Here is a 115343-nt window from a genome sequence, read left to right as displayed (position 1 = left end):
ATGGGAGTGGGCGTTGGCCGCTGCCGGGAAGACAACGCCGTCCAGGCGCAGGTCACCGGGTCCGCATTCACTTCCGCGAGTCACCCGGCGGACGATGCCGTCACCGTCGATCTCGGCGCGGACACCGGCGGCGACGTATCCCGGCTCCAGCCAGGCCTGCTCACACCACACGGCTTTCAAAGCAGCCGCTCCAGTACGTCGGCGAGGGCAACTGCACCGGAGTCGGCGTCGTCGGATTCGACGTGTTCCTCGGGCGAATGACTGATGCCGGTCGGGTTGCGCACGTACAGCATGGCCGAGGGCACGTGCGCGGCGAGGATGCCGGCGTCGTGCCCGGCGCCGGTAGGCAGGCCCGGAGCGCCGGGGTTGGCGAGTTGCAACTGCCGCTGGAGTTCACCGTCGAAGGTGACGGTTCCGCTCACCGACTCCCGGGTCAGTGCCGCCCTGCACCCCTCAAACGCCGCAGCTTTCTGGGCCTGGCCGTGAATGGTTTCCACGAGCGCGGCGGTGGTGGCGTCGTCCGGGTGCCGGACATCGATCCAGAGGTCCACCCGGGAGGCGATCACGTTGGTGCCGCCGGGGATTGGCTGCATCCGCCCCACCGTCGCGCGTGCCTCGGGGGTAGCCGCGGCGGTCTTCCGGATTGCGAGGATGACCTGGGCCGCGGCCACCATGGGATCGGCGCGGTCCTCCATGAGGGTGGTGCCGGCGTGGTTGCCCTGCCCCGTGATCGTCAGCTTCCACCGCCCGTGGCCGATGATCGAGGTGCCGACGGCTATGGGGAAATCGAGGTCGATCAGTCCCCGGCCCTGCTCGACGTGGAGTTCCACGAAGTCACCGATCCGGCGGAGCGCCTCGTCATCCTTGCCGAGACGGGCAGGATCCAGCCCGTTGGCGCGGGCGGCTTCTGCGAAGGTGACGCCGTCGGGATCCCTGAGGTTCCGTGCGGTGTCGGCGTCGATGCTTCCCGTCAGCAGCCGCGAGCCCAGGCAGGCCACGCCGAAGCGCGAGCCTTCCTCTTCAGGGAAGACTGCGACGGCGAGCGCCCGCTGAGGCTGGACACCGCGCTCTTTCAAAAGGTCGACGGCGGCGAGAGCGGAGGCGACACCGAGCGGCCCGTCGAAGGCGCCGCCGCCGGGGACGGAATCCAGGTGGCTGCCGGTGACGAGCGCGCCGTCGCGGGTGGAACTGTCTTCCGTACCGGGAATGTCCCACCACGCCCAGAGGACGCCATTGCGGTCGGTCTCGACGTCGAGGCCGCGGCGGGCCGCCTCCTGCCGGAACCAGGACCTCAGGTCGAGCTCCGCGGTGGAGAATACAGGGCGGGAATAGCCGCCGCGGACGGCGTCGCGTCCGACGTCCTCGATCGATCCCAGCAGGCTGCTTACGCTCTCCAAAAGGTTTTTTCCTTCCCGTATTCGGACGTTCTTCGCGGGGTCCCCTGTTACCCCTATCAAGATTGGGCGAGCAGGCCTAGACTCGCCAGCACACTGCTATCGACGATCAATGGAGGAGTTCATCGTGAGCGGACGTGTTGTACATTTTGAGATCCCTTTCGACGACGGCGACCGTGCCCGGAAGTTCTACAGCGAAACGTTCGGCTGGACCACGTCGCAGATGCCCGAGTTTGACTACACTGCCGCGGTCTCCGGACCGACCACCGAGCAGGGGATGCCCGAAGTGCCCGGCTTCATCAACGGCGGCATGTTCAGGCGCGACGGCGGTCCGTTGTCCGGCCCCATCATCACCATCGAGGTCGAGAGCATTGCGGACACCCTGAGGAAGATCGAGTCGCTCGGCGGCTCCGCTGTCGGAGAGAAACTGGCCGTGGGAGGTATGGGTTTTGCAGCGTACTTCCGCGATCCCGAAGGCAACGTGATGGGACTCTGGCAGAACGCCTAGCCCCTGGCCGGCGGGTCCGGCGTCAACTCTGCATGGGGATGCGGACTCCACGCTCACGGGCCACCTCCTGTGCGCGCTCGTAACCCGCGTCGACATGGCGGATGACACCGGTTCCCGGGTCATTGGTCAGGAGCCGCTCGAGCTTCTCTGCGGCGAGCGCCGTTCCGTCGGCGACTGACACCTGCCCGGCGTGGATGGAGCGGCCGATGCCGACACCGCCGCCATGGTGGATCGACACCCAGGTGGCGCCGGACGCGGTGTTGAGCAGTGCGTTCAGCAGCGGCCAGTCGGCGATGGCGTCTGAACCGTCGGCCATGGATTCGGTCTCACGGTACGGCGATGCAACGGAACCCGAGTCGAGGTGGTCCCGGCCGATCACGATCGGTGCGGATACCTTGCCCTCGGCGACGAGCCGGTTGAAGAGGAGGCCGGCCTTTGCGCGGTCGCCGTAACCGAGCCAGCAGATGCGTGCGGGAAGACCTTCGAACTCCACAAGCTCTCCGGCGGCATCGAGCCAGCGGTGCAGGTGTTCGTTCTCCGGGAACAGTTCCTTGAGTGCGGCGTCGGTCACGGCGATGTCCGCCGGATCACCCGACAGCGCTACCCAGCGGAAGGGGCCGAGGCCCTCGCAGAAGAGCGGCCGAACATAGGCGGGAACGAAGCCGGGGAATTCGAAGGCCCGCTCGTAGCCGCCCTTGCGCGCCTCGTCCCGGATGGAGTTGCCGTAGTCGAAAACCGTCGCTCCGGCGTCCTGGAACCCGACCATCGCCTCAACGTGCCTCGCCATGGACGTCTGGGCCTTCTTGGTGAAGCCGTCCGGGTCACTGGATGCTTCCCGCCCCCATTCGTCGACGCCGACACCTTCGGGGAGGTAGCTCAGCGGATCATGGGCGGAGGTCTGGTCCGTCACGATGTCGATGGTGAACTCGCCATTGCGCTGCCGCTCCAGCAGCGCAGGCAGTATCTCGGCGGCATTTCCGACGACGCCCACCGACAGCGCGCGCTTCTCGCGCTTCGCTTCCAGGACCTGCGCGAGGCCGTCCTCAAGGTCGGTGGCGACGACGTCGAGATAGCGTTTTGCGGCCCGCCTGCGCAGGCGGGTTTCGTCGACGTCGATGATCAGGACCGCGCCGCCGTTGACGGTGACCGCCAGCGGCTGGGCACCGCCCATGCCGCCGCACCCCGCAGTGAGGGTCAGGGTGCCTGCGAGCGTCCCGCCGAAACGGGCCCTCGCCACGGCGGCGAAGGTTTCATACGTCCCCTGCAGGATTCCCTGCGTGCCGATGTAGATCCAGGATCCGGCGGTCATTTGCCCGTACATCATGAGCCCCTCGGCCTCCAGCCGGCGGAACTCGGGCCAGGTGGCCCAGTCCCCCACGAGGTTGGAGTTGGCGAGGAGAACGCGCGGCGCCCACGGGTTGGTGCGGAAGACACCGACCGGTTTGCCCGACTGGACCAGGAGCGTTTCATCCTCCTCGAGATCCTTCAGTGTCGCGACGATTGCGTCATACGCCTCCCAGCTGCGCGCTGCCCGCCCGGTGCCGCCGTAGACCACGAGGTCTTCCGGCCGCTCGGCGACCTCGGGATCAAGGTTGTTCATCAGCATGCGCAGGGGCGCTTCGGTCTGCCAGCTTTTCGCGGACAGCTCGGTGCCGCGCGGTGCGCGCACGGTGCGCGAGGGATCGTGCTGGGTGAATCCGGTCATGACGGTGCTCCTGTTGTCGGGTGCTCGTTCGTAAGGGGTGCTTCAGTGCCCTGCGGGGCGGTGAGGATTCCGGCCGCTTCGGCGGCGACCTGGTGGCCGATCCGCCGCGCGCCCTCGTCGCTGATCCGGTAGCTCGGCACGACGACGCTGAGTGCTGCAACCACTTGGCCGCCCGAGACGACGGGGGCAGCGATCGCGGTCACGTCCGGCTCGATGCCGTTGCTGACCACCACAAAACCGTTTGCCGGCGTCTCTCCGCTGAGGACCGCCCCTGCGGCGGAGCCTTCCAGCGGGATGCTCCGTCCCACCCAGCTGGTGTGGCGGACGGAGTGGGTTCCCTCCCGGACGGAGAGGTAGATGCCGTGGCCGTCGTGGGAAGGGACGTTGAGGTAGGCCGACTCCCCTGTTGAACCGACCAGCCGTTGAAGTGCTCCCTCGGCCAGCGACACGAGCGATTCGTGCGAGAGCGCCTGTGCGCCGAGCTGAACCACGCGCATACCGGGCCGGTAGCCGTCGTCGTCGCGGCGGACAAAGCCGGTGCCTTCCAGCGTGCGCAACAGGCGCAGCGCGGTTGAGGCCGAGAGACCGGCGTCGCGGGCAGCGTCGGCGAGGGTCACCGATCCGCGGTCGCACACCGTGCCGAGTAGCAACAGGGCCCGTTCGACGGTGCGGGTGGAGGTATCCGCCACAGGTTCGTTCCTTGCGTTCGAAGCCAATTTGTATTTCACTTATTGAAACGCTCATTTCATTAGTTGGCAAGAGCGGGCGATCGCGGGATGGAAAGAGGACAGGGCATGCGAGACATAACCACGGTGAAGATAGGCCTCGAAGCACTGGCCGCCGCGGACGTCGTGGCCGTAGCGCGGCATGGCGCCCGGGTGGAGCTCAGCGAAGACTCGCTGGCCGCCATGGAAGGCAGCCGTTCAGTGATCGACTCCCTCATCGACGACCCCATCCCGCACTACGGCGTATCCACCGGCTTCGGTGCCCTCGCCACCAAGCACATCCCCGTCCAGGAGCGCACACACCTGCAGCGCAGCCTCATCAGGAGCCACGCGGCGTCTTCGGGCGCGGAAGTCGACCGGGAGGTGGTGCGCGGGCTGATGCTGGGCAGGCTCTCAACCATGGCCACCGGGCGGACGGGCGTGCGGCCGGTGGTCGCACAGACCTACGCGGACATGCTGAACGCGGGAATCACGCCGGTGATCGGTGAGTACGGGTCGCTCGGCTGCTCCGGCGACCTCGCCCCGCTCTCACACGTTGCGCTGGCACTCATGGGCGAAGGTGAGGCACGGAACGACGACGGCGTGCTGGTCCCTGCCGGCAAGGCCCTCGCTGCCGCCGGTATTGCCCCGGTGGAGTTGCGGGAGAAGGAGGGCCTCGCCCTCATTAACGGAACCGACGGTATGCTCGGCATGCTTGTTCTTGCCTCCGCCGATCTTCACCGGCTGCTGCGGACAGCGGACCTTGCCGCGGCCATGAGCGTGGAGGGGCTGCTGGGGACCGACAGCGTGTTCGCGGAGGACCTGCACCAGCTTCGCCCTCACCCGGGCCAGGTCACGTCCGCGGCGAACATCCGCCGGGTGCTCGCCGGGTCGCGGCTCATCGGCGAGCATGCCTCGGCCGAACGCAGCGCGCACCGGTTCACCCGGGTCCAGGACGCCTACTCGCTGCGCTGTGCGCCGCAGGTCCACGGCGCCGCGAGGGCAACGCTGGCCCACGTGGAGTCAGTTGCTGCGATTGAGCTGGGCTCCGCTATCGACAATCCGGTAGTCACCGTCGACGGGCGTGTCGAGTCGAACGGCAACTTCCATGGCGCGCCGATCGGCTACTCCCTCGACTTCCTCGCGATCGCCGTCGCGGACCTTGCCTCGATGAGCGAACGCCGCACGGACCGTTTCCTCGACAAGAGCCGCAATCACGGTCTCAACCCGTTCCTGGCACACGATCCGGGCGTGGATTCCGGCCACATGATCGCCCAGTACACGCAGGCTGGAATCGTGTCCGAGCTCAAGCGCCTGGCGGTACCGGCCTCGGTTGACTCCATTCCCTCCTCGGCCATGCAGGAGGACCACGTGTCGATGGGCTGGGCTGCGGGCCTGAAGCTGCGGCGCGCGCTGGATGGGCTGACGCGGGTGGTGGCTATCGAGCTGCTGACCGCGGCGCGTGCCCTCGACGCGCGCGACGGCGGACTCAGCACCTCCTGCAGTTCGGCCCCCATCCACGCCGCCCGCGCTGCCATCCGCGAGGTGGCCGAGGGACCGGGAACGGACCGGTACCTCGCACCGGAGATCGAAGCCGTGCGGAAGCTGGTGGAGGCTGGTGTGGTGCTTGCCGCCGTCGACCGCGTTCTGGACGAACCGCTGGCGTAGCTGCTCCTGCCGCCCTTCAGGTGCCGTAACAATGGCGCTCCGAGGAACTCGGAGCGCCATTATGTGACGGCACCGCTGGAGGGGTGGGGGCGGTAGCCCCTACCAGCGGTGGGCCACGTCGATAACCAGCCTGGATGAGGTTCCCGGTCCGTCGAGGGTGAAGACCCGGAACGGGAGGCGGGCGCGGACGCCGAGACCGAACGTTGTACGGCCCTCGAAGCTGTCCACGTAAGCCACCTGACGGAAGGTCGAGAAGCCTGCAACGTTGACCGCTTCTGACCTGATGACTGGGCTATAAGTTGGGTTGTATCGCCAGTCGTGGGCCGGCGCGTTGACGGTCACCTGGATGTCAGCCCCACCCCGGAGCGGGGTAGGCAGACCGGAGGTCCCGACGACGGCGTGCCGGTATCGGACGGTGTAGCCGGCGCCCTTGCCGCGCATATCGATCACGAGCCGATCGAAGCAGGCGTGGCGGCCGGCCCTCGCATTGACCACTGGCGCGCCCGTGTAGGCCGTGCTGGTCTTTGCGAGTGAGCCCCACGTGATTCCGCAGTAGGGAGCCGCGGAGGCGGGGCTTGGCGCTACCAGTCCGAATCCGACAATGAGGAGCAGACTCGCCAGCAGCGCACGGAGTGTGTGCATGATGCACCACCTTTCGAAGGGAATTGGTGGGATCATCGTAGGGCTGCACAAAAGAAGAAGATCCGGCCGGCAACCCATCGGCATTTAACCGTTACAGCTCGGGCAATAGCCCTTCGCTCACCCGCAGTTTCGACTACGAAATGCAATCATTCGGACACCGCAAAGTCACCCTCTGCGTTACGTGGCTGACGCGGTGCGGGTTCCTCTGCGCAGGAACAGGTTCATGGCGGGTTCGGCGAGCCGTGCCGCAATCGGTCCGCTGATCGCCATGAGCAGCACATAGGCTGTTGCAAGTGCGGCAAGCTCGTCGGTGACGGCTCCGGAGACAACCGCCAGGCCCGCGATCACGATGGAGAACTCACCTCGGGCAATCAGCGCGGCGCCGGCACGGGCACGGCCCAGCGGGCCGACTCCGCGGCGCTTCGCTGCCCACCAACCCGTAATCACCTTTGTCACGGCTGTGATTGCGGCCAGCAGCAACGCGTAGCCCAACACCGGCGGGATGGTCGAGGGATCAGTGTTCAGGCCGAAGACCACGAAGAAGATGGCCGCGAAGAGGTCACGCAGTGGCTCCAGGATGCGGGTGGCGTTGGTTGCAGTTGCACCGGAAATTGCGATGCCCAGCAGGAACGCTCCGACCGCAGCCGAGACCTGCATGGCCGAGGCAAACCCGGCAACGAGCAGCGCTCCACCGATCAGGGTCAGCAGAAAGACCTCGCGATCCTTCGAATCGACGATCGCGGACACGGTGTTGCCGAACCGAAGGGCGATCACCAGGACCACGGTGACCACCACAAGCGAGACGCCGACCGCCTGAAGTCCGCCGGCGAAGCTCACTCCGGCAAGGACGGTCGTCAGAATGGGAAGGTACACGGCCATGGCCAGGTCCTCGAAGACAAGCAGGGAGAGGACAACCGGCGTCTCCCTGTTTCCGAGCCGCCCGAGGTCCGTCAACACCTTGGCGATGATGCCGGAGGACGAAATGTACGTCACGCCACCGAGGACCAGCGCACCAACAGGGCCCCAGCCCAGTGCCAGCGCTACCAGCGCGCCGGGCACGAAGTTCAGCAGGATATCCACCACGCCGGCCATCCAGGACTGCTTGAGTCCCGTCACCAGTTCCCCCGCTGTGTACTCGAGACCCAGCAGCAGGAGCAGAAGGATGACGCCGATCTCACTGGCGATCTCGCTGAACTCCTCGAGCCCCTCGAGTTCGACGAGGCCGCCCTGGCCGAAGAACAGGCCTCCGATCAGGTAGAGCGGGATGGGTGAGAGTCCGATCCGGCCCGCGAGCCGGGCAAGAAGACCCAGCCCAAGGAAAATAGCACCCAACTCGATGAGGACCAGCGCACTATGATTCCCCACGGGCGGCTCAGCCGCCGCGCAGAATCTCGGCGGCGGCGTCGAGCCCTTCGGACGTACCCACTGCGACCAGCAGATCACCTGCCCCGATAAGGAAGTCAGGAGTGGGTGATGCCTGCACCTGCCCCCGACGGAGAATCGCGACGATCGAGACGCCCGACCGGGTTCTCATCTTGGTGTCGCCGAGCTTCCGCCCGTCATACGGCGAATCCACCTCGATCAGGAACTGCCGCGTGTTGACCCCCGGCAGGTCCCGGTGTTCCTCAGTCAATTGCGCCACGAGCTGGTGTGCTCCCAGCAGGTTACCGAGGGTTGCTGCTTCCTCCGCCGTCAAGGGAATCGACGCCAGGCACGCATCCGGGTCATCGGCGCGGGACACAATGAGCTCCGTCTCGCCGTCACGCTGTATGACCGTTCCGATTCGCCTGCCTGACGCGGTTACGATGTCCTTCCGCACGCCAATCCCGGGCAGCGGAGTCTCTTCAAACTTCATGCTTGTACTTTAGTCCCGCCGGCACTGCCGGGATGCGGTGCGCTGTCCACCGACGGCGAAACCGCGCTCTTCAGCGATGCAGAACCGGTTGAGCTAGTTCACCGGGCGGCAGCGAGAGCCGACGTGAGGTCCAAGTCCGTGCCCGAATCTGCGCCGGTCCCGGCGATCAACGCGGCTGCCAGCTCTGCGATAGCCGACGACGTCTGGAACCCGTAGCCGCCCTGGCCCGCCAGCCAGAAGAATCCCTCAGCCTCCGGATCGAATCCTGCGACGGGAAGACCGTCTGCCACCTGGGTGCGCAGCCCGGTCCACGCCCGCATCACCGGCCCGATACCCAGTGAGGTGACGGCGTCCAGCCTGGTGATCAGGGCGTCAAGATCCTCCGGCCGGGGCTGCGCATCCTCCGGGGCGCTGGGAACCGTTTCGGCCGGCGAAATCAGCAGACCGTCGCCCTCCCGACGAAAGTAAAAGCTGTCATCCGCGGCCGCGACCATCGGTGAATCCGCAGCGGGAACGTTCCTCGCGGCGACAACCGCTGCCGTCCGCCGATACGGCCGTATTCCCTGCGTCGCCACCCCGGACAGGACGGCAAGTTCGTCAGCCCACGCGCCTGCCGCATTTACGACGACGCCGGCGTGCACCGCCTGCGAACCGGCACCGATTTCCCATGCCGTGCGCAACCGCTGGACCGAGTGGACGCGCGCACCGGTCAGGATCGTGGTGCCGCCTGCCTCGGCGCGGGCTCGGTGGTACTCCAGCAGCGCATCGGTGTTGCAGCCCACTGCGGTGGTGTCGAGCCCCGCGGCGTTGTAGCCCTGCTCCTCGGCGGCCGGTGCGATCTGCGGGCAGAGCCTGACCGCCTCGTCCCACGATATGCGTTCCATGGCGCCGCTCGCACGGGCGGCGACGTCTTGCTCGGAGCCGATCAGCATGAAACTGCGTGGCGACAGCACCGGCACGGGGAGGTCCTGTTCAAGTTCCCGGATGAGGCTGAGGGTCCGCTCGGTCAGTATTCGAATGACTTCGGGACCGTAACTGGGGATGAGCTGCCGGGCCGACCGGGAGGAGGTGTGGTAGGCAAGGGAATGCTCCGCCTCGACGAGGATGACCCTTGTCTCCGCGCGGTCATCCCCAGCCAGAGCAGACGCGAGCGAGAGTCCCGCGATACCGCCGCCCACGATCACAACGTCTGCTGTCTCAGTCATTGCGCTCCTGTTTCCTCTCCCTCAGCCAACGCGGCTATCCCTCCACCAGTGCGACGCACAGCACTGAGGCGTCGTCGGCAGCTTCACCGATCTCGTCCTGTGTGGTGCGCAGCATCAGCATAAGCTCCTGCGCCCCCATCGGTGTCTGTACCGCCTCGAGGAACTCCTCCGGTCCGCTCACGAGCCCGAGATCGACCGCCCGCCACGCGCCGTCGGACGCGAGCGCCACTGTGTGGGCCGGCTCCAGTGTTGCCAGCCGGGCGTGTTCGGCTGCGGCCGGTTCGCGGCGGGCCACCCACACGCCATCCGGTGTGTTCCGGACCAACCGTGCCTGACGCAGCTGCTCGTGTGACCATGACGATCCTCCCAGCGCCTGTCCCACGTGCTTCACTTCCCCGTTGTTCAGGGCGGCGACTACATGGCAGTCGGCGAGGCTGAGGACGGAGAGGGCGCCGTCGTCGTCGGTTGTCACGAGCGAGACCGCGGCGCTCGGGAAGCGCTGGGACTCGGTGCCCACCAGCTGGCGGCCGATCTCGTCGACCTTGGCCAGTGCCGCGGCCAGAACGGTGCGGGGATTGGCCGGCCCTGTGCTTCCCGCCAGCGCGAGCCCGAGTACCTGCGCGTACCAGAAAGGATTGGACGCGCCGGGGAGGTCGAGTTCGTCAAGCAGGGAGGTTGCGCCGTCAACCATCCAGGCGGTGTTGGCGCGGTAGCCGCAGGCATCTTCCATCACATGGTTGTCGCCTTCGGCCTGGACGCGGGAGACGTGGGTGAAGTTCATCGGGCGTGCCCTTCGTCGTTCAGTACTTCATCCAGAATGCGGGTGCCCATGGTTTTGAACACCGGGGAGTCGTCAGATGTTGCCGCCATGGCCGAGGCCATGCACAGCGCCCAGCCGCGTGCCCGCTGCCAGGTTGCGTCGTCGGGACGGCGTTCGCTGTTGATGGTTTCGATGAAGGCGCGCCGGCCGGTCCGGTCGAAGACGAGCCAGGCCGCGGCGAGGTCGGTGGCGGGATCTCCCGAGGTCAGGTCGCCGAAGTCGAGGACACCGGCGAGCCTCCCCTGCGCGTCAAGAAGAAGGTTCGCGGCATGCAGGTCGCCGTGGAGCCAAAGCGGCGGCCCGGTCCACTCGGGCTGATTCCGCAGGACGCGCCAGAGATCGAGGACTTCGCGGGAGAGTCCGGCTGCGGCGATCCGTTGCTCTACTGCCGCGTCCCGAGTGGACAGCGGCACTCCCCGGACGGGGTTGCGCGGGGCATCAGCGGGTGCCGGGCGGTGGAAATCGTTGACGAACCGCGCCAGATCGACGGCGGCGTGTGAGCGGCGGGCGGGTTCTGCGTGCGCTGCCAGCGCTCCCTCCACCCAGCGCGTGATGGTCCAGTACCAGGGAAAGTACGACGACGGAGCGCCCGTCCGCACGGGAACAGGGGTAACCGCCTCGAGCCCCCGGCTCAGTTCCGGGAGCCAGCGCTGCTCATTGCGGATGAGCTGCGCCGCCGCCTGCCGACGTGGCAGGCGGACGGCGAGGTTGTCCCCGAGCCGGAAGATCGCGTTGTCCCAGCCGTTGGCAGCCAGGGTGAGCGGCAGTCCGGCCAGATCGGGGTGCTGCTCGGAGACCAGGCGCAGGACAAGCTCAGTTGAGATGTCCACCTCCGCTGCCGGCATGTTCGCCAACGCTGGTGCCCCCGCCCAGTGCGCCTTCGCTACCCTTCGACGCCGAGGCGTTCGAGAATCAGCTGGCGCACCCGGCCGGCGTCTGCCTGGCCGCGGGTCGCCTTCATGACGCCGCCGACGATGGCCCCGACAGCCTGCAGCTTTCCGCCGCGGATCTTGTCCGCGACATCGGGCTGCGCGGCGAGGGCGCCGTCGATTGCTTCCAGCAGTGCCCCGTCATCCGACACGACCTCGAGGCCGCGCTGGGCCACCACTTCGGTGGGAGTGCCTTCGCCGGCGAGAACGCCGTCCAGCACCTCGCGGGAGAGCTTGTCGTTGATTTTGCCGGCGTCGATCAGGCCCTGCAGCTCCACGATCAGCGCAGGCGTCACACCCAGCTCCGCCGGTTCGATGTCGGCGACCTTGGCCCGGCGGGAAATTTCACCCATCCACCACTTGCGCGCGGTCGCGGGCTTCACGCCTGCAGCAACGGTCTCCTCGATTGCGTCCATGACGCCGGCATTGACGACGTCGCGGAACTCTGCGTCCGAATAGCCCCAGTCGGCCTGCAGACGCTTGCGGCGGGCGGCAGGAGGTTCGGGGAGTTCGCTGCGGAGCTTCTCGATCCAGGCGTCGTCGGTGACCACGGGCACCAGATCCGGCTCCGGGAAGTAACGGTAGTCATCGGCGTCGGACTTGGGGCGCCCCGCCGTCGTCGACCGGGTGTCTTCGTGCCAGTGGCGGGTTTCCTGCGTGATGGTGCCACCGCCGTCAAGCACAGCGGCGTGGCGCTGGATCTCGTAGCGGACCGCGTGTTCGACCGCACGGAGCGAGTTCACGTTCTTGGTCTCAGTGCGCGTACCGAACTTCTCCCGGCCCTTGGGCTTGAGGGAGACGTTCGCGTCGCAGCGGACGTTGCCTCGTTCCATGCGGGCATCGGATACGCCGAGGTTCTTCACGATCTCGCGGATGGCTGCGACGTAGGCCTTGGCCAGTTCCGGCGCGCGTTCGCCCGCGCCGACGATCGGCTTCGTGACGATCTCCACGAGGGGAACACCGGCACGGTTGTAGTCGACCAGCGAGAATTCGGCGCCCTGGATACGGCCGGTGGAGCCGCCCATGTGAGTGAGCTTGCCGGCGTCCTCCTCCATGTGTGCGCGTTCGATCTCGATGGTGAAGACGGTGCCGTCTGCGAGCTCGATGTCGATGGAACCGTCATAAGCGATCGGTTCGTCATACTGCGAGGTCTGGAAGTTCTTCGGCGTATCCGGGTAGAAGTAGTTCTTCCGGGCGAAGTGGCACTTCTCAGCGATCTTGCAGTTCAGCGCCAGGCCGATCTTGATCGAGGACTCGACGGCGACCCGGTTGATCACCGGGAGGACGCCGGGCAGGCCGAGGTCCACCGGCGTGACATTGGTGTTCGGCGTGTCTCCGAAGGCGTTCGGTGCCGAGGAAAACATTTTGGTCCGCGTATTCAGCTCAACGTGAACCTCGAACCCAAGCACCGGATCGAACTTCTCCATGGCCTCTTCGAAGGAGAGGATTTCGGCGGTTGCAGTACTCATTTACTTCACTCCAGCGATCTCGGGTGCCTGTGCCAGCAGGGGGCCGCCCCAGGTGTTTTCGAGCAGTGCTTCCAGTGCGGCGCCTGCCCGGTAGAGCCGTGCATCCTGGCGTGCGGGTGCCAGGAACTGGATGCCGACGGGAAGGCCGTCCGCGAGGCCGCCGGGCACGGAAATGCCCGGGATACCTGCCATGTTCGCGGGGATGGTCGCGACGTCGTTCAGGTACATGGCGAGCGGGTCGTCCAGCTTTTCCCCCAGCTTGAAGGCCGTGGTGGGCGAGGTGGGCGAGATCAGGACGTCGGCCTGGCCGAAGGCGGCGTCGAAGTCCCGCTGGATCAGGGTGCGGACCTTCTGTGCGGAGCCGTAGTAGGCGTCGTAGTAGCCGGCGCTAAGCGCGTAGGTGCCGAGGATGATGCGGCGCTTCACCTCGTCGCCGAAGCCTGCCGCGCGGGTGGCGCCCATGACGCGCTCGATCGTGGGAGCGCCGTCGGGCACAACACGCAGACCGAAGCGGACGCCGTCGTACTTGGCAAGGTTGCTCGATGCCTCCGAGGGCATGATCAGGTAGTAGGCGCCCAGCGCGTACTTGAAGTTCGGGCAGGAAACTTCGACGACGTCGGCACCCGCCTGCCGCAGCAGGTCCAGTGCTTCGGTGAAGCGCGCCTGGACGCCGTCCTGGTAGCCCTCGCCCTGCAGTTCCTTGATGACTCCGATGCGCAGGCCCTTGACGTCGGCGTTGCGGGCGGCCTCGACGAGGGCGCCCACCGGGTCGGTGAGCGAGGTGGAGTCGTGCGGGTCGTGACCGCCGATGACCTCGTGGAGGAGTGCGGAGTCCAGAACGGTCCGCGATACGGGGCCGATCTGGTCCAGTGAGGAAGCCATGGCGATAGCGCCGTACCGGGAGACCCCGCCGTACGTCGGCTTGACGCCGACGGTGCCTGTGACGGCGCCGGGCTGGCGGATTGAGCCACCCGTATCGGTACCGAGAGCCAGCGGCGCTTCGAACGCAGCGACTGCCGCAGCCGATCCACCGCCGGAGCCGCCGGGGATCCGGTCAAGGTCCCAGGGGTTGCGGGTGGGACCATAAGCGGAATGCTCGGTGGAGGAACCCATGGCGAACTCGTCAAGGTTTGTCTTGCCGAGGATCGGCATCCTGGCATCTCGGAGCCGTCGGACGACGGTCGCGTCATAGGGGCTGTGCCATCCCTCGAGGATCTTTGACCCTGCCGTGGTGGGCTGGCCCTTGGTGACGATAAGGTCCTTGACGGCGATGGGGACGCCGGCGAGCGGGTGCATGGCGTCGCCGAGCGAGCGCTCCTTGTCCACCTCGGAAGCCACCCGAAGCGCCTCATCGGTGTTGACGTGGAGGAATGCGTTGATTGCAGGATCGACTTCGCCAATGCGGTCGAGGTGGGCCTGAACGGCTTCCACAGCCGAGACCTCGCGGGACGAAAGCTTCTCGGCCAGCTGGGCAGCGCTGAGCCTGGTGAGATCTGTCATGGTCTACTCCTCGTCCAGGATTGCGGGGACCTTGAAGCGGCCCGCTGCATTGTCGGGTGCGCCGCTGAGGGCTTCCTCGTTGGTGAGGGTCTCGCCGATGACGTCATCACGGTAGACGTTGCTGAGCTGGATGGGATGGCTGGTTGCCGGGACGTCGTCACCGGCCACTTCACTCACCGTCTTGATGGAGTCAACGATGACGGACAGCTCGCCGGTCATCCGCTCCAGTTCCTCGGCGCTCATGTCGATGTGGGCGAGCCGTGCCAGATGCGCGACGTCCTCACGGGTGATCTCGGGCATGTTTCTCCCCTTGCAATGTGAATGGATTCTGCCCCTAGTCTATGCGCGACCAGGAACAGTACTGTGCGCCTGCAGCGGCAGCCTGAAGACCCAGAGCTGGATGTCCTCGTCGGGAACCCACCAGTCACGACTCGGCACGCGCTCGAACCCCAGGGACTCATAGAGCCGGTGGGCACGCACCATGTCCGAACCGCTGGTCAGGCTGACTGCCTCAATTCCCTCCAGGCTGCGGGCGTAGTCGATGATCCACTCCACCATCCGCCGTCCGATGCCGCCCCGCTGCACGGTCGGGTCCACCGCGAGCATCCGGAACTCGAGTTCTCCGGCCAGCGCTATGTCGGTGTACCGCTGACCTTCGAAGGTGATGGCGAAGGAGCCGACGACGGCCCCGTCCTCCTCCGCAACCCACACCTCGGCGTGTTCGGCCCGGTGCTCCACATCGGCAAGGACCTGAACGTAGGGGTGGTCAGGGTCATTGAAGTAGCCCGCGTTGATGTAGGCGTCCCTGGTGATCCGGCGGACGTCATCGTAATCGTCGTTCACCACGCGGCGGATAATGAAGGTCATTCCTTTCCTACAATTGAAGCTTGTAGACATGGAGCGCGAAGGTTTCCGACAGCAGGAAATCCCGTTCGGGAATGCGGACGAAGTTCATGTCCTCGTAGAGTTTCCGCTGCCGGTCCATGTTTGGTCCGATGGTCAGGACCACCCCCGACAGATCGGGGTCCGTGCGCGCACGGTCAATAGCTGCCTCGACCAGCGCATGACCGACTCCCCTGTGCTGTTTGTCAGGCTCCACGGCGAGCATCCGCAACTCAAGCTCACCATCGTGGGCGACGTCGCTGAAGTCACCGCCCGGCCTGGTGAGGAACACCGAGCCCACAATCCTTCCGTCGGACTCCGCCACCAGCAGCGACGCACCCGCATACCCTTCCTCGATCCCCGCGAGGATATCGTTGTAGGCGTACTCGTCGTCGATGTACCCGGCATCCGAGTAGGCCTCGACAGTAATCCGCCGGATATCCCCCAGCTCACTGGGCTCTGCCTGCCTGACGGTAATGTCCACGGATGCCTCCTCGAGCGTTGAAACAATGATCAGAGTGTGTCAGATCATTGCAACGATCAGATTAAGTTACCCCCGGTCACACCCGCGACTCCAGACGCTCGGCAAGATCCACAACCATCTGGGGACCCGCCACCGTGAAGGCCGAGAATCGCTCGTCTTCGTCGGGCCCTCCGTCCAGGACGGAGGACAGGGCGGGTCGACGCACAGCCACGCCCGCTTCCTCGGCGATCAATGCACCGGCCGCCCAGTCGTGCTCATTCAGGCCGCGCTCGACATAGGCATCCAGGGTGCCGTCGGCGACCATGCACAGGTCCAGGGCTGCGGACCCGAGACGTCTCATATCACCGTGCCCCGCGAGCAGTTCACCCAGCTCCCCCACCTGTTGGGAACGCCGTCCGGGGTTGTAGGTGAACCCGCTGCCCACAAGTGTGCCCGGCCGGCCGGGAACCGGACCGTGCAACTGCCGGACCGTTCCCGCCTCACGGACCCACGCTCCCTGTCCATGGGACGCCCAGTACACCCGGTTCAGTGCGGGCGCGTGCACTACGCCGGCCAGCCAGGTACCGTCCTCGGCCACCGCTGCCACGGACGTGCAGTAGTAGACGATGTTCCGGATGAAGTTGGTGGTGCCGTCAAGGGGATCGATGGACCAGCGGATACCCGAGGACGCCCCTTCGGGCACAGTGGTGCCGAACTCCTCGCCAGTTATTGCATCGTGTGGGCGGCAGCGCCAGATCACATCGCGGACGGCTCTTTCAGCGGCCGTGTCGAATGCCGTCACCCAGTCACTGTCCGAACTCTTGTTCTCCGCCTGCAGCTCCCCGTCGCTGCGTTTCTGCAACACCGCCGCCCCCGCATCGGCTGCCTGTAACGCGACGTGAAGCAGCTCGGCGGGACTGGCGCTGGTATTCATACGCTTCCTTCTTCGAGCAGTTTCCGGAAACCGTCCTCGTCAAGAACCTGCAGGCCCAGTTGCTCGGCTTTGTCGAGTTTGGTCCCCGCGTTTTCTCCTGCAACTACGTAGCTGGTGTTCTTCGACACCGATCCCGAAGCCTTCCCGCCACGCTGGATTATTGCTTCCTTCGCTTCGTCACGGCTGAAACCCTCCAGCGAACCGGTGACGACGACGGTGAGCCCCTCGAGCGTGCGCGGCATGGACTCGTCAACCTCGTCGGCCATCCGGACACCATCTTCTGCCCATCGGTCGACGATCTGGCAGTGCCAGTCCTCTTCGAACCACTCTTTCAGTGCTGCCGCGATGGTTGGGCCGACCCCGTCGACGTTGGCCAGTTCCTCCTCACTGGCACTGCGGATCCGTTCCATGGACCCGAATGCAGTGGCGAGGGCCCGTGAAGCCGTAGGCCCGACATGCCGGATGGACAGTGCGACCAGCACCCGCCAGAGCGGCTGTGATTTCGCTTTTTCCAGTTCAGCGAAGAGCTTGCGCGTGTTGGCAGTGGGCTCCGACGGCTTCTTGGCGGTGCCCCGCGAGTAGAAATACGGGACCAGTTCCTGGCCGCTGACCACACCCTTGACCTTTTTGTCGCGAAGGATCCGCACGTCGGCAAGCTTCTCCGGTGTCAATCTGAACAGATCCGCCTCCGTGGTCAACGGCGGGACTGCGGGCTCGGCCGGCTGTGTCAGGGCCATCGCCGCTTCCCAGCCCAGCGCCTCAATGTCGAAAGCGCCCCGCCCGGCCACATGGAAGACACGTTCGCGCAGCTGGGACGGACACGACTGTGCGTTGGGGCAGCGGATGTCGACGTCGCCCTCCTTTGCGGGCGCCAGCGGGGTCCCGCATGAGGGGCACTCGGCCGGCATGACGAACTCGTAGGGCGGCGGATCCTGACGCGAGCGCAATGCAATTACCGGACCGACGATCTCGGGAATCACGTCTCCGGCCTTGCGCAGCACCACGATGTCGCCGATCAGCACCCCCTTTGCCTTCACGACCTCCTGGTTGTGCAGGGTTGCCATCTCCACTGTGGAGCCGGCGACCTTCACAGGGACCATCATCCCGAACGGGGTCACGCGACCTGTGCGGCCCACATTGACGCGAATATCGAGGAGCTTGGTGTTCACTTCCTCCGGCGGGTACTTGTACGCAACAGCCCACCGCGGCACACGTGAGGTGTGTCCGAGTGCGCGCTGCAGGGCGAAGCTGTCCACCTTGACCACGATGCCGTCGATCTCATGCAGCAGGTCATGGCGGTGCTCACCGTAGTGCCGGATGAAGTCGAGGACCTCCTGGTAGGACCCAAGCACCTTGTAGTACGGCGAGACAGGCAGGCCCCACCGTTCAAGCAACCCGTAGGTCTCCGACTGGCTTTCGGCCTCGAGCCCCTCACGTGCACCGATGCCGTGCACGTACATGTCCAGCGGTCGCTGCGCGGTAAGCGCGGGGTCTTTCTGGCGGAGGGAGCCTGCCGCAGCGTTGCGGGGGTTGGCGAACGGCGCCTTGCCTGCTCCGACCATCGACTCGTTGAGCTGGGCGAATTCCTTCGAGGGGAAGAAGACCTCGCCGCGGATCTCCACCTCGGTGGGGTGGTTGGAACCCTTGAGCCTGCGCGGGATGGTCTCGATGGTCAGGACGTTGTGCGTGATGTCCTCACCCGTTGTTCCGTCACCGCGGGTGGCTGCCCGAATCAGCTCACCATTGCGGTACAGGAGGTTGACTGCGAGACCGTCGATTTTCAGCTCGGTCAACCAGGTGACTGTGCTTCCCGGGCGCTGGGACTCGGTATTCGCCTCGGCACGCCGGATCCATGCCTCCAGCTCGTCGGTGGAGAAGACGTCCTCCAGGCTGTACATGCGTTGCAGGTGCTTCACCGGAGCGAAGGCGGCCGACACATCGCCGCCGACCTCCTGTGTGGGCGAATCGTTGGAAATCAGCTCGGGGTGTTCCGCCTCGATCTCCTCCAACCGGCGAAACAGGTCATCGAATTCCGCGTCCGAAATGACGGGCGCGTTCTCGTTGTAGTAGGCGAAGCGGTGCCGCCGCACCTCCTCCACGAGCCGGCCGTACTCCTCCTTCAGTGAGTCATTCGGCACCTCCCCGGCGGGCAGCTCAACCTCGGGACGTTCATCAGCTCGCATCGACGACCACCACTGTTACGTTGTCCCGGGCACCGCAGCGAAGGGTCTCCTGCACCAGCTCATCTGCTGCCTGCTGGGGGTCTGCCACTGAGGTGACGAGCTCGTAGATGCGCTCCTCCGGCACTTCTGTGGTCAGCCCGTCAGAGCAGATCAGAATGCGGTCACCCACCTCGACCGGCATGAGCCAGTAGTCCGCCTCAGCGTCATCTCCCGTACCCAGCGCCCGGGTGATCACATGGCGACGCGGATGACCGGCGGCCTGTTCCGGCGTGATGTGACCGCGGTCCACGAGTTCCTGGACTTCCGAGTGGTCAACGGTTATCTGCCCGAACTGCTCGCCATTAAGCTTGTAGGTCCGTGAATCTCCCACATTGAAGAAGAGCCAGTGCGGCATGCCCGATTCCTCGACGAACACCACACCGGAGACGGTGGTCCCGGCCCTGCCGTCGGTTTCAGCACGGATGTGTTCGTCGGCAGTACGGAGGAGTTCCTCGAGTTCCGCTACCGAAAACTGTGGTGCCTGTTTCCCGATGATGCTGCTCTCACGGAGCGTCCTTACGCAGATTCCTGAGGCGACCTCCCCCGCTTCATGGCCGCCCATGCCATCAGCGACCGCAAAAATCGGCTCGGCGGCAATCAGCGAATCTTCGTTCAGCTGACGCTTGAGGCCCCGGTCCGATGCGTATCCCACAGTGAGTCTGATGTTCCGCTCCTTCGCCTCGTACAAGCTTGCATGCTGGTTCGCCGGACCGCATCTCGGATTCTATGACGAAGGGCGCCCAGACGGCGACTTCACCGCGAAGTACGCGGGCGGACAGCGGGCGTCAGTCGAGAATCAGCCCGGTGCCCGTCCCACGTGCGAGTGTCACCGGGTGCACCTCACCAAAACCACGCACCGTGCGGGCCTTGTGGGGCATGAGGACGAAGCGGTCATTGTCGCGCAGGCTCGCGGCCGTGGACGCGTCGATCAGCACCGTTCCGGGTTCCGCCAGGGATGTCAGGCGCGATGCAAGGTTCACGGTGGGCCCGTAGATGTCGCCCAGCCGGGACAGGATTCTGCCCCAGACCATCGATACGCGGGCGGACGGCAGCAAATCGTCCTCGGTAAATGCCTTGGCGAGTGCGAGCGAAATTTCCGCGCCCGCCTCCGGCGTTTCGGCGATATAGAGCACTTCATCCCCGATGGTCTTGACGAGTCGTCCACCGCCGACCGAGATAATCTCCGCGCACTTGTTCTCGAACCGCTGCACCAACTGCGCAAGCGTGCGTTCATTCATCTGCCTGGACAGGCTTGTATAGGACACGAGGTCCGCGAAACCGACGGCGCGGGCCAGGGGCAGCGGCGCGTCGTCCTCCGGCCCCTCGGGTCCTCGGAGGCTGGACGCGAGCCCGGATTCGGCACGGACAGCCAACCGCTGAACGGCCGCATTCATCTGGCGGCGCCATGCGTAGACCAGTGTTTCCTCCAGCGGTTCAATCAGCTGCGGCAACTCCGCGACGAGCGCGCGCCGGGCAGCGGCGTCGGAGATTCCACGCTGCACCACCATCTCCTCGACGAGCGCCTCGATCTGCCACACCACCATGCGATCGGTCATCTGCCCGATCGCGCGGGTAATGGAGATCGCCGCCGATTCGGTGAGCTGTTCCTTGCGCACCAGTTCGATGATCGTGGTCAGTGCCGCCATGTCCTTCTCAGTGAATGCGACATCGTCGTCACCGATATTGGGAAAGCCCATCGCCCGCCAGAGTTTCCGCGCCGACAGCAGTGACACGCCGGCGCCGGAGGCCACGTCGCGGCGGCGCAGCGTGCGCTCGGCTCCCAGGAGTTCGATCTCGAGCTCGCGGATGGCATCGCGGTCCAGCTTGTCCGGCGCGCGCGGCAGGTCTGCCTTGATCACCGGCATGGAAAGGGTCAGCGGGTTATCGGGGTCATCTGCGGAAGGGTAGACGGTGCTCGCTTCAGTTCCATCCGTGCCGCTGCTGGCGCTCATCACCACTCCTGTCCCATGCATCGTTTTCCGTCCCGTCCGCCGGCTCAACTTCCATGTCTACACCATCGAACATGGCGGTCAATGGGAGATCGCTGATCGCCTCCACCATGTATTGCTTGAAGGTGTACACCTGCGGAACCTCCGTGAAGGACAGGAACCGGTCCCGTCCAAGATCGATGATGAGGCCCCCTCCGCCGGTGAGCCGCTCGATGAGGGTCTGCTCGATGATGATCTGGAATATTCCCGTCAGCCGGACTTCCCGTTCGCTGCGCCGGGTGAAGCCGGTCCGCCGGATCAGCCTGCGGCTGGTGAGGATGTAGCGGGTACCGGCCCACTGCAGCAACGGCCGGATAAAGATCCGGAACAGGAGCAGCAGCACGATCACAAGGAAGCCGGTGACAACGGCCGGCCCCCATTGCTCCCAGCCGAGCGGCAACTGTGTGCGGCTGAACCAGCCCAGGCCGTAACCGCCGCCGGCGAGAATCACCAGTCCAATGCAGAAGGGAAGGATCAGCCGTCGCGGATGCGGCCGGGTGCGCACCACCACGCGCTCCCCCGGTTCCAGTCTTATCCGCATGTGGATCCGTCCGGCGCGCCGAGCATGGTTCGAATGCCCATTTACAGCGTCAGCGGCCGCAGGTGTACGACGTCGCCCGCCGAGACCGTGTGCCTCTCGCCGTCGTCGTCGCGCACCACCAGGGCGCCGTGGTTGTCGAGGTTCATTGCGCGGCCGGTGATCCCGGTGCCGTTCGGCAGGTCCGCCCGGACGTCCTGCCCGAGAGTCACCATGCGGTCACTGACCCGCGCGAGCAGCGAGGTGCCGTCCGTCCAGGGGCGCGTGGCGTCACCGTCGACGGCTGTGAATTCGCGGTAGTGCGCCGCAAGCCGGCGCAGGTAGGCCTTCAGCAGCACGTTGCGGTCGGTGGTGGCGGCGTACTCGAGGAGCAGGCTGGTGGCCGTGGGAACCGGTAGTTCCTGGTCGGTAAGACTCACGTTGACTCCGGTACCGACAACGACGGCGGGCGGTTCCGCGTTGGCGCCGGGCACCAGTTGGGCAAGGACACCGGCCAACTTGCGGCCGTCAACGTGGATATCGTTGGGCCACTTGAGCTGCGGGGCGATTTCGGTGCGTTCCTCGATGCTTTCCGAGAGCGCGAGCGCCGCCATCAGGGACATCCACGCGTAGCTCTGCGTGGGCAGCGGACGCCCCTCGGTGTTACGGGGCCGCAGAAGCACGCTGACGATCAGCGAGGATCGTTCCGGCGCCGTCCATGTGCGGTCCAGCCGCCCCCGCCCGGCGGTCTGCTCCTCTGCGGTGAGCACGCTGAGGTCGGGCCAATCCTGCGGTTCCTCGACGGCATGGCGGGCGAGGTCCGTGTTGGTTGAGCCCGTCGCCTCCACCAGCTCCAGCCGGGCGTAGGGTCCGCGTGGGCTGCACAGCGACTCACCCAGGCCGGCCTCGTCCAGGCCGGGACGCTCGAGGTTGGAGTAACGGGATGTCATCCTCCAAGCCTACTGGCCGGAGAGCGCGTGCCGGGCTTCCCCCACACGCTGTGATAGCGCTCCTGCCATCGGATAGCGGTCTACTGGTATCCGATGGCAAAAGCGCTATCAGGAGGCCAACGAGGTTGCCTGGGCTCCGCCTAGAGGAAGATGTCGGGCACCAGCCTGTCCTCGGGTGCGCCCAGGCTGTATGCGCCGAAGTCCGTGACGCCTTCCTGCCGCAGGACCTCCTCGTCCGTGAAGAAGTTCCCGGTGCACTCCGTGGCAGGACGGACCAGAACGGCGCGGGCCGCGTCCGCGACGATGTCGGGCGTTCGGGCAGCCTTGATCAGCTCGCTGCCGCCGGGCATGTTTCGGATTGCGGCGGTATCGATCAGGGTGCGCGGCCACAGGGAGTTGACGGCGATGCCGTCGGCGCGCAGTTCCTCGGCCAACCCGAGCGTTGTCAGGCTCATCCCGTATTTGGCCATGGTGTAGGCGAGGTGCCGGCCCGCCCATGCCGGGTCCAGATTGAGCGGCGGCGAGAGCGTCAGGATGTGGGGGTTGCTCCCCTTCCGGAGCGCCGGCAGTGCGAACTTGCTCAGCATGAATGTTCCGCGCACATTGATGTCGGCCATCAGGTCGTAGCGCTTCATGGACACGTCGGGGGTTTTCGAGAGGTCGATCGCCGACGCATTGTTGATGACGACGTCGATGCCGCCGAACTCGGCGACCGTCGCCTCAACGGCGCCCGCGACGTCGTCGTCGTTCCTTACATCCCCGACGACGGCGAGCGCGCCTCCCCCAGCTGCCCGGATCTCGTCCGCAGCGGTGTGGACGGTACCTTCGAGGCTGGGGTGGGGCTCACCGGTCTTGGCAAGGATAGCGACATTGGCGCCGTCGCGGGCTGCGCGGAGTGCTATTGCGAGGCCGATGCCCCTGCTGCCGCCGGACATGAGGATGGTGCGCCCGGAAAGGGTGCCGGAATTGGAAGCGCCGTTGCCTGTCATACCGGACACCATAATGCCGGGGGCGGGTGAGAAACCTAATTGTTACCGATGAGTAACTTCCGGGTCGGCGCTAAGTCTTTCAGGGAGTTGTTGTAGGTGTTCTACAGCTATCGGCGTCGTTTAGCTCACTAGACTGGGCGGGAAGCCCGGTTCTTTGGAGGAAACCTACTTAAGGCAACCTCAGGAGCCGGCTACCAGCCAGTCACCCAGGACATCAATCGGAAGAGACTCGATGCAACCCGAAACGCTTCCCCTCGAACAGGACGCCGGCCTCACGATCGACGGCGGCCCCGACCTTCACACCACCGCGGGTAAGCTCGCCGACTTCCGGCAGCGGCAGGAACGTTCACGGGCGCCGTCGGGCCCTGAGGCCGTCGAGAAGCAGCACGCACGGGGCAAGGGGACGGCGCGTGAGCGCATCGAGATGCTTGTGGACCCCGGATCCTTCGTCGAGTTCGACGCCCTCGCGGTCCACCGCTCCACGGCCTTCGGCATGGAGAAGAAGAAGCCCCTCGGCGACGGCGTGGTGTCCGGTTACGCCACCGTGGACGGCCGGCAGATCGCGATCTACAGCCAGGACTTCACCGTGTACGGCGGGTCGCTGAGCCAGGTAAACGGCGAGAAGATCGTCAAGGTGCAGGAGTTCGCGCTCCGTAACGGCTGCCCGCTGGTGGGAATCAACGACGGCGGCGGCGCACGTATCCAGGAGGGCGTCGCGTCACTGGCGATGTTCGCCGACATCTTCCGGAACAACGTCCATGCCTCCGGGGTGGTCCCGCAGATCTCGCTCATCATGGGTCCGTGTGCCGGCGGCGCCGCCTACTCCCCCGCACTGACCGACTACGTGGTCATGGTGGACAAGAGTTCACACATGTTCATCACCGGCCCGGATGTCATCAAGACCGTCACCGGCGAGGACGTGGACATGGAAACCCTCGGTGGAGCACGCCAGCACAACTCCACCACCGGGACCTCCGCGTATCTGGCCACCGATGAGCAGGACGCTATTGACTTCGTCCGAGAGCTGCTCGACTTCCTTCCCTCCAACAACCTCGCCGAAGCGCCGCTGACCGAGTTCACCGAAGACCTCGAGCTCAATGAGCTGGACGCGCAGCTGGACACGTTGATCCCCGACTCGGCGAACCAGCCCTACGACATGCACACCGTCATCTCCACGATCGTCGACGACGGACACTTCCTGGAGATGCAGTCGCTGTACGCGCCGAACGTCGTGATCGGCTACGCCCGCGTGGAAGGCCACACCGTCGGCATTGTGGCGAATCAGCCGATGCAGTTCGCAGGAACCCTGGACATCGCTGCCTCCGAAAAAGCCGCACGGTTTGTCCGCCACTGCGACGCGTTCAACATCCCCATCCTCACGCTCGTGGATGTCCCGGGCTTCCTGCCGGGCAAGGACCAGGAGTTCAACGGGATCATCCGCCGCGGCGCCAAACTGCTGTACGCCTACGCAGAAGCAACCGTGCCCAAACTGACAGTCATCACCCGCAAGGCCTACGGCGGCGCCTACATTGTCATGGGCTCGAAGAAGCTTGGCGCGGACATCAACCTCGCCTGGCCCACCGCCCAGATCGGTGTCATGGGTGCACAGGGCGCGGTGAACATCCTCTACCGCGGCCACCTGAAATCGGTTGCGGACGCCGGCGGCAACGTCGAAGCGGCCCGCACCGAGGTCATCAGCCAGTACGAAGAGGAACTCCTCAACCCGTACCAGGCAGCACAGCTGGGCTACGTCGACGCGGTGATCGCCCCGTCCGATACCCGCGTCCAGGTTGTCCGCGGCCTACGCGCCCTCCGAGACAAGCGCGCAGCATTGCCCGCCAAGAAGCACGGAAACATTCCGCTATGACCATTGAAAGCATGGCGGCCGAGGACACTGCTCCCCTGTTTCAGGTGGTGACCGGGAACCCGACGCCGGAGGAGCTGGCGGCGCTCGCCGTCGTCGTGCTTGCACTGCAGGCGAACGACGACGGCGCACCCAGGCCGGCCGCGCACCGCACCTGGATCCGGCGGGACCAGCTGCGGTTGGGTCCGCGGCCCGGTCCGGGATCGTGGCGCCGCAGCGCCCAGCGGTAACTTCCCCGGGCACTTCGGCCCTCTGCTTCCTTTCCAGCGCGAACCACCCTAGGTTGGGGATACCAGACCGAGCACAATACTGCCCCGGCGGAAGGAACCCCATGGACCCCAGGGAAGACGACTATCGAGGACAACCCGGCACGCTTCATATGTCGGAGGAGCTGTCAGACATCAAGTGCTGGGCACTGCTGAGCACGCAACAGACGGGCCGGATCGGCTTTGTGCGGGACGGCTCCGTGAATATCTATCCTGTGAACTACCTGGCGCAGGACGGCGCCATCTACTTCCGGACCCGTGATGACGGCGACATCGGCAGCCTGTTACCACTCAGGAACTGCGCCTTCCAGGTGGATCAGGTCCGGTCCGAAGCGATGGCCGGTTGGTCCGTCCTCGCCAACGGAACGGCAGACGTTGTCCGCGATGAAGCGCTGCTGACTGAGCTGTGGGGACGTGCTGCCGAGGAGCCGTGGGCCGGGGGCTCGAGGACAACCTTCGTCGAAATACAGCCCTCAAAGGTCAGCGGCCGCAGCGTCCAAGCCGTCTGAGGCGGACGACCCCTGTTGTAGCTTTCACTGAACGCTTGGGTCCATCACCGTTCCGAGGAACAGCGGCATGCCGGTGTCCTCATGCAGGATCTGGTAGAGGAACGGCCTGTCGAAAACGAGCTCGACGTCAGGTTCGGCGAATCCTGATTCGTCCATGGCGATCTGCGTGATCGCTGCCGCAATTGTCCCTTTTTCCGCAACCGTGATGTTTGCTGATTGCGCGGCGCCGCTGACGAAAAGACCTGCGCTGAGACCGCTGAAATCCGCCTCTTCGCTCATGGCCTCCTCGAGGCCCCTCTCGGTGAGCATCGCCTTCAGGTCCAGGTCGTAGGTGTGGTCCCAGGACGGAAGGGTCAGTCGCACCAGTGCAGCGTCCGACTCCTCCATCGCGGTGTTCACCTCGAGCAATTCGCTGTGCTCCAGCACCGGTGTGGCACCGCGCTCGGGCAGGATCAGCCGCATGACCAGGCCGTTGCGGTAGGGCAAATCGACTGCCTTCCACCCATCGCCTTCGGTATAGGCGAGAGACAATTGGTTGTGCATCAGGGGCGTCTGGACGTCTCCCTTGTCCGTCGTGAACGTGCCCGCATCCGTGTCTGATGGATCGAAGGGGTTCTGCCAGGCCGCCGCAAAATACACGGTGTTGATGATGTTCAGCCTTGTGTTCGAGGACGGCTCGATCGGCACTTCCTCGATACGCCCACCGGTGTGGTGCTTCGTCCACGCGTTCATGCTCTTCAACGCGTCATCACTCAGATAGTCCACCGGGTACACGCCCGCACCGTATTGTGCGGCTAAGGACTCCAGGAACGTGTCCTCAAGGATCAGGTCCTCCGCCGGGAAGAGCCCATTGGCCAGGTGCAGCAGCGGCTCCTCCGGTGGGTCGTCCTCGTCCACTGAGCCGGGATCGCCGTCGTGCACTGCCCACTCAGCGAGCAGCCCGTTCATCGCCTCGTCGCGGTGCTCCGCCGGGAGTCCGAGCACGCGGTCCATTTCTTCCGCCGTCGTCGTGCGTGCTCCGACGCGGAGCATGGCGAGCGCAACCAGAGCGCTGACCGGGCTGGTGACCTGATTGCTGTCCGGTTCGACCGAGAGCATCTGTGTGCCCAACCGGTAGGAGGAGTCGCGGAGGGCCTCAACGGCGTCGGGATGATCCACCAGCGACACGGACTGTCGCTCCACATCGGCCATGCGCTGTTCCGGGAGGTCGGCCGAACCGCAGCCGGTCAGGAGTACCGCGGCTGCAGTGATCACTGACGTCGCCAGCCTTCTCCGCGTGCTCACCCTTCTCCTCCGGCGCTTGGGTCCATCACCGTTCCGAGGAACAGCGGCATGCCGGTGTCCTCATGCAGGATCTGGTAGAGGAAGGGCCTGTCGAAAACGAGCTCGATGTCGGGCTCGGGCGGCGCGCTTCCGGCGAGCGCCAGTTGCGTCACTGCTGCCGCGATAGTGCCCTTCTCACCGACGGTGATGTTGGCCGACTGCGCTGCCCCTTCGATGAAGATACCCTCGCCGATTCCGCTGAAATCCGGTGACCCGCCCATGGTCTCCTTCAGTCCCATTGCGCCGAGTAGAGCCTTGAGGTCGAGATCGTAGGCGTGGTCCCAGGAAGGAAGGGTCAGCGCCACCATCGCGGAGGGAGCGGCGTCCAGCAGGCCGTTGGCCTCGGCCAGTTCGCCGGCGTCGAGGACCGGATCAGTGCCCTCCTCGGGCAGAATCAGCCTCATCAGAAACCCGTTGTTGTAGGGCAGGTCAACGCCCTGCCAGCCGTCGCCTTCCGCGTAGGCGAGCGGCATCAGCGCATTCATCATGGGAGTCTCCACCTCCGCCCCGTTTGTGGTGAAGTTGCCCGGGCCGGTCGCCGCCGGGTCAAAGGGGTCGGCCCAGGCAGCAGCGAAGTAAACGGTGTTGATAATGTTCAGCACCGTGTCCGGCGAGGGTTTCAGCGGGGCCTCCTGGATTCGTCCGCCGGTGTTCCGGTCAACCCACGCGTTCATGATGCCGCCGGCGCCGCCGGCGGAGTAGTCCACCAGATATACGCCGGCGCCGTAGTGCTGAGCCAGCGGCTCAAGGAAACCGGGCGGCGGCTCCAGTGCTTCATCGACGAAGAGCCCGTTCGCGACGTGCAACAGCGGATCCTCCGGCGGTTCTTCCTCGTTCACTGAACCGGGATCGCCGTCATGGGGCGCCCAGTCCGATAGCAGCGCATTCATCGCTTCGTCGCGGTGCTCCGCCGGAAGGCCCAGGACAGAGTCCATCTCAGCCGCCGTCGTCGTGCGTGCTCCGACGCGCAGCATGGCGAGCGCAACCAGAGCGCTGACCGGGCTGGTGACCTGGTTGCTGTCCGGTTTGACCGAGATCATTCGTGCACCCAGCCGGTAGGAGGAGTCACGGAGGGCGGCAACGGCGTCCGGGTGATCCATCAGCGACACGGACTGGCGCTCCACATCGGCGATGCGCTGTTCAGGCGCCGCCGTTGAACCGCAGCCCGTCAGCACCAGCGCTTCAGCGGCAAGGACAGAGGTAAGAAGCCTTCTCGGGATGCTGCACATTGTTGTCCCCCATCGCTGGAACTGCCGGCATTCAAACGTAGGCGCAACGGAGGTTCATCCTCCAGCACGGCCGGAACACAATCCGGTCACGATACGACTGTAGGGTCGATAGCTCTGTGGTCGCGGGTAACAACGTGCCGTTAGGCTCTACGGGTGATCAACCAGACTTCCACACTGAACCTGACCGCTGAGGCGCCCACCCGTGCCCAAACGGCCATCGACGCCGTTGCCGAGGCCTACACGGAAACCCTGCTGCAACTCGACCCGGGATTCGCCACCCAGCTGGGGCTGCCGGGACACGAGACCGAATACCGCGACTACTCCCCCGCCGGGCTGGAGGAATTCGCCGAAGCCACCAGGGAAACCCTCGGCCGGCTCGACGACCTGGAACCCACCGACGACGTCGACGCCGTCACCCTGGACGCAATGCGCGAACGCCTTGGTCTTGACCTCGAGATCCACGAAACCGGCCTCAACCTCGCGAACCTTAACAACCTGGCCTGCCCGGCCCAGGAAATCCGCATGATTTTCGACCTCATGCCCACGGACACCGCTGAACAGTGGGGCCACATCGCCGGACGGCTCTGCAACATTCCGGACGCCATCGGCGGTTACATCACCTCGCTCCGCGAAGGGAAAAACCGGGGCATCCTACCCGCAGCGCGCCAGGTGCGCATCGTTATCGAACAGACCGCAGCGTACGCGGCCGACGGCGGATACTTTGATGAGTTCGTGGGCGGTGCAAACACCAACGACGACGACGGCCTCCCGGACTCCGTACACACCGAACTCGCTGCCGGAGCCGACGCAGCCCGCAACGCCTACCGTCACCTCGGCACATTCCTTGAGGAGGAACTGCTGCCGGAAGCTCCCGAAAAAGACGCTGTGGGCCGGGAGCACTATTCGCTGATGTCCCGTCAGTTCCTGGGCGCAGCGGTGGACCTCGAGGAAACCTACCAGTGGGGCGTGGAGGAACTCGACCGGCTCATCGCCGAGCAGGAAGCCGTCGCCAACGAAATCAAGGAAGGCGCGTCCATCGAGGAAGCCATGCGCATCCTCGATGAGTCCCCCGAACGCCAACTGCACGGAACCGACGCACTGCAGGCCTGGATGCAGGGACTGTCAGACCGTGCCGTCGAGGACCTCGCCGGAGTGCACTTCGACATCCCGGACGTCATGCGCGAGATCGAATGCATGATCGCGCCCACCAAGGAAGGCGGCATCTACTACACCGGTCCCACTGAGGACTTCTCACGCCCGGGCCGCATGTGGTGGTCAGTACCGGAGGGCGAGGACACCTTCACCACGTGGAAGGAAACCACCACGGTGTACCACGAGGGTGTTCCCGGACACCACCTTCAGGTCGCCACGGCGACCTTCCAGCGCGGACTCCTCAACTCCTGGCGCCGCAATGCCGTCTGGGTCTCCGGACACGGTGAAGGCTGGGCACTGTACGCGGAGCGTCTCATGGAGGACCTCGGCTACCTGAGCGATCCCGGAGACCGGCTCGGCATGCTCGACGCCCAGCGGATGCGTGCCGCCCGCGTGGTGTTCGATATCGGCGTCCACCTCGAGCTCGAGGTTCCAGACCGTTGGGGCTCCGGCACCTGGACGCCGGACAAAGGCTATGAGTTCCTGAAGAAGAACATCGCCATCAGCGAAGGCCAGCTCAACTTTGAGTTCAACCGCTACCTCGGTTGGCCGGGACAGGCACCCGCCTACAAGATCGGCCAGCGCCTGTGGGAGCAGATCCGGAACGAGGTGAAGCACCGCGAGGGTGATTCCTTCAACCTGCGGGACTTCCACACCCGCGCACTCAACCTCGGTTCGGTTGGTCTGGATACCCTGCGCCGGGCGCTGCTGAGCTAGACCCGCACCACCTTGAGTTGGCAGGACACACCCCTAATAGGTACGCATTCGGGGTGTGTCCTGCCAACTCATGTGTCTGACGGGAGGACATAACACTAGGCTTGTCCGCATGAGCATCCGGCTGATCCTCGCTTCCGCATCCCCAGCGCGCACCAAGCTTCTCGCCGAGGCCGGTATAGCGCACACCGTCATGGTGTCGGACGTCGATGAGGACGCCGTGACCGCTGCGCGCGGCACTCCCAGTCCCTATGACACCGCCCAACTCCTGGCCCGCGCCAAGGCGGAGTCCGTCGCCGCGCTTCCGGAAGCCCTTGGAGCCCTGGTCATCGGCTGTGACTCGGTCTTCGAGTTCGAGGGCGAAGCACACGGCAAACCATACGAGGCCGACGTCGCACGGGAACGTATCAAAAGGATGTCCGGCTCACAGGGCACCCTCCACACCGGACACTGGCTCGTGGACACGCGCAACGGCGCCGGTCTCGGTTCAGCCTCCGGCGCAGTGGCCTCCGCCGAGGTCCACTTCATGGAGCTCGCCGACGGGGAGATCGATGCCTACATCGCAACCGGTGAGCCGCTTCACTGTGCTGGCTCCTTCACCATCGACGGGCGCGGCGGGGCCTTCATTCGCAAGGTCGACGGCGACCCGCACGCCGTCGTCGGGCTCAGCATTTCAACCCTTCGCCAGCTCCTCCTCGCTGCAGGAGTCAACATCACCGAATTCTGGCGTTAGCTTCGGGCTCTTTTGTAGAATCCCTACAAATAATGCCTCTCCAACACGGGGAACCGGCATGGTTTATGGGCGGTAGCAACAAAACCGCGCTAGGCTCCCAACAGACCAAAAGGAGCCTTATAACCCATGAGCGAGTCGATGATGCGCGAGTCGGAGCCAGAATCCGCCGCACCCGTCACCAAAGTCCTGATCGCCAACCGCGGCGAGATCGCAGTTCGTGTGATCCGGGCAGCCCGTGATGAAGGCATCGCCTCGGTTGCCGTTTACGCTGAGCCGGACCGGGACGCTCTGCACGTGCGGCTGGCCGATGAGGCCTTCGCGCTCGAGGGCAGCACCGCGGCGGAGTCCTACCTGGTCATGGACAAGATCCTCGATGCAGCGGCGCGCAGTGGTGCGGACGCCATCCACCCCGGCTACGGTTTCCTCTCCGAGAACGCCCAGTTCGCGCAAAAAGTGCTCGACGCCGGACTCACCTGGATTGGCCCCTCCCCCTCCTCCATCGCGCAGCTCGGTGACAAGGTGCAGGCGCGCCACATCGCCGAGAAGGTCGGTGCTCCCCTGGTCCCCGGCACGAAGGACCCCGTCGGATCAGTACAGGAAGTCCTCGACTTCGCCGATGAGTACGGCCTCCCGCTTGCAATCAAGGCCGCGTACGGCGGCGGCGGACGCGGCATCAAGGTCGTCCGGGACCGCGAGGAGATCGCGGAGGCCTACGAGTCTGCGGTGCGTGAGGCAACCGCTGCCTTCGGCCGCGGCGAATGCTTCGTTGAACGATTCCTGGACGCACCCCGCCACGTCGAAACGCAGTGCCTTGCCGACAGGCACGGCAACGTCGTCGTCATCTCCACGCGAGACTGTTCCCTCCAGCGCCGCAACCAGAAACTTGTAGAGGAAGCACCGGCGCCGTTCCTCTCCGAGGACCAGAACACCCGGCTGTATGAGGCATCGAAGGCGATCCTGAAGGAAGCCGGCTACCAGGGCGCCGGCACGTGCGAGTTCCTGGTGGGCCAGGACGGCACCATTTCGTTCCTCGAGGTGAACACGCGCCTGCAGGTTGAGCACCCGGTCTCGGAGGAAGTCACCGGCATCGACCTGGTGCGCGAACAGTTCCGCCTCGCCCGCGGTGAGGAACTCGGTTACACCGATCCCGAGGTCCGCGGCCACTCCTTCGAATTCCGCATCAACGGCGAGGACGCCGGCCGGAACTTCATGCCCGCTCCCGGTACCGTCCGGACCCTGAAGCTGCCCACAGGACCCGGCGTCCGGGTGGACTCCGGCGTTGAGGCCGGCGAGGTCATTGGCGGCAACTTCGATTCGATGCTGGCCAAGCTCATCGTCTCAGGCGCTACGCGCACGCAGGCGCTGGAACGCTCTCGCCGTGCGCTGGCGGAAATGCAGATCGACGGCATGCCGACCGTCCTGCCTTTCCATGCCGCCGTCGTCAGCGACCCGGCCTTCGCGCCCGCGTCGGGGTCTTTCTCGGTGCACACCCGCTGGATCGAAACCGAGTTCGTCAACACCATTGCCCCGTGGACTCCCGACGGCGATGCTGCATCCTCCGTTGAGGACGCCGAGAGCCGTCAGCGCGTGACCGTCGAAGTGGGCGGTAAACGGCTGGAGGTTGTGCTTCCGGCGTCACTTGGAGTCGCGAACGGCAAGTCGACGGGCAAGGGCGGCGGAAAGCCGAAGAAGGTTGCCCGTTCACGCGCCGGTGCGGGCTCTGCTGCCAGTGGTGATGACCTTACCTCGCCCATGCAGGGCACCATCGTGAAGGTCGCCGTCCAGGACGGTGACCAGGTGGCCGAGGGCGACCTCATTGTGGTGCTCGAAGCAATGAAGATGGAACAGCCGCTGACAGCGCACAAGTCGGGCATGCTGTCCGGACTGACCGCGGTGCCGGGCGACACGGTGTCCGCCGGTGCAGTCATCGCGGCGATCAGCTAGGGCCGCCGCTCAGCTCCCGCTGCCGCTTCCCCTTCCGCTGCCGCTGAGTCCCACCAGGTGAGCGCCCGCAAGCAGTGGAACGTCAACCAGGGTGAGGGCTCGCCTGCAGGTACGTCCACCTCGAACCAGACGCGCCCGGGATGCCGGCTCTCCTGGGTCCAGGTACCGTCCGCCTGGCGGGCGGTACGGATGACGTCGATAGCGTCGGCCAGGCGGGGATCCGGTGTGCCGCCGTCGTGCAGAGTGGCGGCCCGGAAATAGTCCACGGCGTTCAGCGCGCTGTAGATCCACCGGAACGGATACGCGAAACGGGTCACCCAGGGAGCTACCGGTTCGCCGGTGGAGAGCCGGTACAGCAGCCGGCGTTCCAGTAGGTACTCCTCTCCCTTGCGGCGGGCGGCACGCAAGGCATCGGAACCTCCGGTCGTGATCTCGTAGTACAGCAGCCCCTTGAGGACGTTCAGCGTCGAATGGAACGAGGACCGCTTCGAGCCCTCCACCCACTCGCAGTTCCAGCCGCCGTCGTCCTGCTGGTAATCAGGGAACCACTGGGCGAGCCTGGAGACATCGGCACCCAGCCAGCTTCCGTTGGCGAGGGTGAAGGCATTGATGCAGCAGTCCACCTCGCCGTCCCAGTAGGGCAGGTTGTCGTATTCCCAGCGGCTGTTCCCGGCCAGCAGTTCAGCTGTTCCGGAGAGCACCCGCGCGTCGACGCCCCACTCCCGGAGGGCGTTCAGCGACCAGGTTGTTGCCGTGTATGGCTGCCCGGTGTCCGGCGCCGCTTCGGGTCCCTCGAAGTCGAAGCCCGCGGGAAAGTACGCGCCGCCTGCCCACTGGCCGTCCGGGTCCTGGTGCGCGAGCAACCGCGATCCGAATCCCTCCGTTGCGACGCTGGAACGGGTAGCCTCCCATTCCGCCTCCGATGCCCCGGCGAGGTCACGCTGAACCTGCCAGCGCAGCGCGGGGTCGGTGTCCTGCAGCCAGGTCAGCAGGGCCGGGTCTATCTGCATGCTCGACAGGTTACTGCGCTGCATCGACTTCCTCCGACGCATCGACAGGAACGGGCGGCGGGACGAGTTCGGATTCAAAGAGCTCGGGCAGCTCCACCGGGGCAGGAGCCGCGCCGGAACGTAGCAACCGTTCGATGAGCTGCTCCACCCGCTGCAGGATCATCACAGCCCGCTCCCCGGTGATCTGCCCCTCAGACTGTGCCTTCCGCACCCTCGCAGAGAGCGTGTGGGCAGCCGCAACAGCGTCTGCGGTGTCGCCACGGGCAGTCAGGACGGCGATCTCCCGAACCTCGCACTGCAGCTCCTGTGCCACATCGGCAGCAATCGGCGGGGCGGAACACCCGCTGAGCATCAGCACAGCAGTGACAACCAGAGCGCTGAGAGCGGCGCGCAGGCTCACGGCTGCACGCTCTCATACAGGCTGTCGAGCATGGCGCCGGTACTTCCCGGCACAAAGGGCAGAGGCACGGGACCTGGTCCGGTGTTGACGTCAAGGATTATGAGGCCCACGGCCAAAGTCAATCCCACCAGAACGACGACGGCGGCCAGAACCCGCGCATGGAACCTCACCTTTGCTTCGGTTCGATCCTGCGGAGCCGCGGTTCGATCCTGCCGAGCCTCGGGACGACGCGTTCCTTCCGCGTCGGGAACCTGGCTCGGTTCGGGCGCCGGCTGCCCGGAAGGCCGTGCCGAGGGAGCCAGTGGCACCCTGAGACGGGCGGCGGTGCGGATGGGCACGGGAGGTGCCGGCGTCGTCGTTTCTTCGGTGCCGCGTGAGGCAACGGGCGCCAGGGCTGTTGGTCGCTCCAGGGCGTCGAGGCGGCGGACCACCTCCGCTGCGCTGGGGCGGTCGAACGGCTCATCCAGCGTCATGTCCGTGAGCAGTCGGTGCCACCCGGTACCGACCGACTCCGGGATGTGGGGCGGGCGGCTCAACCGCGCGAGCGCGCTCTCCAGGCCGGTACCCGGGAAGGCGGGCTCACCCGTCAGGCATTCGATCAGAACCAGGCCCAGCGCGTAGATATCCGTCGGTGCTCCCACCAGGTCTCCGCGCGCCTGTTCCGGGCTGAAGTACGTGGCCGTGCCGATCAGGCTTCCGGTCGCGGTTACCCTGTTGCTTCCGAAGAACCTGGCGATGCCGAAGTCGGTGAGGAGGAAGTCGAAGAGGCCGTCCCCTGGCTCAGTGCAGCGGGTGAGCACATTCGAGGGCTTGATGTCCCGGTGAACAATCCCCCGGCCGTGGATGTACTCCAGCGTGCGGGCGATGTCCCGGCCGGCCGTCGTCGTTCTTTCGACTGAGAGCGGGCCGTCCCGGAGCACCGCTCCGAGGTCGGAGCCCTTGATGTACTCCATGACAAGGTAGGACGGCTCAAGCCTGGCGCATTCGGCGTCCATGTCGAGAACCCGGACCAGACCGGGGTGGTGAAGGGCGGCCAGCATCCTCGCCTCCCCAGAACCGCGCGCCACGCCTTCGGCAGAACCGCGGCGGAACATCTTCACCGCGACATCCCGGTGCAGGCGGGTGTCCCGTGCGCGGTAAACGTCGGCCATACCACCGACGCCGATCACGCGGTCGAGGACGTACCGCCCACTCGCGAGGGTCTCCTGATTCATGCCCATCCGCTCCCGCCAGAAAAGGTAAGCCCGTCAGTGATTCTCGCGGACGGTGCCTGCGGAAAACTTGGAAATGCCACGCGGCCTCCGTGGACGCAAAAGGCCCCCGCCTACCCCAGGGGTGGACGGGAGCCTAGTGCTTGAGGGTGCCGGGTCAGGCGATGTTGTTCTCGTAGTCGTTGTCCCGGGTTTCCCGGGAGAGCCACAGCGCAATGAAGGTCAGCACCGCGGCAGCGCTCAGGTAGAGACCGACGAGGAAGGTGCTTCCGTCAGCGGCCTGCCACAGTGCGATCGCAACGAACGACGCCGGCGCCGCCCCGATCACGCTGGACAGGTTGTAGGCCACTGCGGACCCGGTGTAGCGGACGTTGGCGGGGAACAGTTCGGGCAGAATCGCCGCCATCGGCCCGAAGGTGAGGCCCATGAGAATGAAGCCGAGGATCAGCAGCGCCATGGCGCCGACCGTTCCGGCTCCGAAGAGCGGGACCCAGGTCAGGCCGAAGACTGCGATTCCCGCGGTGACCAGGAGCAGCATCTTGCGGCGGCCGAACTTCTCCGCCAGCGGACCGGAGACGATGGTGAAGATACCGAAGAAGACGACGCCGATGATCAGCATCCAGAGGAAGTCACCGCGGCTGATTCCAAGGCCGGGCACAAACGCCGCTGCAGCGTCGGCCGAGAATTCCCTGCCGGCCGCCTCAGCAGCGGTCCGGGCCTGGTCGACGGTGGCCGGAGCGGTGCCGAACGTCAGGGTGAACGAGGTCATCAGGTAGAACAGCACGTAGGTGGCGAACATGATGAACGTGCCGAGGAGCAGCGGGCGCCAGTGGCTGGTGAACACCGAGGCGAGGGGCAGTTTGACGACCTTGCCCTTGTTCAGCACCTGCTGGAAGGAGAAGCTCTCGATGAGCTTCAGGCGGACGTAGAGCCCGACGATCACGAGGATGGCGCTCGCGATGAACGGTACGCGCCAGCCCCAGGCGAGGAAGTCTTCCGCCGACAGCACGGCGTTCAGGAGAACGAACAGCAGGTTGGCGATGATGAAGCCGATCGGCGCGCCGAGCTGCGGGAAGGTTCCGTAGACGGCCCGCTTGCCCTTGGGCGCGTTCTCGGTGGCGAGGAGGGCAGCGCCGCTCCACTCCCCGCCGAGGGCGAGGCCCTGGAAGAAGCGCAGCAGCACCAGGATCGCAGGAGCCGCGAAGGCCCACCCGGGGACCTGTGCGGTGGGCAGCACGCCAATCAGGAAGGTGGCGATACCCATCGTCAGCAGCGAGGCCACCAGGGTGCCCTTGCGCCCGATCCGGTCGCCGAAGTGGCCGAAGACGATCGAGCCGAGTGGCCGGGCGACGAATGCAACGCCGAATACTGCGAAGGACTGCAGCAGCGCCGTGGCAGGGTCGGAGTTGGGGAAGAACAGGGCAGGGAACACCAGCACCGACGCTGTGGCGTAGATGTAGAAGTCGTAGAACTCGATGGTGGTGCCGATGAGGCTCGCGAAGATGACGCGACCCTTGGAGTTCAGCGGCTTTGTAGCCTCCGGCTCCACGGTCGATGATGACGATGACATGGAATTTTTGCTTTCTCGAGAACGGCCGCCGCGAAATCCCGAAAGCCGTGGTATTTAGTGCCTGTCAATATCATCACCGGAGCAGCTGCGTGGGATAACCCGTCCACATAGTGGACACTCTGCTCTGGACGCGTGGCGCCTAACTCGCTCAGGCTCCCGCGGATAGCCGAATGTCACACCGCGTTTACAAACCGGCACCGGAGCCGAAATGCGCCTTTCCTACTGTTGCGGTACTGCCTCTTGAACGAAAGGTTCGCCATGAGCGTTGACCGCGCAGTCTCATCGGAGAAGCCAGCAACACCAGTAGAAGCTACCGGCGCAGCCCTTGTGCACCGTCCGGGCCGCTGGATCGACAACTGGAACCCCGAGGACCATAACCAATGGGAGTCCGGTGGCCGGACCATTGCCCGCCGCAACCTCCAGTGGTCCATCGCGTGCGAGTTCCTCGGGTTCGTGGTGTGGCAGCTCTGGTCCATTGTGGTGGTGTACCTGCCCGCCGCCGGCTTCAACTTCTCCACTTCACAGATCTTCTGGCTCATCTCGATGCCGAGCCTCGTCGGCGCCACCATGCGAATTCCCTACACCTTCATGGTGCCGCGGTTCGGCGGCCGTAACTGGACCATCATCTCGGCGCTCCTGCTGCTGATCCCGTCCATCGGACTGGCACTGGCCGTGAGCAACCCGGAAACTTCGTTCGGTATGCTCCTGCTGATCGCCGCCCTTGCCGGCTTCGGCGGCGGCAACTTCGCCAGCTCGATGGCGAACATCACCTTCTTCTACCCGGTCCGCGAAAAAGGCTGGGCGCTGGGACTGAACGCTGCGGGCGGGAACCTGGGTGCCGCCGTCGCGCAGCTGGTTGTTCCGCTGGTCATTGCAGCGGGTGCAGCCGCCACGCTCAACCTGCCGCTGGCCGGCTGGATCTGGGTGCCGCTGATCCTCGTCGCCGCGTTCGGCGCCTGGAAGTACATGGACAACCTGTCCAGCGCGAAGTCCGACTTCGCCGGGTCCATCGCCGCCCTGCGCGAGCCGCACATGTGGGTCATGGCGTTCCTGTACATAGGAACATTCGGTTCGTTCATCGGTTTCTCCGGCGTCTTCCCGAAGCTGATCCTCGATTCCTTCCCCGAATTCTCCACGATTGCGCTCGGTCCCGCCGCGCTCTCGCTCGCGTTCCTCGGCCCCCTGGTCGGCTCACTCGCACGGCCGTACGGCGGCCGGCTTTCTGACCGGTGGGGCGGTGCACGCATTACGGTGAGCGCCTTCGCCGTGATGGGCATGATCGCCCTCGCCGTCGTCTGGACACTCCCGCTGGGCAACTTCTGGCTGTTCCTCGGACTGTTCCTGGTGCTCTTCGCGGCAGCCGGTGCCGGCAACGGCTCCACCTACCGCATGATCCCGGTGATCTTCGCCCTCCGCGGCCGGTCCGACGGCGCCATGAGCACCGGTCGCAAGGCGGCGGCTGCACTGGGCCTGATCTCCGCGATCGGCGCCTATGGAGGCTTCGTCATTCCGCAGGTACTCAACGCGTCCAAGGGCGCCACCGGCTCCTATGACGCCGCCTTCTACGGCTTCGTCGCCGCCTACGCGCTGATGCTCGCGGTCACCTGGTTCTTCTACCTGCGACGCAGCACCTCGAGCGTGGGGCACGTCTGACATGTGCGGTTCTCCTTCACGCAGCTCCGCGGGCACCACTGCCACCCACTGCCCCTATTGCGCCCTGCAATGCGCCATGACGCTCAGCACTTCGGTGCCCGGCGCAGCGTTCGACTCAGCAGCGTTCGACTCAGTGGAGGTGAGCGGCCGGGACTTCCCCACCAACAAGGGTGGCCTGTGCCGCAAGGGGTGGACGTCCGCGGAGCTGCTGAAGCACCCGGACCGGGTGCGTGAACCCCTTCTGAAGAACGACGACGGCGAGCACCGCCCCATCTCGTGGGACCACGCACTTGAGCTCATCCGGGATCGCGTCCTGTCGACGCAGGCGCAGTACGGCGCCGATTCTGTCGGTGTTTTCGGCGGCGGCGGACTCACCAATGAAAAGGCCTACCTGCTCGGCAAGTTCGCTCGCCTGGCCCTGCGAACCTCCCGGATCGACTACAACGGGCGGTTCTGCATGTCCTCGGCGGCTGCGGCGGGGAACAGGGCGTTCGGACTCGACCGGGGCCTGCCCTTCCCGCTGGCGGACCTCGGCTCAGCACGCACCATCCTCATGCTCGGGTCCAACACCGCAGACACCATGCCGCCGTTCGTGCAGCACCTGCAGGGCGCGCGGGATGCCGCCGGCCTGATCGTCGTCGACCCGCGCCGGTCCGCCACGGCGGATCTCACCTCGGAGGGTCGGGGCAGGCACCTGCAGCCGGCACCGAAGACGGATCTGGCCCTGCTGCTCGGGATCACGCATGTGGTGATCATGGACGGACTCGTGGACTCCGCGTACGTGCGGAACAGGACCCGCGGTTACGACGCCGTCGCCCGCAGCGTGACCCCGTGGTGGCCCGAACGCGTCCAGGCGGTGACGGGCGTGCCGGCGCACCTCATCCGCGAAACGGCGCACCGGTTGGCTGAGCCCGGAGGCACCTACATCCTGACCGGACGCGGCGTCGAGCAGCACGCCAACGGCACCGATACCGCCACCGCCGCCATCAACCTCGCACTCCTCCTCGGCCTGCCCGGAACACCGGGAAGCGGGTACGGCACCCTGACGGGTCAGGGCAACGGGCAGGGCGGACGGGAACACGGGCAGAAAGCGGACCAGCTTCCCGGATACCGCAAAATCACCGATCCCGCGGCCCGCAAGCACGTCGCCGGAGTCTGGGGCGTACCGGAGGAAACCATCCCGGGACCGGGAGTTCCCGCCGTCGAACTTTTGGGCTCCCTCGGTCAGCCCGGAGGGGTGCGCTGCCTGTTTGTGCACGGGGCAAACGTGGTGGTGTCGGCTCCCAACGCGTCGACCGTCCTGACCGGGCTGCGCAACCTCGACTTCCTGGTGGTGTGCGATTTCTTCCTCTCCGAGACCGCCGCGGAGGCAGATCTGGTGCTGCCGGTGCTCCAGTGGGCCGAGGAGGAAGGCACCATGACCAACCTCGAGGGCCGCATCCTGCGACGCCGTGCCGCTGTGGCCCCTCCACCGGACGCGCGCAGCGAGCTCTGGATCATGGCTCGGCTTGCTGAGCTGCTGGACGCGCCGTCGTCGTTCCCCGAGGACCCGGAGACGGTCTTCACCGAACTCCGCGCGGCGAGCGCGGGCGGCATCGCAGACTACTCCGGCGTGGACTACGCCATGCTCGACGACGGTGCCGCCGCCTACTGGCCGTACCCGACCGGCAGCGGGGGCACTCCCCGACTCTTCCTCAACAGCTTCGCCCACCCCAACGGGAAAGCGGTGCTGCACGCGGTGGCGCCGCCGTCGTCGGGTGGTCCTGCTGCTGTTCCCTCTTCCGATGGAATGCTCGCGCTGGCCACCGGGCGGTTGCTGGAGCACTACCAGTCCGGCTCACAGACCCGCCGCGTAGGCGACCTCGCGGCGGCCAGTAGCGACCAGGCACTGCAGATTCATCCCGTGACCGCTGCGGGCCTCGGCATCCTTGACGGCGCCGAGGTTGAGATCAGCAACGAGCGCGGAACCGTGGTGGCCCGGGCAGAGCTTTCAGGCGCCGTGCGGCCCGACACTGTCTTCCTCTCCTTCCACTTCCCCGGGGCAGGCAACGCGAATGTGCTGACCTCCTCGGAGACGGACCCCGTGTCCGGGATGCCCGAATTCAAGACCACGCGGGTGTCGGTGCGCGTGCACCGGCCCGCACAGATTGAGGCGGTGGCCGTATGACTTTTCCCGAGCGCATTGTGGTGGTGGGGTTCGGCCCCGTGGCCGCCCGGTTCATCGATGTCCTTGAGCCTTCCCTGGCATCGGGCGCGGTGAGCCTGACCGTCATCGGGTCCGAACCCGAGGCCGCCTACAACCGCGTACTGGTTGCCGACCTGGGCGTCGGGCGGACCTCCCCTGACGCGATTGCGCTCAGCGATGCGTCCCGTCTCGCTTCGCTGGGAACCGAGGTCCTGCTCGGAACCGGCGTGCGGCGGATTGACCGGGCACGCCAGCAGGTCCAGCTCGACGACGGCACCGTCCGCCCCTACGACCGGCTGGTCCTGGCGACCGGTGCCCGCCCTGTTATCCCCTACCTCGCGGGGTTGAACCCGGATCCGCTGCACCCCACCCTGCCCACCGGCGTCACGGTATTGCGCGACCTGGCCGACGCACGTGCGTTGCGCTCCGTCGTCGAACGCCGGGGTGACGTGGTGATTCTCGGTGGCGGGATCCTCGGCCTTGAAGCGGCGCTCGCCGCGGCGGAGGAGGGTGCGCGGGTCACGGTCGTCCATCACGGCGACTACCCGCTGGCCCGCAACATCGACGACGGCGGCGGCCGCGTGCTCGCTTCCGCGCTCCGTTCCCATGGGGTGCGGCTGGTGTCCGGGGCGAAGGCCGTGGGCCTTGAGCACGACGACGCCGGTACCTTCACCGCCCTGCGCCTCGACGATGGCCGGCTGGTGTCCGGGGACCTGCTGGTGCTCTCCTGCGGCGTCCGGCCGCGGATTGAGCTGGCCGACGGCGCCGGCCTCCCCGTGGACACCGGAATCCTCGTTGGCCATACCCTGCAGGTCCACCACGACGAGTACATTTACGCGATCGGCGACTGCGCCGAGATCCGCTGCACTTCTCCGGGGTGCGCCGACTGCCGGGAGAACACTGCGCCGTCCGGCTTGATCGGTCCGGGGTGGAAGCAGGCCGAGTGGCTGGCCAATGCCTTCGCTGCGGACCTGGCATCAGTTGACGGCAGCCGGTACGTGGAGGCCGCACTCCCGCCCGTGCTCATGCTGAAGGCACGCGGGCTGGACGCGGTGGTGGCGGGCGATGTGTCCGCCGACCCGTGGGCCTTGCACGAGGACGGCACCGCCGTCGCGCTCTGGGCCGACCCGCAGCAGGGCAGTTACGCGAAGATGGTTACCCGCGACGGGGTCCTGCAGGGCCTGGTCTGTGTCGGGTTGCCGCGCGCCGGGGCTGAACTGGTGCTGCTGTTCGAGAGCGGCGCCGTGCTGCCCGCTGACCGATCGAGCCTGTTGCGGCTGGACGGGGCGGAAGCGGAGGCGGCGCCGTCGTCGTTGGCTTCCGACCCTGCGGCGACCGTGTGCCGGTGCGCCGGGGTGAGCCGGGGCAGCATCGAGCAGGCCGCCGTCGTCGGCTGTTCAAGTGTCCAGGAGGTGTCGGCATCGACCCGTGCGGGGACCGGGTGCGGCGGCTGCCACTCGGACATCCGGACGATCATCGAGCAGCACTTCCAACAACCCGCGTCCGTCTAGTCCCACGTCCGTCTGGTGGCAGCGCCTTCGCGCGGGCCGGTTTCCCCGGGTACTGCTCCCCAAACCGCGTGTCGCGGGCTGACACGCCGCCATACCACCGACGACGCCGGCAGGACTTGGGGAATCCGGCTCGCCTTTCATCGGATGACCCGCCCGGAGAGCACCGCACGCACCTGGTCAAGAACCGCCTCGCTGCAAAACATGATGTCTTCGTAGCTGTAGCGCAGTACAAGGTATCCGCCGGCGATGGTTGTGTTGTTCCGCTGAAGATCGCGGCGCAGCGCCCTTCGATCGGAGTGGTACGCGGCCCCGTCGACCTCGACCACCAGGAAGCCCTCCAGCAGGAAGTCGACGCGCCCAACACCGTTGATGAACACCTGGGTCTCCACGTGGAAGCCGGCGCTTCGGAAAAGGATCCGTGCAACAACCTCGATCGCGGAGTCGGCGCAACCCGTCACGAGATTCAGGGCGGCTCTTGCCTTGCCGTTGCGGTCCCCCTGCAGTCGCTCGAGCAGGAAGGACCGCACCGTGTCGCCGCGCCGGAGGGAACACTCGGCCATGACGGCAGCCTCCACCGGCGGGAGGCAGTGCAGTGCGTGAACCAGCACGTCAACGACCCCCAGTAGAGGCGGGTACTCGTGTGGTGGTACGGAGCGTTCGCGGTGATTCAGGAAACCCCGTCCGTGGCCGTGAAGGCAACTGAGACGAGGGCGAGTTGGCGGATGAAGGGACCACAACCCGTAGTGCTTCGCCGCCGAAGCGCACGTCAGGAGCCCATTATTCATGAGGGCTACCCGGAAATCGTCGGGAGCATCCGGCAGAGCCAATAGCCCGGTTCGAAGACGCACAACTTTCCCGCCGGCCACCTGGTTGGCGATCTGCCTCTTACTGACACCGCGGTCCCGAAGCGTCTGCGTGCGAGCCACCGATCCAACACTGCGCAGCACTTCGATTGCGTCCACCGTGCCAGTACAGCTGCTGTATTCAGGCAGCCCTCGACGAGGAGCGGGCTATGTGCACAACCTGCCCGCGTTTCGCGGCTTGTGGAGGGACGGCCCGACAGGGTCAGGCGGCGTCCGGCGGGCCGTTTTCCCCGTTTACTGGGCCCATCACCGCGTGTCACGCCCCGACACGCCGACAAAACGACGACGACGGCGGCAGAACCTGGGGAATCCGGCCCGCCTGTGCTGGGGGCTGGGACTGTGCTGGGGGCGAGGCTGGGGCTGGGCGGGGGGAGGTTAGTGGACGTGCAGGCGCCGCGCGGCCTCCGAGATGGAGCCGGTCAGCGACGGGTACACCGTGAACGTGTTCGCGACGTCGTCCACGTGCAGCTTCTTGGTGACGGCGAGCGCCAGCGGGAAGATCAGCTCGGACGCACGCGGAGCAACCACGACGCCGCCGATCACCGTACCGGAGCCCTTCCGCGCGATAATCTTCACGAACCCGTCCTTGACGTTCATCATCTTGGCGCGCGCATTGGTGCTGAGCGAGAGCTTGAAAACGTCGCCCTGGTACTGGCCCGACTCGACGTCGGCCTCCGAAACTCCCACCGAGGCGATCTCGGGTGCGGTGAAAATGTTCGAGGCGACCGTCTTGAGCTTGAGCGGCGTGACGCTGTCGCCCATCAGGTGCGCCATAGCGATGCGGCCCTGCATGGCGGCCACGGAGGCAAGCGCCAGGACGCCGGTGCAGTCTCCGGACGCATACACGTTCGGCGCGGTGGTGCGGGAGACGCCGTCGACCTTGATGTGGCCCGTCTCGGTCAACGCGACGCCGGCCTCTTCCAGACCGATGCCCGAGGTGTTCGGAATGGCGCCGACGGCAACGAGGCAGTGGCTGCCGTTGACGGTGCGCCCGTCGGAGAGCGTGACCTGGACGCCGTCCTCGGTTCGCTCAACACCCTGCGCGCGGGACTTGGACAGCACGTTCATGCCGCGGGAACGGAAGACGTTTTCGAGGACCTCTGCGGCGTCGGCATCCTCACCGGGCAGCACGCGGTCGCGGCTCGAGATCAGGGTGACCTGCGCACCGAGGCCGTGGTAGGCCGACGCGAACTCCGCACCCGTCACGCCGGAGCCGATGACGATCAGGTGTTCGGGAACCTCAGTGAGGTTGTAGACCTGCTTCCAGTTGAAGATCCGCTCACCGTCCGGGATGGCGGTGGGAAGCTCGCGCGGGTGTGCGCCGACTGCCAGGAGGATCGCGTCCGCCTCGATGGTGGTGGTTCCGGTATCCGTCTCGACCTCGAGCCGGTGGTTGTCCAGCAGCTTCCCTGCACCAATGATGATCTTCACGCCGGCGCGCTCGAGCGCCGCGGAGATGTCCCTCGACTGGTCCACCGCCAGGTCCAGCAACCGCTGGTTCACCTGCGTGAAGTCCGCGTAGGCCGCCGATTCATCGGCAAACTTCACGCCGAGATTGTGGGCGTTGGCTACGCGAGCCATGGTGTCAGCCGTGGCGATAAGCGTCTTGGAAGGAACGACGTCGGTGAGCACCGCTGAGCCACCGAGCCCGTTCTGCTCGACGATGGTGACCGACGCTCCCAGCGAGGCAGCGACCATGGCCGCCTCATAGCCGCCCGGACCTCCCCCGAGAATCGCGATACGGAGGGCGCTGAAATCCAGTTGACTCGTCACACCTGCCATTCTGTCCTATTGGGCACCAGCCCTCAAACGTCCCGACCGCGCCCCGCCGCGTGCCCGAGGGCGTGCTCAAGGGCGTAGTCAGCGCTTGGGTGGGTGGAACAACGCGCGCGCTGGCGGTAGGTTGGACCGGGTGATTGACGAATCCTCGATGGACCCGTTCTCCCTTGCCCGCGCTGCTGCCGACTACATCGCACACAAGACTTCGGTGGAGTCCCATGACATTGCGCTGGTGCTGGGTTCCGGCTGGGGTGAAGCCGCCGAGCTGATCGGCGAAACCACGCACACGCTTCAGGCACCGGACATCCCGGGGTTCGCTGCCCCCGCAGTCGAAGGGCATGTCGGCACGGTGAGGTCCATCCTCACCCCGGCCGGGAAGCGTGCACTCGTACTCGGCGCACGCACCCATTACTACGAGGGCCGCGGCGTCCGCGCAGTGGTGCACGGGGTGCGGACCGCCGCCGCTGCAGGCGCGAAGGTAATGGTCCTCACCAACGGCTGCGGCGGGCTGCAGGAGCAGTGGGCGCCCGGCACACCGGTGCTCATCAGCGACCACATCAATCTCACGGCCACTTCCCCGCTGGAGGGTGCCACCTTCGTTGACCTCACCGACCTGTACTCCACCCGCCTCCGTGAGCTCGCCCGCGAGGTTGATTCCACGCTCGACGAGGGCGTCTACGCACAGTTCACCGGGCCGCACTACGAAACCCCGGCGGAGGTCCAGTACGCCAAGCGGATCGGCGCTGATCTGGTAGGCATGTCCACCGCTCTGGAGGCCATCGCTGCCCGTCACGCCGGCATGGAGGTCTTTGGAATGTCTCTCGTCACCAATCTGGCCGCCGGCATCAGCCCGGTCCCACTCAGCCACGCAGAGGTCCTGGAAGCCGGCCAGGCCGCGGGGCCCCGAATATCCCGGCTCCTCGCAGACATCATCGGCAGGCTCTGACATGGACCTCTTCACCCAAGCCCGCGAATGGGCCGCACAGGACCCGGATCCCGAGACGCGCGCCGAGCTGGAAGACCTGCTGGCCCGCGCCGCGAACGACGACGACGCCGGCCAGGGCGCTGCCCTGCAGCAGCTCGACGACGCCTTCCGTGGTCCGCTGGTCTTCGGAACGGCCGGCCTCCGTGCCCCACTGGGCCCCGGCCCCAACCGGATGAACCGGGTGGTCGTCCGAAGCACGGCTGCGGGACTGGCAGCCCACGCGCTGAACCTGGCCGGGGGCGCCTACGCGCCACGCGCCGTCATCGGCTTCGATGCCCGCCGCAACTCGCGCGTCTTTGCCGAGGAAACGGCCGCCATCTTCACGGCCGCAGGCCTTGAGACCTTCCTCATGCCCAGCGAGCTCCCGACGCCGGTGCTCGCCTACTCGGTGCGCGCTCTCGAGTGCGAGGTCGGCGTCATGGTGACGGCAAGCCATAACCCGCCCCAGGACAACGGCTACAAGGTATACCTCGGTGGCCGTGCAGTGGAGGACACGGCCCGCGGCGTACAGATTGTCTACCCTCATGACGCGCAGATCGCCGCGCAGATCGCCGCGGTCAGCAGCGTCCGATTGGCGGAGAGCGGCTGGAACGTTCTGCCCCAGAGCATCGAGACCGACTACGTGGCCTCGGTCATCGGGCTCGTGGACGGCACCCCCTCTCCTAAACGCGACCTGTCGATCGTGCTCACGCCCATGCACGGAGTCGGAGGCCGCACGGCGCAACAGGTCCTCGCATCCGCCGGGTTCAGTACGGTGCACGTCGTCAAGGAACAGGCCGAGCCCGATCCCACCTTCCCCACGGTGGACTTCCCGAATCCGGAGGAGCCGGGCGCGCTGGACCTCGCCCTTGCAGCCGCGGCGCACCAGGACGCCGACCTTGTCCTGGCGAACGACCCCGACGCCGACCGCATGGCCGCCGCCGCCAAGGACCCGGCGACCGGTGAATGGCGGATACTGCGCGGTGACGAAACGGGTGCGCTCCTTGGCCTGCATATTGCAGCCCGGCTGCAAGCCAAGGGCCCGGGCGAGCAGGACCAACCGAACGCCGTGTTCGCCAACTCGGTGGTCTCCTCGCGGCTGCTCGGCAGGATCGCCGAAGCGTCCGGGATCAGCCACGCGCAGACCCTCACCGGGTTCAAGTGGATCTCCCGCGTTCCGAACCTCAGCTACGGCTATGAGGAAGCACTCGGCTATTGCGTGGCCCCCGATCTGGTGCGAGACAAGGACGGTGTGTCCGCCGCCCTGCTGCTGGCAGAGCTCGCGGCCTCCTGCAAAGCCGAAGGCAAGACCCTCTTTGACATCCTCGACGAGCTCGCCCTCATCCACGGCCTGCACGCCAGCGACCAGCTGTCTGTGCGCGTCGGTAGTCTCGGGCTGCTGGGAGCGATGATGAACCGCCTGCGCGAGGCACCGCCGTCGTCGTTCGCGGGTTCCGACGTGGTGGTCACGGAGGATCTGGCCGAAGGCGCAACCCTGCCGCCCACCGACGGGTTGCTCTATCTCACCCGGGACGACACCCGGGTGATCATCCGGCCCAGCGGCACCGAGCCCAAGCTCAAGTGCTACCTGGAGGTTATCGAGCCGGTGGATTCCGCCGCCGAGCTCGGGAGCGTTAAAGCAACAGCGCGGACCAGGCTTGACGCCGTGATCCGCGATGTTGAGGAAGCGCTCGGGCTCTAGACGAGCACTTCCACAGTTCCGTCGATTACCCGTGTCGGGAAGCTCCGTAGAGCCGTCCCCACTCCCGATGCGGGTTCGCCGGAGTCCAGAAAGTAGATCTCCTTGTGCAGGGGCGAGGTGATGGTGAACCTCTGTCCCTTGGAGCCTACGATTCCACGCGCCATCACCTGGGAGCCGCTCACGGGGTCCCGGTGCGAGACGGCGAACACCGTCGCCGAGTCCACCCGGAACAGCGCCACCTGGCGACCGTGGATCAATGCGGCCTCGCCCCAGCACAACTCGAGGTCCTCAAGCCGGCAGATGGGGTACCAGTTGCCGTCGTAAGAGGTTTCGACATCGAGCGCGAGGCCGGGTGTGTGGTCGAGTTGCAGAGTCATGAGTCTCCCCGTTCGGTTTGCCTGTTCTGGTGACTGAAGGCCTGCACTCGACGCTACGAAGGCAGCGTTTCGGCTTTCCGCCCGAAGTGTTGCGAACGCGTAAAACGCACCTCACCCTGACCCCTGAGGTCGGTGAGCGTGAAGTTAATCTTCGTTTACATAAGTGAAATCACGGGGCAACTGGGCGTCCGTACGCTCGGTACCTAAGTGCGGAGACCTACTCCCAGCGCGAAAGGTACCCATCATGACTCCAGCGTCCCTGAACCAAATCCTCGTTGTCGGCGGCGGCCCGGCCGCCCACCGCTTCGTCGAAGCCATGTGGTCCCGCGGACTGGACGGCTTCCACGTCACCGTCCTCACCGAGGAGACCTGGCTGCCGTATGACAGGGTTGCCCTCAGCCAGGCACTGCTCGACGACGTCGACCTCACCCTGGGTGAGGCCGCCATGTGGGACCACCCCGCAATCACGCTCGCCGCCGGTTCCCGCGCCGTTGCACTGGACCGGGAGGCCCGCACCGTCACCACGGAGGCCGGTGCTGTCTACCCCTATGACCAGCTTGTGCTCGCCACCGGCTCCAACGCAGCCCGCCTCCCCTTCTCGGGGATGGATGCTGCCCACGTCTACCGAACGGTCGACGACGTCCGTACCCTCCGCACGGAGGTCACGCGCCTGACCGCCGAGTACGGGCGAACCATCGATGCGGTGGTCATCGGTGGCGGTCTGCTGGGCCTCGAAGCGGCCGGCGGTATGCAGTCCCTCGGCGCCAAGTCCGCCGTCATCAACGGCGCGCCCTGGCTGATGAACACGCAGTTGGACCAGGGCGGCGGGCAGGCGCTCGACCGGCTCATCACCGCCAAGGGTCTCGAGGTGCATGGCGGTGTCTTCCCCACCGAGTTCGTGGTGGAGGACGGGCGGATGGTCGGCGTGGACATGGCCGACGGGCGCCGGATTCCCGCGGACCTGGTCGTGGTTGCCATCGGTGTCCGTCCCCGGGATGAACTCCCCCGCGACGCCGGGATGACCATGGGCCCGCGCGGCGGCGTGGTCATCGACGATGCCTGCGCCACCGAGGACCCGAGCATCTGGGCGATCGGTGAGGTCGCCTGCTTCGAGGACATGTGTCTCGGCCTCGTGGCCCCGGCCAACACCATGGCGGAGATCGTCGCAGACCGGCTGCACGGCGGTACCGCCACATTCCCCGGGTTCGACACCGCCACCAAGCTCAAGCTTTCCGGCGTCGAGGTTGCAGCGTTCGGTGACGCCTTCGCGAAGACCGAACACAGCCTCGAGATCGTGTACGCGGATCCCGCCCGCGGCCTCTACCAGAAGCTCGTGGTCACCGACGATGCCAAGACGCTCCTCGGCGGCATCTTCGTCGGCGACGCCTCCCCCTACACCGCGCTCCGTCCGCTGCTGGGACGCGAGCTCAGCGCCGAGCCGGGCGCGTACCTCTCCGCTGCCGGTGCCGGTGAGGCTCCGGACACCGAGCTGCCCGATGACGCCATCCTCTGCTCCTGCAACAATGTCTCCGCGGGCTCGATCCGCGATGCCGTCAACGGGTGCGGCACCTGCGAGGGTTCCGAACCTGTCCGCGAGCTCGCCCCGCTGAAGGGCTGCACCAAGGCCGGAACCGGCTGCGGCTCCTGCGTGCCGATGCTCAAGAAGCTCCTCGAGGGTGAGCTGAAGAAGAGCGGCATCGAGGTTTCCAAGACATTGTGTGAGCACTTCACGATGTCCCGCCCAGAACTCTTCGAGGCAGTCAGGGTCCTCGAGCTCGACAGTTTCGAAGGCATCATCGAACGCTTCGGCGTCCCTGAGGCCGGCGTCCTCGGCTGTGACATCTGCAAGCCCGTCGTCGCATCCATCCTCGCCTCGCAGCGCGCGGAGTACGTGCTCGACGGCGGCCGCGGCATCCTGCAGGACACCAACGACCGCGCGCTGGCCAACATGCAGAAAAACGGCACCTACTCGGTAGTGCCGCGCATCCCGGGCGGCGAGATCACCCCTGAGAAACTGGGCGTGATCGCCAAGGTGGCCCAGGACTTCAACCTGTATACAAAGATCACGGGCGGGCAGCGCATCGACATGTTCGGTGCCCGGCTGGAGGAACTCCCGGAGATCTGGAAGATCCTCGTCGAGGCCGGCTTCGAATCCGGTCAGGCGTACGGCAAGAGCCTGCGGACCGTGAAATCCTGCGTCGGCTCGACCTGGTGCCGGTTCGGTGTCCAGGACTCAGTGGCCATGGCCATCCAGCTGGAGCTGCGCTACCGCGGTCTCCGCAGCCCCCACAAGCTGAAGTTCGGCGTCTCGGGCTGCGCCCGTGAATGTGCGGAGGCGCGCGGCAAGGACGTCGGTATCATCGCCACCTCGGACGGCTGGAACCTGTATGTCGGCGGCAACGGCGGTGCCACGCCCGCCCACGCGGAGCTGTTGGCGAAGGACCTCGACGATGACACCCTCATCCGCTACATCGACCGCTACCTCATGTATTACATCCGCACCGCGGACCGGCTGCAGCGCACAGCGGCCTGGCAGGCCGAGCTCGACGGCGGACTGAAGCACGTCGAGGATGTCATCATCAACGACTCACTCGGCATCGCCGAGGACCTTGAAACCGCCATGGCGCGCCACGTCGACAACTACGAGGATGAGTGGGCTGCCACCCTGAAGGATCCTGAGCGCCTGCGCCGGTTCCGCTCCTTCGTCAACGCTCCGCATGAGAAGGACGACTGGATCGCCAACGTCCCCGAGCGCGGCCAGATCCGGCCCGCCACCGAGGAGGAACGCGCAGCGGCGCAGGCCGGGTCCGGTCCGGTACTGCTGGGCAGCGGCATTCCGGTCCGTCAGGGTGCAGAAAAAGCAACAGAGGCGGCGAAATGAACTCCCCCCTGGGCACCGATCTCACCCTTGACTGCGCAGGACTGACCGTCCTGATCGCCGGCACGACGACGGCGGCCCGCCACACGGTGCGCCGCTACAGCGCCGGCGGTGCGACCGTCCGCCGCATTGCGACCTCCGCCCAGTTCCACCCGCGGCTGCTGGACGCAGTGAGCCTCGCGGTGGTCGTGGCGAACGGCGACGGTGACCTCCCTGATGGGGACGGTTGGGCGCCGCTGCGCGAGGCCTGCCGGGAGCGCAGGATCCTCACCGCCTCCGAAGAGCCCGCCACGCCGGGCGGCAGGGTCACCCTGATCGGGGGTGGACCGGGGGCGGAGGACCTGCTCACCGGGCGCGCCAGGCAGGCGCTCCGGGAGGCCGACGTCGTACTTTTTGACCGGCTGGGACCGTACCGCACGCTGCCGCAAATGGCGCCGGGCGCTGAGCTGATCGACGTCGGGAAGACGCCCGGACACCACCCGGTCAGCCAGACGGACATCGAAAAGCTCATGGTCGCGAAGGCACGCGAAGGCCGGCACGTAGTGCGGCTGAAGGGCGGGGATCCCTTTGTCTTCGGGCGGGGCGGCGAAGAGGTCAACACCTGTACGGCCGCGGGCATCCCCGTGACCACGGTGCCGGGAATCAGCAGCTCCATTGCCGTACCGGCGGCCGCCGGGATTCCCGTCACCTACCGTGGAGTGGCGCACGCGTTCACGGTCGTTTCGGGTCACCAGCCGCTGACCGATCAGGAACTTGAGGCGCTGGCAAAGCTCGGCGGCACTATCGTGGTGTTGATGGGAATCGGCACACTACCGCAGCTGACGTCCGGCCTCCGCAGGGCCGGACTGGCCGCAAACGTGCCCGTGGCGATAGTAGAGAAGGGCTACAGCCCCGAACAGCGGACCACCGTCACCAACCTGGGCGAGGCCGTGACGGCTGCCGGCCTGGCGCGCTGCACGTCGCCCGCCGTCGTCGTGATCGGTGAGGTGGTCCGGCAGCGCCGGGATTTCTCCACCACCCTTGAGCAGGTCCTGACGCATCCGATGGTGGCGTCGTGACGGTGACTGCTCCGCTGGCGACAGAGGTACCGGCCGATGGATCGCTGGCCGGTTTCCGCATCGGCGTGACGTCGGACCGCCGATCGGGTGACCTCATTGATGCACTGGAGCGGCGCGGCGCCACGGTGCTGCACGCGCCGGCCCTCAAAATCGCACCCGTGGCCGCTGACCTGCCGCTGATCGAGGACACCCGGGCGATCATTGCCGCGCGGCCGGACTATGCGGTGGTCACCACTGCGTACGGGTTGCGCCGATGGTCCGAGGCTGCCGATGCGGCGGGCGTCGGGGAAGCACTGCTGGCGGTGCTCGGCGAGTCGAAGATCTACGTCCGCGGGCCCAAAGCACGCGGTGCCGTACGCGCCGCCGGGCTGACAGACGTCGGCATCAGCCACGATGAGACCACGGCATCGCTCGTGAACATGATGCTCGGACTCGACCTGCGCGGAAAAACCGTGGCTGTTCAGCTCCACGGCTACACCGACTACCGGCAGCTCGACCGGCTGCGGCAGGCCGGCGCCCAGGTCCTCACCGCAACGCCGTACCGCTGGGTCAAGCCCGCCGGGTCCGACCAGCTGCCACGGCTCATCGAGGCGGTCTGCAGCGGAGGAGTCGACATCGTGACCTTTACCAGCGCTCCGGCCGTTGACGCCGTGCTGAGTACTGCATCCGAGATGGGCTGCCGTGACGCGTTCCTGCAGGCTCTGTCCGGGCCGGTGACGGCCGCCGTCGTCGGGCCCGTGACTGCACAGCCGCTGGTGGATGCGGGAGTGTCGCCGCTGATACCGGAGCGGTACCGCATGGGAGCGCTGATCCGGCTGGTGGGCGAGTATCTGGGCCAGCACCGCGTCCTGCGGTACCCGAGCCGGTATGGACTGATCGAGCTGCGCGGAAAGAACCTGCGCATCGATGGGAACGCCGTCGAGCTTGCACCTGCGCCGATGAGCGTGTTCCGTGCCCTGGTCGAGGCCAATGGAACAGTGCTCTCGCGTGAACAGCTCGCGGGCGTGCTGCCGGGCGATGCCGGAGAACACGCATTGGACATGACGATCAGCCGGCTGCGGAAGTCGCTGCCGGAGGGTCGTCTCGTGGCGACGGTGATCAAGCGCGGGTACCGGCTGCAGCTTTAGCTGCTACCCGCCCTCCGTCCCGCGCCGTCCGCGCTGTCCGCGCCGTCCCGCGTTGAGTTGGCAGGACACACCCCTTCTGGCGGGCAATTCAGGGTGTGTCCTGCCAACTCAACGCGAGGGGGTTCAGCGCAGTTGTCGGCTCGCCCTGCGGATGGACTCGGAGATCCGGTTCAGCCGCTCCGAATTGAGCGTCCAGGTCTGCCAGTACAGGGGCACATCGGAGTGCGCGTCCGTTTCCAGGAGCACCAGGGATCCGTCCGTCAGGTCCGTTCCGAGCTGCAGCTCGGGGATCATTCCCCACCCCAGGCCCGCCTGAAGCGCGGCCAGGAACGCCTCGGAGGACGGAATGAGGTGTTTGGGCGGCGGCTGCTCGACGCCGTGGGCTTTCAGGAAGCGCTGCTGCAGATCGTCCTTCGCGTTGAACTGCAGCACGGGCATCCGCAAGAAGTCCGTGCCGCCGTCGTTCTGGAACCGCGAGTGCAGCTCGCGCGTCGCGACTGGGAGATACCGCATGTAGCCCAGCAATTCTGCCCGGCATCCGTTGGCGGGCGCGGGATCCGAGGTGATCGCACCGATCACGTCTCCCTGGCGGAGGAGCCTGCTGCTGTGGTCCTGGTCCTCCACGCGCAGATCAAGCGTGGTGTCGGCCCACCCGGCGGCCTCGCTCAGAACGGGGACAAACCAGGTGGCCAGCGAGTCAGCGTTCACGGCTACCGGGGTGACAGTCCGGGTGGCGACGCCGCTGCCCAGTGCGTCCCGGGCCTCAGCTTCGATGATCTGCACCTGGCGGGCCATGCGCAACAGGACCGATCCCGCATCCGTCGGCGCACACGGCACGCCCCTGCGGACCACGATCTGACCGACCGACGCTTCCAGCGCCTTGATTCGCTGACTGATTGCCGAGGGGGTGACCCGAAGGGCGTCGGCGGCGGCCTCGAAGGAGCCCTCATCAATGACCGCGGCCAAGGCACGCAACTGTTGGAACTGCATGAAGCAAATCTAATGCATCCGCAGAATCTATCGTTTGTCTACATCCGGCTTCGGACCTACCGTTGAAGGCATGTTGAGTATCTGGGGTACCGGGCTGCTGACCGGGCTTGCCCTCATCATCGCCATCGGCGCCCAAAACGCGTTCGTGCTGCGCCAGGGAATCCGCCGGGAACACGTGGGAGTTGTGGTGGCGCTCTGCATTGTCAGCGACGCCCTCCTGATCCTCGGGGGCACCGCCGGGATCGGGGTGCTCGTGGCCCAGTTCCCAGCGGCCCTGGATGTTCTGCGGTGGGGCGGAGCCGCCTACCTGACCTGGTGGGCGATCCGCTCGTTCCTGTCTGCGCTGAGGCCGGCAACCCTGACCGCCGAAGCCCCGCGGAGCCGTGGGTCGGTGGTCGCCACCACCCTTGCGCTGACTTACCTCAACCCGCACGTATATCTGGACACCGTTGTACTCCTGGGCAGCCTCGCCAACCAGCAGCAGGACGGAACCCGGTGGATCTTCGCAGCCGGCGCCGTCGTCGGAAGCATCATCTGGTTCTGCGCGCTGGGCTACGGCGCCCGGGCACTGTCCGGGGTCCTGAAGAGCCCGCGCACCTGGCGGGTGGTGGACCTTCTGATCGGCGTTGTGATGCTGGCCCTCGCCATCAAGCTGATCGTGGGTTGACCTGCCCTGCGGATTCCGCGGCTGACGCTAGAGTTAAGGAAATACGCCACGCACATCCCGAGGAGACTCATGGCACACCCGGTCAACAAGACGCGCGAAACAAACGGATCACGGCCCGAACACTCCGGTGAAGGGAAACTGCCGGCAACCATCATCGCTTTCGTTCTGATGATCCTTTTGTTCGCCGGCTCGATCTATTCACTGACATTCTTCGAGCGCACTAACGTCTGGCCGTTCGCGGTCTGCCTCACGCTCTTCTTCCTCGCGTTCTGGATTCCCCAGACGATCATGGGCCGCTCCGACACCGGCTACCGCATGGCCAAAGGTGACCGCAAGGCTTAATGCCGCTCTTCTTGACAGGGGGTCCGCTGAGCGGGCCCCCTTTCGCGTCTGCGGGCCCCCTTTCGCGTCTGCGGGCGCCCCTTCCGCTGGCCCCGGCCGAAATGTTACGCAACGTTACGCCGGGGAATAAGCAAGCGCCGTCGACTGCTGGAATGGATAGCCCACACCCGGGCATCAACATTTCCAGCGTCAAAAGGATTCATCCATGATTTCTCGCCGTCTTCCGCTGCTCGGCGCCGCAACGGCCATCCTCTTTGCAGTTGCCGGATGCGGTTCTTCTGCCTCCACCGATACCGCCGAAACCGCTGCCGAGTCCACCGGCGGCACCACCCTCAGTGAGATCCAGGAGTCCGGAGTTCTGACGGTCGGCACCGAGGGCACCTACAAGCCCTTCACCTACCACGAGGGCGGCGCCGGCGATCTGACCGGGTACGACGTCGAGGTCATCACCGCCGTGGCGGAGAAGCTCGGCGTGGAGCCTGAGTTCGAAGAGACCCAGTGGGACGCCATCTTCGCCGGTCTTGAGGCCGGACGCTTCGACGTCATCGCCAACCAGGTATCCATCACCCCGGAGCGCGAGGAGACCTACTCCTTCTCGGAGCCGTACACCTACAGCAACGGTGTCATTGTGACTGCCGCTGACAACAGCGAAATCACCTCGTTCGAGGACCTTGAGGGCAAGACCACCGCGCAGTCGCTCACCAGCAACTGGTACGAGCTGGCCGAGGAAAGCGGCGCCAACATCGAGGCCGTCGAGGGCTGGGCACAGTCGGTGACCCTCCTCGAGCAGGGCCGGGTCGATGCCACCATCAACGACGAACTGACCTTCCTCGACTACCAGAAGTCCACTCCGAACGACGCCATCAAGATCGCCGCGGAGACCGAGGACCAGTCCCGTAGCGCACTGGCTTTCCGCCAGGGCAGCGATGAGCTGGTCGAGGCCGTCAATGGGGCCCTCGAAGAGCTTCGCGCCGACGGAACGCTGGCCGAAATCTCTGAGAAGTACTTCGGCGAGGACGTCAGCGCAGAGTAACCATTACGACGACGGCGGGCACCGGCTGCGGGCATGCAGCCCCGGAAGGTGCTCGCCGTTTGTTGTGCGGAAATCACCTTCAGCCACCGGATAGCGTAGGAAATTATGGACATTGACTGGGACCTGGCCCTGACGTCGCTCTGGCCACTTATTCAGGGCGGCCTCACCGGCACCATCCCGCTGTCCCTGGCGTCCTTCGCCTTCGGTCTCATGTTGGCTCTGCTGGTGGCGCTCATGCGTCTCAGCGCGAACAGGCTGGTGTCCGGCATCGGGCGGGCGTACGTGTCGGTGATCCGCGGTACTCCCCTGCTGGTTCAGCTGTTCGTGATCTTTTACGGGCTGCCATCGATCGGGCTGACCATCGATCCGTGGCCGAGCGCGATCATCGCGTTCTCCCTCAACGTCGGCGGCTACGCTGCGGAGATCATCCGGGCGGCGATCCTCTCGGTTCCGCGCGGCCAGTGGGAAGCCGGCCACACCATCGGCATGTCCCGCACGCTGGCCCTGCGCCGCATCATCCTGCCGCAGGCCGCCCGGGTGTCAGTCCCGCCGTTGTCCAATACGTTCATTTCACTGGTGAAGGACAGCTCACTGGCGTCACTGATTCTGGTGACCGAGCTCTTCCGCCAGGCCCAGGAAATCGCCGCGTTCAGCCAGCAGTTCATGCTGCTCTACATTGAGGCCGCAGCCGTGTACTGGGTTTTCTGTCTTGTCCTCTCGGCTGGACAGTCCCGGATTGAGAAGAGGCTGGACCGCTATGTCGCGCATTAATCACCCCGCTGATACATCGTCCGGCCCCGTGCTGACCGTCGAGGGGCTGCGGAAGTCCTTCGGCGACAACGAGGTGCTGCGTTCTATCGACCTGTCCGTCGCGTCCGGCGGTGTGGTTGCGCTCGTTGGCCCCTCGGGGTCCGGCAAGACCACGGTTCTGCGCTCCCTGAATGGTCTGGAGATTCCCGACGCCGGCCGCATCACCTTCGCGGATGGGCCCGCCGTCGACTTCGGCGGCAACGTGCCGAAGCGCCAGCTCGCCGCGCTGCGTGACCGCAGCGCCATGGTGTTCCAGCACTACAACCTCTTCCCGCACAAGACGGTGCTCGAGAACGTGATCGAGGGGCCGGTGCAGGTCCAGCGCCGTCCGAAGGCCGAGGCCGTCCGCGATGCCGAGGAGCTTCTCGGGCGCGTGGGGCTCGCGGAGAAGAGGGACCAGTACCCGCACGAGCTTTCCGGCGGGCAGCAGCAGCGCGTGGGCATTGTGCGCGCGTTGGCGCTGCGGCCGACACTGCTGCTGTTTGACGAGCCCACTTCAGCACTGGACCCCGAGCTGGTGGGCGAGGTGCTTTCCGTCATCAAGGAGCTTGCCGACGAAGGCTGGACCATGGTGCTCGTCACGCATGAGCTCGCCTTCGCCCGCGAAGTAGCCACCGAGGTGGTGTTCATGGACGGCGGTGTCGTGGTTGAGCACGGCCCGCCCGACACGGTGCTGCGCGACCCTGCCGAAGAGCGCACCCGGCGGTTCGTGCACCGGTTGCTCCACCCGTTCTAGGTGTTCCGCGCGGTCCCGCTGGCGCGACTCCTGCATCCTGCATCCCGAGCCAGCCGCCGTCGTCGGGATATCCCACTGAACGAGACGTTTCAGTGGGATTGTCTAGACATTCCCACTGAACGCGTGGATTCCGTGGGACCGTGCGAGGCGGGCGAAGCCAAGTTTTTGCGAAGCTTTAGCCGTACTGACGGTCATGCGCCCGTTCTGGCGGATAGTGTCATCCTGGCTCGCTGAGGTGCGGCCCTGGAGTGGCAGAAAGATGCATCACTATGAGCGGTACAGTCGCGGCCCGTTTTGCCGGCATTCTTGGTTTCCTGTTGGTGGCAGTGATGCTCCCATCACCCATGGCATTGGGAGCGACGCACGAGCCGGGTTCGCCCATCCTGACCAGCATCACACTGGAATCCGGGGCGACCGCCGGCCCCGGCGACACCATCGTCTACCGCTGGACAGCCCAGGACGAGACAGAGGTAAGCGGTCGGTTCGCCCTACGCTCGGAATACAGCGTTTCCTGGACAGAGATCATCTTCACTGAGGATTCCGTCCAGCTGTCCGACGGCTCGTGGACGGGGACGGTGAGCGTACCGGTACGAAGCGACAATCTGCCCTCCGGAAAGCTCACAGTGGCGAGTGCCGCGCTGACGGACGGACCCACTCGCAGCTCGTACAGCTTCCCGCAGGATATGCCTGCGCCCACCGTGGACGTGGTCGGTACCGAGTTCCAGCTTGGTCCGCGGCTGCTGGACGTGGGTTTCACACAATCGACGGCAGAGCCCGGTGACACTCTGACCGTTCGGTTCCGTGCAGAAGACATGCAGGGGATCAAGACTTTCAGCGGTCAGATCAGGGGGCCGCACTTTTCCCATCACATCGGCGTCCGGGACCCGCTGGCGCGCAGTCTCGGCAACAACGTGTGGGAGTGGGATTACACCTTCGAGACCGATTCGAGAACCCTGGAGCCCGGTAAGTACTGGATTTCCTCGGTGGATCTGGTGGATCTGGGGGCACCGGGCTACCTCGCCGCCAAGTCAAAATCCTACGACGAAAACACTGCGCCGAACGTTCTGCAGGTCTCCGATTCTCCTGACTACCCGACGGCGTCACCAACGATCACCGGACGGACGCAGGTTCCGCATGTCCTCACCGCTCATCCCGGCGTGTGGGGACGCGGCCCGGTGAGTCTTTCCTACCAATGGATCTGGAATGTCACCCCGGGTTATCACAACTACTATGTTCGTCCAATAGTTGACGCCACCGATCCCGGCTATCAGCTCGGCTACCCCTTCTCCCATCGCGATCTCCTGCAGGTCGAAGTGACCGGCACATGGCCCGATGGCACACAGCGCACCCGGCGTTCGCAACCCATCACTCAGGTTCTGGCAGGCGACCACGACGACCCTGTGCCGCACACGCTCTCCCTCATTGGACCAGGTGAAGTCGATACCAGGATCACGGCCAAGATCGACGGTAACTGGCCCGCGGATACCTACTTCACCTACAGCATCTACGCCGACGGCGTGAAGATCTCGGGCTCGAACGGCGCGGACCTCAGCATGAGCCACCTCGGCAAGACCCTTGAGGCGCGCGTTCAGGTGTCGACCCTTGGCTACACCCCGAAAACGTATGTGTCGGAACCTCGTGTGGTGTTGCGGCCGAGACCGAAGCAGAAAGATATGAATGCCGACTTCAATCCGGACGTCATAGCACGCGACAGCGCGGGCGCGCTGTGGTTCTATGCCGGAGCAGGCAACAACAGCTTCGCTTCACGGGTGAAGATCGGCACCGGCTGGAACTCCATGAATTCCATTCTCATGCCTGGGGATTTTGACGGTGACCGCAGCGCCGACCTGATGGCGCGGGATGCTTCCGGTGCCCTCTGGCTGTACCCGGGAAACAGCTCGGGTCACCTCCAGAAACGGCGACAGATCGGTAGCGGTTGGCAGGGCATGACCGCCCTCGTGGCACCGGGTGACTTCAACGGTGACCTGAATCCTGACCTTCTGGCACGGGATTCCCTCGGCCGCCTCTTCCACTACCCGGGAAACGGAACCGGCGGATTCCTTAAGCGTGTGCAGGTGGGCAGCGGCTGGAACTCAATGACGAGGATTTTCGGCGCCGGCGACTTCAATGGCGATAAAGCATCAGACGTCTACGCCACTGACGCCTTGGGACAGCTCTGGCTCTACCCAGGGAACGGTAAGGGCGGGTTCCTCTCCCGCATCAGGGTTGGGACAGGATGGGCGGGGATGTCGATGTTGAGTGTGCCGGGATCCCTCGACGCGTATGACACTCCGGACCTCCTTGCCCGCGACAAAACGGGGCGGCTGTGGGTCTATTCGGTCGAGGCGGGCCGCCTGTGGCCCCCATACCCGGTTGGAAACGGCTGGCAGATCTACAACCTGTTGGTCCCTTAGGGTCCGCGGTGATCTACCCGCCGCCGCCGTCGGGGTTAGAGCAGGCCCTTTGTGTGCCAGACCGTCTTCGTCTCCGTGAAGAACGTGATGCGTTCCAGGGAGGGGGCACCGGCGTCGGGCCCTGATTCCGGCGGAAGCACACGCTTCAGGGTGTCGGCGGCAGCAAGCTGCAGGTCAACCCAGTCCAGCTCACCGGCACCGAGCAGGTCCAGTGCATTGACGTCGGCGTGCGCGGCGAGCCACGGCGCGATCTCCGCGGGAGACCCGCTCAGGATGTTCACGACGCCGGCCGGCACGTCACTGGTCGCGAAGACCTCACCGAGGCTCAGCGCGGCAAGCGGCGCCTTTTCATTCGGAATAACGACGACGGTGTTCCCGCTCACGAGGATCGGCGCTACCGCGCGCACAAAGCCCAGCAACGAAACCCCCGCCTGCGGCGCAATGACGGCCACAACGCCCGTGGGCTCCGGCACGGACAGGTTGAAGAACGGCCCCGAAACGGCATTACCGTTGCCTGCCACCTGCACGTACTTGTCCGCCCAGCCGGCGTACCAGACCCAAAGATCAATGGCTTCGTCCACCTGGGACGTCGCAGCGGAAACCGAGACGCCCTCAAACGCTGCAATCTCCTCGGCGAACTGGGCACGGCGTCCGTCCAGAATCTCCGCGATCCGGTACAGCACCTGCCCGCGGTTGTAGCCGGTAGTCCCCGACCAGCCGCTGACGGCGGAACGGGCGGCCACGACGGCGTCGCGGGCGTCCTTTCGAGAAGCCTTCGCGGCGTTGACTGAACTCACCGAAAAGCTCCCCTTCGTGGATGCAACCTCGTACACGCGCCCGGATTCGCTCCGGATGAACTTCCCGCCGACGTAGAGCTTGTACGTCTTGGGAACAGCCAGGCGGCTCATCGGTTGACTCCCTTGAAAGCAGAGGACGGTGCCAGGTACGCCTGGAGGCCCTGCTTGCCGCCTTCGCGTCCATAACCGGATTCCTTGTACCCGCCGAACGGCGAGGCCGGGTCGAACTTGTTGAAGGTATTGGCCCAGACGACGCCGGCACGCAGCTTGTCGGCGACCGCCAGAATGCGGCTGCCCTTGTCGGTCCAGATACCCGCGGACAGGCCGTACGGCGTGTTGTTGGCCTTCGCGATCGCTTCAGCCGGAGTACGGAAGGTCAGCACGGACAGCACGGGGCCGAAGATCTCGTCGCGGGCGATCCGGTGGCTCGTGGACACGTTGGTGAAGATGGTCGGCGGGAACCAGAATCCTTCCGACGGCAGGTTGCAGGCAGGGCTCCAGCGCTCGGCGCCCTCCTCCTCACCGATGTCGGAGAGCTCGCGCATCCGGCCCAGCTGGGACGCGGAGTTGATGGCGCCGACGTCGGTGTTCTTGTCCAGCGGGTCACCCACGCGCAGGGTGGCGAGGCGCGCCTTCAGCCGGTCGACGACGTCGTCGTGGATGGACTCCTGCACCAGCAGGCGCGAGCCTGCGCAGCAGACCTGGCCCTGGTTGAAGAAGATGCCGTTGACGATGCCCTCGACGGCCTGGTCGATCGGGGCGTCGTCGAACACGATGTTCGCGCCCTTGCCGCCCAGCTCGAGGGTGAGTTTCTTGGATGTGCCTGCGGTTGAGCGGGCAATCTCCCGTCCCACCGCCGTCGAGCCCGTGAAGGCGACCTTGTTCACGTCCGAGTGGTTCACCAGCGTGGAGCCGGTGTAGCCGGCCCCCGTGACGATGTTGACGACGCCGGCCGGCAGGTCGGCCTGCTGCAGGATCTCGGCGAAGAGCAGCGCGGTCAGCGGCGTGGTTTCGGCGGGCTTGAGCACCACGGTGTTGCCGGCGGCGAGCGCGGGCGCGATCTTCCAGGCCAGCATCAGCAGCGGGAAGTTCCACGGGATCACCTGCGCGGCAACCCCGAGCGAGCGCGGGTTCGCGCCGAGCCCGGCGTACTCCAGCTTGTCCGCCCAACCGGCGTAGTAGAAGAACCAGGCGGCGACCAGCGGAATGTCGACGTCGCGGCTTTCCTTGATGGGCTTGCCGTTGTCGAGGCTCTCGGCCACGGCCAGTTCGCGGGCGCGTTCCTGCACCAGTCGGGCGATGCGGAAGAGGTACTTGCCGCGGTCCGCACCGGACATACGCGACCAAGTCTTCTCATACGCACGGCGGGCGGCGACGACGGCGGCGTCGACGTCCTGCTCGTTGGCGCAGGACACGGTGGCAATGTGCTTCTCGGTGGCCGGGGAAATGGTGGTGAAGGACTCCCCATTGCCGGGCACGAACTCGCCGTTGATGAAGAGACCGTATTCGTCTTTGAGGTTCAGGATCGCTGCCGACTCGGGCGCGGGAGCGTAGTCGAGGAAAGTCATGGCGGGTCCTTTAGTCGATCGTGACGTAGGCCGGGCCGGAGTAGCGGCCGCTGGTGAGCTTCTGGCGCTGCAGGAGCACGTCGTTGAGGAGGCTTGAGGCGCCGAAGCGGAACAGGTCCGGCTGCAGCCACTCCTCCCCCACAGTTTCCGCGACGGTGACCAGGTACTTGATGGCATCCTTCGAGGCGCGGATGCCACCGGCGGGCTTCACGCCGATCTTTTCGCCGGTGAGGCGGTGCCAGTCGCGGACGACCTCGAGCATGGAGAGCGTGACCGGAAGCGTGGCGGCCGGTGCGACCTTGCCCGTTGACGTCTTGATGAAGTCACCGCCGGCGAGGATGCCTAGCCAGGAGGCTCGGCGCACATTGTCGTAGGTGTTGAGTTCGCCGGTTTCGAGGATGACCTTCAGGTGCGCATAGGTACCGTCGGGGCGCTTGCACGCTTCCTTGACAGCGACGATCTCATCAAACACCTGGCCGTACCGACCGGAGAGGAACGCGCCGCGGTCGATGACCATGTCGATCTCGTCTGCTCCGGCGGCGACGGCGTCGGACGTGTCGGAGAGCTTCACTGAGCGGGACGCTCGGCCGCTGGGGAAGGCGGTCGCCACCGCGGCGACGTTGATGCGGCCGGGAGCGCCGTCGTCGTGCGCGCTTCCCAGCGCTTCCACAGCGTGCGGCACCATATCCCCGTAGACGCACACCGCGGCAACACGGGGGGTGGACATGTCGTCAGGGTCCGGAACCAATGCCTTGGCCACCAGGGACTTGACCTTGCCCGGTGTGTCCGCGCCCTCAAGCGTGGTGAGGTCGGTGAGCCGGATGATTGTGTCCAGCGCCCAGGCCTTGGAGGTGGTCTTGATCGAGCGGGTCCCGAGGGCTGCGGCGCGGGCTTCGAGGCCCACGGCGTCGACGCCCGGAATGCCTTCGAGGTAGCGGCGCAGGCTGCGTTCGGTGAGATCTCCACCGATTACGTCCAGGGCCCGCGACGCCGGTGCAACGGTGGTTCCGGCGCGCGTGGTTTCCATGGTCACATGTTCTCCATACTTCTACTCGCTCCCATGCCGGAACGGTTCCCGCCGCACCCTTTTATCGGTAGTTGGCCGGGGGTATCGATAGCGCCGGGACAGGTGGTCGGACCCGCATGGACGCTACGACTTTACCACCGGGTAACCGAGCACGCGCGGTTACTTTCCCGCCGCTGGCGCGGCCCGGATCCCCCAATCTTCTGCTGCCAGAAGCCGACGACGACGGCGCGTCCTCGCCGACACGCCGAACACCCGCCTGGAACCCGGGGAAAGTGGACCACCGACCGGGGCCCGAGCTGGAATAAGACGTTCTGACTCCTGAAAGACCGGCAGCAGCGAAGGAGCTCACCCTCGTCACGTGGACGAACTGCTGCCGGCCCGCTCAGGAGCCCCGCTTCCACAGAGGGGGCAAGACTGCGAAGCGGTGCTGAAAGGTTAAGAGTAGGCAGCTCTTCTGCGCCGAGACACGAGTAGTTTCCACTCGGATTTCTCAGGAAGCACACAGTCCGGCACCCATTCCGGGGCGGTTTCGGGTCCAGTATCCTGAAGAGAGGTTCTACCGAGTTCCATAGGGTGACTAGAGCTTCGCCCGCGTAAGGAACTCCCTACATCCCTTGTGGGAGCGAAGGTTCACTCATGAGTACCAACCGATTCAAGGCGGCGCTGCTGCTGGTGATTGTGGTTGGCGCGGCCGGGACCGCCTTCACGCTCGGCGCCGGCGAGAGCAGCGGATGTGTTGCGACCGGCAGCAGCGCGACCAGGGTCCTGCAGGTCAATGCGTCCGCAGCTGGTAACTCGGACGCGATCCAGGAGGCGATTGACACTGCTGCCGGCCAGGGTGGAGGAATAGTTCAGCTGTCGACCGGACAATTCGATATCCACCGCCCACTTTGGCTCAAGGATGACGTTGCGCTCAGGGGCTCGGGGCCAGAGACTGTGCTCAAAGCTTCGAGCCGCTTCATGGACTCGAAAGGACCTTTTGGTGGGCACCCCCTGGTCACCACCGAGGGAGCAGACAACGTCACGATTGCCGATTTGACGGCAGACCAGAGCGGCGATGTTCTCGATGGGAATGTTCCCGGCCGGCTCAACGAATACCTCATTGACGTGCGGCATTCCGTCAACGCACTGGTTGAAGGGGTGGCAACAAGGAATCCCTTTACCTACTCCATAGCTGTTGTGGGCAGCCGTAACTTCTGCGTGCGCGACAGTTCGACAGTGGCTGATTCATCCGGGAAGTACAACCAGCTGGATGGCATCCACGTCACGGACTCACACTCAGGCGCTGTGGTGGGGAACCGCGTTGATCAGCGCCGGGGCGCCGACGGCGACGACGGCCTGGTAGCTCAGACGATTGGCGCGGAAGTCTACGACGTCGTCTACCGGGATAACGATGTCCGCGGCGGCGCCCACGGCGCCGGCATGCAACTCGCTGTTTCCGGTCACGAAATTTATGACATCACTATTGAAAACAACCGGTTCTGGGGTTCGCCCTCCGGTATCCGAACCGGCTATTACGACGGCGGCACCCAGTCCGTGCACGACATCGCGATAATCGGCAACACCTTCTTCCGCAATGACAGATCCTCAGTGGTCTTCAAGGGCGATCTGAAAAACATCCGCGTGGAGGACAACGAGACCTTCGGAGGAGGCTCCATCAAGGTAGCCGAAGGTCCCGGGAACGTCGTGAAGGACAATCGAAACTACAGTTAGAGGATGTCCCCAGCACCATGACCCTTGGGACGATGCGCCCTTATAGCCCTGTTCCGTAAGTGGTGGGAGTTCCTACTCCCTCTTCTGCACCCCGGTCCAGCACGCTGTCGTCCACACGCCAGATGGTCGTTTTCCCATTGGTGAGGCCCTCCTGCTGGAAGACAGGAGTGGCATTTGTTTCGAGCCACTTGTGCATGGCCGGCTGCATGTATCCATATCCCTGACTTGTGGGAAGCGACTGCGTCAGGATGTAATCCGCCCCGTTCTCCTGCATCAGTTCGGCTGAAGGCCAGATGCCGAAGCGCGGATCATTCTCAAACGCGAGTTCACCGGTGCTATTGGTAACGCTGACTCTTGCGTCTGCCGGAAGGTTCTGGCTTACCCAGCGTTTGGCCTGCACAAAACCGTTGTCGGTCGAGGTTTCAAGCCGAATTCCGAGGGTCACGGTAAGCACCATCAGCACCATGGCGGCAGTGATGACAGGAATTCGGAAATCGGGTCGCCGATCCACAATCTCGACACCCAGCAACCCGGTGCTCAATATTGCCGCAATCATCACTGCATAGCCATAGTTTTCTTCGAACGTGCCGAACAGAGCACTGTAGATGCCATAAATCCCTAGCGTCAGGCCCATCAACCCAATCAAGCGACGCTCCGGATGGAGACTGAAGCACAGGAACGCCGCGGCCAGCGGGCACAGTCCCAACAGCAGGTAGCTTGTGCCGAAGTGGCTGAGATTATCAAACAGACGCATGAGCAAGCTTGGCGCTCCCTCGGCGGTAAAGCCTGTGAAGACGTCGAGACCGATCAGGCGCCGAACGCCGCTCTCCTTGGCCATCATCCAATCCGGCAGCATCCCCTGGGTGATCACAACCATCATGTAGATCAGGTACGGCACGACGGCTCCCACCAGAATGACGGCCGCATCCTGCACTCTGATTGTTCGGCGCCATACCACTGCCAGCAGAACGGGCACCACAGTACAGAGCGCGAAGAAGTCCTTGGTCAGAATCGCAAAACCGAAGATCAAACCGGCGCAAAGCAGCAGCGGACGGTTGAGGTTGAGCGCGCGTGACTTGAGCTGCACCACCAGTATTGCCAGGCTGGCGGTCACAGCGGCCATCCCCAGGGTCTCCAGGAAAACGTGACTGTTGCTGCGCAGGACGAACGGTTCAAAGCTCAAAAGTCCGGCAGTCACCCAGGCCGCATTCGTGGACCCCGCTGCGCGGACCACGAGAAACGCCAACCCTACAGTCAGGGCCCCCAAGACTGCATTCAGCCAGCGCAGCTGCATCACCAATTCGACTGGGTCGCCCGTCAATCCAAATACATTGATGACGCCGGCCTCCACCAGGAAAAACCCGGGCGGGTGAAGGAAGAACGGACCATCCGGAAGCCGCGGGATCAACTCTCCGTTGCTGATCGACTGGCCCAGCTGCGCATAGAGCATCTCGTCCACCCACAGCTCAAAGGCTTGCAGAAGCCCTATGGCCCGCACCCCGAGTGCTATCCCAAAGCACAGGAAGAAGGAGGCGAGGGTGACCGGCAGGCTCCGCCCAGCGGGGACCGCGGATTCCGTTTCCTGTCCCCTGGCTGCAACTGTCGAGCCAGCTCCTGTTGACCGGGCTGGGTCCGCGAGCTGCTGAACCCAGCGGGGTAATTCGACTCGTTGCCCTAACCGCAACCGAAGGCCACGTGTCCTCTCCACGGTGTTTCCTTTCTTTAGCTGAGCAAGGACTACCAGTCCGGTGACAAACACAGCCAGAACCCAGATCAGGGGCTGGTTTCCTGCGAGTTTCAGTAACAGCGCGAGGCAGACCCCTCCAGCGATGGCTTTGGCCGCCAGACGGCCTGACTGCGGGGGGAGAAATGGAAGTGCGGTCACCGCCGAAACGCAGGCCGCCGCGATCGCACCAGCCGCACAACCAATCGCGAGGCCGGGAACGCCTCCCCACTCCCACCCCAAAAATAGGCTCCCCGGGACCAGAACTGATGCTGCAAGCAACCCGAACTGACAGCGTCGGAAAGCGCGCAATGCCAGAAGGATTGTGGTGAAAACCGTGAGTGTGGCATAGCCAAGCCCTGAAAGCGCAAGCCAGGGCAACAGGGCGAACGAGGAGTGGTACTTCTCCGGCATGACCAGGGCAACCAGCACGAACGGAACGGTGGCGATGACGGCACACGCGATCAATGCCAGCCGGGCAAAGGAACGCAACGCCTCGGTGAGTATGGGAGCGATGTCAGCGCCGGGCCGGCGCAGGAGCGGAAACACCACGATGACCGTTCCCGCTGCTACGTACACCGGAGCTTTCGCTATGGACGCCAAGGCCTGGAATCCTGCGGCCGCGGTCGAGCCGCCGTCAAGGAAGGCCACAAGTACCACGTCGATCCCCACCAGGACCGATACGACGCAGAGCGTGAGCGCTATATCGGCGGTTTCTGCCCATCGCCACTTCTGACGCAGCACCCACGGACGCCAGGTGAGGTCTCGGACAAAAGCCCGTGGCGTAACCAGCAGGGCCAACCCGCCTAGAGCGAAGCCAAGGACAGCACCGGGTGCACCCCACGCGAACGCCACAACCAGGAGGGAGAAAATCAGTCGGACCAGGACCTCGCTCACAGACAGCACCGAGTACCGTATGAAGCGCAGTTCTCCCTGGAACCACCCGGACGGTGCCGCTCCGATGAATAGGACAAATGCGGAAAGTGCAACCATTGCGGCCGTTGGTGCCGAACCCAGGCCTGCAGTGATGACTCCGGTTACCAACGCCGCCAGCAATCCCACAATCACCGATACCAGTGCGGAGAACGCCATAGCGTCACGCCGCTGTTCCGAACCCTGCGGGTGGGCAATTACTGCATGGGAAAGCGGTAAAGGAACAAGGGCAGACGTGACAATGCCTACAGTGCCAAGCATCATCTGGGCAGCCGCGAACTGGCTGAAGTCTGTGGAGCTCAAGGAATTGACCATGAGCAGTGTGACAACGTAGCTGAGAACCCCAACAACTCCGGCTCCCACCGACAAGAGCACGCCGTGCCGCGCAACGCTGGCGCTCCCGAATGACCCTTCCGAATCAACGGGCAGAGGTCCCAGGCCAGTCTGGAGGTCAGCGATGGGACCGATTGTCACGTGTTCCCCTATATCCTCACGGGCACCCCTGAATGGGACACTCGGGTACGAAACCCCAGAGTACGGGCAGGCATAAGGGCCTGACACGAGTACCGACCACTCGCTTCCAGACAGGAAACTACTTGGAAAGCGGAGTCAAAAAGGATCTGCGATACTCGCCTTCCACATTTCGATCGGACCCATATACTGACCCTGCGGGGCAACCCTTAAGCTGCAAACTTCCAATTCCATATCCAGGTGATCCTTAGGACAAAAAGCATGCATTTCTTTGCCACTGATGCCTTCCTGACAGCTCTGGCCAGAGATTATTACCGGGCGAGTACATTCGACTTCAAGGTGCATGAGATTGGGGGGCGGTATGTCCGGCTCGCTGAAGTCAACGGAAAAAAAGTTCTGACGACCGGCCCGTTCTACGACTACGTCACATCTGTTCCCCCGAATGGCTCCGTCCACGGAACCATCGATTACCTTCCGAAGCTCGTGACCTCCATGATCGCCCTCGAGGACGAAGACCCGGCGGCATCGGTTCCGGCAACAGATCAAGACCCGGCACCCCTGATCATCTGGGAGAGGTTTGCCACCTGGGACGAGTATCTGGCCCTCATCAAGAAACGAAGCAAGAATCTGCTTCCAGCGCGACGTCGAAAGTTAAGACGGTTATGCGAGGTGTACGGTGACCCAACTTTTACTTTCAGCAACCCCGATATCGAGGCGCTGGATCTTTGCATCAAGTGGAAGACCGAGCAATACGAAGGCGGACACGAAACCCTCGAAGATCCCCGCGCCCTTGCCATGCTGAGAGGCCTGTTCGAGGACGGCCATCTCGTCCTTTCGACGCTGCAAGTTGGCGAGAGATATGTCGCTGTGCACGCTGGATTCCTGAGCCAGCCTGGATACTCGTCCCTCATCCCTGCCTACGATCCTGCATTTGCGAACTACGGGGTCGGCAGGGAACTGCTACTGCGCATGCTGGAATACAGCTACCGCGAAGGACACAAAAGTTTCGATTTACTGCAAGGTGCAGAGACCTATAAGTGGGATTTCGCCACCCACGTTCAAGTCATCGAAAGCTACGGGAAGCCCCCGTTGGCACGCCGCACGTTCAAGGCCATCGAGCGAGCTATCAAGCAGCGTCTGCTAGCGCTGTCCCCACAACTGTTCTACCGGGTCAAACGGCTGGTGCTCACGGGACGCCAGCGACTGCTGGGTGTGAGTCGGCGGGAGAAGCGGGGCTAGGAGTAGTAGATCTCCGGAGCAACAGGAATCCGGCCGTCGGGGAATAGCGCGTCTGCTTGTGTCACGTACTGACGCACGCGCTGATGTTTGTCCTCAATTCCGTCGCCCCAATACCATGCCCTGAGGTCGCGGCTCCTCAGGAAGGCCGCGTCTGGCTGCTGATTCTGGTTGTACGGGAAATCCGAGTAGAACACTGCGCGGTCGGCTGACTCTTCGCCCACTGTCCTGGTTATCAGATGATCGACATGTTTACCCACCCCCAAGGGGCAGAACACCAATCCGGGCTTTAGCCTTTCAATCTCCTCGCTCACTGTGTCCTGCAGCTCCTCGATCAAGCCTGTATCGCCCCTGGAGACCCGTCCAAGGGCGATGTCGAACCTGTAGGTCGGGTAACGGTGCACCAGTTCAGGCAGCGTCTTCCCCACGACGGAACTGCCCGGGATAGTTTCCCTTCGCCGCCGAAAGAGCGCATCTGTAGCTCCATAATGCCTGGACTGCACGCCGAGCCCGGCGAGAACGGTGGCGTCCTCCTTCTTACGAGCCTCGAAAAGCGATCCGGCATCCTGCACTTCACATTGCCGCAGGAAGGCCTTGGCCGCCCTGGTATGCGGGGTGGGACTGCATTCTGTGAAAAGGGTCAGTACCGCAATATCGCGTTTGCCGGCCTCCGAAGCGATGAGCGCGCCACAGGAAAGAACGGCGTCATCGAGGTGGGGCGAAAGAAACAGCCACGGTTCATTGGTGGACAAGGAGCGCCCAAGATACGACGGCGGCGCGGATGTCACCTACCCCCTCCCCGCGTGTGAGCTAAGAGGCACGGCGCCGGGCAACGCTGCGTAGTAGGCGTCCAACTGGCTGGACGCAAGGACGTCCCAGTTGAAGCCTGAGGCGAACCTTCGGCCTGCTGCCCCTGCGGCGGCAAGACCGGAGGCGTCGTTGTAGCGCCTGACGATTTCGTCGGCCAGTTCCTTTGTGTCGAAGGGAGAAACCACCCAGCCGCATCCCGGTGGCACCACCTCCCGCAAGCAAGGTATATCGAAGGCTATGACCGGCGTGCCCGAGGCCAGCGCCTCCACGGCAACCAGGCCAAATGTCTCCGCCCGGGAAGGGACCACTACCACTCGTGCAGCCGCCAGCATCTCAAACTTCATTTGGCCGCGGATCCAGCCGACCAGACGGACGCGGTCGCCGAGATTTCGAGCCGCGATCTTGTCGCGAATCTGTTGCTCATCAGGGCCGGTTCCTGCGATGACAAGATTTCCGTCGATCTTCTTTGACGCCTGCCTCCACGCTTCAAGGAGAAGATCGATGCCCTTGCCCGCAAATTCCAGCCGGCCGATGTAGACGACGTCAGTGCCCAACTGTGACGGAACGTCCAGAGCACGCATGTCGATTCCATTGCCGATCACATCCACGCTCACAGCGGGGTTCAGTTGTCTCAGCTGGTCGCCTGTGCCGTGGGAGACAGCAATCAGACGTTGGTGACGGCGCACCCCTGCCCGCTCGATCCAGTGGAAAGGCAACTTGTACTCGCGGGACTTCTCGCGGGCATGCAGCCACTGGACCATCCCGATAGTCGGTTTCCCTGTCCATAACGGGGCGGCCATGGTGGAGAAAGGGGCGAAGAAGTCCTCCACCACCAGGTCCACTGAAGGCCGACGTTTCCATGTTTCCCAGGGCAGCCGAAAGCAGTACCCCAACAGCCGGCCAAGGCGGGTCCTTCCCTGACCGAACCCGATGGGAACGTACTGCACGCCATCGAGAAAACGGGCGGACCAATCCGGATACCTCGTGGTGAACACCGTGATTGAATGACCGCATGCTGCAATGCGTTTGTTGATTTCGTGGGTTCGCACCGATCCTCCGCCGGCCCCCGGCATCAAGGGATCTTCGAAGCCCAAGTGAAGAATGCGCAGATGCGCACCACTCACAGCGGAAGCGCTGCCGGTCCCCAATTTTCTTAGTCCTTCCGAGTGTGCGTTCAGTTCCACAAACTACCTTGAGCGTTGAGGGCCATGTGGGGTCCCGCAAGTAGCTCACTGCGCGTGGCCAACCACAGCTCGGCGTCTTCCACGCCCACCTTCTTCAGCGCAACCGACGCCTCGAATTCATCGCAACCCTTGAGGATTGCAACAGTTTTTCCTCTATTTTCGGCAACCTCGTCCGTGGCAGCCAGGACGCTGGACAGATCCACCCCTGTCGGCGCATCGAATCGCGCAATGGTGGAGATGTCACGACGGGACCCTCTCCAATTGCGGCCCCGACGACGCGGAGTTCCCTTTGTCTCCTCCATCAGCACTCCCGCCAAGAGCGCCGCACTTCGGTCCCAATCGAAGCAGCGTGCCCACTGCTGGCATGCCTGCGAAAACACATTCCTCGTTTCCGGATCAGAAAGGTCGGCCAGGCGTTCGTTGAGGGCAACCCCCATGTTCGCAACCGAATCCACCAACCACCCGGTTGTCCCGTCGACCACGCTGTCGCGGATGCCGGGTGCCCTCAGGGCCAGACACGGTACGCCCCAGGCCGCTGCTTCTATGACGGAACACCCCCACCCCTCAGCGTCAGAAGCGCTCAGCGTCAACCATGCGCGGTTCAGCAAGGCGTCCCTTACAGAGTCCGGCTGATACCCATGGAAAGTGACGTTGGAGTACATTCCAAGGTCCAACACGACCTGCTCAAGCCGTGCCCGCTCCGGACCGTCCCCCACAACCTCCACGCGAAGATTCGGGATCCGGGTTGCCGCTGCCGCGATCTGCCCGATGAGGATGTCAACCCTTTTATGCGGCACCAGCCTGCTGACGATAGTGATGGTTGGGTCCGGGTCCCGCGGTCCGACTGTCTCGGGGACCGCGCCCGTACCGTTGGGAACAATATGGATGGGCCCTTGATAACCGAGATTGCGCAGTTCCATCCGTGTGGAGGGCGATACAGCAGCGATTGCCCGCGCACCATAGATAGTCCTGGCAGCGTTCCCTTCCAGGTACCTGCCGAAGGCGGCAACAGGCGGGGAGAAACGAGTTCGAAACTGTTTCTGGTGGACGTGATGCACCACCTGCACTACCGGAGTTCGTTTCGTCACGAACAACGGCGAGAAAAAAGGAATGCCATTTTGGCAGTCGACCACCGCGTCTATCCTCCGCCGCGTTCGTAGAAGACTCAGCGCCGCCTGTGAATACACTGTCATCGGCCCACCGTCCCGAAGGATACGGACACCGTCGATAGTGTCTGTAGGCGTTTGATGTATATCGCGGCCGGTTAACCAGGTCACATCTACACCGGCTTCTACCCAGCGCTTCGAAATTTGGTGCATATACTGCTCCGCACCACCGGCCTGTGAATGTTGGATGTCCCTCCAGTTCAGGACCAACACATGCTTACCGGCAAGATCCTTCAGGGGCGAAGCTTCCCGTGCCGAGCTCATAGCAGGCGCTGCATCTGCACGAGGGATGCGAAGCTGGCTACCCCATCACGGAGTGGATGGAACGTCGAGCCGGCCCCGTCCGTCCACGCGATGGGGATCTCGATGATCCTCCCGCCTTCGCGTTGAATACGTCGAAGTACTTCAACGTCAAAGGCGAATCCAGCTGTTCTACACTGCACCATCGCCTGGGTGATGGCCCCGCGCTCGAAGAATTTGAAACCGCACTGCGTATCGCAAACACCGTGGACCATCGAACTGGTCATGACGCGGAAAGCAGCGCCGCCCAGCCTGCGTCCGAACTGCTGGCGCCGCACGAACGTTGACCCCGGAGAATGACGCGATGCTATGACGGCACTCGCTCCAAGCTTGAGGTGCTCCATGGCAGCGGTCAGAGTATCAAGGGGCGTAGCCAGGTCCGCATCGAAGAAGCCGGTGTAGGTGGAAGTTCCACTCAACAGTCCCCTTCTAACAGCCGCGCCTTTGCCGGGGCGAGAGCAACCAATGAGCGTGATTGGAACTGCACTGTTCGAGGCAGACAACCTGCGAACGACATACCCAGTGTCATCAGCGCTACCATTGTCGACGACCACTATCCGCGAATCCCACGGCTGCTTTCTAAGAAAGTCAACGGTGTTGCTGAGCGTGGATGGTAGCCTGCCGGCTTCGTTGTAAGCGGGGATAATAACTTCCAGGTCGACCGCGCTACGCCGCCGCGTCTGGAGGTGCTCGTATCTCGCCGGTAGCGTTTTTGCTTGTTCAATAGTATCGAGAGGTTCCACGGAGAATTTCCTCATCGTCGGCTTCAGAGACGGATCTGTCGACCCGCCGATTTCAACCATACGAGCCGCTCCGATACCGAACACGAGTAGCCAATACTCTAAAAGTTTTTCGCGTACTTACGCGCTCTGGTGAACCTCGTGAATGTGCGCATAGCGGTCCTTCCACCCACCGCCTAACAAACTGCAGGACCAGGAAAGAGCAACACCCCTGCGGCGCCGGACCGCTTTGAATTATCCGCCCGACTGCAAGACACTCGTCTTCTGAAGCGAATTACGGTAATTCACCTGCAAACTACTCGGGTATCCCAAGGAATCGCGGACGTACATACTCCACTAATCAGAATGATCCGTGAAGTATTCAATTCCCGTCGCATCTAGTTCCGCAGGTGTTCCGGACCAAGGTCAGCCCGGCGCCTGACGCCGAGCTTGGTATAGATCCGGTACAGGTGTCCCTCCACGGTGCGTGGTGAAACTGTCAGGATCTCAGCGATCCGCCGGTTCGTGGCGCCGTTGAGGACCATCTGCACAATCTCTTTCTCGCGCCCGGTGAGGGACCCGGTGGAAACATCGCCCTGGTTCACGAAATAGGTCCTCACCCCCGCCAGGCCGGCATTGTGAAGCCGAAGCTGTTGCAGGACGGATCGTTGACGCCCGGTTTTCCCCTGGTCCTCGTAGACCCGCGCGGCGCGCGCCAGACATTCGGCGCCGATCAGATGCTTGCCCAGCGCGTCGGCTTCAGTGCCGGCGTCCGCCATCCGCTGTGGGTCGCCGGAGAGCAGCGCGGCTGAGCAGACGTGCAGTGCTTCAGCCTCCGGACCGTCGAAATTCTCGGTGGCGTCCAGGAGCCGTTCCAGATGGGAAACGCCGCCCACCAGCGTAAGCAATTCGAGGATTTCCTTCTCGGCGGCGGTCATTCCGGCAATACGCGCTTCGGAGGCATGCTGGAGGAGTGCCGTGGCGTCGTCGTGTGCTGCGTGCAAGCCCAATCGTGCCGCCATCACGTAGGCGTTGGCCACCAGGCGCTGCGGCCGGGATCTGTAGTAGGGCACGGCCGCAACCTCAGCGGCGAACTGCTTGGCCCGCTCCTGCTCACCGAGCAGCATCGCCGCCAAAGCCGCGTTGCCCAGGGCGTAGGGCAGCATCAGGTCGAGGTCGCGTTCACGCAGAGCCTCGATGCCGGCGGCAAGGTGGTCCAATCCCGTACGCACCTGTCCCTGTTTGATCTCCAGAATTGCCTGTAAGGCCGGCGTGGCGTCACCGAAGTACAGCAGGTTCTCCGGGGCATGGCGGGCATGCCGGGTGAGCTGCTTCGCGAATTCCTCAGCCCAGCCACCCTGCAGCAGAATGTTGAGGCGCCGGTAAACGGCCGCTGGGTAATACTCCAGCAGAGCCGGATCCGCCTCGATCTTTTCGATGGCCCGCAGCGTCGCTTCCGCACCGGCCGAACCTTGCCCGGTTGCGCCGAGGGCCTCGCCCACGAGGATGTCGGCAAGGATACCCACCTGAGCGTTGGGGTGTTCTGCGGCGATGATCCTGTTGAGGCTGCGGAAGGACTCCGCGTATCTGCCTTCAAGATTGAGTGCGTAGCAATGCAGCAGCTCGCTGCCGGGATGCACGGGAAGAAAACCATCCCCCGGCATCGCGGCGGTGTTCTCGGTGAGGGTGCCGGCGGCATCGGACCAGCGGTCGGCAATGTCATGCACGTCATCCGCCGCGCCGCCGGCACGGAGGACGATTTGCACGGCAGCCATGGCTGCTGCGCTCAAGGTGGGATGATCTGTTGCGGCCTCCAGAGTGCCGTCAATTACGGCCGTGGCCTTGACGACGTCGGACTGGTGAAGGTAGGCGAGCGCCACTTGGACGCGGGCGGCGATGATGAGCGACGGCTCCGTGATCGTTGAGGCGAACCGCAAAGCCAACCGGGGGTCGAACGCTGCGTAGGCCCGCCGGGCGGCGTCCAGCAGCTCAGCGCCCGCGGGGGTCCCTCCCGTATCCATGGTCCAGGTGAGCCACCGGGTGTAACCGATGGCGTCCGGTAGGGCTTGCCCCATGGTGTCAAGAGCGTGCCTGCGAATTTCGGCGCTTCGTCCCACCGGGACCTCTCTACGGAGGAGTTCCGCGGCCAATCGGTGGTGGAATACCAGGCATTCGTTTCTCGCATCGGCGATGTCCAGGTTTCCGGCGCTGATCAGTTTCTCCAGGATTGCTGCGTCAACCAGCTGAAGTGCGAGGGACATCGGAACAGGCTCCACCAGTGAAATCACCTGCAGAACGCGCCGCTCCTCAGCTGTGCCGTATTCCAGGAGACTGTGTACGGCATCCAGGAGGGCAGGGTCTTCCAGTTCGTGCCCCTCGCGGGCAAGCCAGACACCGTTGCGCTGTACAAGCTGACCCGTGCGTAGTCCGCTGGAGAGCAGCGCCTCGAGCAGGAAGGGATTGCCCTGGGAGAAATTGGTCAGCATGGCGGCCGCGCCCGCTCCGACGCGTCCGCCAAGAAACCGCCGGCTGATCTCCGTGACCTGCACCTCGGTGAGCGGCGCCAGGGTGAATTGCGCCAAAAGCCCGTCACGGCTGAGGGCCATGATCACCTCCGGCTGCCTCCGGTGGTTCCGCGTCGTGGCAAGAAGCTTGATTATGCCCGCCACCAACAGCTGTTCCAGGACGTGGCTGGTGTGTTCATCCAGTTCGTGCGCGTCGTCCACTACCACCAGGGGCGGTAGGCGGCTCTCCGAGCGCGCCTGGGCGAAGAAATTTCGGAGCCAGCGCAGCACAACAACGGGTGATTTCAGGCTCTTGCCCTGAAGACCAACGAGGAAATCGGACAGCGCACCGTAGGGAACACCGGCGAGCGCCGCGCTGGCTCTCAAATGGAAAGGTTTCACCTCTCGGCTCAGACCGGCAACTATGCAGTCCACCACGGCGGACTTACCCATTCCGGCATCACCGTAGATCACTGCCCCCCGCAATTCCGGGTGCCGCACGCTCGCTGTTGCCGCGACCGTTATCTGCTCTCGTCCCACCAGGTCAGAACAGTCTCCGTGCCCACTCACTGTGTTGTATGGAGGTCCGCGGTGAACATGCCTGCAAGTTCCCGCCTACTGTGAACGTGCAGTTTTGCGTACACCTGATAGAGATGGCCTTCAACCGTGCGGACCGACACATTAAGCTCCTGAGCTATCCGCCTGTTGTTCTTCCCGGCTACAACCCGCCGGGTCACCTCCTCCTCGCGAGCTGTCAAGCCCTCCAGTTGTGTCGGTGCGTATCGGCTCTCGAGGTCGGCCCCACCCGCCAGTGTGGCGGTGACTCGGCGCCGGACGTGACGGACGGCGCCCCGGCGCCCCGTAGCGCTGGCGAATGTGCGGGCGGCGGCCGCCGCGTCTTCGGCGAACAGTAGATTGCCCAGTTCGTGGGCCAGCTCCATGGTCTGAAGCATCATCTGCTCATCCGAATTGTCCAGCCCCTTGGCGTAGAGCTCGCAGAGGCGGGCGAAGACACCCTGGCAGGACGTGCTGACGGCCAGCACCTGGTCGGTCAGGCTCCTGTCGCCCAACCGCAGTGCACTGGAGAGACTCAACAGCTCCAGGGTGGCGTTGCCCATGGTTTTGGCTTCTTTGGACAGAGCCAGGAGTTCCTTGGCGGAGTCGTCGGCGGAACCGCTCAATGCGCAAGCCAACGCGAGGAAATATCTGGTGAGCCTGCTGGACAGCCAGGTGGAGTCTGCACTGTGCGCCCTGGCCAGAGAAGAGAAGTGCGTGGCGGTCGGGTCATTGGTCAAGGCAAGGCAGTAAGCGGTAGCAGCGGCGGCCAGTGATGCCATTCCGTCGGGGTCATCGACCTCCAGTTGGCGCAGGGCGGGCACCAGGAATTCCCGTGCCTCCCGAGCCCTTCCCCCGAATGCCAACTGCAAGCCGTCGGCCAGTTCCTCCATTGTGCCGCCGGCATTGCCAAGCCGTGTGCAGCCCTGCGGACTGCAGTCCGGAACGCCTGTCCATGCCCACATGGCCAGGTGGGCATGGGACAAGCATTGCGCGGCCGGGGTGGTCACCTCAGCTGCCGCATCGACATGTAATCCCGCTGCACCGGCCAGTTCCAGCGCATCGTTTGGCCGTCCGGTCATTGCCAGCGCCTCGCAAAGCAGTGCCGTGGCCAGTGTGGCCGATTCGGGCGTCAGGTCGCCCAGGTCGAGATCCTTCAGATTTAGCAGTTTGGTCACGTCACCGTATCTTCCTTGCGAGGAAGCCAGCCGTGCCTGTGCGAGCCTTGGCTCGGCGTGCAGCCGGCGAACCTTCTCCTGAGCGATGGGCCGGACCCGCTGTTCCGTCGTGAGCCGCGCCGACGGCGGAGCGGCCGGGGGCGCGGATTTTGAAATCCGGTCAAGGAGAATTGTCCGGCGACTTTCAGGCGTTCCGCCCCGGACGGCTTCGGCCAGCAAAGGGTTGGTGAGTGAAACGGTGAGCGGGTAGTCCGGCCCGAGAGAGAGGATCCCGCGTTCCTGCAGGTCATCCAGATCCGTTGCGTCAGCCAGCGGTCCGAGGTCCGCCCAGGGCACTGTCCCGGCTGCGGCCACCAGATCAACAATGTCACGCTGCGCTGTGTTCAGTACGGACAGCGGCTCGCAGATGACATCGCGCGTGTGCTGGCGCATCGTGACGGGCCGAGGGGTTACTACCCAGACGTCGTGCCGCAGTTCGAGTGCTCCGGACGCCGCGTAGTCCTGGCTGAGCAGACGCAGGCAGCGCGGGTTTCCCCCGCTGTGCCGGCAGAGCGCGCGGACGGCTTCACGTGAGAGTTGATGGCCCAGTTCGGCTGCCACCAGCAGTCCCGCGTCCTGCTGTGTCATGGGTGGAAGGTCAAAGCGGACCAGAGACTTCGCGCGGCATAGTGCGGCAACATAATCAGGGGCCGTGGAAAGGTCCCGACAGACGGCGAGGACCCGTACGGCGTGATGCACCATCAGCTGTCCGATGATCATCACTGAGGACGAGTCCAGGTAATTGGCGTTGTCCACCACCATGATGATTTCGCGGTCCCCGGCCTGCTCCCGCAGGACCCTCGTGATGCCGTGAAGCAGCTGAACGGGATGATTGAGCAGGTCCTCGTCAAGGTCGGCGAGAAGAATACTCAACGCACCATAGGGCACCGTGGAACCGAACCGTGAACCACGGAGGGGAACTACGTGCTCAGTGTCGGAGAGGTGACCGGCCACATGCTGGGCGAGGGCGGACTTTCCTATCCCCGGTTCCCCCAGGATGACGGCCCCTTCCGAATTACCCGACGTCAGTGCTGAGAAAATGCCGTTGCAAACCTCTGTCCGGCCCACAAACGGCGGAACTGGGTTGTGGCTTTCGTCCCCCAGTGTCGGTGCGGCGGAATACCCTACCTGCGTGCGCATTAAATAGTTCATTCGAACCACGTTCCTTCGTCCCAGCAGTGAAGTACTTCAGACTAGGGAGGGGAAAATGGGGGATCACGAGTGGTCAGTACCTGTTTCCAGACACCGGTTACCACTCCCGACTACTTGCTTCGGGTACCCACTACGCACGTTGTCCGGGGAAACACCTCGAACTTCGCTATGGCCGGCCGAATCAGGCTGTGAACACCGCGTCGATCACGTTCTGCGCCCACTCGAGAATCGCGGCGTCGGCGAGGTCCCGGCCGCCCACAGAAGACGTCTTCGGCTTCGGGATCAGCGCCGCGTTCATCGCGGGCTTCACGGAGGAACCCGGGTACATCCGCTTGAGGCGCATTTCCTTGGACTCGGGCAGGTTGGCCGGAGCGAACTTGATGAAGTTGCCCTGCAGCGCGACGTCGGTCAGACCGACGGAGCGCGCCTGCACCCTGAACCGGGCCACGGCGACGAGATTGACAACCGGTGCGGGCAGGTCGCCGTAACGGTCCTTGAGTTCCTCAACCACCTCGTCAATCGCAGCGTCAGTGACCGACGACGCGAGCTTCCGGTACGCCTCAAGCCGCAGCCGCTCCCCCGGTACGTAGTCGTGCGGAAGGTGCGCGTTGACCGGCAGCTCGATCTTCATCTCGGCGGCCTTCTCCTCGGCTTCGCCGCGGTAGTTCGCCACGGCCTCGCCGACCAACCGGATATAGAGGTCGAATCCCACACCCGCGATGTGCCCGGACTGTTCCCCGCCCAGGAGGTTGCCCGCACCGCGGATTTCGAGGTCCTTCAGAGCCAGCTGCATGCCGGCGCCGAGCTCGTTGTGCGACGCTACGGCCTTCAACCGCTCCAGTGCCACCTCGCCCAGCGGTTTCTCTGACGGGTACAGGAAGTACGCGTACGCCCGTTCGCGTCCACGACCGACGCGTCCGCGCAGCTGGTGCAGCTGTGACAAACCATAGTTGTCCGCGCGGTCCACGATCAGCGTGTTCGCGTTCGAGATGTCCAGCCCGGTCTCGATGATGGTGGTGCAGACCAGGACGTCGAACTTCTTCTCCCAGAAGTCCACGATGATCTGCTCCAGGCGCGATTCGCTCATCTGCCCGTGCGCCACGGCGACGCGCGCCTCCGGAATCAGCTGCTGCAGGTGCGAAGCCGTCCGGTCGATCGAGGATACCCGGTTGTGCACGAAGAACACCTGCCCCTCGCGCATCAGCTCACGCCGGATCGCCGCGGACGTCTGCCTGTCCGTGTACGGGCCCACATAGGTCAGCACAGGGTGCCGCTCTTCCGGCGGCGTCGCGAGCGTCGACGTCTCCCGGATTCCCGTCAGTGACATCTCCAGGGTTCGCGGAATCGGTGTTGCACTCATGGCGAGCACGTCCACGTTGGTGCGCATCTTCTTCAGCGCTTCCTTGTGCTCGACGCCGAACCGCTGTTCCTCGTCCACAATCACCAGGCCGAGGTCCTTGAACTGCACCTCGGTGGAGAGCAGCCGGTGCGTGCCGATCACCACATCAACCGAACCGTTCTTGAGCCCCTCCACCGTTTCCTTGGACTCCTTGGTGGTCTGGAACCGGGACAGCGCACGGATGCGGATGGGGAATCCGGAGAACCGCTCGGAGAATGTTTCGAAGTGCTGCTGCACCAAGAGAGTGGTGGGCACGAGCACGGCCACCTGCTTCCCGTCCTGCACAGCCTTGAATGCGGCCCGGACGGCGATTTCGGTCTTGCCGTAGCCAACGTCGCCGGAGACGAGGCGGTCCATGGGGATTTCCCGCTCCATGTCGGCCTTGACCTCGTTGATCGTGGTCAGCTGGTCCGGCGTCTCGATGTACGGGAAGGCCTCTTCAAGCTCGCGCTGCCACGGCGTGTCCGGGGCGAACGCGTGCCCGCGCGACGCCATGCGCGCCGAGTACAGGCGGATCAGCTCCCCTGCGATCTCCTTGACGGCCTTGCGCGCCTGGCTCTTGGTCTTTGCCCAGTCTGAGCCGCCCATCTTCGAGAGCGCAGGGGTGTCGCCGCCGACGTAGCGGGTCACCTGGTCCAGCTGGTCCGTCGGCACAAACAGCCGGTCCCCCGGCGAGCCGCGCTTCGACGGCGCGTACTCCAGCACCAGGTATTCGCGGATGGTCTTCGTCGGTCCCGCACCGGTGGACCGCTGGATCAGCTCGACGAACCGGGCCACACCGTGTTGTTCGTGCACCACGAAGTCGCCCTCGCGCAGCTGCAGAGGGTCGACGGCGTTGCGCCGCTTTGAGGGCATCTTCCGCATGTCGCGGGTGCCGGACGCGGTGGTCCGGCCCAGCAGGTCCGCTTCGGTGAGCAGCCCGAGCTTCAGCCCGTCGAGCACGAACCCACGGCCGGCGGACGCCGTCGTGATCTCGATGATCCCCGGCTGCGGCGGCCCGTCGAGGGCTTCAACGCGCGACGCCGGGATGTCGGCATCGTGGAACAGTTCGGCCAGACGCTGGGCCGGCCCGGGGCCTTCGGTCGCGACGACCACGCGCCACTGGTCGCGCACCCGGCCGCCGATGAACTCCATCATCTCGGCGACGTCGCCCTGGTAGCCGCGCGGTTCGCGCGCCGCGACGGTGAAGCTGTCGACGTCGGTCAGCAGGTCGTCGGATCCGAAGGACGTGATTGACCACCACGCCACGCTGTTCACGATCGCCGAAGAGCGGGTGTCCACCAGTGACCGGAAGCTGGCCGCTTCCAGGTCGGCGCCCAGCTGGCCGCTCAGGTCGACGGGTGCAGCGCCGCCGTCGGACGCTGTTGCCCACGCCGCCTGAAGGAACTCCTCGTTGGTCGCTTCGAGGTCGTGGGCTCGCGCGCGCACCTTTTCGGGCTCGACGACGACGGCGATGGACCCGGCGGGCAGCTCGCCGACAAACGGCACCATGGCGTCAACCAGCACCGGCGCGAGCGATTCCATGCCCTCGACGGCGATGCCGCCGGCGATCTTCTCGAGCATCCCGGCCGCGGCGGGCAGCTGGTCCTTCAAATGTGCGGCGCGGGACATCACGGACGGTGTGATGAGCAGTTCCCGGCAGGGCGGCGCGTACAGCTCGGTGGGAGCGCCGCGGTCACCGTCGGTGGGCAGGGAGCGCTGGTCAGCGACAGCGAACCAGCGCATCTGGTCCACCTCGTCGCCAAAGAACTCCACGCGGAGGGGGTGGTCCTCGGTGGGTGGGAAGACGTCGATGATGCCGCCGCGCACCGCGAATTCACCACGATGCGTGACCATGTCCACCCGGGAGTAGGCGGCATCGGCGAGCGCGCGGACCACGGCGTCGAACCCGCGCTCCTCCCCTACCTTCAGCGCGACCGGCTCCAGCTGGCCCAGCCCGGCGACGAGCGGCTGCACGACGGCGCGGATCGGCGCGGTGATGACGCGCACCGGGTCGGCGCCCGGGTGGGCAAGCCGCCGGAGGACGGACAGACGTCGGCCGACCGTGTCCGAGCGGGGTGACAGCCGCTCATGCGGCAGCGTCTCCCAGCTCGGAAACTCCTCAATGGACGACGCCGGCAGGTAGCTTCGCAGGGCAGCGGCCAGATCCTCGGCCTCGCGGCCGGTGGCGGTGACGGCCACTACGACCGGCTGCGCGCCGCCGCAGCCGTCATCGTCGTTTCCTGCCTCGGTCAGGCCGTCCACCATCTCCGCGAGCAGCGCGGCGCGCAGGCCGGTGGGGGCACCGATCTCAAGATCGGTGCTGCGGTCCGCAACGGAGCGGGACGCGTTGGTCCGCACCCGGGCGAAGGAGGCGTCCTCCTGCAGGGCAGCGCGAAGACCGTTGAGAGTAGGTCCGGTGGGGGCCATAGCGTTCCTTCAGAGGTACTGGGCAACACAAAGACAGCACGAAAACCCGGGAATTCGCAGAATCCCGGGAGTCGGCGTTAACACTACCGCGCAGAGCACGTCGACGCCCCAAACCAGAGGCCTGACGTGATCGACGACTGCCACAACTTCCTCCCCGGCGTGCCACAAGTCAACGCGCAGGCTGTTCTCCTCGGCATCCGGGAGTCGCCGGACGATGCGATCGCCGGGTACGCGCACCGTCATCGACAATCTGAACGTCGAGGACAGCGGCGGCGACGAGAAGACCGCCGGCGGGGACGAGCCGCTCGTCGAGGTGGAAGACCTCGGCGATGACCCGCGCCGGGGACGCGAACTAGAACTCTCCTTTCGCGAGGACATCGCCCACGAACACTCCCGCACCGTGGACCGGCTCGCCAAGCAGCTCAAGAAGCAGGACGGCATCACCGGCGTTCTCCGCGAAGACCGCGAAGTCCTCCTCGTCGCCACGCCCATCTGGACTACCGGGCAACTGGAAGAGTGGGCCACCGAATACCTCAACAAGAACCTCACATAGGATGTACGGGACTCAAAACTCTCAAACTCCGGAGGATTCGTGGCACTCAGCGCCTCAACCACCCTGCCCTACGACGTTGCAACGGTGACCAATGTCTTCACCGATGAAGCGTTTCTCAAGCACACGAGCGAGCGCGTCGGAGGGGAGCTCAAGTCCCTAACGGTCGACGGCGACACCGCCTCCGCCTTCACCCTCACCGCAGTGCGCACGCTGCCCACAACCCGCCTGCCGGACTTCGCCCGGAAGTTCGTCGGCGACACCCTGACCGTCACCCAGACCGAGCACTGGGCCGCACCGCAGCCCGATGGCTCCCGCGAGGCGAAGGTGTCGATCAGCGTCTCGGGTGCACCTGTCTCGGTCGACGCCGTCCAGCGGATGATCGCAGAGGGCACCGCCACGCGCGTGGACGTCGAGGGCAACGTCAACTCCTCCATCCCTTTCATGGGCGCCAAGATCGCTGCCGCAGCTGAGCCGTACATCGGCAAGGCTCTGAACATGCAGGCCGCCGAGGCCAAGAACTGGCTGGAGAACCGCTGATGGAGCTGCCACTCGCTCTGTCCATTGTCCTGATCGTCGCCGGAGTCTGGACCCTTGTCGTCTGGCCTCCGTTCCTGCGCAGGGTGTTCATGGACCCCCGGGCCAGGGATGACCGTGGTGCTCCCACCCGGTTCCTGAAGGTCCATTTCATGCTGGTGACAACCTCGATGGTGCTGGGTGCCGCAACCCTGGTCATCGGTATCCGGACGCTTGCTGCCTAAGTAATAGTCGATGCCCTGGCGGGGCCTCCCCTGCTAGGGTTTCTGAGGAATTGGTGCGCCGGGACGACTGGTCGACAGTAATTCTTTCCTGCCCTGAAGGAGCCGCTCATGTCAGACCTGAATCCCACCCCTCCGAAGCGGGTATTCAGCCGTTCCAGCTGGCTCGAGTACCAGCGGATCAGCGAAATCCTCCGCAAGGAAACCGTTGGCGGCATCCTCCTCATGATCGCTGCGGCGCTGGCTCTCATCTGGGCGAATTCGCCTTTTTCGGACAGCTACTTCGCGTTGCGGGATTTCGAGTTCGGGTATGAGCCCTGGCACCTCAAGCTCTCCGTGGGGCACTGGGCAGCGGACGGTCTGCTGGCGATCTTCTTCTTCCTCGTGGGCCTTGAACTCAAGCGCGAGTTCGTCGCCGGTGACCTGCGGAGCCCTGCCCGCGCCATCGTTCCGGTGGCAGCGGCGGCCGGCGGCGTCATTGTTCCTGCGCTCATCTATGTCCTCGTCAACCTCGGTTCTCCGGACACGCTGCGGGGCTGGGCCATCCCGACAGCAACGGACATCGCGTTCGCTGTGGCCGTCCTCGCCGTGATCAGTTCGCACCTCCCAAGTGCGCTCCGGATTTTCCTGCTCACCCTCGCCGTGGTCGATGACCTCATCGCCATCGCCATCATCGCGTTCTTCTATACGGCGGAGGTGGAATTCACCTTCCTGCTGCTGACGCTGGTACCGCTGGCCCTCTTCGCTTTCCTTGCCCAGACCAACCCGAAGTTCTTCGGACGCAAGACACCTGCGGCCTGGGTCATCCTCCTGCCGATCGGCATGGTCACCTGGGCTCTGATGCACGCGTCCGGCGTCCACGCCACGGTGGCCGGCGTCCTGCTCGGCTTCATGGTTCCGGTGCTCCGCAAGGGCCGGGGCGGCAAGACTGTACAGCCGACCGTGAACAAGCCGGGGCTCGCCGAAACCTTCGAGCACCGGTTCCGTCCGCTGTCGGCCGGGATCGCCGTTCCTGTTTTCGCCTTCTTCTCTGCCGGGGTGGCCATCGGCGGCGTCGAAGGGTTCATCTCCGCTTTCAGCGACCCGGTGACGGTAGGGATTGTGTTTGGACTGGTGCTGGGGAAGCCCATCGGCATCCTCCTGACCGCTTGGGTGGTCACCAAGACATCCCGGGCAACCATGGATCCCGACCTGCGATGGGTGGACCTGCTCGGCGTCGGGCTTCTGGCCGGGGTGGGCTTCACAGTATCGCTGCTGGTCAATGACCTCAGCTTCCAGCAGGGAACCGATCACAATGACCACGCCAAGGTCGCCATCCTCGCCGCATCGCTCCTCGCCGCGCTGCTGGCCACCCTTATTCTGCGCTCACGCAACAAGCGCTACCGTCTGATCGAGGAATCCGAGAAGGTCGACGCAAACCTCGACGGCATCCCTGATGTCTTTGAGGACAGGCCTCCGCGCGCCTAGCGGTTCGCCGCGAGGACCGCTTCCTCCAGCGCAACCCAGGCCAGCATGGCGCACTTCACGCGTGCCGGGAACCGGGAGACGCCGGCGAACGCGGCAGCGTCACCCAGCACTTCCTCATCGGGCACCACGGTGCCGCGCGAGCGCATGAGCTCACGGAAGCGGTCGAGCTGCTCCATCATGTCGTCACGGGTCTGTCCACTGACCAGTTCGGTGAGTACGGACGCCGAAGCCATGGAGATAGCGCAGCCGGCGCCGCTCCACGCCACCCGCTCGATCCGCGAATCGGCTAACCACACCCGCACGGTCACCTCGTCGCCACAGATGGGGTTGAGCTGGTGGGATGCGGCGGTTGCCAGAGCCTCATCAGCGTCCGACGCCGGATCAGTCGGCCCCTGCCCCACCCGCCTTTTCGCGTGGTCCAGGATGATCTGTTGGTACAGGCTCTCAAGCTCGCTGCTCATGCGGACGCCCCGAAGAATGAACGGACCTCGGCCACGGCGGTGAGGAACGCATCGACCTCGTCGGTGGTGTTGTACAGGTACGTGCTGGCCCGCGTGGACGCCGTCAGTCCGAGACGCCGGTGCAGCGGTTGGGCGCAGTGGTGCCCCACCCGGACGGCGATGCCGCGGGAGTCGAGGAACTGCCCGACGTCGTGGGCGTGCACGCCGTCAACGTCGAACGCGGCGAGCCCGATGCGGGGCTGTCCGGAGCGCGGACCGAGCACCCGGATTCCGTCAATGGCCTCAAGGCCGGCCACCAGGCGCTCCCCCAGCAGCTGTTCCCACTCCTCGATGCGGCCCATGCCGGTCTCGGCCAGATAGTTCACCGCCGACCCCAGGGCAACGGCCTGCGAGATCCGCTGCGTGCCTGCCTCGAAGCGGGCCGGCGGCGGGAGGTACTCGGCGCGCTCGAGCGTGACGGTGGTGATCATGGAACCGCCTGTGAGGAACGGCGGCATGGCGTGCAGGTGCTTCGACCGGCCGTAGAGTGCGCCGATCCCTGTGGGGCCGAGCATCTTGTGGCCGGAGAACGCAACGAAGTCGACGTCGAGTTCGGCGACATCGAGGGGCAGGTGCGGTACCGACTGGCACGCGTCCAGCACAGTGAGGGCGCCAACCTTCTGCGCGAGTCCCACCAGCTCGGCGACCGGATTGATGGTGCCGAGCACGTTGGACACATGCGTGAACGCAAGCAGCCTGGTGCTGCCGTCGATGACTGAGGCGGCCTCATCAAGGCGGAGGGCGCCGTCGTTGTCGACTGGGATGTACCGCAAGGAAGCGCCGGTGCGGGCGGCAAGCTCCTGCCACGGAATCAGGTTCGCGTGGTGCTCCATTTCGGTGACCACGATCGAGTCATCGGGTCCAAGGGCGTAGGGACGCGCAGCGTCACCGCCCCGTCCCAGCGACGCGTTGGAGAGGCTGTAGGCCACGAGATTGAGTGCCTCCGTGGCGTTGGAGGTGAAGACGATTTCCTCCGGCAGGGCACCGATGAAGGACGCCACGGAGGTCCGGGCAAGTTCGTAAGCATCGGTCGCTTCAACGGCGAGGGTGTGAGCGCCGCGGTGCACGGCGGCGTTGCGCTGCTCGTAGTACTCCTGCTCGGCTTCCATCACGCTCACCGGGTTCTGGGAGGTGGCTCCGGAATCGAGGTAGATCAGCGGCCGTCCGTTCAGCTCGTTGGAGAGCAGAGGGAAGTCGTTGCGGATGCGGCTCACTTCGTCGTTCGAGAGCGGGGGGGATGGTGCTGACAGGATGGGCATGAAACTCCCTCGACGGCTAATGTGCGCTATTCATTCTACTGCCAGCACATGCCGGTGGAGGGTCTCAGGATTGACAGCAGGAGCAGTTGTCCCCGGAGGGTGCGCTGTCGGAATCAGGCTCGGCGTGGCCGAGTGGGTTGGCGCAGCACGCGTCTCCCCGCCACGCTTCAAGCCCCTCCTTGACCGCCCAGCCGGCGATGACGAGTGCGGCGATCGGGTCCGCCCAGGTGAACCCGAACAGGCTGTTGAGCAGCAGTCCCGCAAGCAGTACGCCGGAGAGGTAGGAGCAGAGCAGCGTCTGCTTCGAGTCGGCCACCGCAGAACGCGACCCGAGCTCGCGGCCGGCGCGGCGCTGGAGGTAGGACAGCAGCGGCATCACGGCCAGGCTCACCGCAGCGAGAATGATGCCCACGGTCGAGTGCTCGGCCTCAGCACCGGAAACCAGCGCGCGGACCGCATCGAACCCGACGAACAGCGCGAGCCCGAAGAATGAAAAAGCGATGAACCGCAGGGCGGTCTTCTCGCGGCGCTCCGGGTCCGGAGCAGAGAACTGCCATGCGACCGCGGCGGCGGAAGTCACCTCGATCACCGAATCGAGGCCAAAGGCAATCAGAGCGCTCGACGACGCCACAGTGCCCGCGCTGATCGCCACCACAGCTTCGATGATGTTGTAGGCGATCGTGGCGGCAACGAAGAACCGGATGCGGCGGGACAGCACCGCGCGACGGTCCGGAGACGGCAGGGTCTGAAGCGGGGTCCTCATCGGCTCACTCATTGTGGGAGTCGATATCGGAGAATGTCCGGCCATTGTCGTTCGACGCGAAGACACCCTCTTCGGTTGCCACCCAGATCCGCTGCGATGACTCGAGGGCCTGGGTTGCTATCGCCGCTGCCTGCCCGGGCACCGTGCCCTGTTCCTGCCAGGTCACTCCCCCGTTGCTGCTGGTGTAGACGAGTCCGTCCGGGGTGATACCTGCCGCCCGTTCTTCCGATAGCGCGGTGAGCATCAGCAGGGGTGCGTCCGGAACAGCGGACCAGGTGACGCCGTGGTCACTGGACCGCCAGAGGCCTTCCTCCGTGGTGGCAAGGACTGTGCTGCCCCTCGGTGTGCCCGCCAGGTTGTAGGGGGCGAAATCCTGGTCCGCTGCTTCCCAGGCCATGCCGTCTGTACTGGTGAGGAGTTCGCCGTCGTACCCGACGATGCCGGATCCGGTCGCCGCGAGGGCATGGAAGTCGGATTCCCCCTGCCGGGACAGGGGTTCCCAGGTCTGCCCCTGGTCGGTGGATTCGATCAGGCCGACCGGGTTGGGAAGGCCTGACCCGGGTCCGGGATGCCCGGACGCGTAGTAGGTGCCGTTGGCGGCGGTGGTGAAGCCCATCAGGTCGATGTTTGGCCCGATTTTCAGTACCGGGGACGCAGAGACGTCATACAGTCCGTCATGCGTGGCCAGGAGCACGCGGTTTGTCGCGGGATCCACACTCATGCCGTGGATATGCGCGGCGGGATAGTCGTTCCCGTGTACTGATTGCTCAATCGGGGCGGTCTGCGGCGCAACCGATGAGCACGCGGCAAGGAGCAGTGTGCCGGCGATGGCACCAACCGTTCGGGCTACCCGCTGTGTTCGGGAAGGTGAAGGGCTGAAATGTAGCAAGCGTGAGATCCTTCGGGTCTGAAAGGTGCGAAAACGAGCAGGAGGCCGGGCACTGCGCCCCAGCCTCCTGCCATTTTCTCATTCCTCAGATGCGTACCGATCCAGGCTGGACCCCTAGCCGAGAGAGGACAGCAGCTCCTCGCACGCCTTCTCACAACGACGGCACGCTTCTGCGCAGATCCTGCAGTGATCGTGCATCTCTGCGTGCTGTTCGCATTCATCGGCGCAGGACTTGCAGACCGTGCGGCATGCTTCGAGGACGGCACGGGTCACATTCGCGTCGTACCCGGTATGGCGGGAAAGCACGTTACCTGTGGTGGCGCAGATGTCAGCGCAGTTCAGGTCGGTGCTGATGCATTTGGCCATGTCCTGAACCATGTCCTCGCTCAGGCAGGCATCAGCACAGGCGGTACATGTCTGGGCGCATTCGAAGCAGGCCTCGATGCACTCGGCAAGTTTGTCCTTGTCGACTCCTCCGAGGTCCTTCGGGTAGGTATCGAGCATTGACTTCACGTGGTGTGTCATTTGATTTCTCCTCCTTCTGTTGGTGCTTTTGTAGGGCATTCCATGCCAGCTGATGACGCAGCGGGCGTCCAGGAGTGGATCATTTGAACCTACGAGGCGGCGAAGGTTGTGAACGCCGCACCCACCATCCACTGTAGGAAGAGACGAGCTCGATGTGAAGGAGCCGACGACGGCTGGGGACGAGCCTTAGTCTGGGGAAGGCTTCGACGTCGCCGGCTCCATACACAAGTCTAGGCAGCCAAGCCACCCCAGACACGAGTAATAGGTACCCGCTTTGCCACTCTTTTTAGGCCCGAAAATACTCAGCCGGTACTCGATGAATCGCCGCCCGGGAGCTCGTCACGACGTGTGATTCCGAGCTTCGCGAAGATGCGATAGAGATGGCCTTCCACCGTGCGGACGGATACGCCTTGAGCTTCGGCGATGTCCCGGTTGGAGTAGCCTTTTCCGGCGAGCCTCGCGATGTCGAGTTCGCGCTGGGTGAGCTTTGAGGTGGAACGAACCGCCTCGAACTGCGGGCTTTGGAGACCCTCGAGCTGCCCGATGATCGTGTTGAGTCTCTGCTGCACAGCACGGGACTTCTGTTCATCCCCGCGCTGTGACAGGTACCTGACCGCCTTGCCGAGGCACTCCGCGGCGACCAACAGGTACCCGGAGGATTGGGCCAGCTCAGCCGCCTCGATAAGGGCGGCTGGGTCCTTCTGGACTGCGGCCCTGGCCATCGCTGTCAGGACGGTGCCTTCGGGCCCTTCGACGGTTTCAGCTATCCGCGCCAACGGCTCGAAGCAGCGTTCGTCTCCCAGCCGTGCGGCGAGTTCCAGCGCGCTGACCGCAAGTGCGGTCATGCCGTCCTTCTCCGCCTGCCCGGCAAGGATGTGCAGCTCGTCGATGCTCCGTGCTGCGCCCTGGAACAGCGCCCGGGCGGCGACTACATGGATTCTTCCAAGCAGTTGCGCCTGCTTGGTGCCGACGCTCAGGGAGGACTCGAACTCTTCGGTGTAGCTGCGCGCGCGGGCGGTGTCCCCCACCATGGTGCAGGCGAAGGCTGCCAGGCCCAGTGCCATCGGCATGAGCTGGTTCTCATCGGATTCACGAAGGCCCTCCACGCCGAGGATCAGCGCGGTACGGGCACTGCCCATGAGCCCTTTACGGAGTGCAATGAGTCCCTCGGACAACTCCGTGATGGCGGTAAAGGTGATGGGCCCGCTGCCGTTGCCGCGGATGACGGTGTCCAGCAGCTCCTCGATCTCATCCCAGAGTCCGGCATGGGCCATCGAGACGAAATGGCGTGTGATGACAAATTCCGAGTGGGCCAGGAATTGGTGTCCGTGCGTGGCAATAATTTGCAGTGCCTCCGCCGTGGCGCGTGCACCTTCGACTCCCCTGCCGGTGGAGCCAAGGGCTTCTCCGAGCAGGGCGAGGCCGGCCAGCCGAACTTCATCGGTGCAGTACCTGTCCGCGAGGACCTCCCGGAGAATGACTTCCGCCTCCCGGAATCTGCCTTCATAGTTCAGGGCGAGGCATTCGAGGATCCGGTAACCGTTGCGGGACACGGCCATACCGACCTGCACCTCCGGATTATCGGGAGACCCCATGGATGTGGAGACCCGGTCAGCGACCTGTTTCCAGCGTGCGATGTCGGAGCGGATCGCGTCCGGCGCGTTCGGTTCACGCAGGCGAAGTGCCGCGGACAGCAACGAGGCTTCCTTGGCGAGGATGAACGTAGTGCACTGATCGAGCACCTCGTCGACGATCTCCCGTGCGTAGGCGGAGTTCCCCCGGGCAAGCTGCGCACGGGCGATCTCCACGAGGGAGTTGCCGCGCAGCTCCGGGGTATGCACCGCGCGCGCGGCGCGCAGCGCGAATTCGGCATCGTGCAGGCGATTGGCCACCACGGCAGCACGCAGCAGCGTTTTGTCATCCGGCGGCAACCCGCAGTCCAGCCCCCACGCGACAAAGCGCAGGAATCCGTCGGCGGTGCTGGACTCCTTGTCCAGCACCGTCAGCACTTTCCGGCGGATCGCGAGGCTGCGTCCTGCGGGAACCTCCTGACGGATTACCTCACCGTAGAGGGGGTGGCTGAGGCTGACCAGCCGGTCCCGGTCACCCGCGATGGCAATTAGCCCGTGCTCATGCAGCGACGTGACCGCCGACCTGTCGGTGCAGTGGTTGAGTGCCTCGAGCGGCATGGGTTCGGCGAGCGCCAGTGTTTCCAGCACGGTCATCTCTTCCGCCGTCCTGCGGCGGAACCGGACCTTGATCAGGTCTACGAGACTCACGTCGAGCGGCGGCGCCGGACCAGCCAGACGCCACACTTTATTACGCACGCCCAGGTAGCCGGAGCGTTTCCCCTGGCGCAGGAGAGCCAGCAGGAACATCGGGTTCCCACCGGACATCTGCGTCAGGCTGGCGCTGACGCTTGCCAGCACATCACCGCCGAGTTCGCGCCGGCACAGTTCGTGCACCTCCCCCTGATCGAGTGGCCTGACTTCGTACCGGCGCAACAGCCCGTCCTGGTGCAGGGAGCCAAATTCCGACGTCGGACCGGGAGTATTGCGGGCCAGCGCCAGCAGGCGGGCACGCCTGCCCGTGACGAGTTGGGAGAGCAGCACGCTGGTGTTGTCGTCTAGTTCGTGGGAATCATCGACCAGGAACAGCGGCATCTTCTTGCTGCCGTCGAAGCTGGCCTCCAGGTGCGCCATGATGCTGCGGTACACGGCAACGGAGGAGCCGACGTCGTTGATGGACAGTGAGTGCAGGTACGGGGAAAGCGCTCCGAAGGGGACCTTCCGCAGCGAGGGGCTGGCAGAGATAGGCAGTACCGCCACGTTGCCGTCCAACACTTTGGCGATGGCGTGGGCGAGCGCGGTTTTTCCGACGCCCGCCTCGCCCACGAGGATGGCGCCAAGGTACTGGGAGCCCGTGAGCGCCCCTACCAGCTCTTCGACCAGGTCTTCCCGGCCAACCAGATCATGCCCGCCACCAGTCTGCTCCCCCATGATCCAGCTACTCTAGAAGCAGAGCGAGCTGGCTACGCGAGGACACCCCAAGTTTCGAATAGAGCCGGTATACATGGCCTTCTATGGTCCGCACCGAAACGCACATGACTTGAGCTATATCACGGTTGGTCCGCCCTTCGGCGACCAACACCGCAATGCTACGTTCCCGGTCCGTGAGTGATTCCAGTGCGCCGCGCCGACCGGCTACTCCGGGGGCGCCGACATCGCGCAGAACTTTCCCGGCCTCGGTGACCGTTACCTGGTCGCTGGCTTCCTGGGCCAGTTGCGCTGCCAACCGTGCCGCATCCGCAGCCAACCGGTGATTACCGAGTTCCGCCGCCTTCTGCGAGGCAAGCAGCAGCTGATTGGTGTCCCTAGACGCGATGCCCTTCCCGTACATGGCGCACACTTCGGCAAAGGGCCCCTGCGAGGCGAGGGCTGAGGAGACCAGCCGGTCAGCCGCTGATTCAAGCCCCAGCTGAACGCTCTGGCACAGGAACAGCAGCTCGTGGCCATGGTTGCCCATGGCGCGGTCCTCATCGGCCAGCTCCAGCATCCGTTCGGCCACCTCAACGGGCGCCTTGGTGGCGACTTCGGCCAGGGCCGCAAAGTAGTCCGCGACGCGCGCGGTGTGCCAGGCCAACCGTTCCGGCCGGTGCCCCGCACGTGCCAGGTGTTCCTTCGCTGCGCGGGCCTCGCCGGCGAGAGCATAGGCGTAGGCGGTGCTCGCTTCGGCGACCGGTACGAGTTGCTGCCGGTCGCGGACCCGCATCTGGCTCAGTGCCGGCAGCAGCTTGTCGAGTGCTTCCGTTCCGCGGCCCGCGTATGCCAGGAGGCACCCTTCGGCGAACTCCGATGCGGATCCGTCATAGGCGCTTTCCTTGCCGTGGTGCACCGGCGATGCCGCCATCTCGATGCATTCGTTCCACCGTCCGCACAGGACCAGCAGCTTGAAAAGCCGTGCCACCGCACCTTCCTGCAGGAGAGTGTCGCTGCCGGCATCCATCAGCCGGGACACCAGCGAGGAAGCCAGCTTGACGGCGTCGTCCTGGCGGCCGGTCATAGCGAGAGCCTCTGCGAGCCAACCCATCAGTTCATGGTTCTGGTGCTCGGTTGAGTGATCGTTGAGGAGGATCCCGTACATCTCGATGAGCTCGGCGTACCGGCCGTTGTAGACAGCCAGTTCAGCCGTCAGCACGTCCACTGCGTCAACGAATTCGGCAAAGTCCTCAGCTGCGGTCTCCACGGCAAGTCTGCGGCGGATTTCCTCCAGGATCGATTCCGCCTCCGCGTACCGTGCCGGGCTCCGCATGAGCAGCCGGCACTGGAGAAGCCCCACTTCCACCCAATCGCGGAGCTGCGGCTCTGCATGGGTCTTCAGGAAGTGGTCGAGGACGAGCAGGCCCCCGGAGGTGTCGCCGTCCACTCCCAGGGCCTGGGCTTCTTCGATGACCGCCTGCGGGATGCCCGAGTAATTGGGGATGGCGTGGATGAAGCGCAGTGCCGTTGCACCTTCGCGGTGCCGGTTGGCGAGCCGCGCTGCCTCGATGAGACTTTCGGTGTCGATGTCCGCACCGGAGTCGATACACCAGTTGGCGTACGTCATGCGTGCGATGGCCGGCATGTTGTAGCTCCGCGCTTCCGTTGCCAGGGCACGCATCAGTTCACGCCCGCGGCCCAGCGGCACTTGAGCGCGAACCACTTCGCTGACCAGTCCGTTGGCAATGCGCACCAGGGGAACGTCGCCCTGCTCCAGCTGGATGGCCTTCCTGCGCTGCAGTTCGTCCACGGTCGACGACGGCACGAACCGGAGCAGCAGGTCCAGCGGCGCAACGCCCACCACGGAGATCATCTCCAGTGCCTCGCGCTCGTCGGGGGGCAACCGGCGCAGGCGGACCATGATCCAGTCGGTCATGGAGCGCCGTGTCTTCGGTGCGGACAGGGGCTGGGCCACCCAGACGCCGTCGCGTTCGAGCATTTCGCCGGAGTCCACCTGCTCGCGGGTAAGTGCCTGGAGGAAGAGCGGGTTGCCGCCTGTGATGTGCCACATGCTGGCGGCGGCGGCGCGGGACACGGGTGCGTCGAGGGCGGCCGAGAGCAGTTCGGTGGTGGACGCGAGGCCGAGCGGCGCGATGTCGATCCTGCGCAGCACCCCGTCTTTCCAGAGGTCGCAGAATTCTTCGGGGGAGGCGTCGATGGACTGGCAGATCGCGATGAGCTTCACCGCACCAACCCGCACCAGGTGGGCGAGCGCCATGGCGGAAGACGCGTCGAGTTCTTCGAGGTTGTCAGCGAGGATGAGGGTTTGCCGGCCGTCGTCGCGCCGGCCGTAGAGTTCCTGCAGTCCGCGGAGGAGCATCAGCGGGTTGTCCACGATCGCGTCGTCGAGATCGCTGAGGACAAAGCTGAGGGCGCCGTAGGGCATTTTAGATGCGAGCGCTGAGCCGCGGACGTAGACGAGTTCAAACGAGGCTTCGAGCTCGCGTGCCATGAGCTGGGCGAGCGCGGTCTTTCCCACTCCGGACTGGCCGGTGATGATGACACCCCGGCAACTGGTGTCCAGCAGTGCGTCGCTGACGTCCCCCAGCTCTGTGTCCCGGCCGACCAGCGGCCATTCACCGTGGACGTTCAGCATCGCTGCATCCCGGCTTTGCGAGACTGACGGCCTGGTGGCCGTACGCCATCACCCTGCGGTGCCGACAGATCTTTGTCCGCACCGGACTTTACGCATTTTCCCATTAGTCCGCCCCAACACGTCGTGCGCTAGGGCAATAGCCTACGCCCGACCGGGTGTTACTGCACCGTTTAGTTTAATCGTTCAAGCAAAAACGGATAACGGGCTTGCCTGCGCTCGAAGCCACACACTGGGGGCACAAAAAAGGGACCGACGTTGGGATGGGGGTGGCCCAGTCTCAGAGGCCGCCCAACGTCGGCCCCCGCTTTTGGGGCCAATTAGGCCGTGTAGTTGACTTGCGATTCACTTGTGAACCGCTTGACTAGTTTACCGCTATTTCCCTGCAGAGTGAAACTTTTGCTGGGTGGTAAGCAAACCGTCCAGGACAACGCTTTCGACGGCGTCCGCCGCCTCCTCGAGCAGAATTCCGAGGTCTTTCTTCTCGGCCGTGCTGAAGTCGCGGAGCACGTAATCGGCTGCTTCCTGCCGTCCTGGCGGGCGTCCGACACCCACGCGCACCCGCACATACTCCTTGGTGCCGAGCGCTTTGCTGATGTCACGGAGGCCGTTGTGGCCGCCTTCTCCCCCGCCGACCTTCAGCTTGATCGTGTTGAAGGGGATGTCGATCTCGTCATGCACGGCCAGCACGTGGTCCGGCTCGATCCCGTAGAACTTCGCCAACTGCGACACGGGCCCGCCGGTGAGGTTCATGTAGGTGAGCGGCTTGGCCAGGACCAGCCGCGGCCCGCCTATTCCAAGGCGGCCTTCGAGTACGACGGCGCGTGCCTTGGAGGTGCCGAACTTTCCACCCAGCCGGGCCCCGAGCACGTCGAGGACCATCTGGCCCACATTGTGCCGGTTGCCGGAATAGCCGGGCCCGGGGTTTCCGAGCCCGGCTACCAGCCAGGTGCTGTCAGACACTGATGCGGTGCTTAGGACTCGTCAGTTTCGGGAACAACGTCGCCGGTGGCTTCCTCAGCGGTGGCGTCGCCGCCGTCAGAGTCAACTCCGGTCTCGGTTGCGGTCTCACCCAGGTCTTCGACAACCGGTGCGGAAACGTTGATGATCAGCGTTTCTGCTTCGGTGAGCAGGGTGACGCCCTTGGGGAGGCGGATGTCCGAGGCGTAGACGTGGTCGCCCACGCCGTGGCCGTCGAGGTTGACGGTCAGGGACTCGGGCAGGTGGGTGGCTTCGGCCTCAACCGAAACGGTGGTCTGCTCGAGGTTGGAGACGACGCCCGGCTTGGGCTCGCCCTCAACGTGGATGTTGACCTCAACGGTGACCTTCTCGCCGCTGCGGACGGTCAGCAGGTCGATGTGCTCGACGATCTGCTTGAGCGGGTTGCGCTGTACGTCCTTGGCGAGGGCGAGGTGGGTTTCGCCGTCGACGTCGACGCTGAGGAGGGCGTTGGAGTGGCGGACTGCCAGGGTGGTTGCCTTGGCGGGCAACAGCACGTGGATGGGGTCTGCGCCGTGGCCGTAGATGACGGCGGGGATCTTGTTGGCGCGGCGTGCCTGGCGGGCAGCGCCCTTACCGAAATCGGTGCGCAGTTCTGCGGCGAGCTTCTGCTCGGACATGATGTCTCCTGAGTATTCGAGGAACTAAGTGGTCTTCTGGGCGTACCGTGCGAATGTTGACGAAAGCCCAGGACCATCCCCGCGCAAACATGTGCGCGTAATCAGGAAAGCCGCTAGCCACCGTCGATAACGGAACATGCTCTGGTATCATCCAAAGCGTTCCCTCGCCTAGGCATCGAGAGTCAATGCTACAGCATGCGCTGCTTCCGCGAGGATTGCGGCGCTTGTAAGCTGTGGGGCGGAGCACCCGCCAATGAAAATCATGCTGCTGACCGCCGGGACGCGCGGCGACGTGAAACCGTTCACCGCCCTGGCGCGCGCCGCCGCTGCCAGGGGACACCCCGTCCGGACGGCCATCCCGGACAACTCCGGTGCGGACACCACGGGCGTGGATACTGTCAGTCTGCGCATGGACTTCGCCCAGCTCATCAGCGACCACGGCGTTTCCCCGGGGGTCGCGGCCAAGGGATTCCGCGCCGTCGTCCGGCCGTCATTCGGCCGGCTTTTGTCGGCTGCCGTGGAGCACATCATTGCCTTCGCCCCGGACGTTGTGGTGTACCACCCGAAAGTCCTTAGTGCGCCGATCGCGGCGGAGAGGCTGGGGATTCCGTCGGCACTGGTGGAGACCATTCCGATGTTGACCCCCACGCGTGAGTTCCCGGCCCCCTTCATCCCCAGGACCAGTCTGGGCCCGCTGAATCGGGCCAGCTATGGTCTGGCGAACGTGGCAACGCTCATGTTCAAGCGGGAGCTCGCAGCGGCGGTACAGGCCCTTCCGCCGGCGCCACGGACAGGCACGCCACGGCAGGCAACGTTGATTCCGATCAGCCCGCTCCTGCTGCACCGGCCCGCGGACTGGCCGGCCACCGTCCATCTCACCGGCCACTGGACGGGGCGTCCCGCATCGGCGAAAGACGTGGATGAGGAACTGGCCGAGTTCATGGCGGGCGGCGACTTTGCCTACGCGGGGTTCGGTTCAATGAAAGCCGGGGACCCGAAGGCGCGGGGCGAAGCAATTGTGGAGGCGGCTCGGAGGAGCGGCCTCAGGGTGTTGGTGGTCAGGGGTTGGGGCGCCATCGACATTCCCAATGCAGCTCAGGACCGCGACCTGTTGGTGAGGGAGTCGGTGGACCACCATGCGGTCCTGCCGCGTGCAACTGCTGCGATCCATCATGGTGGGGCAGGCTCCGTACATACTGCGGTGCGGGCGGGCATTCCGTCCGTGGTGGTGCCGTTCATCGCCGACCAACCGTTCTGGGGACATCTCCTGCACCAGCGGGGCCTCGGTCCCGAACCGATCCCGTACCGAAAACTCACCGTGGACCGGCTCACGGAGGCCCTGGCCGAGACAGAGAGATACAGAGATCAGGCGACGCGTACCGGGGAACAGATGCGGAAAGAGGACGGAACCGCCGTCGCGCTTGATGTCCTGGAAACCCTTGCAGCGTCGTAGGCGCCTCCCCTCCCCCGACGGCATGGCTGAAGGAGAAGCTGCGGGGCCGTAACACGGGTTTCAACCGGTACGCTTCGGAGTAAACCGTCCTCGCCGCCGTCCGCGCGAAGTCTCAAGGAATAGAGGCCATGACCACCGATACGCCGTTCCGCATCCTTGCCGTGTGTACGGGCAATATCTGCCGCTCCCCCATGGTTGAGCGGCTGCTTCGGAGTTCCTTCGAGAAGCTGGCGCCGGGTGAATTCGAGATCTCGAGCGCAGGCACAGGCGCCCTCGTGGGTCGGGAGATTGACCCGCAGGTGGCCGGCTTTGTCCGCGTCTTCAATGGAGACACCAACGGCTTCGCCGCCCGACAGGTTGAGGAGCGGATCCTGGAAGGCAAGGACCTGGTTCTGACCCTGACCCGTGACCACCGTGGGCAGATCATTGAGATGATGCCGTCGCTACTCCGGAGGACATTCACGCTGCGCGAGTTCGCACGGCTCGTGACACCGCTCGAGGGCGATCCCTCCCTCACGGCCCCAATGCGCTGGCGCGCCATCCTTCCGAAGGTGGTGCGTGCCCGTACGGTTCACCCGTCTGACCCCTCCGGTGACGACGTCGTGGACCCCTTCCGCCGCGAGGATGCGGTCTACCAGCAGATGGTCCGTGAGCTGGTGCCGGCAGTGGACGCGCTGGTGGACTGGGAACGAAAGCACCGGTGACCGTAGCCGCGAGAATGACAGCACGACGACGGCGCTTCCTCGCCGCGCTGCTGGCCGGTTACCTGCTTGCTCTGTCCCTGATAGCTTTCTGGCCGACACCGGTCGATGAGGTCGCGTCAGGCTCCATTGCCCGCATGCTGCGGGTTCTCCACCGTGTCGGCGTACCGGGGTGGTTCGACTACAGCATGATCGAATCCGGAGCCAACGTGTTGCTCTTCATACCGTTCGGCATCCTGGTTGCGGCGTGCCTGCCGTTGAGGCGTGCGTGGTTAGCGTTGCCTGTAGGACTCGCGGCGTCCATGAGCATCGAGCTGGGACAGGAGCTGTTCCGCCCCGAGCGGGTGGGGAGTCCGCGGGATGTGCTAGCTAACGTACTCGGCGCAGCAATCGGGACCCTGGCTGTGTATGGCTGGGCTCACCGAACGGACCTAGGGAGGGAATTACGGCACCGGGAAGGCACCGACTCGTCGTGAGCTATGTATGACGCTTCAATCGCCTTCCTGCTCTTCTCGAATCTCCCAGCCTCGGGGGAACTACTTGCCTTTTAGATTCTCTACCAATTCTAGATCTCGTACTAAAAACACACGCGAGAATGACAGTGAGGTACGCTACTGCAGCCAGCAAGCTACCTCGGAGAACAATCAACATGTAGAAAGGCAGAATTGACGCTAAGACGGGAAGAGAGCCGAGCGTCGATATTGTCGTCTCTATATTCTTATCCAGCGTCCTGAATATGACCCCCGTCAGGGCCATACAAAGGATCATTCCTGCCCATCCAAAATCAATATAAAACTCGGCCCAAATGGGAGCAGACAGGTTGCCGAAAGAATATCCCTTATATTCGGCAAGAAGCCGCCCGGTCCCTATTGGCTTATCCACCCAAACAGACCGAGGGACCCAGAACAGCACGGCTCCGGCGATTTGCCTACCCCATGTAAGCCCATTGTGATCTACGTACTGCATAGCGTTAACTACCTGCGCGTATGCGTCAAAATCACCACTAACCATCGACTCCAACGGATCCTGTATTTTCACATTAGATTCGACGGAGTATCTGAAAGCATCAGCGAGGGGAAAAATGAGGACTAGGCCTGCCAGGGTCGATATCGCCATCGCCCGAAATCGGGCGGCTGACGAATAAGCCCCTCCCGCAGCGAGTAAAGCTAGAAGTACGGTTCCGAAGACATATCTCGGACTGCTCAGCGGATTCACGACGAGCAGTAGAGACACAAGGAGTAAGTAAAGAAGGAAGCGGGAACGCTTCACTCCAGAGAAACGGTCCCTACGTCGCAGCAAGATCTGGGAAACTGTCGCTACGAGTAGTGACATGCTGACACCGCCGACTATCAGCGCGTTTACGACCGTATCAGGCCATATGCGCTCCCTTATGAGTTCCAACTCGATCCGCCCACCGAAAAGACTAGCAAGGCCAACAGTGCTTACATAATAGGCGGCGAATAGCAGAGCACCGATTCCGAGCAATGTCGAGCGACTGTCACTAATAAAGGGCGACACATTTGCCCTCCGCGAAATTGTTAACTTGTTTGCCAGCCCTGTTCCGACGACTAATGCAATACAGCCGATCACAACGACAGCAGTGGAACTCCAAAACAGTGACTCGTCGAGATTCCTCGTGGTTGAGGGTTCGATTTGCAACCTCTGCTGAATGTAGGGCGCCATACCCATGAAAACATACGTGAAGATCCAGAAGATGAGCTCAAACAGGTATCTTGACCCCTTCGCAACGAGCCAGGAAAACCTTGCACCGGCTACGAACATTACTATTGGCTGTCCCGTTGCCATGAAGTCTTCGGATGCTCCGGTGGCTATCCATAAGGCAATCGGCACTAGTAAGCACACCAGAAGCGCCGTACCAATGCCTAGAACACTCGCGTGCCCCTCAATGCTTCTGTATGATGGTTTAGCAGATTTGACAGATTGTCTTATATGTATCACTGTTTCTAACTCCGCTTGATCCGGACGAGTGAGACTAACTCACCGACGCAAACACTCACAATGGCGGCAATGGCCAAACCCCATACCGCTCCAGGCGCTCCCGCAACGAGCGACCCGATGATAACTCCACCCACTGTGCAACCTGCCAAAGAAATGCGCGTTGCAGCCGACACGCTGGGGCGGTCAGTAGCTCGTGCGTAGACGATTAAGGACCAATACCAGCCCAGGAAGAAGTACTGAACGGCGAGTGGCTCCAATACGGTTTCTGCAAGAGCCCAGTTATCGGCCAAGAGGAGAGGACCTATTAGGTCACCAGATAGGTACAATATGGCGGGCAGGATGCCACTCACCGTAATAATGCCCATACGAGAATGAAAGCCCAAAGCCGCTCCATCTCTATGCGCCTTCACCATACCTGGCAAGAAGGCGATTCGAATGGCGCTCAATGCGACGTTCAAAGGCGAGAATAGGATTTGCGCCCCCCGGATGGCGGCGATGCCTTGCGGACCCAAGCTCCCGAACATCGAAATCATGGAGATCTGAGTGCTGGCGCCCACAACTGCATGTTCTCCCGCGAAGTGCAGGCACCGTTTCCAATTCTGACGTAGCCAGCGCAGTGAGCGATGTTGTCTCGATCGAGGACGTATTGTCCGGCAAAGAGTAGGTAAAACACTCACCGCCGCTCCTAAACCCCAAAGTAGCATCCAGTGAGTAGCTGTCAGCGCCATGTCCAGAGACAAGAGAAAGAGAACTGCACCAATAAGAATCACGGCAAGGCTACAGGCACTCACAAAGAGGGAACGAAGTGTCCTAGCTTGGCTGATAAGACTATATCGAACCGCGTCCTGAAGTGAGATGGATAGGAAAGTCGACGCCGCCGCCAGTGCGAGGAGAAGATATTCGGTATTGATCCATGCGACCAAAAGCAGCGCGAGCACAATGGGGACGAGAGCAGTAGAACATGCAGCTCCGGCAACCATTGCGACGTAGCGGCCATCGGAGTCGTTCCTCGACGCTCTCCTGGTGACCATGACTGTCTCGCCAATACCTGCTTGCCAGGTACTGGTGAATAAGAAGACGAAAAGCTGCGTGAGCGCGAAGATTCCGAACTCCGTTGCGCCCAAGGTTCGGGCGGCACCTACAGAGATAGTTAGTGTGCCAACACTAAGTAATACTTGATCGCCTAGGGAAAGGAGGCGATTCATGCGTCGTTACGCGTAACTAACGTAGTTTGGGAAGAGTAACTTTCAATCAGGTCAAGAGCGACGTTCTCTATTGAGTAATTCTCATAGCAGAACCCGTGACCATTGTGGGCGAGCGTGGCGCGGCGCTGTCGACTGTCAATGAGATGCTTCACTGCTCGTTCAAGGTCTTCTTGCGACCCGTCGAAGATTTCCGCAGCATCTGCAGCCCGAAGATCCTCGGCTATATGGCAGGTGGCACCGACCACAACTGGCACCGACGCGCTCAACGCTTCAATTACGGTCATAGGAAAGGGTTCGTTCCTACTTGGAAGAACGTAGATGTCAGCCTTACCGATCCGCTCCCGCGCCGCCACAGCGCTCTTCGCTCCCTCATAACGAAGGCGCTTCGGATCCCTACCATCCAGCCGCTCAAGTACGCGAGGAAGCTCCCCACCATCCGGGCCAGCGATTGAGAAACATACATTCTGGTATGAGTTCGAGAGACGCTCAGCAACGTCAAGAAATTGAATGGGGTTTTTCCGCTCATGCAGCCGTGCGAGAAATAGAATATCGAGGGTGGCGTTATCAGGCTTCATTCCAACTATCGGAGGCAGTACTTCCATACCGTTCTTCACCTTGCGATTTGGCAGCTGACGGCCGGCGACCTGGCATGCGCCTTCAAGGTCCTCCTTGGTCAAGGAAAAGATCAGTTTGGCGTTCCTAAGCACGGGTTGGGTGAGCAATCGATCGAAAGCCGCCAACCGCTTCTGCGGTTTGATCATGCCGTGGGTCTGGACAAAGTATGGTTTCCGTTTGACACTCAAGCCGAAAGCAGCAGGCAGGGTGATGAAATCTCGGCAGAGATGGATGTGGACGACTCCCCCTCGTGAACCTGCCTTAACGACCGCTCCAACCAACCCGGGAGCCCATACTCCTGAGAACTTGGAGCGTGATGTGAAGCGACGCACCCTGAATAGCCTGTACCGTACGTTCTCAGATACGAAGTCGGCGTTCGTATCCGAACCTGCAATTACTGTGACCTCGTGACCCATTTTAGCGAGTTGTACGGCTTGGGCCGCAGCTACGGTTACCGGCCCACCAAAATCGTTTTTCTCGCTGATGTAGGTCACGACGTGTGTGATTTTCATTGTTCAGGATTCCTTGAGGGGATCAGCTAGGGCCGACGACTCTGCAATGTGAACTTGTCCAAGCTGCGAGTCAGCAGATCTTGCGTAGTGCAGATCAATCTGGCGGGATTGCCTGCGTAAACTGAATCGGGAGGCACGTCCTTCGTCACGACCGAGCCTGCCGCGATGATTGAGCCCTCTCCCACGGTTATGCCGGGCATCAGGATCGCCCGCATCCCAACAAAAGCGCGAGCACCGATGGTCACGGGAGCACGTCGCACGTACTCGCTCTGCTGGTCGTAATCCTCGAGAAATTTCTCTGCTACTCGATCAATACTGAAATCGTGGGTCAGGATTAGAACATCGTGGCTGAGGACACTTCGATCTCCGAGTACTATCGAGCCTTTGGACGAGATGTCAAAACGCACTTTAGGACTGACCCATAGCGGAAGACCTTCAATGACCACTCCTGAACGGGTTAGCAGCTTCTTGGTCAATTTCCGGTACTGACTCTGACTGAAACGGTCAACCATTCCAGCAAGTGGTAGGAGGCGGTGTGCCAGATTCATCGTTGCATGCCCCTTTTCTCAAATCTGGAACCATAGTCCTCAAGCGGTGGTGGGCCCATGACTCGACCCTCATGCACCACACCGCGAACAGTACTTCCTGGCCTGAGCAGACACGATTTCTTCAGCACCGAGCCAAGTAGAACGTTGCAACGAGCGGTGATCCACACTCCGTCTTCGATCACTATTGGCGCAGATTCAACGTCCATGGAATCCCTGGCCTCGTGAGATCCAGTTGATAAATAGGACTCTTGAGAAATTACTACATTACTTCCAATTACGATTGGGGCACGGTTGGATATCCAGACGCCCTCACCAATCCAACAATCGTCTCCGATTGTGAGATTCCAGGGATACCTCACCCTTGTTCTCGGTCGAAATATACATCTCTCGCCAATATTCGCCCCGAACCGACGAAGAACGCTGATCCGTATACGAGAACTGATTTGGAGACTGTTCGTGACTAATAGTCGTTCAGTAAGCATCCAAACGAGAATTAATAGCTTCGATCGCGACTGCCTCGCACCACTCGAGGCCATTCGAAGCGGTATCACGCGCACATCTCGCGACCAATCGAAGCTCGCGCTTGACTTCCCCAGATCACCTGGCACGTTCGAGTTCCTTGTCTTTCCTAGGCATACTGGTCTAGATGCAAAGGTCATGTGACAGATTCCATCCAGCAGCACTGATGAAGGAGCGCGGGAGTGCGAGATAACCAGTTCCCCCATACCCTGTTAATCGGTCTCAACTATACCCCCGAGCCCTCCGGCAACGCGCCATACTCATCAGGACTGGCGGAAGGCCTTAGTCGGCGTGGCTCGAAGGTTCGAGTGATCACCGGATTTCCTCACTATCCAGGTTGGAAAGTCCTGAACGGTTACCGCGGATGGAAAATTCGCGAGGTCATAGGAGAGGTGGACGTTCAGCGGCTGCGCCACTTCGTACCAAAGGCGCCGGGCACAATCAGCCGCTTCTTGATGGAAATTTCGTTCGGCCTACGCGTTGCAGCCACTCGATGGCACCGTCCGACTGCCATTGTCCTAGTAAGTCCAGCTCTGTTCTCTACGGGCATCGCAGTTCTTCGATCGCGTCTGGTTGCGAAAGAAACTCCAATCATCATCTGGGTTCAAGATATCTATGGTCTGGGCCTTAAAGAGACGAAGAGCGCTAACTCGCTTGTGGCACGGCTCATATCCGACGTGGAGCGCCGAATATTGCACGGTGCTGACGGCATAGTCGTTATCCACGACCGCTTCAAAAAACACCTCACCGAGTCGCTGAACATTCCGCACACGCAAGTTGAAGTGATACGAAACTGGACTCATCTGAAGCCTTTCATTTTGAAGAACCGTGACGAGTCCCGGTCGTCTCTGGGTTGGGACAGCCACGACATCATAGTTCTGCATGCGGGCAACATGGGCGCGAAGCAGGGGTTGGAAAACGTCGTCCACGCCGCTCGGCTAGCCGAGGCAGAAGGAAGCAAGGTCAAATTTGTCCTTCTCGGAGATGGAAACCAGCGCGGTCAACTAGAAATTCTCGCGAGGGGCACTCGGAATTTAGAGTTTCTGGATCCTCTGCCTGGCGAGCGCTTCCAAGAGGCACTCGCTTCAGCGGACGTTCTGCTAGTCAACGAATTGCCGGGGGTTAAAGAAATGTCAGTACCCAGCAAGCTCACCTCCTACTTCAGCGCTGGCGTCCCGGTGCTTGCTGCGACTGACCGAAGGAGCGCAACCTCGGAGGAGTTGGAGGTTTCACATGCCGGGATGCGCGTTGACTCCGGTCGTCCCGATCTCTTACTGAGAGCCGCCGAGGCCCTCGGGACAAATCCGGACATGGCTGAGCAGTTAGCCGGCAACGGGCGGCGCTTCATGGAAACGAAGCTTTCCGAGGATTATGCTTTGGACCAGTATGATCGGTACATCAAGAAGCTAACTGTGGCGCTTAACCGCGTTTGAAGCAGAAACTATGGGGATGAATTTGCATAAGCGCGCGCTCATTACGGGGATCACTGGACAGGACGGGTCCTACCTGGCAGAACTCCTACTGAAGAAGGGTTACGAAGTCCACGGCCTGATCCGCCGAGCGTCGACTTTCAATACATCTCGAATCGATCATCTGTACGTCGATCCACATGATCCGCGAGCCAAGCTTTTCCTTCATTACGGTGATCTGAGTGACGGCTCTCGCCTGGTGACACTTCTCGCGGACATCCGCCCCGATGAAGTCTACAATTTAGCGGCTCAGTCGCATGTACGAGTCTCTTTTGACGAGCCTGAGCACACCGCGGACACCACTGGTATGGGATCGGTACGTCTGCTGGAAGCTGTGCGACTCGCTGGTATCGAAACAAGGTACTATCAAGCGTCTTCGTCAGAAATGTTCGGAGCGACTCCTCCGCCTCAGAATGAAGACACACCCTTCTATCCGCGGTCGCCATATGGGGCGGCCAAGGTCTATAGCTATTGGATCACCAAGAATTATCGCGAGGCGTATGGCATGTACGCAGTGAACGGTATTTTGTTTAACCACGAATCGCCAAGGCGGGGCGAGACGTTCGTTACGCGCAAAATCACTCGCGCCGTCGCGGCTATCAAAGCTGGCGACCAAGATCACCTTTACATGGGCAATCTTGACGCCGTTCGCGACTGGGGATATGCAGCCGAATACGTCGAGGGCATGTGGCGTATGCTACAAGCCGATGAACCAGACGATTTTGTTTTGGCTACTGGTGGGAATTACACCGTCCGAGATTTTCTCAAGATATCTTTCGAGCACGCCGGGTTGAACTGGGAGGATCATGTGAGATTCGACGAGCGGTATCTTCGACCAACAGAGGTAGACGCATTGGTCGGAGACCCTTCGAAGGCCGAGTTGAAGCTCGGGTGGAAACCTTCGATCCACACTCCTGAACTGGCCCGCATCATGGTTGACGCAGATATCGAAGCTCGCAAGCACGTTGGGCGTGGCTGGATTGATACCGTCACTCTGGACTGTTGGAGCGCCTAGCATGAGTGTGGGTAAGGACTATACTCCTGGTCCCTTGCAGCGGGATGCGGGGGTCTACGTAGCGGGACACCGAGGCCTGGTCGGATCTGCGATATGGCGAAGGCTGGAGGCGGAGGGTTTCTCCAACTTGCACGGAGAGAGTTCCTCTGCGTTAGATCTTCGCGATCGCTCTGAGGTCTTCGAGTACTTCGCTCGTGTCGCCCCTCGATACGTGATTCTTGCGGCCGCCAAAGTAGGCGGAATTAGGGCAAACAGTACGTATCCCGTGGACTTCCTAAGCGAGAATCTGCAGATTCAAGTTAACGTCCTGGACGCAGCGCTCGAACACAACGTCGAGCGCGTTCTGTTTCTTGGATCGTCTTGTATTTACCCAAAATATGCACCCCAGCCGATACGTGAAGAATCGCTCCTGACAGGCCATCTCGAGCCGACTAACGACGCTTACGCGATCGCTAAAATCGCAGGTATTATGCAGGTTCAGTCGGTACGTCGACAGTACGGATTGCCATGGATTTCCGCGATGCCCACTAACCTGTACGGTCCCGGTGATAATTTTTCGCAAGAGGGATCCCACGTTCTTCCCGCTTTGATCCGCCGTTACGACGAGGCTGCACGATTGAAACTCGCAGTCGTTAAGAATTGGGGCAGCGGCTTACCTAAGCGCGAGTTCCTCCACGTAGATGACATGGCCGCCGCCTGCCTACACCTGCTAGAGCATTACGACGGCGCGGAGCAGGTCAACGTCGGTACCGGCATTGACGTGACCATCAAAGAATTAGCCGGGACTGTCGCAGCCGTAGTTGGCTACGAGGGATCCACTGAGTGGGACACAAGTCAGCCCGACGGGACTCCGCAAAAGCTACTAGATGTCAGCAAACTGTCCGCTTCTGGCTGGCACGCTCAGATCGATCTCCAAGAGGGTCTTCGCAATACCTACGAGTGGTACTGCACCAACCGAGCTCTGCTTCGGGATTGAGCAAGTGCGGCCAATGGGTTCCCTGGTTCGGTAATGTCTGACTCATATGGTTTAGGGGAAATAACAAAGCATCAGAGAGGTCTCACTTGGAGCTGAGCGACTATCTAAGAATTCTGCGACGCAACTGGTTGCTCATAACACTTAGCACCTTCATAGGACTAGGTTTGAGCGCCATTGCTTCGATCGTTATTAGCCCAACGTACACGGCTGAAACAAAATTGTTTGTGGCTATTTCGAACAGCGGGAGTGTGCAGGACCTACAACAGGGGAACACATTCACACAGGCTCGAGTACAATCGTACGTAGATACAGTTGACACGCCATTTGTATTACAGCCAGTCATTGATTCGCTCGGCCTCGACAGTTCGGCCGCGCAACTGGCTGAGAATGTTTCTGCTAGTGCTGATCTCAATACGGTGATTATAACAATCACGGCTGAAAACAGTTCACCTGCTCTTGCATCGGCCATCGCCCAAGCTACGGGAGACAGTCTCGTTGCATCGGTTGCGGACCTCGAAAGCCCCACTGGCGAAGCTGGCTCTCCGGTTAAGCTTTCTGTGTTGACTCCCGCAACGGCGCCCTTGGAGCCTTCCTCCCCAAACTTCGCCATCAACCTTATTTTAGGGCTCCTCGTTGGTGTTGCTTTCGGAGTTGGTATCGCGGTCCTCAAGACGACGTTGGACACTAGGATTCGCGGCGAAGCTGACCTTCGTCGGGTCAGTGATACGCCTCTGCTCGGCGGAATTACCCTAGATAACGACGCCACCAAGAAGCCTCTCATTACGCAGGCTCCCAGTCAGAGTCCGCGCGCAGAGTCGTTCAGACAGATCCGAACGAACCTTCAGTTCGCTCACGTCAGTCATGACTCCAAGGCGGTGCTAATAACCTCATCTGTCCCAGGGGAGGGCAAGAGTACAACCGCGACCAACCTCGCCCTAGCTATCGCCCAGGGCGGACAGTCGGTGGTTCTGATTGACGCTGACCTGCGCCGGCCACGCATCGATGAGTATCTTGGGCTGGAACGAAACGCGGGCTTGACCACCGCGCTGCTCGGTCGCGCGGATCTGCAGGATCTGCTGCAGCCCTGGGGGTCAGACGAACTTTATGTTCTGACCGCTGGCCGAATTCCTCCTAATCCAAGCGAATTACTTGGATCCTCTGCGATGAAGTCCCTGATAGCGAAGCTCGAAGAGCAGTTCGATGCGGTAATAATAGATGCCCCTCCTCTCCTACCCGTCACTGACGCTGCCGTCCTCGCGCAGCAAGTGGGAGGAGTGGTCATGGTCGTTGGCTCCAGCAAAGTGACTTTGTCTGACGTGGAGAAGTCTCTTGGGCACCTTGAAATGGTGGAAGCTGACCTCCTTGGGGTCGTTCTAAATTTCCTCCCTACTAAGGGACCGGACGCATACGCATACAACTCGTACGCGTATGGATCAGACGTTGAGCTAGAACGCCCTAACTCCCAACGTCGTATGTTCGGGGATACTCACTCCGAGGTACCTAGAGATTCGTTCGAGAAAGCATTAGGGATTGAAGATGGTCGGGCAGTCCCCCGCTCCCGATAGGGTGCGGTATAAGCGATTGGTTGGGGGAAGGAAATTCGATGGTAGCTGCCACCAGTTGGATGCGGCGTTATCCGCGTCGGCTAGCTATCGTGGACGGCGCGGTTGTGGTATGGGCAACAACGGGAGCTTTCCTAATAAGATTCGGCCTCGTCGACGACACCCATGCTGAACCGCTCATGACCTATGCAGTGCTAACCGTGGTACTCAGCGCGCTCTGGTGGCTCATGCTTGGAGCTTGGGACTCCCGTAGTCCGCGGATCTTGGGTTCAGGCGCCGAGGAATACAAACGAGTGTTTGCCGCTTCCTTATGGCTCTTCGGATTGATCGCGATCCTGTCCTACGCGTTCCGCTACGATACCGCTCGAGGATATGTCGGTTTGGCGCTGCCCGCCGGGGTACTCGGCTTACTGGCCGCACGTTGGATTGTGCGTCAGTCGTTGAGCGCTGAACGACGCCAGGGCAAGAGTGCCTCGAAGATTCTTATCGTCGGCGGTTCGCACGCAGTAGATCATCTTGCAAGCTCGCTTAGAAAAACTCCTATGGCAGGGTATCTGCCCGTTGCCGCGTACCTAACTGATGGCCGCGCAGCTGCTCTACAGGTCAATACGGATCTTCCGCTCTTCGGGTCGGCTCCCGACGTGGTAGCGATAATGAACGCGATTTCGACAGCGGGCGCCGACTCGGTAGCAATATCTGCTGGGGCGAATATAGAACCGCGGGTGCTGCGCCAGCTTGGATGGGAACTAGCAGCACGTGAGACGAGGCTAATCCTCGCACCAGCGCTCACCGACGTTGCCGGTCCTCGGATACATACTCAACCCGTGGCCGGCCTACCTCTCGTCCACGTTTCAACGCCGAAGCTTACCGGTAGCTCCCGAGTGCTCAAGCGTGTGTTCGATATTGCTGGAAGCTCCTTCCTAATGATCGCGCTTCTACCGTTACTGCTGGTGATTGCTTTCGCAGTCAAGATCACTGATGGAGGGCCGGTTATATACGCACAAGAGCGGATCGGTGTCGGTGGCGCCACCTTTAAGATGCTCAAATTCCGTTCGATGGTCGTGAACGCTGACGCCAGACTGCATCAACTATTGGCCCAACAGGGCACCAATGACCGTCCCCTGTTCAAGGTGCAGGACGACCCCAGGGTAACGAAGGTGGGTCGGATCCTTCGCAAGTACTCGCTTGACGAACTCCCGCAGCTATTCAACGTTTTGGTCGGCAGCATGAGCATCGTTGGTCCGCGCCCTCAACGCGCTAGCGAAGTGGCGCTCTACGACGATGCTGCTCATCGGCGGCTATACGTGAGTCCTGGTATGAGCGGGTTGTGGCAGGTCAGTGGCAGGTCTAATCTCTCGTGGGAAGAGTCAATTCAATTGGATCTTTACTACGTCGAAAATTGGTCGCTGATGCAGGATCTGGTGATCCTATCTAAGACATTCAAGGCGGTTATAGCCAGTGACGGTGCGATCTAAGAAGCGAACCATCGCACTGGGCCTCAGGGTTGATGATCAGCGCTTAATCGGTGACCCTACATTGCCTTGCATCGCGAGCATGACTTTCTCTCAGTACGGAAGTGCACATAATGAATCACAGCAATACACCCACTGAACAATCTGATTTCCAAAAAGCGAATGCGAGTCTAATAGGACAGAAGCCTCGGACCCGCAAGGGACTTGTGCAATTTGCCGCTATTTGTGGTGCCATCGTTCTACTGGGTGCCATAGCAGCAGGGTGGCTTTCTTTTCGTGCGGACGAGATTAAATCACAACTGGGCAGAAGTGTGGAACTCGCATCGACTCTGCAGGAAGAATTGGAAAACGGCGATACCGTGGCTGCTGACCGTACATTTGAAGAGCTGCAAAGCGCCGTGTCGCAGGCTCATACTTCGGGTACTGACCCCCTATGGAGGTTGGCAGAGCATATTCCATTCTTCGGTCCCAACTTCTCGGCCGTCACGGAGATAACTGTCTCAGCCGATGACATCATCAATCGAGCTCTGTCACCCGCGTTGAAAGACCTAGGCGCGATGGATTGGGAAAGCCTGACCCCAAGCGAAGGCAAAATTGACCTGCAACGCATAGAGCTCCTGGCCCCTCGTCTGTCCGTCGTGTCTGATGCCGTAACGCTCTCCCATCGGAGACTCTCGCTAATCGATCGCTCAAAACTTCTCCCCGAAGTGTCTGCGCCGTTAGAGCAAGCTACGGAAGCGCTCAGTCAGGTCGAAGGAGGGTTATCTCAGGCAACGCTCGCTGCCGAAGTGCTACCTGCGATGCTGGGCACTGACGAACCACGAAATTACCTGTTGCTGATTCAGAACAGCGCTGAGATACGCGCAACCGGCGGCATACCAGGTGCGCTAGCTATCGTGCACGCCGACGACGGAGCACTCAAATTGACGTCCCAAGACAGTGCCTCCGTCATGGGACGTTTCGAACCCGCCCTGATCGTAGAGGAGGAGCAAGCGTTAATTTACAGCTCGCGTATGGGAAGCTTCATGCAGAGTGTGAACTTGACACCCGACTTTCCGACAGCTGCTCAGACTGCCGCTCAAATGTGGGGTATTCACCAGAGTGGCGCTTCCGTGGATGGTGTATTAGCGCTGGACCCGATCGCTCTCAGGCACATCCTTGCAGCTACCGGACCAGTAGAACTGACATTCGAGGACGTGATGACAGAGGAAGTACTCGCGCTTTCCGGCCTGCCAAAGTCGCTGACAGCCGATAACGTAGTACCTACATTGCTCTCCGACGTCTACGCGGCCATAGAAGAGCCGAGTCTTCAGGACGCATACTTTGCAGCGGTGGCTTCCGAGGTCTTCAAGGCTCTTTCATCTGGCACTGGGGAGAATCGGGGGCTCGTCCAGTCCCTCATTAAGAGCGCTGGCGAAGGGCGGCTCTACGTCTGGTCAGCGCATCAGGAAGAGCAAGAGATGTTGGCCTCGGCTGGGCTCGCAGGCAGTGTGACCGGAGCTGAATCCGGAGGTGCTACGTTCGGTGCATATTTCAATGATGGAACTGGCGCGAAGATGGACTATTACGTGCGACGGACAGTGCAATTACATAGATCCTGCACCTCTGGGGGGTATCTTCAATACACTCTGACCGCGACGTTAACGAACACTGCGCCACTAGATGCGGGCGAAACCCTACCGGCGTATGTGACGGGGGGAGGAAAGTTTGGAGTGCCGCCTGGAACTGTGCAAACCAATTTTGTGGGGTATGGCCCGGACCAGTCACAACTTCATACGGCGCGAATCAACGGCGAACCGGTGCCCCTTGGCTCCTACCGTCACGGTGACCGCCCAGTCGGCGTGTTGACCACGACCCTTGCCCCGGGACAAACAGCCACGGCCGAACTGGACTTCACGAACGTTGTACAGAGCTCAGAGCCGGCGTTAGACGTTACGCCGACACTTCAGCCGATAGCTGACGTGATTCTGCCGCTTCAAGGTGACACAACGTGCGGCCGATGACATCAGAACGTTAATTCTGGGTTACATGTCAGAGTTTGTCACAATGTTTTTTCAAGCCGGTGGATTCATGGGGTAACGTCAATTGCGGAAACCCTGAGGGAAATCTGCTTGTTTGATGCGAAGACTGACACCGCATCTTGGTAGAGTCACTTTGGGGTAGTTGGGGCTGGGGGAAATACATCTTCAGGTCGATCACCGCTAGAAGTCTGTCGCAAACACCTTTATTGGGGAGTCTCTATGAAAAAAGCTATCGCAGCCGTGGCAATCGCCGGCTCACTCACCTTCGTCGGAGTCGGCGCCGCCCAGGCCGAGCGCTACCCGTCACCGGCTGTACCGGGTTTCGTCACTGACGGAACCATCGCACCGGGCCAGAGCGTCGTATTCAGTAGCAACCAGGGGTTGTTCCGCGCTGGTGAAGTCATTAACATCGTCGTGGACTTTGCTCCCCGCGGACCCGGCGGAGCTGGTGCACCTGGTGGAGCGGGCCGCGCCGGCGCTGCTCTGGGAGGCCCAATCCTCCCCATGGCAGTCGTTCTCAACGACACTGTTACCGCAGATGCTGAAGGGAACTTCTCCTATTCGGTAACACTGGAGGAAGAGGGCACCTACACCCTCACCGCAACGGGCCGTGAGTCCGGTGTGACCGTCACTGCCACCGTTGTAGCCGACGCTCCTGAAGCAACGGTTGGCGGCGGTACGACCGGATCCACAAGTGGCACGAACAGCGGCCTGGCCAACACCGGCGTCGACTCGGCAATGCTCCTCTGGGGTGCAGCCGGCATCGGTGCTCTCGGCCTCGGCGCAGGAAGCATCTTCGTTGCACGCCGTCGCGCAGGCGCCGAAGCGTAAGTAGCAAAGCAAAAACAATAGAACCGGTCGGAGCAATGCTCCAACCGGTTCTATCGTTTTGTGCGGTCATTCCCTCTGCGGGAGATAGGAAAGCCGGTCGGTCGTAAGACTGACCAGCATTCCTTTATGTTGGCTGCTATGCTCAGGTGTTTCCGTCGAAAAGGCTCGTCACGGAACCGTCATCGAATACCTCCCGGATTGCGCGCGCAATGAGCGGTGCGATAGACAGCACGGTGAGTTGCGGGAACCGTTTCTCCGGCCCGATCGGCAGCGTGTTGGTCACGACCACCTCGCGGGCACCAGACTCAGCCAGACGGCGCGCTGCGGGGTCCGAGAAGACAGCGTGCGTTGCCGCGATGATGACGTCCTTGGCACCCGCGTTCTTCAGGACGGCAACCGCACCTGAGATGGTTCCTCCGGTGTCGATCATGTCGTCGATGAGCACGCAGGTACGGCCCTCGATCTGGCCAACCACAGTCTTAGATACCGCCTGGTTGGGGACGGTCAGGTCACGGCTCTTGTGCACGAATGCGAGAGGCGCTCCGCCGAGTCGCTCAGCCCACTGCTCAGCTACGCGCACGCGACCTGTGTCCGGCGAAACGACGGTGACGTTATCCGCGTCAACGCGTGTGCGGATGTAATCGGCGAGCAGGGGTATAGCCATGAGGTGGTCCACCGGACCGTCGAAGAACCCTTGAATCTGAGCGGTGTGGAGATCTACCGACATGAGTCGGTTGGCTCCGGCAGTTCGATAGAGGTCAGCAACCAGGCGAGCGGAGATGGGTTCCCTGCCACGGCCCTTCTTGTCCTGGCGAGCGTACGGGTAGAACGGCGACACAACTGTGATGCGCTTGGCCGAAGCGCGCTTCAATGAGTCCACCATGATCAACTGCTCCATGAGCCAATTGTTCAGCGGCGCGGGGTGAGCCTGAATGACGAATACGTCGGTGCCGCGAACGCTTTCGCCAGACCTCACGTAGATCTCACCGTTAGCGAAGTCGTAGGCCGAGATGGGCAGAAGTTCTGTGTCCAGTACCTGCGCGATCTCTTCCGCGAGCTCCGGATGGGCCCTGCCCGACGCGAGGACAAGTTTCTTTTCCCCGCGTGCCGTAATCTCACTCATGAAGGATCGCTTTCTGCCGTAGATGCAATTGAAGAGGAAGCTTTCGCGGCTGTGGCAGCCGCCGCCGTCCCGACGCGGTTTTTTACGACCCAGCCATCCAGGTTGCGTTGCGCCGCGGCGCCGATAGCCAGCGCGCCGGCGGGCACGTCCTTGCGCACAA

96 protein-coding genes (2 of these 96 cut by a window edge) are annotated in these 115343 nt (G+C 63.7%); 38 read left to right on the top strand and 58 right to left on the bottom strand.

The annotated features are described in order from the left end of the window. Positions 1 to 171, bottom strand: the start of a protein-coding gene (locus AC4D1W_RS03185) for a formimidoylglutamate deiminase (RefSeq protein WP_490897889.1). Its footprint begins 1215 nt before the window's first position; only the first 171 of its 1386 coding nucleotides appear in the window; the start codon lies at positions 169 to 171; its stop codon lies beyond the left edge, outside the window. A gap of 5 nt (positions 172 to 176) precedes the next feature. Beyond that, entirely contained in the window at positions 177 to 1397 is a 1221-nt protein-coding gene (locus AC4D1W_RS03180) for an allantoate amidohydrolase (RefSeq protein WP_490897789.1), read from the bottom strand. A 124-nt stretch (positions 1398 to 1521) separates the two neighbouring features. Between AC4D1W_RS03180 and AC4D1W_RS03175 the strand changes: the two genes are divergently transcribed. Continuing rightward, on the top strand, positions 1522 to 1902 hold the full coding sequence (locus AC4D1W_RS03175; RefSeq protein ID WP_490890776.1) for a VOC family protein: 381 nt from the start codon (positions 1522 to 1524) through the stop codon (positions 1900 to 1902). 22 nt (positions 1903 to 1924) lie between these two features. Here AC4D1W_RS03175 and hutU read toward each other — a convergent pair whose 3' ends face one another. Beyond that, positions 1925 to 3607 (bottom strand): urocanate hydratase, encoded by a 1683-nt coding sequence (gene hutU / locus AC4D1W_RS03170; RefSeq protein ID WP_490890775.1) that lies wholly within the window; start codon positions 3605 to 3607, stop codon positions 1925 to 1927. Beyond that, positions 3604 to 4296: an IclR family transcriptional regulator gene (locus tag AC4D1W_RS03165; RefSeq protein WP_490890774.1), complete on the bottom strand. Its 693-nt coding sequence runs from the start codon at positions 4294 to 4296 to the stop codon at positions 3604 to 3606. Before AC4D1W_RS03165 ends, hutU begins: the two co-directional genes overlap by 4 nt. 105 nt (positions 4297 to 4401) lie before the next feature. Between AC4D1W_RS03165 and hutH the strand changes: the two genes are divergently transcribed. Continuing rightward, complete coding sequence (hutH, locus tag AC4D1W_RS03160; RefSeq protein ID WP_490897788.1) at positions 4402 to 5979, top strand: histidine ammonia-lyase; 1578 nt, start codon at positions 4402 to 4404, stop codon at positions 5977 to 5979. A 99-nt stretch (positions 5980 to 6078) separates the two neighbouring features. On the opposite strand, the gene AC4D1W_RS03155 is transcribed toward hutH, so the two are convergent. The 18 genes from AC4D1W_RS03155 to AC4D1W_RS03070 form a co-directional block, all read right to left on the bottom strand. Further along, the gene (locus AC4D1W_RS03155) at positions 6079 to 6621 is read right to left on the bottom strand and encodes an AMIN-like domain-containing (lipo)protein (RefSeq protein ID WP_490897787.1); all 543 of its coding nucleotides are present in this window, start codon (positions 6619 to 6621) and stop codon (positions 6079 to 6081) included. 177 nt (positions 6622 to 6798) lie between these two features. Continuing rightward, positions 6799 to 7986, bottom strand: coding sequence for a cation:proton antiporter (locus tag AC4D1W_RS03150; RefSeq protein WP_490890771.1), 1188 nt, complete (start codon positions 7984 to 7986; stop codon positions 6799 to 6801). Between the two features lie 7 nt (positions 7987 to 7993). Then, the gene (locus AC4D1W_RS03145) at positions 7994 to 8476 is read right to left on the bottom strand and encodes a cation:proton antiporter regulatory subunit (RefSeq protein ID WP_490890770.1); all 483 of its coding nucleotides are present in this window, start codon (positions 8474 to 8476) and stop codon (positions 7994 to 7996) included. A gap of 98 nt (positions 8477 to 8574) precedes the next feature. Then, a complete protein-coding gene (locus tag AC4D1W_RS03140; protein WP_490897786.1) occupies positions 8575 to 9681 on the bottom strand; it encodes an NAD(P)/FAD-dependent oxidoreductase in 1107 nt (368 codons plus the stop codon). A 34-nt stretch (positions 9682 to 9715) separates the two neighbouring features. Further along, positions 9716 to 10462 (bottom strand): hypothetical protein, encoded by a 747-nt coding sequence (locus AC4D1W_RS03135; protein WP_490897785.1) that lies wholly within the window; start codon positions 10460 to 10462, stop codon positions 9716 to 9718. Then, positions 10459 to 11346, bottom strand: coding sequence for an aminoglycoside phosphotransferase family protein (locus tag AC4D1W_RS03130; protein ID WP_490897784.1), 888 nt, complete (start codon positions 11344 to 11346; stop codon positions 10459 to 10461). The genes AC4D1W_RS03135 and AC4D1W_RS03130 overlap by 4 nt, the downstream gene beginning before the upstream one ends. Positions 11347 to 11384: 38 nt before the next feature. Continuing rightward, positions 11385 to 12899: an Asp-tRNA(Asn)/Glu-tRNA(Gln) amidotransferase subunit GatB gene (gatB, locus tag AC4D1W_RS03125; protein WP_490890766.1), complete on the bottom strand. Its 1515-nt coding sequence runs from the start codon at positions 12897 to 12899 to the stop codon at positions 11385 to 11387. Next, on the bottom strand, positions 12900 to 14399 hold the full coding sequence (gatA, locus tag AC4D1W_RS03120; protein WP_490890765.1) for an Asp-tRNA(Asn)/Glu-tRNA(Gln) amidotransferase subunit GatA: 1500 nt from the start codon (positions 14397 to 14399) through the stop codon (positions 12900 to 12902). It abuts the gene before it with no gap. A 3-nt stretch (positions 14400 to 14402) separates the two neighbouring features. Next, positions 14403 to 14699: an Asp-tRNA(Asn)/Glu-tRNA(Gln) amidotransferase subunit GatC gene (gene gatC, locus AC4D1W_RS03115; protein WP_490890764.1), complete on the bottom strand. Its 297-nt coding sequence runs from the start codon at positions 14697 to 14699 to the stop codon at positions 14403 to 14405. Between the two features lie 39 nt (positions 14700 to 14738). Further along, positions 14739 to 15266 (bottom strand): GNAT family N-acetyltransferase, encoded by a 528-nt coding sequence (locus AC4D1W_RS03110; RefSeq protein WP_490897783.1) that lies wholly within the window; start codon positions 15264 to 15266, stop codon positions 14739 to 14741. A 7-nt stretch (positions 15267 to 15273) separates the two neighbouring features. After that, positions 15274 to 15765, bottom strand: a complete 492-nt coding sequence (locus AC4D1W_RS03105) for a GNAT family N-acetyltransferase (RefSeq protein ID WP_490897782.1) — start codon at positions 15763 to 15765, stop codon at positions 15274 to 15276. A gap of 76 nt (positions 15766 to 15841) precedes the next feature. Continuing rightward, positions 15842 to 16678, bottom strand: a complete 837-nt coding sequence (locus AC4D1W_RS03100) for an inositol monophosphatase family protein (protein WP_490890761.1) — start codon at positions 16676 to 16678, stop codon at positions 15842 to 15844. Then, complete coding sequence (gene ligA / locus AC4D1W_RS03095; protein WP_490897781.1) at positions 16675 to 18861, bottom strand: NAD-dependent DNA ligase LigA; 2187 nt, start codon at positions 18859 to 18861, stop codon at positions 16675 to 16677. Before ligA ends, AC4D1W_RS03100 begins: the two co-directional genes overlap by 4 nt. Then, entirely contained in the window at positions 18851 to 19588 is a 738-nt protein-coding gene (locus tag AC4D1W_RS03090) for a PP2C family protein-serine/threonine phosphatase (protein WP_490890759.1), read from the bottom strand. Before AC4D1W_RS03090 ends, ligA begins: the two co-directional genes overlap by 11 nt. Positions 19589 to 19685: 97 nt before the next feature. Continuing rightward, positions 19686 to 20765, bottom strand: coding sequence for an adenylate/guanylate cyclase domain-containing protein (locus tag AC4D1W_RS03085; protein ID WP_490897888.1), 1080 nt, complete (start codon positions 20763 to 20765; stop codon positions 19686 to 19688). A gap of 55 nt (positions 20766 to 20820) precedes the next feature. Beyond that, positions 20821 to 21429, bottom strand: a complete 609-nt coding sequence (locus AC4D1W_RS03080; protein ID WP_490897780.1) for a PH domain-containing protein — start codon at positions 21427 to 21429, stop codon at positions 20821 to 20823. A 41-nt stretch (positions 21430 to 21470) separates the two neighbouring features. Continuing rightward, a complete protein-coding gene (locus AC4D1W_RS03075; RefSeq protein ID WP_490890757.1) occupies positions 21471 to 22355 on the bottom strand; it encodes a biotin--[acetyl-CoA-carboxylase] ligase in 885 nt (294 codons plus the stop codon). 140 nt (positions 22356 to 22495) lie between these two features. Then, complete coding sequence (locus AC4D1W_RS03070; RefSeq protein ID WP_490897779.1) at positions 22496 to 23344, bottom strand: SDR family oxidoreductase; 849 nt, start codon at positions 23342 to 23344, stop codon at positions 22496 to 22498. A gap of 232 nt (positions 23345 to 23576) precedes the next feature. On the opposite strand from AC4D1W_RS03070, the gene AC4D1W_RS03065 reads away from it, so the two are divergent. The 3 genes from AC4D1W_RS03065 (at position 23577) to AC4D1W_RS03055 (ending at position 25983) form a co-directional block, all read left to right on the top strand. Next, positions 23577 to 25211, top strand: a complete 1635-nt coding sequence (locus tag AC4D1W_RS03065) for an acyl-CoA carboxylase subunit beta (protein ID WP_490897778.1) — start codon at positions 23577 to 23579, stop codon at positions 25209 to 25211. After that, positions 25208 to 25438 carry an acyl-CoA carboxylase subunit epsilon gene (locus AC4D1W_RS03060; protein ID WP_490897777.1) on the top strand — a complete coding sequence of 77 codons (231 nt, stop codon included), beginning with the start codon at positions 25208 to 25210 and terminating at the stop codon, positions 25436 to 25438. The genes AC4D1W_RS03065 and AC4D1W_RS03060 overlap by 4 nt, the downstream gene beginning before the upstream one ends. A gap of 101 nt (positions 25439 to 25539) precedes the next feature. Continuing rightward, the gene (locus tag AC4D1W_RS03055) at positions 25540 to 25983 is read left to right on the top strand and encodes a pyridoxamine 5'-phosphate oxidase family protein (protein WP_490897776.1); all 444 of its coding nucleotides are present in this window, start codon (positions 25540 to 25542) and stop codon (positions 25981 to 25983) included. A gap of 24 nt (positions 25984 to 26007) precedes the next feature. On the opposite strand, the gene AC4D1W_RS03050 is transcribed toward AC4D1W_RS03055, so the two are convergent. Together AC4D1W_RS03050 and AC4D1W_RS03045 are read right to left on the bottom strand one after the other, a co-directional pair. After that, complete coding sequence (locus AC4D1W_RS03050) at positions 26008 to 27267, bottom strand: serpin family protein (protein ID WP_490897775.1); 1260 nt, start codon at positions 27265 to 27267, stop codon at positions 26008 to 26010. Further along, complete coding sequence (locus AC4D1W_RS03045) at positions 27264 to 28535, bottom strand: serpin family protein (protein ID WP_490897774.1); 1272 nt, start codon at positions 28533 to 28535, stop codon at positions 27264 to 27266. The genes AC4D1W_RS03050 and AC4D1W_RS03045 overlap by 4 nt, the downstream gene beginning before the upstream one ends. Positions 28536 to 28688: 153 nt before the next feature. Here AC4D1W_RS03045 and AC4D1W_RS03040 point away from each other — a divergent pair, with 153 nt between their 5' ends. From AC4D1W_RS03040 to AC4D1W_RS03030, 3 genes are all read left to right on the top strand, one after another. Next, complete coding sequence (locus AC4D1W_RS03040; protein WP_490897773.1) at positions 28689 to 30404, top strand: DUF885 domain-containing protein; 1716 nt, start codon at positions 28689 to 28691, stop codon at positions 30402 to 30404. Between the two features lie 109 nt (positions 30405 to 30513). Next, on the top strand, positions 30514 to 31134 hold the full coding sequence (locus tag AC4D1W_RS03035) for a Maf family protein (protein WP_490897772.1): 621 nt from the start codon (positions 30514 to 30516) through the stop codon (positions 31132 to 31134). 126 nt (positions 31135 to 31260) lie between these two features. Next, positions 31261 to 33078, top strand: a complete 1818-nt coding sequence (locus tag AC4D1W_RS03030) for an acetyl/propionyl/methylcrotonyl-CoA carboxylase subunit alpha (RefSeq protein ID WP_490897771.1) — start codon at positions 31261 to 31263, stop codon at positions 33076 to 33078. Here the strand turns inward: AC4D1W_RS03030 and AC4D1W_RS03025 are convergent. The 4 genes from AC4D1W_RS03025 to AC4D1W_RS03010 form a co-directional block, all read right to left on the bottom strand. Beyond that, the gene (locus tag AC4D1W_RS03025) at positions 33075 to 34088 is read right to left on the bottom strand and encodes a prenyltransferase/squalene oxidase repeat-containing protein (RefSeq protein WP_490897887.1); all 1014 of its coding nucleotides are present in this window, start codon (positions 34086 to 34088) and stop codon (positions 33075 to 33077) included. The genes AC4D1W_RS03030 and AC4D1W_RS03025 overlap by 4 nt on opposite strands. 10 nt (positions 34089 to 34098) lie before the next feature. Then, the gene (locus AC4D1W_RS03020; protein ID WP_490897770.1) at positions 34099 to 34488 is read right to left on the bottom strand and encodes a hypothetical protein; all 390 of its coding nucleotides are present in this window, start codon (positions 34486 to 34488) and stop codon (positions 34099 to 34101) included. Continuing rightward, entirely contained in the window at positions 34485 to 35702 is a 1218-nt protein-coding gene (locus tag AC4D1W_RS03015; protein WP_490897769.1) for a serine/threonine-protein kinase, read from the bottom strand. Before AC4D1W_RS03015 ends, AC4D1W_RS03020 begins: the two co-directional genes overlap by 4 nt. A gap of 154 nt (positions 35703 to 35856) precedes the next feature. Continuing rightward, on the bottom strand, positions 35857 to 37269 hold the full coding sequence (locus AC4D1W_RS03010; protein ID WP_490890744.1) for an MFS transporter: 1413 nt from the start codon (positions 37267 to 37269) through the stop codon (positions 35857 to 35859). 258 nt (positions 37270 to 37527) lie between these two features. Here AC4D1W_RS03010 and AC4D1W_RS03005 point away from each other — a divergent pair, with 258 nt between their 5' ends. The 3 genes from AC4D1W_RS03005 to AC4D1W_RS02995 all read left to right on the top strand — a co-directional run bounded on the left by AC4D1W_RS03005 (position 37528) and on the right by AC4D1W_RS02995 (position 42618). After that, the gene (locus AC4D1W_RS03005) at positions 37528 to 38922 is read left to right on the top strand and encodes an MFS transporter (RefSeq protein ID WP_490897768.1); all 1395 of its coding nucleotides are present in this window, start codon (positions 37528 to 37530) and stop codon (positions 38920 to 38922) included. Positions 38923 to 38998: 76 nt separating this feature from the next. Then, positions 38999 to 41089: a molybdopterin oxidoreductase family protein gene (locus AC4D1W_RS03000; protein ID WP_490897767.1), complete on the top strand. Its 2091-nt coding sequence runs from the start codon at positions 38999 to 39001 to the stop codon at positions 41087 to 41089. Next, positions 41086 to 42618, top strand: coding sequence for an FAD-dependent oxidoreductase (locus AC4D1W_RS02995; RefSeq protein ID WP_490897766.1), 1533 nt, complete (start codon positions 41086 to 41088; stop codon positions 42616 to 42618). Before AC4D1W_RS03000 ends, AC4D1W_RS02995 begins: the two co-directional genes overlap by 4 nt. A 137-nt stretch (positions 42619 to 42755) precedes the next feature. On the opposite strand, the gene AC4D1W_RS02990 is transcribed toward AC4D1W_RS02995, so the two are convergent. Next, a complete protein-coding gene (locus AC4D1W_RS02990) occupies positions 42756 to 43580 on the bottom strand; it encodes an endonuclease domain-containing protein (RefSeq protein ID WP_490897765.1) in 825 nt (274 codons plus the stop codon). A 276-nt stretch (positions 43581 to 43856) separates the two neighbouring features. Beyond that, a complete protein-coding gene (locus tag AC4D1W_RS02985; RefSeq protein WP_490897764.1) occupies positions 43857 to 45254 on the bottom strand; it encodes an NAD(P)H-quinone dehydrogenase in 1398 nt (465 codons plus the stop codon). Between the two features lie 157 nt (positions 45255 to 45411). On the opposite strand from AC4D1W_RS02985, the gene AC4D1W_RS02980 reads away from it, so the two are divergent. Next, the gene (locus AC4D1W_RS02980; protein ID WP_490897886.1) at positions 45412 to 46206 is read left to right on the top strand and encodes a purine-nucleoside phosphorylase; all 795 of its coding nucleotides are present in this window, start codon (positions 45412 to 45414) and stop codon (positions 46204 to 46206) included. A gap of 1 nt (position 46207) precedes the next feature. Next, positions 46208 to 47926 (top strand): phospho-sugar mutase, encoded by a 1719-nt coding sequence (locus AC4D1W_RS02975; RefSeq protein WP_490897763.1) that lies wholly within the window; start codon positions 46208 to 46210, stop codon positions 47924 to 47926. Here the strand turns inward: AC4D1W_RS02975 and nirD are convergent. Further along, the gene (gene nirD, locus AC4D1W_RS02970; RefSeq protein WP_490890737.1) at positions 47923 to 48303 is read right to left on the bottom strand and encodes a nitrite reductase small subunit NirD; all 381 of its coding nucleotides are present in this window, start codon (positions 48301 to 48303) and stop codon (positions 47923 to 47925) included. The two genes, AC4D1W_RS02975 and nirD, sit on opposite strands and share 4 nt — an antisense overlap. Positions 48304 to 48547: 244 nt before the next feature. Here nirD and nirB point away from each other — a divergent pair, with 244 nt between their 5' ends. From nirB to AC4D1W_RS02955, 3 genes are read left to right on the top strand one after another with little or no spacing between them, the layout of a single operon-like run. After that, a complete protein-coding gene (nirB, locus tag AC4D1W_RS02965) occupies positions 48548 to 51184 on the top strand; it encodes a nitrite reductase large subunit NirB (RefSeq protein WP_490897762.1) in 2637 nt (878 codons plus the stop codon). After that, positions 51181 to 52239 carry a uroporphyrinogen-III C-methyltransferase gene (gene cobA, locus AC4D1W_RS02960; protein ID WP_490897761.1) on the top strand — a complete coding sequence of 353 codons (1059 nt, stop codon included), beginning with the start codon at positions 51181 to 51183 and terminating at the stop codon, positions 52237 to 52239. Before nirB ends, cobA begins: the two co-directional genes overlap by 4 nt. Next, positions 52236 to 53366, top strand: a complete 1131-nt coding sequence (locus AC4D1W_RS02955; RefSeq protein ID WP_490897760.1) for a uroporphyrinogen-III synthase — start codon at positions 52236 to 52238, stop codon at positions 53364 to 53366. Before cobA ends, AC4D1W_RS02955 begins: the two co-directional genes overlap by 4 nt. A gap of 123 nt (positions 53367 to 53489) precedes the next feature. Here AC4D1W_RS02955 and AC4D1W_RS02950 read toward each other — a convergent pair whose 3' ends face one another. Further along, entirely contained in the window at positions 53490 to 54356 is an 867-nt protein-coding gene (locus tag AC4D1W_RS02950) for a LysR family transcriptional regulator ArgP (RefSeq protein WP_490897759.1), read from the bottom strand. 70 nt (positions 54357 to 54426) lie between these two features. Here AC4D1W_RS02950 and AC4D1W_RS02945 point away from each other — a divergent pair, with 70 nt between their 5' ends. The 6 genes from AC4D1W_RS02945 (at position 54427) to AC4D1W_RS02920 (ending at position 60358) form a co-directional block, all read left to right on the top strand. Further along, positions 54427 to 55023 carry a LysE/ArgO family amino acid transporter gene (locus AC4D1W_RS02945; protein WP_490897885.1) on the top strand — a complete coding sequence of 199 codons (597 nt, stop codon included), beginning with the start codon at positions 54427 to 54429 and terminating at the stop codon, positions 55021 to 55023. A 69-nt stretch (positions 55024 to 55092) separates the two neighbouring features. Beyond that, positions 55093 to 55365 carry a hypothetical protein gene (locus AC4D1W_RS02940; protein ID WP_490890731.1) on the top strand — a complete coding sequence of 91 codons (273 nt, stop codon included), beginning with the start codon at positions 55093 to 55095 and terminating at the stop codon, positions 55363 to 55365. Positions 55366 to 55570: 205 nt separating this feature from the next. Then, the gene (locus tag AC4D1W_RS02935; protein ID WP_490897758.1) at positions 55571 to 56398 is read left to right on the top strand and encodes an amino acid ABC transporter substrate-binding protein; all 828 of its coding nucleotides are present in this window, start codon (positions 55571 to 55573) and stop codon (positions 56396 to 56398) included. Positions 56399 to 56503: 105 nt separating this feature from the next. After that, the gene (locus tag AC4D1W_RS02930) at positions 56504 to 57169 is read left to right on the top strand and encodes an amino acid ABC transporter permease (RefSeq protein WP_490890729.1); all 666 of its coding nucleotides are present in this window, start codon (positions 56504 to 56506) and stop codon (positions 57167 to 57169) included. After that, positions 57156 to 57944 (top strand): amino acid ABC transporter ATP-binding protein, encoded by a 789-nt coding sequence (locus AC4D1W_RS02925; RefSeq protein WP_490897757.1) that lies wholly within the window; start codon positions 57156 to 57158, stop codon positions 57942 to 57944. The genes AC4D1W_RS02930 and AC4D1W_RS02925 overlap by 14 nt, the downstream gene beginning before the upstream one ends. Positions 57945 to 58213: 269 nt before the next feature. Next, on the top strand, positions 58214 to 60358 hold the full coding sequence (locus tag AC4D1W_RS02920; protein ID WP_490897756.1) for an FG-GAP repeat domain-containing protein: 2145 nt from the start codon (positions 58214 to 58216) through the stop codon (positions 60356 to 60358). 35 nt (positions 60359 to 60393) lie between these two features. On the opposite strand, the gene AC4D1W_RS02915 is transcribed toward AC4D1W_RS02920, so the two are convergent. The 3 genes from AC4D1W_RS02915 to deoC are packed head-to-tail and all read right to left on the bottom strand — an operon-like array spanning position 60394 to position 63750. After that, a complete protein-coding gene (locus AC4D1W_RS02915; protein WP_490897755.1) occupies positions 60394 to 61266 on the bottom strand; it encodes an aldehyde dehydrogenase family protein in 873 nt (290 codons plus the stop codon). Further along, a complete protein-coding gene (locus AC4D1W_RS02910) occupies positions 61263 to 62723 on the bottom strand; it encodes an aldehyde dehydrogenase family protein (RefSeq protein WP_490897754.1) in 1461 nt (486 codons plus the stop codon). The genes AC4D1W_RS02915 and AC4D1W_RS02910 overlap by 4 nt, the downstream gene beginning before the upstream one ends. A gap of 10 nt (positions 62724 to 62733) precedes the next feature. Then, the gene (gene deoC / locus AC4D1W_RS02905; protein WP_490897753.1) at positions 62734 to 63750 is read right to left on the bottom strand and encodes a deoxyribose-phosphate aldolase; all 1017 of its coding nucleotides are present in this window, start codon (positions 63748 to 63750) and stop codon (positions 62734 to 62736) included. A 636-nt stretch (positions 63751 to 64386) separates the two neighbouring features. On the opposite strand from deoC, the gene AC4D1W_RS02900 reads away from it, so the two are divergent. Further along, positions 64387 to 65463 carry a glycoside hydrolase family protein gene (locus AC4D1W_RS02900; protein ID WP_490897752.1) on the top strand — a complete coding sequence of 359 codons (1077 nt, stop codon included), beginning with the start codon at positions 64387 to 64389 and terminating at the stop codon, positions 65461 to 65463. A gap of 40 nt (positions 65464 to 65503) precedes the next feature. On the opposite strand, the gene AC4D1W_RS02895 is transcribed toward AC4D1W_RS02900, so the two are convergent. Next, positions 65504 to 68593: a phospholipid carrier-dependent glycosyltransferase gene (locus AC4D1W_RS02895; RefSeq protein WP_490897751.1), complete on the bottom strand. Its 3090-nt coding sequence runs from the start codon at positions 68591 to 68593 to the stop codon at positions 65504 to 65506. A 258-nt stretch (positions 68594 to 68851) separates the two neighbouring features. On the opposite strand from AC4D1W_RS02895, the gene AC4D1W_RS02890 reads away from it, so the two are divergent. Beyond that, positions 68852 to 69829 carry a GNAT family N-acetyltransferase gene (locus AC4D1W_RS02890; protein ID WP_490897750.1) on the top strand — a complete coding sequence of 326 codons (978 nt, stop codon included), beginning with the start codon at positions 68852 to 68854 and terminating at the stop codon, positions 69827 to 69829. Here AC4D1W_RS02890 and AC4D1W_RS02885 read toward each other — a convergent pair. The 7 genes from AC4D1W_RS02885 to mfd all read right to left on the bottom strand — a co-directional run bounded on the left by AC4D1W_RS02885 (position 69826) and on the right by mfd (position 83241). Then, positions 69826 to 70614 (bottom strand): PIG-L deacetylase family protein, encoded by a 789-nt coding sequence (locus AC4D1W_RS02885; RefSeq protein ID WP_490897749.1) that lies wholly within the window; start codon positions 70612 to 70614, stop codon positions 69826 to 69828. The two genes, AC4D1W_RS02890 and AC4D1W_RS02885, sit on opposite strands and share 4 nt — an antisense overlap. Then, positions 70615 to 71709, bottom strand: a complete 1095-nt coding sequence (locus AC4D1W_RS02880) for a glycosyltransferase family 4 protein (protein WP_490897748.1) — start codon at positions 71707 to 71709, stop codon at positions 70615 to 70617. A 101-nt stretch (positions 71710 to 71810) separates the two neighbouring features. Continuing rightward, positions 71811 to 73250 (bottom strand): glycosyltransferase family 4 protein, encoded by a 1440-nt coding sequence (locus AC4D1W_RS02875; protein WP_490897747.1) that lies wholly within the window; start codon positions 73248 to 73250, stop codon positions 71811 to 71813. Further along, on the bottom strand, positions 73247 to 74089 hold the full coding sequence (locus tag AC4D1W_RS02870) for a glycosyltransferase (protein ID WP_490897746.1): 843 nt from the start codon (positions 74087 to 74089) through the stop codon (positions 73247 to 73249). Before AC4D1W_RS02870 ends, AC4D1W_RS02875 begins: the two co-directional genes overlap by 4 nt. Before the next feature lie 314 nt (positions 74090 to 74403). Continuing rightward, positions 74404 to 77049 carry a LuxR C-terminal-related transcriptional regulator gene (locus tag AC4D1W_RS02865; protein ID WP_490897745.1) on the bottom strand — a complete coding sequence of 882 codons (2646 nt, stop codon included), beginning with the start codon at positions 77047 to 77049 and terminating at the stop codon, positions 74404 to 74406. Between the two features lie 26 nt (positions 77050 to 77075). Next, positions 77076 to 79433, bottom strand: a complete 2358-nt coding sequence (locus AC4D1W_RS02860) for a LuxR C-terminal-related transcriptional regulator (protein ID WP_490897744.1) — start codon at positions 79431 to 79433, stop codon at positions 77076 to 77078. A 181-nt stretch (positions 79434 to 79614) separates the two neighbouring features. Next, the gene (gene mfd / locus AC4D1W_RS02855) at positions 79615 to 83241 is read right to left on the bottom strand and encodes a transcription-repair coupling factor (protein WP_490897743.1); all 3627 of its coding nucleotides are present in this window, start codon (positions 83239 to 83241) and stop codon (positions 79615 to 79617) included. Positions 83242 to 83455: 214 nt separating this feature from the next. Between mfd and AC4D1W_RS02850 the strand changes: the two genes are divergently transcribed. From AC4D1W_RS02850 to nhaA, 4 genes are all read left to right on the top strand, one after another. Then, positions 83456 to 83794 carry a hypothetical protein gene (locus AC4D1W_RS02850; RefSeq protein ID WP_490897742.1) on the top strand — a complete coding sequence of 113 codons (339 nt, stop codon included), beginning with the start codon at positions 83456 to 83458 and terminating at the stop codon, positions 83792 to 83794. A gap of 39 nt (positions 83795 to 83833) precedes the next feature. Beyond that, the gene (locus AC4D1W_RS02845) at positions 83834 to 84331 is read left to right on the top strand and encodes a DUF2505 domain-containing protein (RefSeq protein WP_490897741.1); all 498 of its coding nucleotides are present in this window, start codon (positions 83834 to 83836) and stop codon (positions 84329 to 84331) included. Continuing rightward, positions 84331 to 84552, top strand: coding sequence for an SCO4848 family membrane protein (locus tag AC4D1W_RS02840; RefSeq protein ID WP_490890718.1), 222 nt, complete (start codon positions 84331 to 84333; stop codon positions 84550 to 84552). The genes AC4D1W_RS02845 and AC4D1W_RS02840 overlap by 1 nt, the downstream gene beginning before the upstream one ends. Before the next feature lie 108 nt (positions 84553 to 84660). Next, positions 84661 to 86016 carry a Na+/H+ antiporter NhaA gene (gene nhaA / locus AC4D1W_RS02835; RefSeq protein ID WP_490897740.1) on the top strand — a complete coding sequence of 452 codons (1356 nt, stop codon included), beginning with the start codon at positions 84661 to 84663 and terminating at the stop codon, positions 86014 to 86016. Here the strand turns inward: nhaA and sufU are convergent. The 9 genes from sufU to AC4D1W_RS02790 form a co-directional block, all read right to left on the bottom strand. Continuing rightward, positions 86013 to 86477: a Fe-S cluster assembly sulfur transfer protein SufU gene (gene sufU / locus AC4D1W_RS02830; RefSeq protein WP_490897739.1), complete on the bottom strand. Its 465-nt coding sequence runs from the start codon at positions 86475 to 86477 to the stop codon at positions 86013 to 86015. The genes nhaA and sufU overlap by 4 nt on opposite strands. Beyond that, entirely contained in the window at positions 86474 to 87775 is a 1302-nt protein-coding gene (locus tag AC4D1W_RS02825) for a cysteine desulfurase (RefSeq protein WP_490897738.1), read from the bottom strand. Before AC4D1W_RS02825 ends, sufU begins: the two co-directional genes overlap by 4 nt. A 64-nt stretch (positions 87776 to 87839) precedes the next feature. Then, the gene (locus tag AC4D1W_RS02820; RefSeq protein WP_490897737.1) at positions 87840 to 88538 is read right to left on the bottom strand and encodes a cation diffusion facilitator family transporter; all 699 of its coding nucleotides are present in this window, start codon (positions 88536 to 88538) and stop codon (positions 87840 to 87842) included. 4 nt (positions 88539 to 88542) lie between these two features. Further along, positions 88543 to 89427 carry a F510_1955 family glycosylhydrolase gene (locus AC4D1W_RS02815; RefSeq protein WP_490897736.1) on the bottom strand — a complete coding sequence of 295 codons (885 nt, stop codon included), beginning with the start codon at positions 89425 to 89427 and terminating at the stop codon, positions 88543 to 88545. A gap of 114 nt (positions 89428 to 89541) precedes the next feature. After that, positions 89542 to 89952, bottom strand: coding sequence for a four-helix bundle copper-binding protein (locus tag AC4D1W_RS02810; protein ID WP_490890713.1), 411 nt, complete (start codon positions 89950 to 89952; stop codon positions 89542 to 89544). A 302-nt stretch (positions 89953 to 90254) separates the two neighbouring features. Next, positions 90255 to 92951: a LuxR C-terminal-related transcriptional regulator gene (locus AC4D1W_RS02805; protein ID WP_490897735.1), complete on the bottom strand. Its 2697-nt coding sequence runs from the start codon at positions 92949 to 92951 to the stop codon at positions 90255 to 90257. Between the two features lie 7 nt (positions 92952 to 92958). Continuing rightward, positions 92959 to 95586, bottom strand: coding sequence for a helix-turn-helix transcriptional regulator (locus tag AC4D1W_RS02800; protein ID WP_490897734.1), 2628 nt, complete (start codon positions 95584 to 95586; stop codon positions 92959 to 92961). A gap of 372 nt (positions 95587 to 95958) precedes the next feature. Further along, on the bottom strand, positions 95959 to 96546 hold the full coding sequence (gene pth, locus AC4D1W_RS02795; protein ID WP_490897733.1) for an aminoacyl-tRNA hydrolase: 588 nt from the start codon (positions 96544 to 96546) through the stop codon (positions 95959 to 95961). An 11-nt stretch (positions 96547 to 96557) separates the two neighbouring features. Further along, a complete protein-coding gene (locus tag AC4D1W_RS02790) occupies positions 96558 to 97202 on the bottom strand; it encodes a 50S ribosomal protein L25/general stress protein Ctc (RefSeq protein WP_490897732.1) in 645 nt (214 codons plus the stop codon). Positions 97203 to 97455: 253 nt separating this feature from the next. Between AC4D1W_RS02790 and AC4D1W_RS02785 the strand changes: the two genes are divergently transcribed. The 3 genes from AC4D1W_RS02785 (at position 97456) to AC4D1W_RS02775 (ending at position 99832) form a co-directional block, all read left to right on the top strand. Then, positions 97456 to 98655 (top strand): glycosyltransferase, encoded by a 1200-nt coding sequence (locus AC4D1W_RS02785; protein WP_490897731.1) that lies wholly within the window; start codon positions 97456 to 97458, stop codon positions 98653 to 98655. Between the two features lie 128 nt (positions 98656 to 98783). After that, positions 98784 to 99359 (top strand): arsenate reductase/protein-tyrosine-phosphatase family protein, encoded by a 576-nt coding sequence (locus AC4D1W_RS02780; RefSeq protein WP_490897730.1) that lies wholly within the window; start codon positions 98784 to 98786, stop codon positions 99357 to 99359. Further along, entirely contained in the window at positions 99356 to 99832 is a 477-nt protein-coding gene (locus AC4D1W_RS02775; protein WP_490897729.1) for a VanZ family protein, read from the top strand. The genes AC4D1W_RS02780 and AC4D1W_RS02775 overlap by 4 nt, the downstream gene beginning before the upstream one ends. 1 nt (position 99833) lies before the next feature. Here the strand turns inward: AC4D1W_RS02775 and AC4D1W_RS02770 are convergent, their stop codons facing one another. The 4 genes from AC4D1W_RS02770 to AC4D1W_RS02755 form a co-directional block, all read right to left on the bottom strand. Then, on the bottom strand, positions 99834 to 101162 hold the full coding sequence (locus tag AC4D1W_RS02770) for a hypothetical protein (RefSeq protein WP_490897728.1): 1329 nt from the start codon (positions 101160 to 101162) through the stop codon (positions 99834 to 99836). 158 nt (positions 101163 to 101320) lie between these two features. Beyond that, complete coding sequence (locus tag AC4D1W_RS02765; RefSeq protein ID WP_490897727.1) at positions 101321 to 102439, bottom strand: MATE family efflux transporter; 1119 nt, start codon at positions 102437 to 102439, stop codon at positions 101321 to 101323. A gap of 77 nt (positions 102440 to 102516) precedes the next feature. Continuing rightward, entirely contained in the window at positions 102517 to 103647 is a 1131-nt protein-coding gene (locus AC4D1W_RS02760; protein WP_490897726.1) for a glycosyltransferase, read from the bottom strand. A 26-nt stretch (positions 103648 to 103673) separates the two neighbouring features. Beyond that, on the bottom strand, positions 103674 to 104159 hold the full coding sequence (locus AC4D1W_RS02755; protein ID WP_490897884.1) for an acyltransferase: 486 nt from the start codon (positions 104157 to 104159) through the stop codon (positions 103674 to 103676). Between the two features lie 737 nt (positions 104160 to 104896). Between AC4D1W_RS02755 and AC4D1W_RS02750 the strand changes: the two genes are divergently transcribed. From AC4D1W_RS02750 to AC4D1W_RS02720, 7 genes are all read left to right on the top strand, one after another. Continuing rightward, positions 104897 to 106147, top strand: coding sequence for a glycosyltransferase family 4 protein (locus AC4D1W_RS02750; RefSeq protein ID WP_490897725.1), 1251 nt, complete (start codon positions 104897 to 104899; stop codon positions 106145 to 106147). Positions 106148 to 106169: 22 nt separating this feature from the next. Next, entirely contained in the window at positions 106170 to 107198 is a 1029-nt protein-coding gene (gene gmd / locus AC4D1W_RS02745) for a GDP-mannose 4,6-dehydratase (protein ID WP_490897883.1), read from the top strand. Position 107199: 1 nt separating this feature from the next. Further along, on the top strand, positions 107200 to 108174 hold the full coding sequence (locus AC4D1W_RS02740) for a GDP-L-fucose synthase family protein (protein ID WP_490897724.1): 975 nt from the start codon (positions 107200 to 107202) through the stop codon (positions 108172 to 108174). An 86-nt stretch (positions 108175 to 108260) separates the two neighbouring features. Continuing rightward, entirely contained in the window at positions 108261 to 109739 is a 1479-nt protein-coding gene (locus AC4D1W_RS02735) for a tyrosine-protein kinase domain-containing protein (protein ID WP_490897723.1), read from the top strand. A gap of 38 nt (positions 109740 to 109777) precedes the next feature. Next, on the top strand, positions 109778 to 111211 hold the full coding sequence (locus AC4D1W_RS02730; protein WP_490897722.1) for a sugar transferase: 1434 nt from the start codon (positions 109778 to 109780) through the stop codon (positions 111209 to 111211). Positions 111212 to 111321: 110 nt separating this feature from the next. Beyond that, the gene (locus tag AC4D1W_RS02725; protein ID WP_490897721.1) at positions 111322 to 113211 is read left to right on the top strand and encodes a DUF4012 domain-containing protein; all 1890 of its coding nucleotides are present in this window, start codon (positions 111322 to 111324) and stop codon (positions 113209 to 113211) included. A 237-nt stretch (positions 113212 to 113448) separates the two neighbouring features. Then, positions 113449 to 114060, top strand: coding sequence for an LPXTG cell wall anchor domain-containing protein (locus tag AC4D1W_RS02720; RefSeq protein WP_490897720.1), 612 nt, complete (start codon positions 113449 to 113451; stop codon positions 114058 to 114060). A 142-nt stretch (positions 114061 to 114202) separates the two neighbouring features. Here the strand turns inward: AC4D1W_RS02720 and AC4D1W_RS02715 are convergent, their stop codons facing one another. Beyond that, positions 114203 to 115183, bottom strand: coding sequence for a ribose-phosphate diphosphokinase (locus tag AC4D1W_RS02715; protein ID WP_490897719.1), 981 nt, complete (start codon positions 115181 to 115183; stop codon positions 114203 to 114205). Beyond that, positions 115180 to 115343, bottom strand: the end of a protein-coding gene (gene glmU / locus AC4D1W_RS02710; protein WP_490897718.1) for a bifunctional UDP-N-acetylglucosamine diphosphorylase/glucosamine-1-phosphate N-acetyltransferase GlmU. The gene runs 1369 nt beyond the window's last position; the window shows 164 of its 1533 coding nt (coding positions 1370-1533); its start codon lies off the right edge, out of view; its stop codon occupies positions 115180 to 115182. The genes AC4D1W_RS02715 and glmU overlap by 4 nt, the downstream gene beginning before the upstream one ends.

This window comes from Arthrobacter sp. TJ-170 (assembly GCF_058269305.1).
The sequence above is the reverse complement of the archived record's forward strand: the minus strand, read 5'-3'. Positions and strand labels throughout refer to the sequence as shown.

Excerpts from the sequence above, each read along its gene's own strand:
- AC4D1W_RS02890 (WP_490897750.1), top strand. The coding sequence starts at position 68,852 with ATGCATTTCTTTGCCACTGATGCCTTCCTGACAGCTCTGGCCAGAGAT.
- AC4D1W_RS03060 (WP_490897777.1), top strand. The coding sequence starts at position 25,208 with ATGACCATTGAAAGCATGGCGGCCGAGGACACTGCTCCCCTGTTTCAG.
- AC4D1W_RS03070 (WP_490897779.1), bottom strand. The coding sequence starts at position 23,344 with ATGACAGGCAACGGCGCTTCCAATTCCGGCACCCTTTCCGGGCGCACC.
- AC4D1W_RS03140 (WP_490897786.1), bottom strand. The coding sequence starts at position 9,681 with ATGACTGAGACAGCAGACGTTGTGATCGTGGGCGGCGGTATCGCGGGA.
- AC4D1W_RS02790 (WP_490897732.1), bottom strand. The coding sequence starts at position 97,202 with ATGTCCGAGCAGAAGCTCGCCGCAGAACTGCGCACCGATTTCGGTAAG.
- AC4D1W_RS03085 (WP_490897888.1), bottom strand. The coding sequence starts at position 20,765 with ATGCCGGTGATCAAGGCAGACCTGCCGCGCGCGCCGGACAAGCTGGAC.
- AC4D1W_RS02870 (WP_490897746.1), bottom strand. The coding sequence starts at position 74,089 with ATGGTTGAAATCGGCGGGTCGACAGATCCGTCTCTGAAGCCGACGATG.
- AC4D1W_RS02780 (WP_490897730.1), top strand. The coding sequence starts at position 98,784 with ATGACCACCGATACGCCGTTCCGCATCCTTGCCGTGTGTACGGGCAAT.
- AC4D1W_RS02810 (WP_490890713.1), bottom strand. The coding sequence starts at position 89,952 with ATGACACACCACGTGAAGTCAATGCTCGATACCTACCCGAAGGACCTC.
- AC4D1W_RS02825 (WP_490897738.1), bottom strand. The coding sequence starts at position 87,775 with ATGCCCATCCTGTCAGCACCATCCCCCCCGCTCTCGAACGACGAAGTG.
- AC4D1W_RS02725 (WP_490897721.1), top strand. The coding sequence starts at position 111,322 with ATGAATCACAGCAATACACCCACTGAACAATCTGATTTCCAAAAAGCG.
- AC4D1W_RS03005 (WP_490897768.1), top strand. The coding sequence starts at position 37,528 with ATGAGCGTTGACCGCGCAGTCTCATCGGAGAAGCCAGCAACACCAGTA.
- mfd (WP_490897743.1), bottom strand. The coding sequence starts at position 83,241 with ATGGCCCCCACCGGACCTACTCTCAACGGTCTTCGCGCTGCCCTGCAG.
- AC4D1W_RS02880 (WP_490897748.1), bottom strand. The coding sequence starts at position 71,709 with ATGCCGGGGGCCGGCGGAGGATCGGTGCGAACCCACGAAATCAACAAA.
- AC4D1W_RS03145 (WP_490890770.1), bottom strand. The coding sequence starts at position 8,476 with ATGAAGTTTGAAGAGACTCCGCTGCCCGGGATTGGCGTGCGGAAGGAC.
- cobA (WP_490897761.1), top strand. The coding sequence starts at position 51,181 with ATGAACTCCCCCCTGGGCACCGATCTCACCCTTGACTGCGCAGGACTG.
- AC4D1W_RS02805 (WP_490897735.1), bottom strand. The coding sequence starts at position 92,951 with ATGGGGGAGCAGACTGGTGGCGGGCATGATCTGGTTGGCCGGGAAGAC.
- AC4D1W_RS02975 (WP_490897763.1), top strand. The coding sequence starts at position 46,208 with ATGGACCTCTTCACCCAAGCCCGCGAATGGGCCGCACAGGACCCGGAT.
- AC4D1W_RS02800 (WP_490897734.1), bottom strand. The coding sequence starts at position 95,586 with ATGCTGAACGTCCACGGTGAATGGCCGCTGGTCGGCCGGGACACAGAG.
- AC4D1W_RS02715 (WP_490897719.1), bottom strand. The coding sequence starts at position 115,183 with ATGAGTGAGATTACGGCACGCGGGGAAAAGAAACTTGTCCTCGCGTCG.
- AC4D1W_RS03075 (WP_490890757.1), bottom strand. The coding sequence starts at position 22,355 with ATGACATCCCGTTACTCCAACCTCGAGCGTCCCGGCCTGGACGAGGCC.
- AC4D1W_RS03030 (WP_490897771.1), top strand. The coding sequence starts at position 31,261 with ATGAGCGAGTCGATGATGCGCGAGTCGGAGCCAGAATCCGCCGCACCC.
- AC4D1W_RS02900 (WP_490897752.1), top strand. The coding sequence starts at position 64,387 with ATGAGTACCAACCGATTCAAGGCGGCGCTGCTGCTGGTGATTGTGGTT.
- AC4D1W_RS03015 (WP_490897769.1), bottom strand. The coding sequence starts at position 35,702 with ATGAATCAGGAGACCCTCGCGAGTGGGCGGTACGTCCTCGACCGCGTG.
- AC4D1W_RS02995 (WP_490897766.1), top strand. The coding sequence starts at position 41,086 with ATGACTTTTCCCGAGCGCATTGTGGTGGTGGGGTTCGGCCCCGTGGCC.
- AC4D1W_RS02945 (WP_490897885.1), top strand. The coding sequence starts at position 54,427 with ATGTTGAGTATCTGGGGTACCGGGCTGCTGACCGGGCTTGCCCTCATC.
- AC4D1W_RS02860 (WP_490897744.1), bottom strand. The coding sequence starts at position 79,433 with ATGAACTATTTAATGCGCACGCAGGTAGGGTATTCCGCCGCACCGACA.
- AC4D1W_RS02770 (WP_490897728.1), bottom strand. The coding sequence starts at position 101,162 with ATGGCAACGGGACAGCCAATAGTAATGTTCGTAGCCGGTGCAAGGTTT.
- AC4D1W_RS03135 (WP_490897785.1), bottom strand. The coding sequence starts at position 10,462 with ATGAACTTCACCCACGTCTCCCGCGTCCAGGCCGAAGGCGACAACCAT.
- AC4D1W_RS02840 (WP_490890718.1), top strand. The coding sequence starts at position 84,331 with ATGGAGCTGCCACTCGCTCTGTCCATTGTCCTGATCGTCGCCGGAGTC.
- AC4D1W_RS03000 (WP_490897767.1), top strand. The coding sequence starts at position 38,999 with ATGACGCTCAGCACTTCGGTGCCCGGCGCAGCGTTCGACTCAGCAGCG.
- AC4D1W_RS02910 (WP_490897754.1), bottom strand. The coding sequence starts at position 62,723 with ATGACTTTCCTCGACTACGCTCCCGCGCCCGAGTCGGCAGCGATCCTG.
- AC4D1W_RS02940 (WP_490890731.1), top strand. The coding sequence starts at position 55,093 with ATGGCACACCCGGTCAACAAGACGCGCGAAACAAACGGATCACGGCCC.
- nirD (WP_490890737.1), bottom strand. The coding sequence starts at position 48,303 with ATGACTCTGCAACTCGACCACACACCCGGCCTCGCGCTCGATGTCGAA.
- AC4D1W_RS03100 (WP_490890761.1), bottom strand. The coding sequence starts at position 16,678 with ATGAATACCAGCGCCAGTCCCGCCGAGCTGCTTCACGTCGCGTTACAG.
- AC4D1W_RS02920 (WP_490897756.1), top strand. The coding sequence starts at position 58,214 with ATGAGCGGTACAGTCGCGGCCCGTTTTGCCGGCATTCTTGGTTTCCTG.
- AC4D1W_RS02875 (WP_490897747.1), bottom strand. The coding sequence starts at position 73,250 with ATGAGCTCGGCACGGGAAGCTTCGCCCCTGAAGGATCTTGCCGGTAAG.
- AC4D1W_RS02850 (WP_490897742.1), top strand. The coding sequence starts at position 83,456 with ATGCGATCGCCGGGTACGCGCACCGTCATCGACAATCTGAACGTCGAG.
- AC4D1W_RS03025 (WP_490897887.1), bottom strand. The coding sequence starts at position 34,088 with ATGCAGATAGACCCGGCCCTGCTGACCTGGCTGCAGGACACCGACCCC.
- AC4D1W_RS02935 (WP_490897758.1), top strand. The coding sequence starts at position 55,571 with ATGATTTCTCGCCGTCTTCCGCTGCTCGGCGCCGCAACGGCCATCCTC.
- deoC (WP_490897753.1), bottom strand. The coding sequence starts at position 63,750 with ATGGAAACCACGCGCGCCGGAACCACCGTTGCACCGGCGTCGCGGGCC.
- hutU (WP_490890775.1), bottom strand. The coding sequence starts at position 3,607 with ATGACCGGATTCACCCAGCACGATCCCTCGCGCACCGTGCGCGCACCG.
- AC4D1W_RS02820 (WP_490897737.1), bottom strand. The coding sequence starts at position 88,538 with ATGAGGACCCCGCTTCAGACCCTGCCGTCTCCGGACCGTCGCGCGGTG.
- AC4D1W_RS03155 (WP_490897787.1), bottom strand. The coding sequence starts at position 6,621 with ATGCACACACTCCGTGCGCTGCTGGCGAGTCTGCTCCTCATTGTCGGA.
- AC4D1W_RS03035 (WP_490897772.1), top strand. The coding sequence starts at position 30,514 with ATGAGCATCCGGCTGATCCTCGCTTCCGCATCCCCAGCGCGCACCAAG.
- AC4D1W_RS03130 (WP_490897784.1), bottom strand. The coding sequence starts at position 11,346 with ATGCCGGCAGCGGAGGTGGACATCTCAACTGAGCTTGTCCTGCGCCTG.
- nirB (WP_490897762.1), top strand. The coding sequence starts at position 48,548 with ATGACTCCAGCGTCCCTGAACCAAATCCTCGTTGTCGGCGGCGGCCCG.
- AC4D1W_RS03065 (WP_490897778.1), top strand. The coding sequence starts at position 23,577 with ATGCAACCCGAAACGCTTCCCCTCGAACAGGACGCCGGCCTCACGATC.
- nhaA (WP_490897740.1), top strand. The coding sequence starts at position 84,661 with ATGTCAGACCTGAATCCCACCCCTCCGAAGCGGGTATTCAGCCGTTCC.
- AC4D1W_RS02755 (WP_490897884.1), bottom strand. The coding sequence starts at position 104,159 with ATGGTTGACCGTTTCAGTCAGAGTCAGTACCGGAAATTGACCAAGAAG.
- AC4D1W_RS03045 (WP_490897774.1), bottom strand. The coding sequence starts at position 28,535 with ATGTGCAGCATCCCGAGAAGGCTTCTTACCTCTGTCCTTGCCGCTGAA.
- AC4D1W_RS02730 (WP_490897722.1), top strand. The coding sequence starts at position 109,778 with ATGGTAGCTGCCACCAGTTGGATGCGGCGTTATCCGCGTCGGCTAGCT.
- AC4D1W_RS02740 (WP_490897724.1), top strand. The coding sequence starts at position 107,200 with ATGAGTGTGGGTAAGGACTATACTCCTGGTCCCTTGCAGCGGGATGCG.
- AC4D1W_RS03010 (WP_490890744.1), bottom strand. The coding sequence starts at position 37,269 with ATGTCATCGTCATCATCGACCGTGGAGCCGGAGGCTACAAAGCCGCTG.
- gatA (WP_490890765.1), bottom strand. The coding sequence starts at position 14,399 with ATGACAGATCTCACCAGGCTCAGCGCTGCCCAGCTGGCCGAGAAGCTT.
- AC4D1W_RS03080 (WP_490897780.1), bottom strand. The coding sequence starts at position 21,429 with ATGCGGATAAGACTGGAACCGGGGGAGCGCGTGGTGGTGCGCACCCGG.
- sufU (WP_490897739.1), bottom strand. The coding sequence starts at position 86,477 with ATGAGCAGCGAGCTTGAGAGCCTGTACCAACAGATCATCCTGGACCAC.
- gatC (WP_490890764.1), bottom strand. The coding sequence starts at position 14,699 with ATGCCCGAGATCACCCGTGAGGACGTCGCGCATCTGGCACGGCTCGCC.
- AC4D1W_RS02930 (WP_490890729.1), top strand. The coding sequence starts at position 56,504 with ATGGACATTGACTGGGACCTGGCCCTGACGTCGCTCTGGCCACTTATT.
- AC4D1W_RS02925 (WP_490897757.1), top strand. The coding sequence starts at position 57,156 with ATGTCGCGCATTAATCACCCCGCTGATACATCGTCCGGCCCCGTGCTG.
- gatB (WP_490890766.1), bottom strand. The coding sequence starts at position 12,899 with ATGAGTACTGCAACCGCCGAAATCCTCTCCTTCGAAGAGGCCATGGAG.
- AC4D1W_RS02950 (WP_490897759.1), bottom strand. The coding sequence starts at position 54,356 with ATGCAGTTCCAACAGTTGCGTGCCTTGGCCGCGGTCATTGATGAGGGC.
- AC4D1W_RS03055 (WP_490897776.1), top strand. The coding sequence starts at position 25,540 with ATGGACCCCAGGGAAGACGACTATCGAGGACAACCCGGCACGCTTCAT.
- AC4D1W_RS02980 (WP_490897886.1), top strand. The coding sequence starts at position 45,412 with ATGGACCCGTTCTCCCTTGCCCGCGCTGCTGCCGACTACATCGCACAC.
- AC4D1W_RS02720 (WP_490897720.1), top strand. The coding sequence starts at position 113,449 with ATGAAAAAAGCTATCGCAGCCGTGGCAATCGCCGGCTCACTCACCTTC.
- AC4D1W_RS02785 (WP_490897731.1), top strand. The coding sequence starts at position 97,456 with ATGAAAATCATGCTGCTGACCGCCGGGACGCGCGGCGACGTGAAACCG.
- hutH (WP_490897788.1), top strand. The coding sequence starts at position 4,402 with ATGCGAGACATAACCACGGTGAAGATAGGCCTCGAAGCACTGGCCGCC.
- AC4D1W_RS02915 (WP_490897755.1), bottom strand. The coding sequence starts at position 61,266 with ATGAGCCGCCTGGCTGTTCCCAAGACGTACAAGCTCTACGTCGGCGGG.
- AC4D1W_RS02760 (WP_490897726.1), bottom strand. The coding sequence starts at position 103,647 with ATGAAAATCACACACGTCGTGACCTACATCAGCGAGAAAAACGATTTT.
- ligA (WP_490897781.1), bottom strand. The coding sequence starts at position 18,861 with ATGCGAGCTGATGAACGTCCCGAGGTTGAGCTGCCCGCCGGGGAGGTG.
- AC4D1W_RS03110 (WP_490897783.1), bottom strand. The coding sequence starts at position 15,266 with ATGACCTTCATTATCCGCCGCGTGGTGAACGACGATTACGATGACGTC.